Source organism: Streptomyces canus, assembly GCF_041435015.1.
Lineage (GTDB): Bacteria > Actinomycetota > Actinomycetes > Streptomycetales > Streptomycetaceae > Streptomyces > Streptomyces canus_G.
Map to the genome: position 1 here is coordinate 10,218,096 of NZ_CP107989.1, position 112,472 is coordinate 10,330,567.

Genomic DNA, 112,472 nt, shown 5'->3' on the forward strand with positions numbered 1-112,472 from the left:
ACGTCGACGAGATCTCGCCACGGATCTTCGGTGTGCGCCGCCGCCATCGGCTGGATCTCCGTGGTGAGAACGTGGTCCAGGACGGCTCGGACCAGCTCGTCGCGAGCGCGAAAACGCCGGTAGACCGTCATCACACTTACCTCCGCGCGCCGAGCGATCTCCTCGAGGGTCACCTCCGGCCCGATCTCCTCGAACGCCTGGACCGCGACACCGACGATCCGCTGGTAGTTACGAGCCGCATCAGCCCTCAAGGTCCGTCCCTGCGTCGCCATGACTGCACAGTAGTACGCGCTGCCGGGCCGTCGGCCGTCCACAAGCTGGCCGTCAGGCCACGTGCGGCGACGTCAAGCCGTACACCGCCAGTGCGACGGCACCTCCGGTGCTTCCGTTGTGACCCGTTCCCTGGGTTGTGACCATCATGAAAATAAGTGAAAGCCAACTAACACTTATCGCCAGAGCGGTGCTACGGTCCAGGTGTGATGAGCAATCTCTTCCAGATCACAGACAAGGTCGCTGTGGCAACCGGGTCCGGCCGGCCCTTGGCGCCGCGACGGTGGTGGCACTCGCCGAAGCGGGTGCCGACGGGGTCATCACTTCGCGCACCGAGGAGGATCTGACCAAGGTGGCCGCGCCCTTCATGCAGGAAACCGGGGGCGGAGCGATCGCCCACAGCGCGACGATCCTCTCCCTCGCCTCACCCGCGAATTCCCAGGTCACCGGCGAGATCATCGAAGTCGACGGGGGAGTCAACTTCCGCCCGTCGGCCTTTGGCCGTCGGACCTGTAGGACACCCCATGGGACGACGGGCCGGCCGAATGGGGGTGCGCGCTCGGCGTTCTCGCAGGACGTGCCGGGTCGCCTCCGCCGCATCAGTGGTGACATCACCGTGTTGCGTCCGGCCACGGAGAGCGCATGCTCACGGGCAGCCGGAGCGGCACACTCCGCGGCAGCCTTTTCGGGGGGCGTACGAAACAGCTCGATCTGCGACGGCGAGGCGCACCCGGGGCGCCGTACAGCCGTGCCTGCTCCGCCGGCGACGTGGCGGGAGGGGTGCGCCGGGAGACCGCGGTCTCGTCGGCGAAGGCCTCGACCGTCAGGGTCTCGCGGCCGCGCTCAACTCAAGGTGCCCGGCCGCTTGTGCAGCGCTTGACGGGCTGCCCGCTTTCTGACGAATGAACGATCGCACGACGTCCCCTCCATCCCTGTTACCGATCGCCCCTACGGAGGCTCGACCATGCCCCATTCCCGTCCCCGAACCGTCGATGACGGAAGGGCCACAGCACCGCGCCCCCAGGCCGTGGTGGCGGCCCTGGCCTTCGGCGGAATCGTGTTCTCGCTGATGCAGTCCCTGGTCATCCCCATCATCCCGGACCTTCCGAAGCAGCTGGGAACCTCGCCGTCGAACGCTTCCTGGGCCATCACCGCCACCCTGCTCGCGGGCGCCGTCGCCACCCCCGTGATGGGCCGGCTGGGAGACATGGTCGGCAAGCGCCGCATGCTTCTGGTCAGCCTGGTCATGCTGGTGACCGGCTCGGTCATCGCCGCACTCAGCGACTCACTGACACCAATGATCGTCGGACGGGTGCTGCAGGGAATGGCTGCCGGCGTCATCCCGCTCGGCATCAGCATCATGCGTGACGAGCTGCCCCCGGAGCGGCTCAGCTCCGCCACCGCACTGATGAGCGCATCCCTGGGCGTGGGCGGTGCCCTCGGCCTGCCCGCCGCCGCGGCCATCGCCGACAACTTCGACTGGCACACGCTGTTCTGGGCCTCCGCCGGCGCCGGCGCCCTCGCCACCGTCCTGGTACTGGCGCTCGTACCGGAGTCGCAGGTGCGCACTGGCGGACGCTTCGACGTCGTCGGCGCCATCGGCATGGCGGCCGGCCTGGTCTGCCTGCTCCTTGCCATCTCCAAGGGCGCCGACTGGGGCTGGACCAGCGGCACCACTCTCGGCCTGTTCGCCGCGGCCGTCGTGGTGCTGCTGTTGTGGGGCTTGTTCGAACTGCGCGTCAAGGAACCGCTGGTGGACCTGCGCACCGCCGCGCGCCGTCAGGTGCTGTTCACCAACGTCGCCTCGATCGCCGTTGGGTTCGGCATGTTCACGATAATGCTTGTCGTGCCGCAGCTCCTGCAGCTGCCCACTGCGACCGGCTACGGTCTGGGCAGGTCGCTGCTCACCGCCGGCCTGGTCCTGGCGCCGATGGGCCTGGTGATGATGGCCGCGGCTCCGGTGTCCGCCCTCCTCTCCAAGGCCCGGGGCCCGAAGACGACCCTGATGACCGGCGCTCTGATCGTGGCCGCCGGCTACGGCCTGAACATCGTGCTCATGGACGAGGTCTGGCAGTTCATGTTGGCGTCCTGCATCGTCGGCGCCGGCATCGGCTTCACCTTCGGCGCCATGCCTGCCCTCATCATGGGCGCGGTCCCCGCGTCCGAGACGGGTGCCGCGAACAGCCTCAACACCCTCATGCGGTCTATCGGCACGTCGTCCGCCAGCGCGGTCGCCGCCGTGATCCTCTCCCAGATGACGACGACGGTCGGCTCCGTCTCCCTGCCGTCGGAGAACGGCTTCAAGACGGTCATGGCCGTCGGCGCCGGCGCCGGCCTCCTCGCGTGCGTCCTCGCCTCCTTCCTCCCGCGCCACCGCCCCGCCACCGCCAGGGCGGTGGACACTGCAGCCGAGCCGGCCATACCGTCCGCGATCCCGGACAGCGCCGCCGTACCGGCCACCGGGGCCAACACCATGGAGAAGTAGTGGGTCACCGTTTCACCGGCCGCCGCCCAGCGGATGCCGGTGCCCTCCACCGCCGCGGCCGTTGCCGGAGGGCTACCGGACGGTGGACGCGCCCGAGGCGCGGGAAAGACGCCCCTGGCCGGAGCCTCGATGACGCTGATCCCGCTCGCAGGACGTCAGGTGGGCCGCTCCGTCACCCGCGCCGACGGCTCGTACGGCGTGGACGCGCCCGGCGCCGGATCCTACGTCCTCATCGCGTCCGCAGACGGCTACCAGCCGCAGGCCACGACAGTGGTCGTGGGCGACGAGCCGGTTGCGTTCGACATCCTGCTCAGCGGTACCAGCGGGCTGACCGGGGTGGTGCGCTCCGCCGACAGCGGGGCCCCGGTCGCCGACGCCGCAGTCATCGTGACCGACGTGCGCGGGGACGTCCTGGCCAACCGAACGCCGCCTGGCCGCACTGCCGCCCGACTCACGTCCGTTGCCGTCGGTGGCCGCCTACGACCAACTCCTGCGTCACATCCGGCCGTCAGCCGGGCGTCCCACCAGTTAAGGAGCCCCGCCATGAGCGTCACCCGTCACCGCGGCCTGACCGAACAGGCTGCTGATGCCGCCATCGATGCCGCCTGCCGCAACCTGCGGCTGCCCACGATGCGCGGCCAGTTCTCCGAGCTCGCCGACGCCGCGGTCCGCGATCAGATGACCTGCCGCGGGTTCCTGGCCGAGCTGCTGATGGCCGAGTGCGACGACCGCAACCGCCGCCGTTGCGAGCGCCGGATCAAAGCCGCGGGCTTCCCCCGCGAGAAGGCACTGCGCACCTTCGAGTTCGACGCGAACCACGCCATCGACCCGGCTGCATCCACACCCTGGCCTCGTGCGACTGGGTCCGCAAAGGGCTGCCCCTGTGTCTGATCGGCGACAGCGGCACCGGCAAGTCACACCTGCTGATCTCGCTGGGCACCGAGGCCGCGATGGCCGGCTTCCGGGTCAAGTACGTCCTGGCCACCAAGCTCGTCAACGAGCTCGTCGAGGCCGCCGACGAGAAAGCGCTGACCGAGACGATCGCCCGCTACGGACGAGTCGATCTTCTCTGTATTGACGAGCTGGGCCTATGGAGCTGGACCGGCGCGGCGCCGAGCTGCTGTTCCAGGTTCTGACCGAGCGCGAGGAAATAAACAGCGTGGCGATCGCCTCCAACGAGTCGTTCTCCTCCTGGACCAAGACGTTCACCGACCCGAGGCTCTGCGCGGCCATCGTGGACCGCCTCACCTTCGGCGGCAACATCATCGAGACCGGCAGCGACTCCTACCGACTCGCCCACACCAAAGCCCGCCAGCAGGCCGCTGCCGTCTCCTGACGGCACCGGGCCCTTCCTTCCCAGGCGCCGATCACACCGACCGGAGGACGGGTCAACGTGGAGAGCCCGCAGGTGTCGGCGTACACCTGCAGGAGAAGAACAACTCCCCTCGCCGGGCAGGCAGGCTCCAGGATGACGCGCGCAGAAGCGGAACGGTCACGCTGGCATGGTGGCCGGTTTGGTTGTCATCCCGTCGCCCGATCTGGTGGCTGTCACGCCGCCCTGGGACCGCAAGCTTGGCGAATTCGGCCGGCGGATCGGAAATGGGTTGCGGTCCCAGCACGGCGTGACCGAGGCGCCATCAGGCGACGGGATGACAGCCAAACCTCGACGGGCGCAAAGAAGGGCGGCGCGGCCCCTGGATCAGGACGATTGCGGGACCAGGGCGCTGTAGTCCTCGCCGGTGTTCATCTTGACGAGGAGCGCAGTGTCGAAGTAGTCGGTCCACCGGCTGATCTTGCCGCCAGTGATAACGAAGGTGCCCATCACCGGAACCCCGTGCTTGATACCGTCCGGTGTACGGATCATGTCGACCCGCTCGGTGAGCACGACATCACCGTCCCCAGCCAGGTTGACCATCCGGTACTCATAGCTGTCTGGGAACGCCGTCATCTGCTGAGCCAGGTTCTCTACGATGGCGTCGACGCCGACCGCCGGCGGCATACCGACGTTGTGGTACACGGCGTCGGCAGTGAAGAAACGGCGCAGGACCTCCGCGTCACGTTTGACCATCAGGTCACAGAACTCGCTCACCAGCGTTGTGTTGGTGCTCATCATGTCCTCCGAATCAGTCCACATACAACCTGTATGTGGACCATACTGAGGGCATGTCGAACGAGCAACCCCCCACCCGGGCCTCCGCGATCGCGCAGCGGTCAGAGGCCACCCGCGCGGCCCTACTCGAGGCGGCCAGGCGCCTGTTCGTGACCAAGGGCTACTTCAACACCGGGACCGAGGAGATCGTGGCCGAAGCGGGGGTCGGGACGAGGGGTGCGCTCTACCACCACTTCAACGGCAAGAAGGCGCTCTTCCACGCGGTATTCGAAGCCGTCGAGACCGAGCTCTTGACCGCCGCCTCAGGCGCAGACCAGATCGGCAGCGCCGCCGAACAGCTCAGATCCGGGCTGCTCGGATTCCTCGACGCTGCCGCCAGCCACCGTGACGTGCAGCAGATCCTCCTCATCGACGGACCCGCCGTCCTCGGCTGGCAACAATGGCGCACCCTGGAGGAAAAGTACGGACTCGGCGCCATCCGCACCCTCCTCGAACGCGCCGTCACCGAAGGCACCATCGCCCCACAACCCCTCGACGCGCTCGCCCACATCCTGCTCGCAGCACTCGACGAGGCGGCCCTCTACATCGCCAACGCCCCCGACCCCGACACAGCCAAAGAAGAATCCGCCACCGCCATGGAACGACTCCTCCGCGGCATCAGCGCATAACCCCAGACGCGATCTCATCACCCAGTCCAACCGGGGACGCTTCCAGCGATCGAGCGCACCCACTCCCTCTACCACATTCGTGCAACACGACACCGGCGAAGCACGACAGGCGACGATCATTGACGAACACGTCGACCGCAGCTCAGAAGCCATAGCCCTGCTGCGCCGCTGGTCACCCCAGACCCGAATAAGGTCAGGGGGGCGCGCTCAGCCGATGACCTCGACACGGTACGGGTCGGGATCTACGTCCGGCGGTTGACCGACGACGAACACCAGCCCTACTCCGTCGAAGCCCAAGACAACCGCCTAGAGTCCTATGTGGACTCACAACCGGACTGGCGGTCGGCTGGACCGGTACCGGCTTCGCCCACCGCTCGTTGAGCTGGCCGTGGGACATACCCACCGACACGCTGCTCGCGCCTGCGTGTCGCCTGGCACGGTCCCTGCCAGGTGCCCCACTCCCGCCCCTGCCGGCCGACACTGGGACGGCAGCGCCCGCGTCACCCACCGCCCCCGCCCCCTGCGGGTGACCGCCACCAGTCCCAGCCACCTGCTGCGCGCCGGCCAGCACGGCGGTTGCCGCCAGTGCGGCAACCGCATCGACCTCTACCCGCGCACCGACCAGCGGCCCATCGCCCTGCACCCTGCCGAACTGGCCGCCGCCCACGTCCCCGAATCGTGCCGCTGGCACCTGAGCGGCGGCATCGCCCACCCGCACGGCGACGGCAGCGCGTGGTGCCGCATCCCGCATGCCGTGCTCTGCCCGCGCCGCACCCCCACCTGCCGGATGAGCCCCTGCCTCAAGGCGCTGTGCCGCCAACTCGCCGTCCGTACCCGCCGTCTGACCGACACCGGCGCCTTCACCCCCGCCCTGCCCGCTGGCGGCGCACCGGCCGCCGACACCGACATCCCTGACCGACCCGTCGTGCAGATGCTGCTGTGCCGCTACCTTGCCGAGCGCCCCGTCGAGGGCCTGCGCTGCGTGGCCCAGACCCGCCACCGTCACCGCTGTATGAACCCGGTCCTTGCCTCCACCGGCCCGGCCGGGACCTGGAGACTGCTGCCCACCGGTCCCCAGCGAGGCCAACTCGCCCTGTCCGACACGCCGCAGCCGGGTCCGCCCACCGCGCTCAGTGCCGGCCTCTACCCGCGGCCGCCTGCGGCTTCGCCCTTGCGGTGGTCGGGCCGCCTGGCCGTAGCGGTCCGTGCCGGGTGGGTCGTCACCGCGCAGCGGGCGAAGTCGACGTCCAGGTGCGGGTCGTACGTCTCGGGCCAGGTTCGAGTTCATGGGCGGAGTACTCGCCGAAGCGCGGATGCGCTCGGTCAGGTACGGCGAGATGCGGGCCAGGTCCTCCGGGCCGATCTCCCAGCCCTCTTCCAGTGACTGCCGGACGATCTCCGCCGCCGCGCCGCGAGGTCCAGGGCGTTGTGGTCTCGGCGAATTGGCGGAAGGTGTACTGGCCGGACTCAACCGGCTGTCTGGGCGCCGGACTCGGCGAACGCCGACGGGGGAGCCGGACTGGTCCGCGACGTGTGCGAGACCTCGGCGGGCGCGTGGTTCGACCGGTGGACGGCGCCGGTGAACCGCGCAGCTGTTCAGGCGTCCTGTGCGGGCACGGTGTCATCGCCGGCTACGGGACGACCGCCGATCAGCACCAGCCGTACCAGCTCGGCGTCCAAGAGGGCCAGTGCCTGGGCCACGGGGGCGCGCAGCAGCACCAGATCGGCCGGCGTCCCGGGGCGGATCCGCTGTGGCGAGTCGCCCGGCCGACGGGCGGTGGAGAGGTAGCCCTTAAGTGCCTGGGCGGGAGTGAGCCGTTCGCCGGAGCCGAGGACCGTGCCCGAGCCTGTGCGCCGCTGCACGGCGGCGCGCATGACCGCCCAGGGGTCGATGGGCCCGTAGGGGGCGTCGCTGGACAGGCCCACCGGGATCCCGGCCGCCCGCAGCGACGCGCAGCGGTACAGGTCGCCGTGCTCGTCGGCGGGTGTGCCGCGCCGGTAGTCGTCGCCGCGGTCGGTGAGGAAGCCGGGCTGGGTCACCACCCGCAGGCCCAGGCGCCGTAGGGCGGGCAGGACTTCGCAAGGAGTCAGGGACGCGTGTTCGAGCCGGTCGCCGGGGAGCGTACCCACTTCCTCCAGTACCGCCAGGAGCAGCAGGATCGCTTCGCGGGTCACACAGTGCACGGCGACCGGCCTGCCGGTCCGGTGCGCCGCCTCGACGGCTTCGGCGAGTTCGTCGAAGCCGGGCAGCGCCGAGTCGGCGATGACGATCTTCCACGGGCCGGATCGCGGACCGGACCGTTCGGGCGGGCTGCCGGTGAGCGGTGCGCCGAGCAGATGCACCCGTTGCGGCAGTTCTTGGCGGGCCATCGCCTCGGACACGGCCGCGACCGTGGCGGCGTCCAGGCCGGGCGTAGCGTCGGTGACCGTGGTGATGCCGTATCCGGCCAGTCGTCGGCCCAGGTCGGCCAGCGAGGGCGGGGCACCGGGCGGCAGGCGACCGCGCAGCCAGGCGTCCGCCCGCCACAGCCGTCCGGTCGGGCGGCCGTCGGCGTCCCGTTCCACCCCGGCGTGATCGGCCGTGGCCAGGCCGACGGCCGCGACAGCACGGGAGTTGAGCATCCACAGCGCGCCGCTGCGGTGCTGCACCCTCACCGGCACGTCAGCGCGCAGCGCGTCCAGCCGGGCCGCGTCCAACTCGCCCGCCACGGATTCGTGGTAGCGCACCCCCCGGACCCAGCCGTGCCGGTCGGGGCCGGTGCGGTGCAGGGCCCGCGCCAGCCCCTGCGCGTCGTGGACCGTGGCCGGGTCGCACGCGGCGGAGGCGAGGTCCGCCGCGGTGGCGAACAGGTGCAGGTGATGGTCCGTCAACCCGGGCAGCAGCGCTCCACCGTGCGCCTGGAGCTCGTGCTCCGCACCGCCCGCGCGCGGCAGGGCGCGGCCCGTCTCCAGCACCCGGCCGCGTCCGATCCGCACATCCAGGAGCTCTCCGTCGATCTCCGCGCCGCGGATGAGCAGGCCGGTCATGGTACGGCGATCCCGAGCCGGCGCAGCACCGCACCAGTGTCCGCGCCCAGCATCGGCGCGGCACCGGCGGGCGTGCGGGCCACCGGCGCCGCCACCGGGACCAGGCCCGCGCCGGTGTCCACCTGCCAGCCGTCACCGCCGCCGGAGGGCAGCGCGCGCGCCGTGGGGGCCGTATGCGCGCGTACCGTCGCCGCCACCACATCGGCCATCGCCACCTCCCACAGCACTCCGCCACCGCCCTCGGGTTCGGACATCGCCAGCGCGGCGGCCGTCAGACCGGTCAGCGGGTCGGCGATCGCGTCCCCGCAGAAGACCGGCGTTCCCTGGTCGTCGGTGGCCAGCAGGCCGCCTGCCGCGGCCACGTCGTCGCCGAACCCCACCCGGTCCACGGACCGGCCGTAGGCGGTGATCGACACCCAGGTGCAGCCGCGCTCCACCTCGGCCGCCGCGTCCAGGCCGAACCGGGCCAGGGCCCGGGGGCGGGAGGCCTCGACGACCACGTCCGCGGCGCGCACCAGCGCGTGCAGCGCCGCTCGGCCGGCCCGGTCGGCCGGGTCCAGTGCCACCGCGCGGTGCCCGGCGTGCAGCAGGTCGTAGAAGGCCCGGTTGCCGAACCTCGCACCGTCCGGACGCGAGGGCACCTCGACCTTGACCACCTCCGCCCCGGCCAGCCCCAGCAGGTGCGCGCACAGCGGACCGGCCCACAGTGCGCTGAAGTCGACGACCAGCATGCCGCGCACCGAGCGGGGCCGGCCAGGGCGCGGCACGCGTACGGCATCCGCCTCCAGCCCCCCGCCCGGCCACCCGCGTACCGCCCCGGCCGCCAGTCCCAGCAGCGCCACCCGCTCCTCCAGCTCGGCCGTGCTGTGCGCGGCGAGCCAGGCGGCCAGTCGCCGCGGCAGCCACTCGTCCAGCTCATGCCCGATCAGCGCGCTCCACAGCAGCGGGTCGTCCGGGCGTATGCAGGAGACCGCCGCCCAGCCGTCCGCCGTGGGCAGCAACCGGCACCCGCCGCCCACCGAGACCCGCCCCCTGCGAGTGGCGCCGGTCAGCGCCGCCCGCTCGGCCAGCAGCCGCCCTCCGTCCACCCGTACCGGACGGCCCGCCTCCACCCCGGCCCGCCCGATGTGCGTAGCCAGGCGCGCGGCGAGAGCGGCCGCCTCGCCCATGGGTACCAGCGGAGTCCCGCCAGCGTGCCCGGTCAGCCACATCACTCCGCTGCGTGCCCAGGCGCCTGCCGCGGCAGTTGCTGACTGCGGTGACCAAGTGACCATGCCCGGATGGTAGAACGGGGAGGTGGCTGCCCCAACCATGATGCGTGTCGAGGACCTGGCCGCGGGCGCGGCACAGGCGGAGCTGCTCGGTGCGGACGGGACCGTGGAGGACCCGCTGGTCGTCGTCGACCTGGACCAGCCGGCCGCCGACAAGACAGTGCTGCGCCGGGCGGTGCGGCGGGCCGCGGAGTGCGACCGACTGCTGGTGGGCCTCACCCGCACGACCGACGGCACACGCCACCTCGTCTCACCGCTGCTGGACGCGCTGGACCTGACACTCGTGCCCGTCGACAGCGCCGATCGGCGTCTGGTGGCCGTCGACGACCCCGAGGCGACAGCCCGCACCCTGGTGCGCGCGGCCGCGGACAGCCCCCAGGCGGCCGTCATCCTGGGCCGTCTGCTGCGCACCGGCCCGCGGCTGACCGTAGGACAGGCCCTCGACGCCGAGTCACTCGCCTACTCCACACTGCTGGCGGGCCGTCGCTTCGCCCGCTGGCAGGCCGCCCGCGCCCCCCGCCGGCCGCCGCCGCCCGCCCCGGCCGATCCCGTGCTCGTGTGCCGGGACGGGGACGTCCTGCGGGTGACCCTCAACCGGCCGGAACGGCACAACGCCTATGGCCGGGAACTGCGCGACGCCCTAGTCGCCGCGCTCGACCTCGCACTGCTGGACGACACCCTCACCGAGGTCGTCCTGAGCGGCAACGGGCCCTCCTTCTGCTCCGGCGGCGACCTCGGCGAATTCGGAGTCGCCCGCGACCTGGACACCGCACATCTGATCCGCACCCGCGCCGGCGCCGCCCTTCCGCTGCACAAGCTGCGCGACCGCGTCACCGTCCGCCTCCACGGCAACTGCATCGGCGCCGGGATCGAGCTGCCCGCCTTCGCCTCCCGGGTCGTCGCCGACCCGGGAGCCGTCTTCCGCCTGCCCGAGCTGGGCATGGGCCTGATCCCCGGCGCCGGCGGAACGGTCAGCGTTCCGCGCCGCATCGGCCGCTGGCGCACCCTCCATCTCGTGCTGACCGGCTGCCCGCTCACCGCCGAACGCGCCCTGGACTGGGGTCTGGTCGACGAACTGAGCCCGTCCGGCCCGACCGGCGCCTGACCCGGCACACGGAACACACGCCGAGCTGAGGCGTGCACGGATCTCGACACCCCTGCCTGGAAGCCATACGATATGGCTTCCAGAAAGCCTTTCGTTAGCGTGGACGGAGGGGCTGACGCCCCTGTGACCTGCGGTGTCACCGCAGGAACCGGGCGTCGGCCGAGCCCTGCCAGGGACCGCCGCCGCGTCCCCACGGTCAAGCGCCGCCACCCGCCGTTGCCGGCCGTGACGTCACCCGCGATGTTCGCACCCACGGAGGGGTAGCGCAGATGATCGAGACCAGCGTCGGTCCGTTCACACCGGAACGCCGCATGCTCATCGACGGCAAGCTCGTCGAAGCGGCGTCCGGCAAGCTCTTCGACAACATCAACCCCGCGACCGAGGAAGTGCTCGGCAGCGTCGCCGACGCCGGGCACGAGGACATGGCGCAGGCCGTCACCGCGGCCCGGCGGGCGTTCGACGAGACCGACTGGTCGACCGACCACGCCTTCCGCCGGCGCTGCCTCGAACAGCTGCAGGAGGCCCTGGAGTCCGAACGCGAGCAGATGCGCGCCGAGCTCGTCGCCGAGGCAGGTACCCCGGTGGCGGTCACCCGGCTGCAGTTGGACTCCCCTCTGGAGGACGCCCTGCGCTGGCCGGCCAAGCACATCGAGCAGTTCCCATGGGAGCGGCAACTGCCCGACGGGAACGCCTTCGGGGTGGCCAGCAAGCGGAAGGTGGTCAAGGAGCCGCAGGGTGTCGTCGGCGCGATCATCCCGTGGAACTACCCGTTCGAGGTGACCGCCAACAAGCTCGGCCCGATCCTCGCCACAGGCAACACGGTCGTCGTGAAGCCCGCACCGGACACCCCCTGGAACGCCACCCGCCTGGGCCGGCTCATCGCCGAGCACACCGACATCCCCGCCGGTGTGGTGAACGTCGTGCCGTCCTCCGACCACCTGGTCGGCGAGGCCCTCACCCTCGACCCGCGGGTGGACCTGATCTCGTTCACCGGCTCGACGGTCACGGGCAAGCGGATCATGGAGAAGGGCGCCGCCACGCTCAAGCGCGTGTTCCTCGAACTCGGCGGCAAGTCCGCGATGATCGTCTGCGACGACGCCGACCTGGCTCAGGTGCTGCCGGCTGCCAGAGCCGTCTGCTCGCACGCCGGGCAGGGATGCGCGCTGCAGACCCGCGTCCTGCTGCCCCGGTCCCGGTATGCCGAGGGCGTGGCGATCCTGAAGGCGGTCATGGAGAACATCCCGTACGGCGATCCGACCGACCCGGGCAACATCCAGGGCCCGCAGGTGAGCGCGAAGCAGCGCGACCGCGTCCTGGCGTACATCCACAAGGGCGTCGAGGAGGGCGCCGAACTGGTCGTCGGGGGACGCCGGCCGCCTCACCTCGGCAAGGGCTACTTCATCGAGCCCACGCTGTTCGTCGATGTCGACAACTCCATGACGATCGCCCGGGAGGAGATCTTCGGCCCCGTCCTCACCGTGATCGCCTACGACGACGACGAGGACGCGATCCGCATCGCCAACGACAGCAGCTACGGGCTGTCCGGCGGAGTCTTCTCGGCCTCGCCCGAGCGGGCCATGGCCATCGCGCACCGCATCCGCACCGGGTCGATCTCGGTGAACGGCGGCATGTGGTACGGCGCCGACGGACCGTACGGGGGCTACAAGACCAGCGGTATCGGACGGCAGAACGGCGTCGAGGGGTTCGAGACCTACCTCGAGACCAAGCTCGTCGGGTACATCGGCTGAGCGGTCCTCGACCGCCGCGCCGCAGACACCCGCGTTCAGCACCGGACAAGGCACCGGGCAAGCAAGGCACCGGACAAGCAAGGAGTACCCGTGAAACGTCCCATGGAAGGCGTACGGATCGTCGAGGTCGCCCAGTACACGTTTGTGCCGGCGTCCGGCGGGGTCCTCGCCGAGTGGGGGGCCGAGGTCATCAAGATCGAGCACGCGGTCCGCGGCGACGCGCAGCGTGGCCTGGTGAAACTGCTCGGCCTCGACGTCGTGCCGACGACATCCTTTTTCCCGATCATGGAGGGCCCGAACCGGGGCAAGCGCAGTGTCGGCATCGCCCTGGAGGTGCCGGAAGGCCGCGCCCTACTGGACGAGCTGATCCGCTCGGCCGACGTGTTCGTCACGAACTTCCTGCCGAGCGCGCGGGAGAAGCTGCGCATCAACGTCGACGACATCCGCGCGGTCAATCCCGACATCATCTACGTCCGCGGCACCGGCTTCGGCGCCCGGGGCGAGGACGCGGGCAAGGGCGGATATGACAGCACGGCGTTCTGGGGCAGGGCCGGGAGCGCCGACGGCGTCACGCCGGGCGGCGCCGACCGGCTGGCCAGGATGCCGTCGGGCGCGTACGGCGACTCGATGGGCGGCCTGACCATCGCCGGCGGCATCGCGGCCGCGTTGTACGCCCGCAAGGTGACCGGCGAGCCGTCGGTCGTGGACGTGTCCCTGCTGGGCCTCGGCGCCTGGGCGACCCAGTACTCCGTCAACCAGGCCCTGCTCGTCGGCGGCCCGTTGCCCAAGGTGGAGGAGCCGCGGCACGGCTCGTCGTCGAACCCGCTGGCCGGGTCCTTCCGCACGGCCGACGGCCGCTGGCTGCTGCTGACCATGCTCCAGCCCACCAGGTACTGGCCCGAGTTCTGCGAGCGCATGGGACGGCCGGAACTGCTGACCGACCCGCGCTTCGCGGGCGACGCCGTCCTGGAGCACGGCGCCGAGGGCGGTGACATCGTCGCGGAGATCATCGGCGGTATCACCCTCGACGAGTGGTGCCGGCGGATGGAGGGCGCGCAGGGACAGTGGGCGCTCGTGCAGAACGCCTACGAGGTCGGCATGGACCCGGCGCTGCGCGAGAACGGCTTCATCACCAAGGTCGTCGACGCCGACGGGGTGGAGCGGGAACTCGTCGCCAACCCGGTCCAGTTCGACGAGACACCCGTGAAGAGCCGACGGGCTCCGCAGTTCGCCGAACACACCGACGACGTACTGCGCGACCTGGGCAAGTCCGAGGAGGAGATCATCGATCTGAAACTCCTCGGTGCGGTCACGTGAGCGCACCGGGCACCGGCCACAGCGGGGCGTGCAGCGGAGAGGAAAGCACGTGAGGGCCGACGTGCGGCAGGTGGTGGTCGTGGGCGCCGGCCTCGGTGGTCTGACCGTGGCCGAGGAACTGCGCAGGCACGGCTTCGGCGGGTCCGTCGTCGTGGTCGGCGCGGAGGCCGAGCCGCCCTACGACCGGCCGCCGCTGTCGAAGGAGGTGCTGAAGGGCACGCGCGCCAACCCACCACTGCTGCGGGAGCCGAAGGAACTGGACGCCCTCGGGCTGGATCTGCGGCTGGGCACCGTGGCGAGGGGCGTGGATACCACGGCTCGCCGAGTCCACCTGCAGGGCGGCGGAGAGCTGCCCTACGACGTGCTCGTCATCGCGACCGGCGCGCGGGCCCGCCGGTGGGAAGCCGCCGGTGGCGCGGCGAACGTCTGGCCCCTGCGCACCGCACAGGACGCCGCCCACATCGCTGCGGCCGTCGCGGGCCGGCGCCGCATCGGCGTGCTCGGTGCCGGCTTCATCGGGTGCGAGGTGGCGGCCAGTGCCCGGGAGACGGGCTGCGACGTGACCCTCGTAGAGGTGCGGTCGGCGCCACTGGCACACGCGCTCGGTCCGCAAGCGGGAGCCGAGATCGCCAGACGCCACCGGGCGGCCGGGGTCGACGTGCGGTGCGGGGTGACGATCGACGAGGTCGTCCTGGACGGTGAGAACCTTTCCGCGGTCCGGCTCTCCGACGGCAGGAGTGTCGCGCTCGACGCGTTGGTGGTCGGCCTCGGCGTCGTCCCGGACACCGAGTGGGTCGAGGGCTCGGGGATCGCGGTCGACAACGGCGTCGTGTGCGACGCGTCCGGGCGGACGTCCCACGAGGACGTCTACGCCGTCGGCGACGCCGCGCGCTGGTTCAATGCGCGCACCGGCCGGCACCGGCGGATCGAGCACTGGACCACCACGACCGAGCAGGCGGCGATCGTGGCGAGCGGCATCGCCGGGCACCAGAGCCGGGTGCTCGACGAGGTGCCGTACTTCTGGAGCGACCAGTACGGCACGAAGATCCAGTGCGTCGGCGAACCGGACGCGGGCGCCGACATCACCGTACGGATGACCGGTGCGGGCGGCGACCGGCCGCTGTACCTCTACAGCCGCCACGGCGAGCTGACCGGCGTCCTCGGATTCGGTCTCGCCCGCGTCGTGACGCGGCTGCGGGCGCTTGTCGCGGAGCGGGCGGCACTCGGGGACGCCCTGGACATGGTCGACGGACTGCACCCGCAGGCGCCGTCTCTGACGAATTCACCACCATGAGCAAGACGGCGCGTCACCGTCCAGGTGAGGCCCCGCCGGCGAGGAGAAACGACATGACAGGTCGGGTTACGGGCAAGGTCGCACTGATCACCGGTGCCGCACGCGGGCAGGGACGCAGTCACGCCGTCCAGCTCGCCCGCGAGGGCGCGGACATCATCGCGGTCGACTACCTCACCTCCTTCGACACCGTCAGCTACCCGATGGCGACGCAGGAGGATCAGCGACAGACGGTGAAGGAGGTCGAGGCGCTCGGCCGGCGGATCCTCACCATCCAGGCCGATGTCCGCGACGAGGCCGCCATGCGGCAGGCGGTGGCCGACGGCGTCGCGGAGTTCGGCAAGATCGACGTCGTAGTCGCCAACGCCGGTATCTGCGCGATGGCGAAGGACCAGCCCCTGCAGGCGTGGGTGGACGTCAGCGGCGTCGACTTCGGCGGCGTGCTCAACACCCTCAACGCGGCGATTCCGCACCTCGGTGCCGGTGCCTCGCTGGTGGTCACCGGTTCCCTCGCCGCCCTGGTCAAGGGCGGCCCGAGCCCGGAGCCGGGCGGCGTGGCCTACTCCTGGGCCAAACGCTCGCTCGTCTCGCTGGTCCACGACCTCGCGCTCGTGCTGGCGCCCCACTCCATTCGCCTCAACGGGGTGCACCCGACCAACTGCAACACCGACATGCTCCACCACGAGGCCATGTACCAGACGTTCCGGCCGGATCTGGAGCACCCCACGCGCGAGGATGCGACCGAGGCGTTCCCGGTGATGCAGGCCATACCGGTGCCGTGGGTGGAACCCTCGGACGTCAGCCAGGTGATCGTCTTCCTGGCCTCGGACGAGTCGCGCTACATCACCGGGCAGTTCATCAACTGCGACGCCGGAGGGCATCTCAAGGTCTGATCGAGCGGTATCCGGCTGCACAGCGCGGAGGAGGACTGATGCGCGTCGGTTTCGTCGGCCTGGGCGACCAGGGCGCGCCCATCGCCGCGCGCATCGCGGCGGCGGGGGTCGACTGCACGGTGTGGGCCCGCCGCCCCGAGACGCTCGACCCCTTCCGCGCCGGCCCGGCCCGGGTGGCCGACGCCCTCGCCGACCTCGGCGAGGGCGTCGACCTGCTCGGGACCTGCCTGTTCGACGCGGCCGGCACATGGGAGGTCCTCTTCGGGCCGGCCGGTGTCGCACGGGCGATGCCGGCCGGCGCGACGATCGCGGTGCACAGCACGATCTCGCCCGACGAGGTGCGGGCACTGGCCCGCGAGGCCGCGACGTACGGTCTGCACCTGCTGGACGCCCCGGTCAGCGGTGGCCGGATCCGCGCGGAGGCGGGCGAACTCATCACGATGGTCGGCGGCGAGCAGAGCACGTTCGCCCGCTTCGAGCCGCTGCTGCGGACGTTCTCCGCCGAGGTCGTGCACGTGGGACCCGTGGGTGCGGGCCAGCACGCCAAGTTGCTGAACAACGCCATGCTTGCCGCGCACCTCGCCCTCGCGGCGGACGCCTTCCGGATCGCCGAAGGCCACGGGCTCGATCCCGTGGCCTTCGGAAAGGTGCTCGCGGGCGGCTCGGGCCGGAGCTTCGGCGTCGAAATGTACGTTCGTGCCGGCGGACTGGCGGCCGTCGCCCGGTCCCAGGCCCGGCCGACGCTCGGCAAGGACGTCGCACTGCTGGCCGACTCGATGGTGTCCGCCCGCGAGGGCGGGCTTCTGCTCTCGGCAGCCCGAGCGGCGATCGCCGGGCTCGACGCGGCCGCCGACGACTGAAGGACGACGCCGGCGGCCGCATTCGCGTGTCAGGAGCTGAGCGTGATGGCGCGCTCCGGGCAGTTGGTGGCCCCGGCGCGCGCCGCAGCCTCCAGCTCCGGGGGCACCGCCTTGTCGGAGCCGATGTTGCTGTAGCCGTCGTCGTCCACGGTGAAGACCTGCGGGGCGACCGCGTTGCAGCGCGCGTGACCGCTGCACTTGGCCGAGTCGACGGATGCTTTCATGTGCTGTGTCCTTTCCTGGGGGCGGCGGGGCGTGTGTCGGCCCCGCGCCGGGTGAGGTCGAGTCGGTCAGGCCTCGGTGCCGACCTGCGGTGGCTGCGCCGCGACGAGGGGGGTGTCGGCGTCGACCGGACCGATGGATCGCGCTCCGCCGGGATTGCCGAGCGGCGCCCCGTCGACCAGCGGAAGGGAGAAGAAGGCGGCGTTGTCGGCGATCGACGCCTGAAGGGCCTCCGGCACTTCCTGATCGAAGTAGACGGCGTCGTTCGGGCACACCGGTGCGCAGGCGCCGCAGTCGATGCATTCCTCCGGATTGATGTACAGGGCTCGGGCACCCTCGTAGATGCAGTCGACCGGACACTCGCGCACACACGCGCTGTCCTTGAGGTCGACGCACCTGGTGGTGATGACATACGGCATGACGGACTGCCTCCTCACGTTCGTGGCGCGAGCCGCGCCGCATCCGAAACCGCGTCGGCGCGCGCCCGGTCGACGACGTCGTGCATCTGAGTGAGCGAGGTGAGCTTGACCCGAGGTCGCCCGAGCGGTTCGCCCCTCGCCCGCTCGTGACGGTCGATCGACAGCCACGCGTCCCAGTCGACGGAGGCCGGAACACCACGGCGGATCCATGCCCGCACCTCGTCCGGCGCGGCACTCGGACGCCCGTCCAGCCGTCCCCGGCGCAGGTCGTCGAGAAGGGCCGTGACGGTGTTCTCGGCGTCCGACTTGTTCGTGCCGATCACCCCCGAAGGCCCGCGCTTGGCCCAGCCGACGACGTACTCACCGGTCAGGGCCACGCTGTCGGGGCCCACCAGCCGGCCGGCGACGTTGCGCAGGACGCCGGTGCGCGGATCCAGCGGAAGGCCCTCGACCGGGCGCGCGCGATAACCGACCGCGCGTATGACGAGGTCGCACGGCAGCACTTCGTGCCGGTGGGTCGGCCGCGCGACGACGCGCCCGTCCGGATCGGCCTCCAGCACGTTGTGCGCGGTGCGGACCGCGCTCACGCGCTCGCCGGCGGGGTCACCCAGGAGTTCGACGGGCGAGCGCAGGAAGCGGAGTTCGATGCGCCGGCTGCCCGGCGAGGCCGGGCGCCGGGAGAACTCGGTGAGCAGCGCCAGCCGCCGTGCCGCCGGTGAGTCGGCCCCGTGAGCGGCCAGCTCCCGGGCACTGTGCGGGTCGAGCCGGAGCTCGGCCGGATCGACGACGACATCCACGCCGTCGAGTCGGCCCAGCTCCAGCAGCTCCGGTGTGCTGAAGGCGGACTGGACCGGGCCGCGCCGGCCGAGCACGCTCACCCGGCGCAGGGATGAGGCGGCGAGCGTGTCGATCGCCCTGTCAGAGGCGTCGGTTGTGCGAAGGGTCTCCTCGGGCAGTACGAGCATACGTGCCACGTCGAGCGCGACATTCCCGTTTCCCACGACCACGGCATGGGCGCCGCCCAGGTCGAACCTCCGGTGCGCGTGGGCCGGGTGGCCGTTGTACCAGCAGACGAAGTGCGTGGCCGGATGCGATCCGGACAGGTCCTCGCCGGGGATGCCCAGCCGTGCGTCGAGTTCGGTGCCCATCGCGTACACGACCGCCGTGAACCGTTCGAGCACCTCGGCGCGGGTGATCGCCTCGCCGAACTCGACGCCGCCGAAGAAGCGGACAGCGGGATGCGCGGCCGTGCGCTCGAAGACGCGGGCCACAGACTTGATCTTGGGATGGTCGGGTGCGACGCCGGCTCGCACCAGCCCGTAGGGGGTCGGCAGGCAGTCGAAGAGATCGACGGCCATGCCCGCGCGCACGAGGTGATCGGTCGCGTAGAACCCTGACGGGCCGGCGCCTATGACGGCGATTCGGGGCGGGGGAGTCTGGGCCACGGCTCGGACCTTTCCGGCGACGACGTCGAGCGGAACCTGAACCGTTCCGGGCTTCGAAGGGGCTGTGGTGCACCATACCGTATCAATTACGGGAAGCTCCCTCCAGTGGTGGTGCGCAGTGCTGTCGGCCGAAGTCCGGGCGTGTTGGCGCAGCGGGCTCCCACGTCCTTGCCCCGATGTGGCGAGGTAGTTACAGTAGGCCTATCGGTATCGTCGATGAGGACGGAGGGCCGCCATGCGGGCCCCTCTCGCGGTCGAACGTCTCGGGCAGGTGAACCTGTTCGCGCGGTCTTTGGACGCGGAGCTGAATCTGCAGCAGGACGTTTTCGGCGCACGGGTTCTCCGGCGGTGGGGGGACGGGCCGGCGGGCAGCAGGCATGCCCTGGTCCTGATCCATCGCACCGGTGTCGAGACGTTCGCCCCGAGCGCGCCGGGCGGGGCCGTCGCACTCCGGTCCGACGGCAACGGCTGGGATTCGCTGCAGTGGCAGGTGTCCTCCCTGGGCGACGCCGTCACCGCGCTTCGAGAGCACGGCGTCCGGGTCGGCGAAGACGCCGACGGCCGCGCCTTCGTGCGGCCAAAGGACATGCACGGCCTGGCGATCGGGCTCAGCGACCGCCGCACCGAGAGCCACGACCGCGACCTCGTGGACCGCGAACCCGACTTCCGGTCGGAGGAACATGCTCTCGGGCTCGTGGGCGGCGTGACCGTCAAGGTGGTCGCGGCACAGCCGGAGAAGGCCGCGGCCGATCTCGCCGCGCTGGTGGGCCGGGAGGCGTACGCCGTCGAGCGACGGCACCTGAACATGGCCGGGCACGGAGTGCGGTTCGACGACCATGCCGTCGAGTTCGTCGGCTCGGCGACCGGCTCGCGGGCGGATCTCGCCGGTGGCCATCTCGTCGAGGGCGGGGAGCGGATCTTCTGCCTGACCTTCACGGTGCGGGATCTGCTCGCGGCGCGGACGTTCCTGGTGGGAAGGGATGTGCGGTTCGAGCAGTTCGGCCGGCACAGTCTCCTCCTTGCCCCGGTCGACGCCGGGGGAGCGCGCATCGAGATCACCGACACCGACTGAGCCGCCTCCGCGTGCGATCGCGGAGTTCAGGCGAGGTGGGCGACACCTTGCTGACTGGAATGTGGAGGACCGCATGCTGCCACCTGATGCCCAGATCGTCTCCGTGGACGACCACGTCATCGAGCACCCGAACGTCTGGACCGACCGTCTGCCCAAGAAATACCGGGAGGCCGGCCCCCGGATCGAGCACCGGCCGGACGGCAGCGACGTATGGATCTACGAGGGCGAGCTCGCCGGCACCCTGGCCCTCAACGCGGTCGCCGGCAGGGATCCCAAGGACTTCGGGCTCGATCCGCGCAGCTTCGACGACATGCTTCCGGGCTGCCACGACATCCACGACCGTATCCGGGACATGGACGTTGAGGGCGTCTGGGCCCAGATGTGCTTCCCGAACATGGGCGGCTTCGCCGGCAGCGGATTTGCGAAGTCGAAGGATCTCGACCTTGCGGCCGCGTGCGTCCGGGCCTACAACGACTTCATCCTGGACGAGTGGTGTGCGGCCTATCCCGATCGTCAGATTCCGCTGGTGATGGTGCCGTACTGGAACGTCGAGCAGAGCGTGGCCGAGATCGAGCGGACCGCGGCCAAGGGTGCCAAGAGCGTGACCTTCCCGGAACTGCCCGACCGGCGGGATCTGCCGTCATGGCACAGCGACCACTGGGACCCGGTGCTCGCGGCCGCCGCCGCCCACGACCTGCCGCTCTCGCTGCACTTCGGGTCGGGCGGTAACCCGCAGGCCTCACCGGAGGCGATGACCACGAACTTCACCGTGGCCATCTCGCTGTTCGGCCTCAACTCGATGTCCGCGACCGCGGAACTGCTGCTCTCGCCCGTCTTCCACAAGCACCCGAACCTCAAGGTCGCGCTGTCCGAGGGCGGGATCGGCTGGATGCCGTACATGCTTGAGCGCATCGACGTGGTGTGGGAGCGGCACCGCTGGTACAACGACGTCAACAGGGACGTCCGTCCCTCGGAACTGTTCAAGGACCACGTCTACGGGTGCTTCATCTCCGACCGGGCCGGTGTGTTCACGCGCCATCTGATCGGCGTGGAGAACATCATGTTCGAGAGCGACTACCCGCACTCCGACAGCAACTGGCCCCAGACCCGCAAGTTGCTCGAGAACGTCATGCTCGACGTTCCGGACGACGAGGTCCGCCTGATGGTGGAACTCAACGCCCGCCGTCTGTACAACTTCCCGCGCTCCGACGCCTGAGGCACAGCACCGCCCCGCCCGGCCACCGACATGTGAGGGGACAGTGTCGGTGGCCGGGCGGGGCTGCGTCTGACGCCCGCGGCTGCGCCGTACTTGAAGAGCGGCGCGGGCCGACGGGTGCGCCGTGCACGCACCGGAAAGGCACGTCCGCGAGGAGTCACAGCGTGATGCCGACCAGCTTGGTGTCGAGGTACTCGTCGATGCCCTGCGGTCCGCCCTCGCGACCCAGCCCGCTGTGCTTCGTGCCGCCGAACGGCGCGGCGGCGCTCGTCGGGTTGATGTCGTTGATCCCCACGATGCCGAAGCGCAGCGCCTCGGTGACCCGCAAGGCGCGGGAGAGGTTCTCGGTGTAGACGTACGCCGCGAGACCGTAGGCCGTGTCATTGGCCATGGCGATGGCCTCGTCCTCGTCGTCGAAGGCGATGACCGGGGCGATCGGGCCGAAGGTCTCCTCGTGGTAGATGTCCATCCGCGGTGTCACGTCGGTCAGGATGGTGGGGGCGAAGAACCGGCCGCCCGGCAGGCGCGGGTCGGTGAGCCGTTCGCCGCCGGTCAGCACCTTCGCTCCGTGCCCGACGGCGTCTGCCACCTGCCGCCGCATCTTCGTCATGGCGGCCTCGTCGATCAGCGGGCCGATGCTGACGTCCTGGTCGAGGCCGTTGCCGGCCTTCATCGCGCTCACCCGCTGGACCAGGACGTCGAGGAAGTCGTCGACCAACTCCCGCTGGACGAACACCCGGTTGGGGCAGATGCACGCCTGACCGGTGTTGAGGAATTTCACCAGGCCGAGGCCCTTCGCGGCGCGCCGCGGGTCGGCGTCGCCGAAGACCAGGAACGGGGCGTGACCGCCGAGTTCGAGCGACACCCGCTTGACGGTCTGCGCGGCCTTGGCGCCCAGCATCATGCCGACCTCGGTCGACCCGGTGAACGTCAGCTTGCGGACGGCCGGGCTGTCCAGCAGGGCGTCGCCGACCGGCGCCGGGTCGCTCGTGGTGACCAGGTTGACGACACCCGCGGGCAGGCCTGCGTCGTGCAGCACCTGGAAGACCGCGACGGCGCACAGCGGGGTCTGCTCCGCCGGCTTGAGCACGATCGTGCACCCCGCGGCGATCGCCGGTGCCACCTTGCGTGTGATCATGGAGACCGGATAGTTCCACGGAGTGATCGCGACGACCACGCCGACCGGCTGACGCATCGTCATGAAGCGGTGGCCGGCCCGCGAACTCGGGATGGTCGCGCCATAGACCCGCTTGGCCTCCTCGGCGTACCAGCTCAGGAAGTCCGCGGCGTAGCGCACCTCGTTGCGGGCCGCCTTCAGCGGCTTGCCCTGCTCCTTGGTCATGAGGACGGCGAGGTCCTCCGCGCGCTCCAGCATCAACGCGTGCGCGCGCTCCAGGTACGCCGCCCGCTCGTAGGCGGTCGTGCGCGACCACGAGGCGAACGCCGCCGCGGCGGAGTCGACCGCGCTCCGCGCCTCGGACGCCGATCCGTCCGAGGCCGCGCCCAGCACGGACCCGTCGGCGGGGTTGAACACGTCGAACTCCCGGCCCAAGGCGGCTGCCCGCCACGTTCCGTCGATGTACAGCGTGGCCGCGGAGGTCGACCGGGCGGAGTTCTCGGCAGTCATGGAGCGGGCCTCCAGATGGAAGTCGGATGGGCTTTACGGTATACCTTTCGGGATGCCTTGTCAGTGCGTGTGACCAGCATTTTCCGATGTCGCGGGTGTGACGTTTGCCGCGTTGTCGGGCGGCTCGGGAATTGAGATGGTTGGTGGACCATCAATCTGTTCGCCCGAGCCTCACGCTCGATGGCACCCCTTCGATGGGAACTCCACCATGACCGTCGAGCGCAATCACGTGGGCCTGTCCATGCCTTCGCTGACGCACGAGTGGGATGCCGATCTCGCCTCGGCGAACCCGCTCCGTTTTCCCGGCTACGACGCTCCGGCCCCGCAGGACGAGTCCGTCCGTACGGGTGTCGCCGAGCATCCCCGTGGTCCCCTCGTGGTGATCGAGTGCCGGTTCGACCGGCACGGCGGCACGATGGGTGTGGCCGCCGGTGAACGCATCGTGCGCGCTTTCGACCGAGCCCGAGAGGAGCGGCTGCCGGTCGCCGCGTTCGTGGCCAGCGGCGGTGCGCGGCTGCAGGAGGGCCTGGTCTCGCTGACCCAGATGGCGCGCACGGCCGGCGCTGTCGGGCGCCTTCGCCGCGCCGGCCTGCCGTTCGCCGCGGTGCTGCGGCCGCACACGACCGGCGGCGTCTACGCGTCCTGGGCCTCCCTCGCCGACGTCCTCGCCGCCGAGCCCGGGGCCACGATCGGATTCGCCGGTCCCCGGGTGGTCGCGCAGGTGACCGGCTCCTTCCCGCCCGCCGACTCGCACACCGCGCAGGCCGCCCATACGCAGGGGCGGGTCGACGCACTCGTCGGACCCGAGGCCCACTGGGTGTGGCTGGGCGACGCGCTGTACGGTCCCGGGCCGGCGCTGCGACTCCCGCCCGGGCGTCCGCTGCCGGCTCCCCGCAAGCCGGTGCCCCGCGACCCCTGGGCCGCCGTCCTGCACGCGCGGGATCCCCGCCGCCCCTCGGGGCTGGAGTGGAGTGCCCTGCTGACCGAGGGCTGGGTGGAGCTGCGGGGAGGCGACCCGGCCGTCCGGGCCGGCCTGGCCGTCATGGCGGGCGAACGCCTCGTCGTCGTGGCGATGGACCGGCACAGCCGACCTGACGCGGCCGCGCGCGTACTCCCGGCCGGATTCCGCCTGGCCCAGCGCGCGTTCGACCTCGCTGAACGGTTGCGGCTGCCGGTGCTCACCTTGATCGACACTCCCGGCGCCGAGCCCGGACCGGCGGCCGAGGCCGACGGTGTGGCCGGTGAGATCGCCCGGACGCTGCTGGCGATGTCCGGCCTGACCGTGCCCACGGTGGCCGTGTGCGTCGGGGAGGGCGGCAGCGGAGGAGCCATGGCCTTCGCGTACACCGACCGCCTGTTCCTGCTGGAGGGATCGGTGTTCTCCGTCATCGGTCCGGAGCCGGGAGCCGCGGTCCTCTTTCGCGACGCGTCCCGGGCGGCGGAGCTGGCGCGGTCGTTCCGGCTGACCGCCGTGGAGCTCGCACGGCTCGGGGTGGTCGACGACGTGCTCCCGGACGGTGACGTGGGCGCGGTCCGGTCCGCGGTCCTCGTGGCCCTGCGCGAGGCGCACCCCGGCGAGCGGGACGCACGCATGGACAGGCTCGCCCGCAGCCACCTGCGAAGGCCCTCGATGATGTGCCGCCCGGAGTGAGTCCGGGCGGATGGCGCACGACCCGGCACACCGTGAAAGGAATGGTGGGATGAGCACTGCGATGTTCCTGGCCTGGAGCAGCCCGGCGGGCCCCGAGGCGGAGGACGAGTTCAACGACTGGTACGTCAACACGCATGTCCCGCAGGTGCGAGAGGCCGTCCCGGCCGTCACCGCAGTGCGCCGGTATGCCGTCCTGGGCACCGGTGAGGAGTCCGGACCCCGGCGGTACCTGTGCTGCTACGAGCTGAGTGACGCCGATGCGGCGAGCGCGGCGCAGGCGCTGGCCGCGGCCTTCGGCAACGGCCGGTTCGACATGTCACCGGCGATGGACACGACCACCGCGCCACCCGACCTGCAGTTCCTCGTCCCGGTCGACTGACCCCTCGGTCCGATGTGCCGCGCCGGCATGTCCGGGCGCTGCGCAAGACGAGACTGTAAGCCTTACGATAAGCAATACGGAAGGGTTACCCGTCGGAGGGACGGTCGTGCGGAAGCAGGCGAAGAAGACCGGTGACTTCGGCATCGGCATGATGATCCACGCGGTCCACATGACCGATGACGTCACGAAGCTCAACCAGTTCTACGAGGACGTGTTCGGCGGCCTGGTCTACATGGGCGTCGACGAGCCCAACTTCCTCCCGCCGGAGGACAGGTGGGCCGGACTGATCATGATCAGCGACCTGTGCATCGAGACGATGGCACCCAACACGCCGGTCGATGCGGCCAAGCCGGTCGGGAAGTTCTACACCAAGTTCGGTCAGCACCTGCACTCGGTCGGCTACCTGGTGGACGACCTGGTCGGGCTGGGCAACCGGATGATCGAGAAGGGCCTTTACGTCGGCAGGCCGGGCGGCGGCAAGATCGAGGAGATGGACCCCGACACGCAGTACTTCTACCCGAGCCCACGCGACACCGCGGGCCTCATGGTCGAGCTGTGCAAGGTCCACATGCCGGACGACCCGCGCGAGCTCGGAACCTGGTCCTCACAGCGCAAGTTCTGGGAGACCAGCCACCCGCTCGGCATCAAGCGCATGCTGTACGTGACCCTCGGGGTGAAGGACCTCGAATCGGCGGTGAAGACCTACGTCGACGTCATGCAGGCCGTGCCGATCGCCGAGGGCGTCGACGGCGGCGGGCAGTACAAGTTCGCGACCGTCCACCTCGGCGACTGCCTGCTCCAGCTCGCCGAACCGCTCGGGCCTCACTCGCCGCTGGGCAGGCACGTCGCGCAGTGGGGCAACATGATCTACTCGATCACCTTCCGGGTCAACGACCTGGACTCGGCTCAGAAGTGGCTGAACGGCAAGGGCATCAGGACCTCCCGCCCGCGCCCCGGCCTGCTCGCCGCCGACCCGCAGGACACCTTCAACGCGCCGTACTTGTTCACCACGGACGTACTGGAGGGCGATCCGTTCGAGGAGTGATCCCGCGTATGCGTCGGGCCCGTGCGGAGTCCCTCCGCACGGGCCCGACATCATCCGGGTACGCAAGGGCGCGTCACTCGGCGGTGATGAGGGCGCAGCCGGAGAACGGGCCGACGGCGTTGCTCACCACGCCGGCCGTCGGCCGGCCCGGCAGCGCGCGCTCACCCGCCGTACCGCGCAGTTGACGGGTGACCTCGATGAAGTAGTTCGCGCCGTGCCGGCGTCCGATGTTGCAGGCGCCGCCGTCGGTGTTGGTCGGGATGACCCCGTCGGCCCGGGTGTGCCCGGACGACACGAACGGACCGCTCTCGCCGATGCCGCAGAAGCCGAGCGCCTCCAGCCACTGCAGTGCGATGAAGGAGAAGCCGTCGTACAGCCCCGCCACGCCCACGTCCGACGGCTTCAGGTCCGTGCGCGACCACATGCGCCGGGCGGCCCGGAACGGGGACGACTGCGTCATGTCCTCGACCAGGCTGAAGTCGCTCTCCTGGGTGGTGCCCATCGCCCAGGACTCGAAGAACACCGGCTTCTGGCGCAGGTCGCGCGCCCGCTCCTCGGTGGTGAAAATGAGTGCCGAGCTTGAGTCGACCGGGTAGTCGCAGTCCAGCAACCGCAGGGGCGCGGCGATGTAGCGGGCGCTCAGGTAGTCGTCGATGGTGAGCGGTTCGGTGAAGAAGGACTCGGACGGGTTGGCGATCGCGTACTCGCGCTGGGCGACGGCGAAGGCGCCGAAGTCCTCTTCCTTGGTGCCGTACATCGCCATGTGCCGCTGCATGTACAGCCCGGCCCAGTGGGAGCCGGTGAAGGAGCCGTAGGGCATGGTGAACTGGAAAGGCCCGGGCGCGCCGCGTTCCATGCCCGGGACCAGCGAACTGCCACCCGCCGCGCCCGCGCGATGCACGGTGCGCAGGGTCAGGACCGTCTCGGCGCTGCCGGAGGCGATGGCGGCGATGGCGTGCTGCGCGGCCATCGAGTAGGCGGCGCCGTCGACCGACCCGGAGTAGAACGCCAGGTCGGGGATGCCCAGCATCGCCGCGGTGTGTGTCGCCGACACGTACTGGTGCGGAAAGCTGTGCACGACGACGCCGTCGATGTCGGCCGGCTTGACACCGGCATCCTCCATCGCGGCGATGGACGCCTGGGCGGTGAGGGTGTCCAGCGACAGGCCGGTGTCACGGCCCACCGTCGAGTAGCCGACGCCGACGATCGCGACGCGCTGTTTCTTGGGCACGGGAGTCCTTTGGGGGTGGTTGTCGGTCAGGCCCGTACCAGACGGAAGACGGGCAGGTCGATCTCGTCGCTGAGGGCGCGGAAGCACACCTCGACCGGATCACCCACGTTCACGCCGTCGGCCGGAAGATCGACGATGTTGGTCAGGAGCTTCAGCCCCGGTCGGTCGTCGAGTTCGACCACGGCGATGCAGAACGGGAGCTTGTCGGCGAAGGAGGGGTGGAACGCCTGCGTCGCCATCGTGTAGCTGTAGACGGTCCCGCGGCCGGACACCTCGGCTCCGCCGAGGTCGAAGGAAAGGCAGGAGTGGCACACCGGCTCGGGCGGATGCTGGTAGGTGCCGCAGGCCGAGCAGCGCTGGATCATCAGCTCATGGCGGCGGGCGGCTTCCCAGAAGAAGCTGGTCAGCTCGTCCGGAGCGGGCAGCAGGGGCGGTGACTCGGTCATGCCCGGTCTCCCTGTCAGTGGTGGGGAACGCATTGCTGGCGTGTCATACAGTAAGCCATGCCGTATCCTTGTCGAGGTCTCTGGTCGCCTTCTCGAGCGCCTCGCGCTCGGTCCCCCCCTGGTGAGGATCAGATGGTGCCGAACGAAAAGCGGCAGACGACCCGGCACCGTCGCAAGCGCGGGTCGATCAGTGCCGACGAAATAGTGGAGGGCGCCTTCGCGGTCGCTCGTCGGCGCTCCCTGGACCAACTGAGCATGCCGTCTCTCGCCGAGCATCTGGGCATCGGTGTGACCAGCCTCTACTGGTACTTCCGAAAGAAGTCCGACCTGCTCGGCGCGATGACGGACGTCGCGGTCGACCGGTTCCTCACCCGGATGCCCGCGGTACGTACCGAGGACAGCTGGCAGCGGGCCATGCTTGAGCATTTCACCGCGCAGCGCACCGTCCACCGGGAGGACGAGGTTCTCTCCGACCTGCTGCTGACCCGGACGTCCAGCTACGGCGCCGAGGCGACGCGGCGGACCATGGAGCTGATCGAGTCCATGGTCGGCAAGCTCGTCGACGCCGGTTTCGACCATGACAACGCCATGCTGGCGTACAACGCCTTCTCGGTGTACACGCGGGGCCACATCATCCACGACCGCATCCTGCGCCGGTCGAACACGCCCACCCTGGACCAGCGGCAACAGCGCATGACCGACTGGTCCTCCATGCCGGTCCTGGCGAGTCTGCTCGACCGGCATCCGCTCGCCGGCACCACGGACGAGGACTTCGCCTTCTCGGCCGCCCGGTTGCTGTGCGGCTTCGAGGTGCTGCTCGCCGAGCAGGGCGAGCCGGCCTGACTCGCCGGGCCGACCGGGCGTGCGTCAGAGGTTGAACCGCAGCGCGCCGTCGATGCGGATCACGGTGCCGTTGAGATAGTCGTTCTCGGCGATGTGCACGGCGAGCCGGGCGTATTCGTCGGCGTGTCCCATGCGCTTGGGGTTGGGCACCCCGGGCCCCCATTTGGCCTGTGCCTCCTCTTCGGTCATGCCGTAGGCGGGCGTGAAGAAGGTGCCGGGGGCGATGCACATGACGCGCACCCCCGCCGGGGCCAGGTCCCGTGCCGCGGTGAGGGTGAGCCCGATGACGCCGCCCTTGGCCGCGGAGTAGTCGCTCTGCCCCGCCAGGCCCTCGAAGCCGGCGATGCTCGCGGTCGAGACGACGACGCCGCGCTGGCCGGAGTCGAGCGGTTCGTTGTGGGTCATCGCCGCGGCGGCCTTGCTCATCACGCGGTAGGTGCCGGTGAGGAAGATGTCCATCGTCCGGGCGAAGACGTCGGCCGGGTACGGGGTGCCGTCCCGGCCGACCATCCGGCGCCCGGCCGCCGGACCGCCGTGGACGACGACGGCCGTGCGCAGCGGGCCCAGATCGGTCGCGGCGGTCACCGCCTGGTCCACCGACTCGTCCTTGGTGACGTCGGTGGGCATGAAGACCACGGCGTCGCCGAGTTCGGCGGCCAGGGCCTTGCCCTTGTCCTCGGCGAGGTCGGCCACCACCACCTTCGCGCCGGCCTCCACCAGGCGGCGGGTGGTCGCCTCGCCGAAGCCGCCGGCGCCGCCGGTCACGAGTGCGGACGATCCGGAAAGATCCACGATTCCTCCTGGGGAAGACGCGCTCCGGCGGCGTTCCGTCGGGCGGCGGCGGGTCGATGCCCCGACTGGAAACAGCAGGGTTCGATTCACCGGAAGTACTGTACTGTTGCGGCAACAGTATTGACTACTGTTTCGCGTCGGCCATCAGGGCGCCGCGGACCCGAGGCCATCACCCCAGAGAGGTGCACGTGTCCGCTCCAGTCATCGTCAGCGCAGTGCGCACGGCCATCGGCACCGCCCGCAAGGGCACCCTCGCCAACACCGACGGCGAGACCCTCGCCTCGGCGATCGTCGAGGAGGCGGTGCGCCGATCGAGGCTCGAACCCCACCGGTTCGACGACATCCTGCTCGCGGAGAGTCAGTACGGAGGCGGTGACCTGGCGCGCTACGCCGCCGTCGTGAACGGCATGCTGGACGTGCCCGGCGTCGCGCTCAACCGGCACTGCGCCGGCAGTCTCACCTCCATCGGCCTGGCGGCCGCGTCGGTGAAGTCCGGCATGGAGTCGGCGCTCGTGGCCGGTGGTGTGCAGGCGACCTCGATGGCGCCGCGGCTCAGGCAGCGGGTCGCCGGCACGGCCGACGAGTACGCCGACTGGTATCCCGCGACGCACCCGGACTCGCCCACGGCGCCCAACCAGGACATGTCGATCTCGGTCGGCTGGAACACCGTCAAGGCCGTCGGCATCACCCGCGAGGAACAGGACGCCTGGGCCTACCGGTCGCACCAGCGCGCGGTCGCGGCGATCGACGCCGGCAAGTTCGCCGACGAGATCGTGCCGCTCAAGTTGGACGGCCCGGGCGACGCCCCGGTCGAGTTCGCCGTGGACGAGCACCCGCGGCGCGACACCTCGCCGGCGAAGCTGGCCTCGCTGAAGGTGCTGCACCCCGAGATCCCGGGCTTCTCCATCACCGCGGGCAACTCCAGCGGCGTCAACGACGCCGCTGCTGCGGTGGCCGTGACCAGCGCGGAGCTGGCCCTGGCCGAGGGGCTCACGCCACTGGCGAGGATCCTCGCCTGGGGTGCGGCCGGGGTCGACCCGGCGCTGATGGGCTTCGGGGCGCTGCGTGCGGCCGACAAGGTGCTGCGGCGAGCCGGACTGACGTACGCCGATGTGACGCTGTGGGAGATCAACGAGGCGTTCGCCTCCGTCCCGATCGCCGCCTGCAAGGAGTTCGGGCTGGACGAGGAGCGGGTGAACTTCAGCGGCAGCGGGTGCAGCCTCGGCCACCCGGTGGCCGCGTCCGGTGCCCGCATGGTCGTCACGCTCGTGCACGAGCTGCGGCGGCGCGGCGGCGGTCTCGGGCTCGCGACCATGTGCGCCGGTGGCGGCCAGGGCGGCGCGGTCCTCATCGAGGTCTGAATCGGCTGAACGGTCACCTCGAAATTCCCTACTGTAAGTCATACGGTATAAGGAGTGGCCGACGGTGGGTCGGCCGGTCCCAGCATCGAGGAGTCGCCCGATGGGGCTTGCCATCACCGAGGAACACCAGGCGCTCGCGGCCGTCGTCCGCTCCTTCGCCGCCGATCAGCGGGTCAGGAGCGGCGCGCGCGCCGCGCTGGACGCGGACGCTCCCGCCGTACCCGAGACGTGGAAGCGGATCGGCGACCTGGGCTGGCTGAGCCTGCACCTGCCGGAGCAGGCGGGCGGCTCCGGCTTCGGCCTTCCCGAACTCGCCGTCGTCGTCGACGAACTGGGTCACGCGATCACGCCCGGCCCGCTGCTGGCCACCGCCACCGCCTCCGCAGTCCTGTCCGCGACCGGGGGCGACTCGCTGCACGAGTTCGTCACCCGGCTGGGCAACGGCTCGGCCGTCGCCGGACTCGGGCTCACAGCCGGACTGACCCGCGACGACGACGGCGCGTACAGCGGCGAGCTGACGGTGCTCGCCGGGCGATGGGCCGACGTGCTGCTCCTCGCGGCCGGCGACGACCTGCTGATGGCCCCCACCACCGACGCGGCGGTCGACGTGGTCCCGGTGAAGGGCCTGGATCCGTCGCTGGGGCTCGCCAAGGTCTCCGTCACCGGGCTGGTCCCGGCCGACGGCCATGTCCTCGCCGGCGCCCTCGGCCCGGCGGTCGCGGTGTTCCGGACGCTGGCCGCCGCCGAGGCCGCCGGCGGGGCGCGGGGCTGCCTGGACCTCGCGCTGGAATACGCCCGGGTACGAGAGCAGTTCGGCCGGACCATCGGCAGCTTCCAGGCCGTCAAACACCACCTGGCCGACATGCTGGTCGCCGTCGAGCTGGCCACCGCGCTCGCCTGGGACGCGGCCCGAGGAGCGGCCGCCCCGGCCGAAGCGGAGCTGGCGGCCGCGGCGGCGGCCGGCCTGGCCCTGCGCAGCTACCAGGAGTGCGCGCACAAGGCCGTCCAGATCTTCGGCGGCATCGGCTTCACCTGGGAGCACGACGCCCACCTCCACCTCAGGCGCGCGGCGGCGCTCCGGGCCGTGGTGGCCGCCCTGGGCTCGGCCGAGGACGACGTCTACGACGCCACCCACGCCGGCGTACGGCGGCAGTTCGCGGTCGAACTGCCCGAGGAGGCCGACGCCTATCGTGCCGAGGCCCGCGCCTTCCTCGACCGGTACCGCGCCGCTCCGGAGGAAGAACGCCGGGCGCTGCTCGTGTCCTCGGGATACCTGGTGCCGCACTGGGCCGAGCCGTTCGGACGCGGGGCGGGCGCGATCGAGCAGCTCGTCCTGGAGGAGGAGCTGGCCGGGATCGAGATGCCCTCGCTGGGCATCGGCGGATGGGTGCTGCTGACGCTCACCCAGACCGCGGACCAGGAACAGATCGAGCGGTGGATCACCCCGAGCCTGCTCGGCGAACTGCGGTGGTGCCAGCTGTTCAGCGAACCGGACGCCGGCTCCGACGCGGCCGCCGTGCGAACCCGCGCCGAACGCGTCGAGGGCGGCTGGCGGGTGACCGGCCAGAAGGTGTGGACCAGCGGCGCGCAGGACTGCAACCGGGGCCTCGCGACGGTACGGACCGACCCAAAGGCGCCCAAGCACCGGGGCATCACGGCGATGGTCGTCGACCTCACCGCGCCCGGCGTCGAGATCCGGCCGCTGCGCGAGATCACCGGGGACGCGCTGTTCAACGAGGTCTTCTTCGACGACGTGTTCGTCCCCGACGCCGACATCGTCGGTGAGCCCGGCGGCGGCTGGAAGGTCGCCCGGGCGACTCTCGGCAACGAGCGGGTGACGATCGGCGGCGGGTCGCCCGAGCGCCTGTCGGCCTTCGAACTGACCGACCTCGCGCTGCGGCACGGCGCGCTCGATGCCGAAAGCCGGCGGGCGATCGCCCGGCTCATCGTCGAGGAGCAGGCGATGCGGGTGATCAACCTGCGGCAGGCGACGCGTGCCGTCACCGGGGCGGGGCCGGGCGCGGAAGGCAACGTGACCAAGCTGCTGTCGGCCGAGCACGCCCAGCGCGTGAGCGAGCTGGCGCTGCGGCTGTGCGGCACGGCCGCCGTCACCGGGGACGAACCGGAGATCGCCGTGGAGTACCTGTTCGACCGGTGCCTGACGATCGCCGGCGGCACCTCGGAGATCACCCGCAACGTCATCGCCGAACGCATACTCGGCCTGCCCCGCGACCCACTGGTGCGCTGACCGGGCCGGGAGCGTCACATGGCGGGCCCGTCCCCGGTCACCGGGGACGGGCCCGCCATGTGACGACGTCACTCGAGCTCGACGACGGCCTTCCCGGGAGCGATCTGGTTGCCGTCCTGGTCCTCGGTCCACACGTCGAGGTCGACCAGGCGCACGCCGTCCTCGACGCGCACCGCGGTGACCCTGCCGCGTGCGCAGACGGTCATGCCGCGTGTGTTGACGGCCCGGAACCGGCAGCGCAGCGACACGATTCGGCCGGCGCCGCCGAGCCAGTCGCGCACCAGGTTGTGCAGGTAGGCCCACTGCAGATTGCCCATCCCGAAGGCCCCCGAGTAGCCGGCGGCCCGCCCGGCCTCCTCGTCCATGTGGATCGGGACGAACTCGTCGTTCACGGCCGCGTAACGGTTCCAGTGGGCGAAATCGGTCGTGCGGGTGAACTCCGGCAGACTGTCGCCGACGGCCGGACTGAGTATGGTGGTCATGATTCCTCGACGCGGTCAGTAGCGGATGAGAGTCGTACGGCTGCGCTTGACGAGCTTGCCGTCCTGGTTCGTCCAGGTGTCCTCGGTGACGGTGAACAGCATCAGACCGAGCCGGCCGGGGCGCTCGGCGTACGACATCAGCCGGTTCTCCGAGGTGATCACGTCACCCGGCCGCATCGGCACGCCGTAGTCGGCCTCCAGGCCCCCGTTCAGCTGGAACTCCAACGGCGGCGGAGTGATACCGAGCATGCGCTCGAGGGAGCCGGGATCGTTCTCCTTCCCGCCGGACGGAGCCGCGCTCTGCAGCGCCGCCAGCCAGGCGAAGGGGTTGAAGTCCTCCGGTGCGGTGATCCCGCCGTGGCGCGGCTTCGCGGCGGTCTCCGCCTCGATGAAGCGCTCGGGCGGGGCGTCGGGGTAGTAGACGGCCAGCGCCCAGCGGCGGATGTCCGACTCGGAGACGGGGAAGGAGACGCGGCGGGACAGGGTGCGGCCGACGGCCGCCAGCATCTCGCCGGAGATGTGACTCACCGCGGCCTGCGCTGGTTTCGTGGTGTCCGTCATGACTGCACTGCTCCTGTGGGGTTACGGTGCCCGTTCGGCAGGAAGGCCTTGCTGGCGGGGTACGCCGGCCGGAGCAGGCCCAGCACGTCATCTGCCATGCGGGTCACCTCTCTTCGGTCTGTGGTGTGGACGGCATGGGGTGGCTCAGGCGAGGCGCTCGACGAAGGCGCGCAGCTGCCGCAGGCTGCGGCACTCCACCACCTCGTCGCAGTACCCGGCGTACCGACCGATCACGGAGTCGCCGCTGTCCCAGGCGGCCCGTGGCTCGGGGTTGAGCCAGAACAGGTGCCCGCAGCGGCCGGCGATCCTGCCGAGCGCGTCGGCGCGCGGTGCGTGGTAGTTGGAGCGGGCGTCGCCCAGGACCAGGACCGTGGTGCGGGCGCGCAGCTCACCGGCGTGATCCCGGCTGAAGGTCTCGATGGCGTTGCCGTAGTCCGAGCGGCCGTCCAGCCAGACGCCGAGCCCGAGCCGGTTGATCTCGCTCGCCACCTCCAGCACGTTCGCGGACCGCTCGATCAGGTCGGTCACCTCGTCGAGGCCGTCGGCGTGCCGCGCCTGATCCGCCGTCTCGTCGACGTGGCGGGCAACGACCGGGCCTCGGTCGCCGCGTTCGCCCGGTCGAGTCAGCCACGCGCCGGAACGGCCGATCTCGCGGAGATCACCACTCGCTGCCTGGTCGTGGAGGGTGGCGCCGACCGCGGCGGCCCGGCCGAGCAGGTCGCCGCAGCGCTACCACGCTGCTCGCGGGTCGTCCTGAAGGGTCTCGACCACTTCGCGATTCCGCGTGACATCGGATGCGTCGACTCCGTACTCCGCTTCCTCGACGGGGACTGACCCCGTGGGGCGGGGTGTCACTCGCCGAACTCCTTCAGGGCGAGAGCGATGTCGCTCTCGTTCTGGAGAAGTACCGGAAGGGTGTCGGCGAGCAGTTCGGTCGTGACGTCGTCGGCGCCGAGCAGGACGAGGGTGCGCGCCCAGTCCAGGGTCTTCGCCACGGACGGCTTCTTCCGCAGTTCCAGCGAGCGCAGCGACCGCACCAGTTGGCCGACCCTGCCGGCGAGGACCGCCTCGATGCCGGGGACCTGCGCCAGCACGATGTCCCGCTCGTGCTCCGCGGTCGGATAGCCGATGTGCAGGTAGAGACAGCGGTGCTTGAGCGCCTCGGAGAGCTCACGGCTGTTGTTCGAGGTGAGGAAGACCAGGGGAGTGGTACGCGCCCGCAGTGTCCCCAGCTCGGGGGGACACCTGATACTCCGACAGCACCTCCAGCAGCAGTGCCTCGGTCTCGATGTCGAGCCGGTCGACCTCGTCGACGAGGTGCATGACCGGTTCCTCGGAGCGGATCGCCTCCAGCAGCGGACGGGTGAGCAGGAAGCGCTCGTGGAACAACTCGCTCTCCACGCGTCCCCGCCCGCGGTCCCGGCCCGCGCGATGTGCAGGAGCTGCTTGCGGTAGTCCCACTCGTGCAGCGCCTTCGCCTCGTCGAGGCCCTCGTAGCACTGCAGCGGTATCAGCCGCGGCCCGCAGGACTCGGCGACGCTCTTGGTCGGCTGCGTCGTGCCCGTGCCGGCCGGACCCTCGACGAGGACCGGCTTGCCGAGGCGTTCGGCCAGGTGCACGACACCCGCGATGCGCGGACTCGGGGCATGACCGGTGCCCCGCAGCCGGTCCGTGACCTGCTGGGAGGAGTCGAAATGCGGCGAGTCGGGCATCTGCGACGCTCCCGTGCTGGGTGACGTGCCGACCCGTCAGCCCTGCGCCCGGCCGCACATTGCTTTTACTGTATGCATTACCGTAATGGCGTGTAGACTGCCGGTCAAGGCAGCCCCGGCGCCATGGCCGTCGGCTTCGCAGTGCATCGTCGGGAGGGCAAGGTGCCGTCATGAGATTCGAACTGACCGCCGACCAGCGCTTGTTGCAGACGGCGACAGCGGACTACCTGGAGAAGTCCGCCCCGCTCGGTGTGATCCGCGCGTTGCACGACGAGGGCCGCACGTTCGACCGGGTCACCTGGCAGCGCGGGGCGGAACTGGGGTGGACGTCGCTCGTCGTGCCGGAGGAGACGGGCGGCGGCAGCGTATCCGGCGAGGGGGTCGTCGACGCGACGCTCATCGCCGAGCAGTTCGGACGCGGGTGCGCGCCCGGACCGCTCGCCGCGGTCAACGTCGTCGCCGCCGCCCTCGCCGAAGCGGCCGGAGCGGACCGGCACGCCGGACTCCTCGGCAGGCTGCTCGACGGCTCGACGGTCGCCGCCTGGGCCTGCTGTGCGCCGGGAGGGGGCTGGGACCCCGAAGCGGGCGCGATCGAGGCACGGCCCGACGGGGACGGGTACGTCCTCGACGGCACGCACGACGGCGTCGAGCACGGCGGCGACGCGGACGCGTTCCTCGTACTCGCCCGTACCCCCGAGGGCCTGAGCCAGTTCGTCGTCGAGCGCGACGCGGACGGCGTGTCCGTCCTCCCGCTGGAGAGCCTCGACATGGTGCGCGGCTTCGCACGCGTCGACTACACCGGCGTACGCGTCCCGGCCACCGCGCTCGTGGGAGCGGCCGGCGGTGCCGCGGCCGCCGTCGAGCGCCAGTTCCAGCTCGCCGTCGTGCTGCAGTGCGCCGAACTCGTCGGTGTCGTCGAGCGCGTGCTGGAGTTCACCCGGCAGTGGATGTTCGACCGCTACTCCTTCGGCCGGCCGCTCGCCTCCTATCAGGAGCTCAAGCACCGGATGGCGGACATGACGCTGTGGTCGGAGTCCGGCCAGGCGACGATGGCCGCCGCCGCCCGCGCGGTGCAGGAGCGCCGGGCCGACGCCGGTGAGCTGGTCAGCGTCGCGAAGTCCTACCTCGGCCAGCGGGCCACCGACATCATCCAGGACTGCGTCCAGTTGCACGGCGGCCTGGGAGTCACCTGGGAGCACGACATCCACATCTACCTGCGCCGGGCGACGGTGAACCGGCTCATGTGGGGCACGCCGTCCGCGCACCGCCGCCGTATCGCCGATCTGCTGAACGTCTGAGGAGATTCGAGATGACCGCGACGACGACGGCCGTGTCCGACGCTACCGGCATGGAGAGCGTCGACAGCTTCCGCCTGCGGGCCCGCGAGTGGATCCCGGCGAACCTGCGGCGCCTGGCCGACCTGCCCGCCGACGAACGTGCGCAAAGGAACGTGTCGAGCGACCAGAGCGCCTGGCAGCGGGCCCGTGTCCTGCAACGCACGCTGTACGAGGGTGGCTTCGCCGGAATCTGCTACCCCGAGGAGTACGGCGGTCTCGGCCTCACCCCCGCGCACCAGCGCGCCTTCAACGAGGAGGTCACCGACTACGAGATGCCGATGCTGCTGAATGTGCCGACGTTCACCATCTGCGGCCCGACCATCCTCGACATGGGCAGCGAGGAGCAGAGGCGTGAGCACCTGGCCGCCGCGATCCGCGGTGACGAGGTGCTCGTGCAGTTCCTGTCCGAACCGGGCGGCGGCTCCGACCTCGCCGGAGGGACGACCCGCGCCGAGCGCGACGGCGACGTGTTCGTCCTCAACGGCTCGAAGATCTGGAGCTCGGGCGCCTACGCCGCCGACTACGCGCTGTGCTTGGCCCGCACCGACTGGGACGCGCCCAAGCACCGGGGACTGACGATGTTCCTGATGAAGGTGCATCAGCCTGGTGTGCACATCGAACGCATCAAGCAGGTCAACGGCGGCGACGAGTTCTGCCAGGAGTTCTTCGACGACGTCGTCGTCCCGGCCTCCGCGGTGGTCGGCGAGGTGGGCGGCGGCTGGGCGGTCGCCTCGCGCCAGCTGTTCCACGAGCGCAACGCCGTCGGCGGCGGCTCACCGTACTTCAGCGGCGCGCGGGCCGAAGGGCGGCGCGGCACGGAGACCGATCCGCTCATCGACCTGGTCCGCCGCACCGGCCGGGCGGACGACCCCTACGCGCGGGAGCTGATCGCCGAGGCGCACGCCCTCGGCGTCATCCACGGGCACCTCGTCGACCGGGTCACCGCGGGCATGCGCACGCAGAAGATGCCTCCCGCCGCCGGCTCGCTCATCCGCCTCTTCCACGGCGAGAGCGCCACCCGCCAGGCAGAGATCGCACTCGAACTCGCCGGCCCGGCCGCCGCGATGTCCGCCCCCGACGGGCCCGACACCCGCGAGGTGGGCGTGTCCTTCCTGTTCCGCCAGGCCGAGCAGCTCGGCGGCGGCAGCACCGAGATGGCACGCAACATCATCAGCGAACGGATCCTCGGAATGCCCCGCGAGTACGCCGCCGACCGCGACGTCCCCTTCAACCAGGTCCGGCACGGGCGCTGAAGGCCGAACAACGCACCTGAGGTCCTCGGGAAGGACATAACGGAACATGACCACAGCAGAACCCTCCCTCGCCACCACCCCGCCGGCCGCGGACGTGGTCCGGCGCATCGTGCGGGCCCTGCCCTGCGAGGAGGAACGACATGGGTGAGGCGGGTGACGCCGCTCTGCTGCTGGTACGGCTCACTGTGGGCGCGGTGATGGCCGTACACGGCTGGAACCACTGGCGCGGCGGAGGCGGGATCGAGGGCACCGCGCGCTGGTTCGGCGGACTCGGGCTGCGCCGACCACGCCTGCAGGCGCACCTGAGCGTGCTCACCGAGATCGGCGCGGGCGTCCTGCTGGCCGCCGGGCTGTTCACCTCGCTCGCCGGCGCCGCCGTCATCTCGGTGATGCTGGTCGCGGGTCTGCTCGCGCACCGCCGCAACGGCTTCTTCGTCTTCAAGGACGGCTACGAGTACGTCCTGGTCCTCGCCGTGCTGTCGCTGGCACTCGCGGCCTGGGGGCCCGGCGAGTACGCGGTGGACACGGCCGCCGGCATCGAGCTGACCGGCTGGCCGGGCACCGGCGTCGCGCTCGGCGCCGCGGTCCTCGGGACGGGGACCCTGCTCGCGCTCTTCTATCGCCCGCACGAGCCGAGCGCGTCCTGACCCGCCATGTGAGGAGAAACACGAGTGCGTCTGAGGATCGTTGTCACGGTGAAGTACGTGCCCGACGCCACGGCGACCGGCCCTTCGCCGATGACCTGACCGTCGACCGGGACGACGTGGAGGGTCTGCTCTCCGAGCTGGACGAGTACGCGGTCGAGCAGGCGCTGCGGATCGCCGAAGGCCGGCGGCAGGAAGCAGCAGACGCCGAGGTCACCGTCCTGACCGTCGGCCCCGAGGACGCCAAGGACGCGTTGCGCAAGGCGCTGTCGATGGGCGCGGACAGGGCCGTCCACGTCGAGGACGACGGCCTGCACGGCACGGATGCGATCGGTACCTCGCTGGTGCTGGCGAAGGCGATCGAGAAGGCCGGCTTCGACCTGGTCGTCTCGGGCATGGCTTCCACCGACGGCACGATGGGTGTGGTGCCCGCGCTGCTGGCCGAGCGCCTGGGCGTCCCGCAGGTCACCCTGCTGTCCGAGGTCTTGGTCGCGGCCCAGGGCTGATGCGTTCTCAGCGGGCGAGATGAGCTGATCGCCTGCGTACGCGCCGCTGCGTGCGGTTCGCCCGGTTCGGCAACGAGAGACGCGACCCCTGATGATCAAGGGTGTCGAAGCCTTTGATCACGAACAGGGGTCGCGTTCGCGTGCCATCCTCCCTGATCGGTGTCCTGCAGCGCCACTGCGAGGACATCGACTCCGCCTGCCCGGGTCCGCAGCAGTTCACCTCTCTGGCCGAGGTTCTGGGGCGGATACCCGATCCCCGCCGGGTCCGGGGCCGCCGCCGGGTGCTCCTCGGACAAGGTGAACGATGTCAGTGAACTGTCCACGGCTCAGTCCGTCTCAACCGTGCTGAGGATCGCCGCACGCCACTCCTCTGGAGTCAGCGGCCCAATGGTGGGTTCGCGTCCCGCCGCGTCGGACTGTACGTCGCTCACATCGCAGGCGGTGTTCACACGCTTCATCGCGGACTCCCTTCGTAGCTGTAGAAGCCTCGTCCCGCCTTACGTCCGAGGAGGCCGGCGTCCACCATCCGCTGAAGCAGCGGCGGCGCCGCGTAAAGCGGCTCCTTGAACTCGTCGTAGAGCGAGTCGGCCACGGCCTTCGTCGTGTCCAACCCAATGAGGTCCGCGAGCGCCAGCGGGCCCTGTGGGTGCGGCGCCCCGAGGACGAGTCCTCGGTCGATGTCCTCGGGGCGGCGCGAAGCCCGACTCGCACATCCGGATGGCGGAGAGGATGAAGGGGGTCAACAGCGCGTTCACGATGAAGCCTGCGCGGTCCTGACAGTCGATCGCTTGCTTGCCGAGCTGGTCCTCGACGAAGGCTCGGGATCGCCGCACGGTGTCGGGCGCGGTGAGCAGTGAGGGGACGAGTTCGACGAGCGGCAGCACTGGGACCGGATTGAAGAAGTGGATGCCGACAACGTGCTCAGGCCGCTGAGTCGCGACGCCCAGTTTCATGATCGGTATCGACGATGTGTTCGACGCGAGGATTGCGTCAGGCGTCGAGACGATCCTGTCCAGCTTACCGAAAAGGACGGTCTCGGCCCGTTCGTCCTCTGTGATGGCCTCGACAACGAGATCACGATCCTCCAGGGCGCCGAGATCCGTGGCCACGGCAGATCCGATCCAGCACCTGGTGCGCCGTCTCGCCCTGGCCCAGCTTGCCCTTCGCCTCGGCACCTTGAAGCGAGGTATCGATGCGAGACCGCGCGGACGTCGCCGCTTGCGTGGTGGACTCGACGAGAATCACGTCGAGTCCGGCGCGAGCGCCCACCTCGGCGATGCCCGCGCCCATCAGGCCACCTCCGACGACGCCGATCCGGCGCATTAGACGGCGCTCCGGTGAGAGCGGGCAGCAGCGAGACGTCGCTCAACCCTGACCTCGGCGGCATGGAGCGTGGTGGACCCGGCTGCGCCGGCGTCCTCCAGGATGTCGAGCACCGTTGCTCGGACTCCGAGCACGCGCTCCCGCGCCGAAGCAGGAATCTCCCCACGCAGCTCAGCCACCGCCTGGATCAGTCCACCCACGTTCGCGACGAAGTCAGGGACCCAGGTCACTCCGGCCCGGAGAAGGACCTCCGCCACGTCAGACGAGGCCAACTGGCTGTTCGCGCCTCCGCAGACGATCTCGGCCTCGATTCGCCTGGCGAGGTCGTGGTCGAGGGCGCCGCCCAGCCGCAGGGCGCGTACACGTCCGTCCGCAGCTCACGGACGGACTCGACGATCCGCAGATCGGGAACAGCCGATGTCGCCTTGGCGCGGGCCAACTCGGACGGGTCCGCTGCCGTCACCTTGGCGCCCGCCTCGTGCAGCATCACGGCCAGCTGGAAGCCGACCTTTCCCAGCCCCTCGACGCCGACGTGTCGGCCACGGAGCTCGGGCGAACCCCACCGGTGCTCAGCCGCGGCGAGAATGCCCTGGAAGACCCCGAGCGCTGTGTTGCTGCCGCTGTCACCGGATCCACCGCGGCCGGTGTTGCGGAAGGCGACGTGGCGGGTGGCGCGGCCGATGATGTCCATGTCGTCGGAGTCGGTGCCGACGTCGCCCGCGGTGGAGTAGCTGCCTCCGAGGCGGTCGACGAACCTGCCGAACGCCTCGAGCAACTTCGGGGTCTTGTCGCGACTGGGGTCGCCGATTATGACGGCCTTGGCCCCGCCCGTGTCGAGCCCGGCAGCGGCCGCCTTGTAGGTCATCCCACGCGATAGCCGGAGGACGTCGGCCAGCGCACTCGCTTCGTCGTCGTACGGCAGGAAGCGACAGCCCCCGACCGCAGGCCCCAACGCGAGCGAGTGGATGGCGATGATCGCCCTCAGCCCCGACTCCGGGTCGTTGCAGTAGATGACCTGCTCGTGAGGGCTGTCGGCATCGCTCATGGCCTCGAGCACGGACGAGTTCGCATCGTGGCTGGTGAGATCTCGCGCGGTCACGAGGCCAGCCCCTGCCGCTCGGCTCGGAGTGCGCGGAGCTCGAACTCGTAGGCCTCGGCGTTCTTGACCTTGACGTCCTCATAACCCCGCACCGTGTCCGGCAGGGCCGCGATCCGGGTCGAGATCTCGTAGGTGGTCGGCGAGAGCGACGTGGTCAACTCCTGCACCACTGCCGCGTATTCGCTCACCAGCCTCCTCTCAAGTCGTCGTACAGCGGTGTGACCGAAAGGGTCGAACCAGTGGCCCCGGACGAACTTGAGTGTCGCGAGCAGCCGCATCACTGGGTGGAACCAGGGACCGAGCTGGATCTTCTTGCCCAAGCCGAGGGCGCGCAGGGTCGGAGGGTGCAGGTTGAACCGGAGTTTCCCAGGTCCAGCCTCGGCATGAACGGCGGCCAGCGCGTCCGGCGCCGTCAGGAGCCGCGCGACTTCGTACTCGTCCTTGTAGGCGGCGAGCTTGTAGAAGTTGCGCGCGACCTGCTCGCTGAAGGCCGTGGCGACTCCCACCGCCCGTTCGGCGCTCCATGCCCGCGCGACGACGCCGACGTACGAGCGGGCTAGGGCAGTGCCCTGGTAGGACTCGAGCCGGGCCGCCCGGTCCGTGGTGATCCGAAGGGTCTCGCCCCCGATCCCCGACGCCGCGAGAGCTTCCTGGGTCCGGGACGAGGGGTCTTTCTTCGCGGTCTCCGCACGAGTCGGCAGCGACCCAGGATCAGCGACGATCGCACGTCCCCACCGAAACGCGGCGATGTTGGTGTCCACAGCCACGCCATTGAGGGTGATGGCGGCCTCGATGGCCTGGGCCGGGATCGGCAGGCTGCCTGCCTGGTACGCGGCCCCGACCAGCAACAGGTTCGCTGTCTGGGTCGAACCGAAGAGCTCCTCGGCCAGGGCCAGCGCGTCGAAGTCGACGACCCGCTTCGAGCCGCCGCGGAGGCGCTCGAGCAGCAGATCGGTGTCTGGGTAGGTGATGGACGCGTCGGCGACCATGTCACCTGTAGGCGTCGCACTGGTGGAGGCGATCACCGTGGTCTTTTCGGTTCCGGTGCGCGCTGCGTTCTTCGCGTCGGCCGCCACGAGCAGGTCGAAGGCCAGATAGAGGTCGGCCGCCTGCTCGCTGACGCGGTTCGCGGGGGCGTCGGCGTCCACCACCAGACGGAGGTGCGACACGACCGGTCCGGCCTTCTGGCTCAAGCCAGTCTGGTCCAAGCCCCTGACCTCGTAGCCCGCGCTCATCGCCGCTGTGGCGATCACCTGGTTGACGGTAACGATCCCGGTCCCGCCGATCCCAGCCATGAAAACGTTCGAGTCAGTCAACTCGACGTCCAGGTCCGGCACCTTCGGCGCCGTAGGAACTGTCCGCTTCGATCGCCTCTTAGTGGGGGCCGGCGCGTCCGTCACGGTGACGAAGCTCGGACAGTCTCCGTGCAGGCAGCTGTAGTCGGAGTTGCAGCTGGTCTGTTCAATGTGGGTCTTGCGGCCGAGCTCGGTCTCGACGGGCTGCACGGAGAGACAGTTGCTCTTGACCCCGCAGTCCCCGCACCCCTCACAGACCTCAGGGTTGATCACGACGCGGGTCGGACGCGGCTCGAGTTTGCCTCGCTTTCGCATCCGGCGGGCGTTTGCGGCGCACTGCTGGTCGTAGACCAGGACCGTTACGCCCTCGACGTCCCGGAGGAGGCGCTGCGCCTCGTCGAGTCGCTCACGCGGCCACACGACCGAGCCGCGAGGCATGCGGATCCTCCGGTAGCGCTCCGGCTCGTCGGCACACACGATAATTCGGGTTACCCCTTCGGCGAGGAGTTTCCGGGCGAGCGCCGGCACTGGTAGTGCTGCCTGCGGGTCCTGGGCGCCGGTCATGGCGACGGCTGAGTTGTACAGAACCTTGTACGTGATGTTGACGCCTGCGGCGATGGCCGCCTGTACAGCGAGCTGGCCCGAGTGGAAGAAGGTACCGTCCCCGACATTCTGGAAGATGTGACGGTGCGAGCTCCATGCCGCTTGACCGATCCACTGGGCGCCCTCGCCACCCATCTGGGTCCATCCCGTGATTGCCGAGTCCTGCCGTGAGGACACCGACGCGAGGGTGTGGCAGCCGATTCCGCCTCCTGCCACGGAGCCGTCAGGGACCACGGTCGAGGTGTTGTGCGGACAGCCCGAGCAGAAATAGGGAGTGCGCTGCACGCTGAGAAGGTCGAGGGTGACACGACGCGCCGGCCTCGAGGTGAACTGGACCCTGTCGCCGACGAAGCGACGCACAGGTCCGTACAGCCGCTCGGCGACGAGCTCTCCGTCGGCAGGAACCAGCACAGCTCCCGACTCGTCCCGCTTCCCAACAATCGCCGGGCGGTCAGGGTGCGGGTACAGGAGATCCTTGACCTGCCGCTCGATCACCGGACCCTTTTCCTCGACCACCAGGATCTTCTCGAGGCCGTCGGCGAATGCCGCGACCCGTTCTCGGGTGAGTGGGTACGGTGCGGCAACGTCCATCAGGCGGATTCCCCCGCGGGACAGCGCCTCATGGTCGACACCAAGGTCACGGAAGGCCTGCACGGCAGCGTCGATTGCCGTCCCACTGCCCATGATGCCGAGGACTGCGGGGGTGGCTGCGGGCCGCACGGTGTCCAGGTCGTTGGCCGCCAGGAACGACTCGACCGCAGCCCAACGTGGCCCGACGAGGTCCGATTCAACCCGAAGACTCTCGGATGGGGTGCGCACCGGTCGTTGGGCGTAAGTCCAAGGACGTCCCTCCCATTCGACAAGCGGTCGCTCGAACTCCAGTGACTGGAAGTCCCGTGCAACCGTCCACATGCCATCTGCGACGTCGCTCAACACCTTGACTCCGACCCAGCATCCTGAGAACCGTGACAGCTCGACAGCCGCGAGCGTGTGCAGGATGACCTCCTCGGCGTTGCGCGGGGTGAAGAACGGCATGTTCAACGCCGCCAGGGTCGCGTCGCTGGCGTACGGGAGCGTGGAAGACTTCGACGACGGGTCGTCACCCACGAAGGCCACCACCCCGCCGCCGGGGTCAGTCCCGTACATGTTGGCGTGACGGATGGCGTCAGAGGCGCGGTCAAGGCCTGGCCCCTTCCCGTACCAGACACCCACGACCCCATCGACCGTCCTCTTGTCGTCGGGGAGCGGCAGCTGCGTACCCCAGACCGACGTCGCCGCCAGTTCCTCGTTGACCCCGGGGGTGAGGTGGATGCGGTGGTTCTCACGCAGGCGCGGGATGGACTCGAGCAGACTGTCGAGGCCGCCTAGCGGGGAGCCCTGGTACCCGGAGACGAAGACTGCGACATCTCGACCGCGAGCCGCTTCGCGCGCGCGGAGCTCGATCAGGGCTCGCGCGATCGCCTGCACGCCGGTCAGGAGTGAGCGTCCGCCCCCGACCTCGTAGCGGTCTTCGAGTCGGTACGCCGCCGGGTCCGGCGCGGCGCGATCGTGCATGGCGACCGTCATGTCAGTTCCTGACTGCTCAGGCTCCGGCGCTGCCCGACAAGCAGCGCGGGAGACAGCGGCAAACCTGCCGCACTTCGGGATCTCACCCATATTGTCGAGAACGCCACTCGGCGGAAGCTACGGCAGAACCGACGAAGCCCGTATTGTTTCGGCATGCAGGTTGGTGAGATTCCCCATTTTGGCTCCGGTTCCCGGGCGGAGGTGCAGGCGCTGTGCTCCCGAGTGCGGGACGACCTGGACGCGGTGGTCTCCAAGGCGGTTAGACGGATCCGACACGAGCTGCCCGAATACCTTGTTGTCGCGGAAAACGAGCACTGGGAGGCTGTTCACGAGCAGCTCCGCCGTCGCCTCGAGGCGGTGCGGTACGACCGACCACCTGAAAATGCGGACCTTGAGTCCGCCGCACGGCTAGCGAGGGCTCGCGCGCGGCAGCACGTACAGATCTCAAGCCTGATCGACGCCTATCACATCGGTGACAGCGAGGTCTGGAATGCTCTCGTGCGCGCTTCCGACGAAGCGAGCGCCCCCGAGCTGCCACGGCTCGCCAGCCGGATGATGGATTCGCTGCACGTGCTCTCGTCAGCACTCACAGCGGCCCACTCCGAGGTGACGCAGAGCCTCCAAGGGCACAGAATCACCCTGATCCACCGCCTCGTCGAGAGGCTCACCAATGGTGTGGTCGACGACGAAGTCCGCGCCATCGCGGAGACGCTGCGCATGCCGGCCACCGCGAGCTGGCAGGTGCTCGTGTGGGCGCCGCCACGATCCAACGCCGAGGTGTCCTTCGAGCTGCAACGCAGCATCACCGGACTCGGTGCCCAGATCATCTGTGCCGCGCGAGGAGCTCACCTCGTCGTACTCGCCGATGAATCATCGTCGACCGCTGTTCGCACCTACGCGGAAAGTCATCGGGAGGGCCGGTGGGGCATCGGGATGCTCCGCCAGGGACTGGAGGGCGCCGCCGCGAGTCTTGAAGATGCACGGCTGGCGTTGGACGCTGCCACCGCGCCGCGGCGGGTCAGTGACTTCTCGGACAACTGGGTTCTCGCGTGTGTCGCGGCGCACCGCGACCGCCTCGTGCCCCTCGTGGCCGACCTCGTCGCGGTCGCTCGCGAGCACCCCCACCTCGCCGATGCCGTCATCGCTCACTGGGAGAACTCGCTCTCGTTGGCGGCCACGGCGAAGGCGCTCAACATGCACGCGAACACGCTCACTTACCGCTTGGGCCGGTGGCGGGACCTGACGGGACTCGACCCCCGATCGGCACCGACACTTCTCCAGTCGTGGATCGCTGCTCAGGAGGCCCGCCGACCATAAGGTCAGCCACGGCTACGGCGCGAGTGCCGAACCAGTTCGTCGCGTCGGTATGCGGGCGCGCCCAATCCCGAAAAATCTCGTGGGTCGACTCTCCTGCGTTGAGCCCGCGAAGGACGCGCGCTCGGTGTATCGCCTGATGCGAGCAGCAGCGAGCGTGCGCTCAGCCGCGTCAGAGGCGCGGCGACGCCGTCGGCATCCGCAAGCACATGGTCCCCCGGCCGGACGGTTGCTCCACGCACTGTTGCCCGGCATCCCCGGCGGCCGCCCGGGCCGCGGGAACCACCCCGGACGAAGACACTGCCCAGGCCGACGACCGCGAGGACGCCGTCGAGGAACGCACCGTGCCGAAGGCGGATGCGCGCGAGGCTCACGACCTGCACCCGCCCGAGATCCGGGTCCTGGGCCCGGTCGAGGTGACGGGCGTGGACAGCACCGGCCACGGCCCGCGAATGGCACAGCTCGCCGCCCTGCTGTACTTCCGGCCCGGCCGAAGCGCGGGACGTCCTCTGCCGCGACATGGATCCCACAAGCCCCTGCAGAACCGCACCACCGGGGCCGGCCACGGCCGCCGCGAGGTCCGCCGTCTGAAGGTCTGCACCGTCCAGCCCGGCCTGCTCTTCCCGCACGCCGTCCAGGCCATGGAGATCAAGCGCCGCCGCACCAGCCGCAAGACCGGCAAGGTCGAGACGAAGACCGTCTACGCGGTCACCAGCCTCCCGCCCGAACAGGCCGGCCCGGCACAACTCGCCGAACTCGAACAGAATCACTGGTCAGTTGAGGCCCTGCACCACGTCAGAGACGTGACGTTCAGCGAGGACGCCTCGCGAGTACGCACCGACACCGCACCCCGCGCCATGGCCACCCTGCGCAACCTCGCCATCGGACTCATGCGCCAAGCAAGCTGGACCAACATCGCCGCCGCAGCCGATCACTACCGGTCACGCCCCCAACACGCGACAGCCATGTTCCGACGCACGGCCTGAGAACGCATCACCCCTGCCTGCTGACCCGGTCGGTGAGCCCGGTCCGGGCCAAGGAGATGGCCCTGTTCGGCGATCCTGCAGACGGCCGACGCGCCGCAGAGTGGGGGTCGGCGAACAAGTGCGTGCCGCACGGCGATCTGCTCGCTGTCGCCGGAGACTACGCGCGGCGGCTCGCCGCGTTGCCGACCATTGGGGTCGGTCACATCAAGAACCAGATCAACGACGCGGTAGACGCCACGTTCGACCAGGTCGCAAAACAGGAGGTGACCCTGCTGGGAATTGGCATCGGCGCGGACGCCGACGAGGCTATGGCGGCATTCATGGAGCGACGCGAACCCCGGTTCACGGGCCGCTGACCGGGTGAAGGAACTGACCGGGCGTTGCGTACGGCCCAGGGCTTCGGCAGACCACTTTGCCGAAGCCCTGGCCTACGTCCCGGTGAAATACGGGGGCCGGTGTTCCCGGATGGCCTGAATTCCCTCATGGACATCTGACGTGTCCAAGGTCAGGGGCTGCGCCAGTGCCTCCCAGTGCAGAGATGCCTCCACCCGTTCGCGGACTGCTCCAGTCCCGCCTTCGTGAGGCGGGTGGCGATCGGCGCGGCGTTCGCGATCTGCTGCGCGACTTCAGCGAGTGCTCCAGGACGTCGTCGGCGATTCCCGAGATCAGTCCCCACGCGACCGCCTCCTCGGGCAGCAGTTCCCGGCCGGTGTAGAGCAGCTCACGGGCGCGTGTGACACCGACGGCCTCCGGGAGCAGCCAGGTCGCCGCCATGCCGCCGTGCGTGCCGAGGTAGATGAACGGAGTGCTGAACCGGGCGTGGCGGCGGCATAGCGCAGGTCGCAGGCGAGCGCGGCGCACAGCCCGGCGCCGACGGCCGGCCCGTTGATCGCGGCCATCCCGCGTGATGCGGGCCAGCCGCGGGGAGCGGTTGCCGGGGGTGCCCGCTGTGCTTAGATCAGCCGAGGATTGACCGCGCGCAGGTCCGTCCGGCTGTCCTGAGCGCTCGGTCTATCGGTCGGCCTGGGCCGCGGATCGGCCCGCGCCCCGCCGGGCGTCCTTGTGCTCGGTGAGTCGGCCGCGGAGGCCGTCGATGATGATGGACAGGCCGGCTTCGAAGTCCGCGTCGGTGGCGAAGCTGTCGCTCAAGTACCTGGCCACCTCGGTCATGGCCGGGAGGTCCCCGCGGGCCGTGGAAATCTCGAAGGAGTTGGAGGTGTCCCGGTCCTGTGGCTTGCCCGCCATGGCATGCAGCCGCTCCTGCAGGACGCAGCCCCGGGTGTAGACGGACAGCGTCATGTACGCGCGCGCCGCCTGCTCGGCCGAGAAGCCGGCCTTCCGTAGCACGCCGATCTCACGGTCGAGGCGGGCGATGTATCTCACCATTGCCTGCTCGGACTGCATGGGCGAGCGCAGGATGATGAGGTCGCACAGGACCGGGTTCTCCAGGAAGATGCGGCGGAAGGTGCGGAAGTACTCGCGCAGGTGCTCGTCCCACGGGTACTCCTCGAACTCCGGGAGGAGCTCGTAGAGCCGCCGTGCCGCCTCCTCGGTGAGCGCCTCGAAGAGCTCCTCCTTGCTGCGGAAGTACCAGGAGATGCTGGTGACCCCCACGCCCAGGTGGCGCCCCAGCCCGGGCATGCTCATCTCGTCGACGCTCTCCAGTTCCGCGAGCTCGAAGGCGCCCTTGATGATCTCTTCGCTGCTCAGTGAGCCGTGCGGTCGACGGGTCAACTCACCACCCCGAGTCCTCTTTGCCCCCCGCCCTTGGTGGCATGTCGGCGAGCCCCTCTCGTGCGCGTTACTGTCGCCCCTACCGGAACCATCGTAACGATCAACTCGCGAGTGGTGGGCGGGGTGGGGCGTAGTGGCCGGGCAGAGGTCGCTGTCGGCCTCGCTGATGACGAAGGCCCGTTCGGTCAGGCCGGGAGAAAACTGTGCGTCCACGAGGGAGTTCTGGGGTGGCGACAGACCTTCCCGATAGTTGTACCGTAAGACTTACGGCATACTCATTGGGAGACTTGGAGGAGGAGCAGATGATTCCTGAGAGGACGCCAAACTGCGATGCGTCCGGCGCTCGTCGCAGCGCCGGCCAGGAACGATCGAGCTCGATCCTCCCCGTCCGCGCACGTGTGAAGTGCCTGAGACCCCAGTGGTGCAGGGCACCCGTACGAAGGAGCACAGGTAGTGGTGGATGACACCTCAACGTCGGACGTCGAGGTTTCGGAGTCCGAAGGAATCATTAATGTGACGTTCTGCCGTGACGCAAAGCTGAACGCCATCACGCCGGCGATGTTCGATGCGCTCGACGCTGCCGTCACCCAGCTCGAACAGCGCGCTGACCTCAGAGTCCTGGTCATCCGCGGCCGCGGCCGGTACTTCACCGCCGGTCTCGACATCTCGACGGTCCGCGCGACGGTGGATCCAGGCGGCGACGCCTCGCGGAGCGGAAACGACTTTCGGCGCAGGTACCGGGCAGACGCTCGGCACGACCTGTTCGACCGGCTGGAGATGGTCGAGAAGCCGGTGATCATGGCTGCCAACGGGCCCTGCATGGGCATCGGCGTCGAAATGTCGGCGTCGTGTGACTTCCGGCTGGCGTCGGAGGCAGCCAGTTTCCGCCTGCCGGAAGTAGCAAAGCTGGCGGTGATTCCAGGCTCCGGCGGGATAAGCCGGCTGACGCGGTTGCTCGGAGCCCACTGGGCCAAGTGGCTGGTCATGACGGGCGCCTTGGTGGATGCCTCCGCTGCGACGGACATCGGACTGGTGCATGCCGTGTACCCGTCCGAGACCTTCGACCGCGATGTTGACGAGTTCGCACGCAAGCTGGCTGCGTTGCCGGCCGAGGCGCTCGGTCTGGCCAAGCTCGCGATCGACGCGGCGTCCGAGGTGGATCGGCGAACGGCCCGGGACATCGATCGCCTCGCGCAGACGATGCTGATGCAGTCCGAGTCCTTGCGGGCCGGCATTGATCGCATCGCCTCTCGGTGACCAGAGCTGGCAGCGTTGACGTCTTCGCGCAGGATACGGCGCGCATGGTTGTCGTTATGAGCCGGACCAGCAAGGAAGATCGCCTTGGGACTGACCGCCGGCCCGGTCCCGCCGCGGGCGGACGGAGGCGTCAAGGCCGGGCTGCTCACGCTGGCAGCGCACGCCCGTGCCGCTGCACGTGTTGCTGGACTGGGAGCGCGCCGCGATCGTCAAGCTGGCCGAGAGCTGGGCCGAGGTCGACCGCAGCCACCGCACGCTGGCCCATCGCCGTTCGCGGCTCGATCTGGTCTACGTCAGCGAGTCCACGGTGCTGTGGGATGCTCGCCGAGGGCGTCGTCCTGCCCGAACGCCCCACGCGGGGGCGCCGCGAGAAGCGGCCGTTCCCGGAGTGGGCCAAGCTCGTTCCCGGCGTGATATGGATCTACGACTTCATGCACTTCGGGGCGAGCAAACGCTGCGCGGTCGCAGTTATCAACGTGGTGTCCAGCAAGTGGCTGGCGACCGTGGTCTCCGCGCAGGAGTCCTCCACACAGGCCGAGGTCGCCTTCACCCCGCGCCCTCGTCGCCGAGGGCAAGGAGCACCTGCTCGACGAGGCGCTGCTTGACGAACTCGCGCACGGCGTCGTGTCGGACAACGACGAACGGGTACCGGTGATACTCGCGGTCTCGGACAACGGCCCGCAGATCGCCTCCACAGCCACCGCCCTGTTCATGGCCGGCGCTCGCATCGCCCAGCACTTCGGACGCCCCGGCACCCCGAACGACCAGTTGGGTAGTGAGAACCCCAACTGGTGCTTTTTCTCAGACGCACCTTGGTCGCGTGATCCGGGTCGCCGTCGGGTGAGGCGTGGAGGGCGCGATGGTCCGCCGGACCTCGCTGTCCGGGTGTTCACTCGGGATTCCTTGGTTCTCGCCGCTTTCGTTGCTGGTGGTCAGGCCGCCCCAGACCGGCAGCTGGCTCACGACCTGCTGCAGGTGGCAGCCGGATCACTCAAGCCTCGGGCAAGTGACATCCTTGAGACACGTCCATGGTGTGAGTGTGGAGTCGCAAGGACGTTCTCCGGAGAAAGGGCCATGTGATGTCTAACACTAGCCTTCAGCACCCAGGCCAGCCCGACATGCTCAGCCACCAGGCGTACGTGACCCACGACGTCGAGGCGACGGTGGAGTTCTACGAGAAGATCATGGGAATGCCGTTGGTCGACAGCGTGATCGGCGACAAGGTGCCCAGCACCGGCGATGACTTCCCCTACTTCCACGTCTTCTTCCGCCAAGGCGACGGCTCGACGATCGCCTTCTTCGAGGCGCCGGGCTTGCCCAAGGCCAACCCCAAGGGCCACCCCGCGTACGACATCTTCGACCACCTGGCGCTGCAGGTCGACAGCAAGGAGCGCGTCGAAGCCTGGAAGGAGTGGCTGAACGCCAACGGCATCTCCACGGTCGGCCCGATCGACCACGAGATCGTCTACAGCATCTACTTCCGTGACCCGGTCAACGACCTGCGCCTGGAGATCACCACGCCCCTCGACCCCAAGTGGAACGATAACGCTGCCGTGGCCCAGCAGGAGCTGAAGGCCTGGATCGAGGTCAAGCACAAGGCGGCGGAGCGGAACGAGGACGTCGCCGAGGCGGTGATGAAGTTCATTCAGGTCTACCGGAACGAATCGCACGGCAACACCCCGGCCTGAGATCCGCCGAATGAAGAGGGGCCACCGCGGGCCCCTCTTCTGCTTGCCTCAGCCGTGCGGCCCGTCAGGCCGGCAGGCTCCCCTTCAGCCGGTGCTTCTGGATCTTGCCGACGGGCGTGCGCGGCAGTTCGCGGACCAGTTTGACGCTGTCGGGGACCTTGAACTTCGCGAGCCGCTCGCGGCAGAAGTCGAGGATCTCGTCCGGGGTCGCCTCTGCGCCCTGGCAGAGCACGACGAACGCGACCAGCGCCTCGTCGCGCATCTCGTCGGGAACGCCGACAGCGGCGGACTCGAAGACGGCGGGGTGCTGATCGATCACCGCCTCGACCTCGCTGCAGGCGACGTTCTCGCCGGCCCGCTTGATCATGTCCTTGGCCCGGTCCACGAAGATGACGAACCCGTCGGAGTCCGTGGCGGCCACGTCTCCGGTGTGCAGCCATCCGTCGACGAGCGTCGACGCGGTGGCCTCCGGGTTGGCGAGGTAGCCGGCCATCACGTCGAATCCGGGATTGGCGCCGACGAGCAACTGCCCGGGAGTGCCGAGCGGGACGTCGTTGCCCTGGTCGTCCACCAGACGAATGCGTGCGCCGGCGACCGGCCTGCCCATTGCCTGGGAGTTCCGCGTGCCGAGCAGCGGGTTCATCAAGGGCGGGAAGACCGTCTCGGTCATGCCGTAGAGCTGAAGCAGATCGACCCCGAACCGCTTCTGGAACTCCGTGACCTGGGCGGCGGAGACGTTCTGCGCGAAGATCACGACGCGCATCTGGTGCATGTGGTCGGCATCGGAGACCGACTGAGCGAGCAGCATCCGGATCGGAGCGGCGAAAAGGCTGGCGACCGTCGCTCCGGTGGCCAGCGCCTGCTCCGACCATCGGCTGGCACTGAACCGGGGGGTGAGCGCCACAGAGGCTCCGGAGACGAAGGCCGACATGGTCGAGTAGTACTGCGCGTTGCCGTGGAAGAGCGGCAGGACGATGAGGTTGCGGTCGTAACGACGCAGCCGCAAGTGACCGGCGACGACGTCTCCGGCGTTCAGGTACGCCGCGTGGGTCACCATGACACCCTTTGGGCGGCTGGTAGTGCCGGAGGTGTACATGATGGCCGCGAGCGTGCCGCCGTCGGTGCGACGGAGGTCGACTGAGTCCCAGTCGGCGAAGGTGTCGCTGACGTGCCACGCGTGCTCGACGTCGATGATCGTCCGGGCGCCGGCGGCGCGGGTCGTGTCGGCCAAGTCGGCCTGGGTCACGACGACTTCGCATCCCGCGTGGTCGACCACGTAGCGCAGTTCGTCGGCGGTGAGCAGTGGATTGGTGGGCACGATGGCTGCGCCAAGGAGCGCGGCGCCGAACCACACGTCGTAGAACTCGGGACAATTGGTCAGGTGGACGCCTACCTTGTCGCCGGCCCGCACGCCGTGCGAGGACAGCAGCTCGGCGGAGGAAAGCGCCCGCGCGGCCATCTGCCCCCACGTGGTGGTCTCGACCAGTCCGGGACCTCGCTCGTAAGCGAGGAAGGGCGCGTTGGGCTGCAGGTGGGCGAATTCCTTGAGCACCGAGCCGAGTGTCCGGTGACTGTGAGCCATTGTCATAAGGGGAACCGTAGGCCGATGTGCCTGTCGAATGGATGCCACTTCGGGACCGCTCTCTCGGACACCCAATCGACATCTATTCGCACCTACGCTGAGGACGTCCCGCCTGGGATCGGCATGAATTGGAGGAGCAGGTGGAGTCTGCGCTGGCAGGAATCCGCGTCGTCGACATGAGCGCCACGGTGATGGGGCCGATGGCGAGCCAGCTACTCGGCGACCACGGCGCTGACGTCATCAAGGTCGAGTCACCGGCTGGTGACACGACACGGAGTATTCCGCCGATGCAGCACCCCAAGATGGGCTGCACATTCCTGCAGCTCAACCGGAACAAGCGCAGTGTTGTGCTCGACCTCAAGATCGAGCGGCACATGGAGGCGATGCGCGACCTCCTCGCCAGCGCCGACGTGTTCATGTATTCGGTGCGCCCGCAGGCGATGGCCCGGCTCGGCCTGGGGCCCGAGGACCTCGCCGAGCTCAACCCCAAACTCATCTCGGTCAGTCTCGTCGGTTTCGGCGAGGGCGGCCCCTATGCCGGCCGACCAGCGTACGAGGACCTCATCCAGGGCCTCACCGCCGTGCCCTCCCTGCTGGCCCGCACGGGCTCGCCGGAGCCCGGCTATGTGCCCACTTCGTTCAACGACCGCGGCACGGGTCTGTACGCTGCGCACGCCATCATGACCGCCCTGTTCCACCGCGAGCGGAGCGGGGAGGCCCAGCACGTCGAAGTGCCGATGTTCGAGTCGATGGCCCAGTTCGTGCTCGGCGACCACATGGGCGGCATGGCCTTCGAGCCGCCCATGGGTCCGCCTGGATACCCGCGCACACTCACCGCCGAACGGCGCCCCTACCAGACGGCTGACGGCTACGTATGCGCGATCATCTACACCGACAACCACTGGCGGTCCTTCGGGGAGCTCGTCGGGCGGCCGGACCTTCTCGAGGACCCGCGCTTCGCCGACTTTGGCGCTCGCACCACACACGCCGATCACACGTACGCCTTCGTGCGCGAGCAGCTGGCCGCGAGGACCACCGCTGAGTGGCTAGGGGTGTTCGAGAAGGCCGATATCCCGGCCACGCCGCTGCACACCCTGGAATCGATTTTCGACGACCCGCACCTGAACGCGGTCGGCTTCTTCCAGGCGACGGAGCATCCCACGGAGGGCCCGCTGCGCACGGTGCGCGGTCCGGTCGGCTGGTCCAAGACGCCTCCGGGCCTCCGCCGGCACGCGCCGCAGCTGGGCGAGCACACCGTGGACGTCCTCGTCGAGTTGGGCTATGGCAAGGACGACGCTGCGAAGATCAAGAGGGAAGGCGGGCGGTGACTGCCCTGACCAGCTCTGAGAGCGACTCCGGCTACGCCCATGTCGCGTATCACGTCGAGGACGGGGTCGCCCACGTCCGCCTCAACCGGCCCGACAAGCTCAACGTCCTGGGCTTCGGCCCGGACGGCAGCCGGGCCGAGATCCTTGCCGCCCTGCAGCGTGCGGACGCCGACGCGTCCGTCGGGGCGATCCTCGTGAGCGCGGAGGGCCGGGAGTTCTGTGCCGGCGGTGACCTGACCGGGGCGCCGCCGACCGACAGACCGTACGACGTCACGGAGATGGTTGCAGAGGTCGACCGGTTCCACGCCGGCATCCGAGCCGTCCGCAAGCCGATCGTCGCGGCCGTGCACGGCCTGTGCCTGGGGGCGGGCCTGGGCTTGCTTGCCCAGTTCGACCTCGTCGTCGCGGCCGAGGACGCCCGCTTCGGTCTCGTGGAGGGCCGTATCGGCCACCCGGGCGCCACTGAGCTGGTGCCGCTGATCGGGCCGGCGTGGGCGAAGTTCCTGATCCTCACCGGAGAGCTGATCGGCGCCTCCGTGGCCGAACGGATCGGGCTCGTCCTAGCCGTGGTCGCACCCGACGCGCTGTCGGTCCGGGCGGGTGACCTCGCCGCACGGATCGCGGCGACGCCCCGGGAAGCGGCGATCCTCAACAAGGCCGCGGTCAACGCAACCGCGGATGCCATGGGGCGTGCCGACGGCCGCGCGGCCGGGCGTACCCGTGACGTGGTGACCGTCTCGAACGCCCGCTACGCCGAAGCTCCTGATGGCCGGCGCTTCGCCGACATTCTGGCCACGGAGGGCGTGACCGGACTCAAGGCGGCCCGCGACTCCCAGTTCACCGGGAGCTGGCTGCCGACTCCGACGAGTATGAAGGAAGACCAGTGATCCTCGACGTTCTCCAAGGGGACTTGCAGTACCAGTACATCGCTCTCGACTACCCCGAGCAACGCTCCTTCAACGAGGTGTACGGCTACGCCGGCAGCCAGGGCATGGTCCACGTCGAGGGCGTGTTGCTCAAGCCGCGCACCGGCACCTCGAAGACCGTCTTCTTCTTCATGCATCCGGTCACCCCGATGGACGTGCTGCCCGTGCCGCGGAGCCTGGCCGAGTCGGGTGTGCACGTGCTGTGCGGACGCACCCGATATTTCAAGAACGACGCGGCCCTGATCTTCGAGAAGACGCTGCTCGACTTCGGCGCCTGGATCCGCTACGCCAAGGAGCAGCTCGGCTACGAGAAGGTGGTGCTGGTCGGGTGGAGCGGTGGTGGCTCGTTGTCGATGTTCTACCAGTCGCAGGCCGAGAATCCCACGATCGTGGATACGCCGTACGGCGACCCGGTCGATGTCGTCGGTGCCGGGCTCATTCCCGCCGACGCTGTGGTCTTCCAGGCCGCGCACGCCTCCCGGGCGCGGGTGCTGCTGGAGTCCCTCGACGCCTCGGTGCGCGATGAGCTCAACCCCGAGGACCGCGACCCGCACCTGGACCTCTACCGGCCCGAGAACCTGGCCAGTCGGCCCTACAGCGCAGACTTCGTCGCGGAGTACCGTGCCGCCCAGCTGTCCCGGATGCGCCGTATCACGGCGACCGTGCGTGAGCGCCTCGAGATGCTCGAGAACCGCGGTGGCAAGGAGATCGAGGGTGCCTTCGTCGTCCACCGGACCGAGGCCGACCCGCGCTGGCTCGACCCGACCCTGGAGCCCAACGACCGTCGGCCGGAGTGGTGTTACTCCGGTGATCCCGAGACGGTTAACACCGGACCGGTCGGCGTCGCGCGGTTCTGCACGCTGCGCTCGTGGCTGTCGCAGTGGTCCATCGACGACACCCGCGCCAGGGCCGAGGTGTGTGCCGAGGACGTCACGGTGCCGTTCCTCACCATCGAGAACAGCGCCGACGACTGCGCCCCGGCGGCCCACGTCCATGAGGTCTTCGAGGCGGTCGCCAGCACCGACAAGGAGTACAAGGTCGTCCAGGGAGTCGACCACTACTACGCGGGCACCCCCGAACTGCTCAAGCAGGCAACCGAGCTGACCCTCGAGTTCGTCGCCAAGCGCGGCCTGCTCGACCTCTGTCCTCCGTCCCCCACCCGACTTCGCTGAAAGGCGCCGCAATGAACGAACCCTTCACCGCATTGGTCGTCGACGAGACCGACGGGAAGCGGGTATGCGACTTCCGCCAGCTCAGCCTCGCCGACCTGCCCGAATACGACACCCTGATCGAGGTCGAGTACTCCTCGCTCAACTTCAAGGACGGCCTCAACGTCTCCGGCGCCCAGAAGATTGCGCGGCGCACGCCCCTGATCGCCGGCGCCGACCTGGCCGGCACCATCGTGGAGACCACAGATGCCCAGTGGAGGGTCGGCGCCAAGGTCGTCGTCAACGGCTGGGGCATGTCGGAGACCGAGTCCGGTGGTTACACCCGCTATCAGCGGGTCAAGAGCGAGTGGCTCGTCGAGATCCCCGAGCCGTTCAGCACCCTTGATGCGATGGCGATCGGCACCGCCGGCTACACCTCAGCCCTGTGCGTCGACGCACTGGATGCCTGGGGCGCACTGGCCGGTGGCGATGTGCTCGTCACCGGCGCGGCCGGAGGCGTAGGGTCGGTCGCAGTCGCACTCCTTGCCGCGGTCGGAGTGCCCGTGGCGGCTTCGACCGGGCGCCCCTCCGCGCACGAGTTCCTCACGGGGCTGGGAGCCGGGACGATCGTGGACCGCAACAAGCTCCTCGAGCCCGGGCGCCCGCTGCAGAAGGAGTGCTGGTCCGGGGTAGTCGACACCGTCGGCGGTGTCACCCTCGTCAACGCGCTGTCGCAGACCGTTTACGGCGGCGCCGCTGCCGCCTGCGGGCTGGCCGGTGGCAGTGACCTAGTCGGCGCGACCGTGCTGCCCCACATCTTGCGCGGGGTTGCGCTGCTCGGCGTCGACTCCGTGATGGCCCCCCAGGCGAAGCGTAAGGCTGCTTGGAGCCGTTTGGCGCGCGACCTCAAGCCCGATGTGCTCGCATCGTTGTCCCGGGTTGAGCCGATGTCGGCGCTTCCGTCACTGGCGCCGCAGATCCTGCAGGGCCAGGTCCAGGGTCGCGTCGTCATCGACGTCACGGCTTGACGATGACAGGTTCGAGACATGGCCGCACGCGAACCGTCGGTGACACAGCGAGAGGGGCGGGGGATGCACGTTGAGATCGTCGAGGTCGGACCTCGCGATGGGCTCCAGAACGAGAAGGCGCTGCTGTCACCGGAGGACAAGGCCGAGTTGATTCGCCGCAGCGCCGCGGCGGGTCTTCGCCGGGTCGAGTCGGTGAGCTTCGTCAGCTCCAAGGCAGTTCCGCAGATGGCGGCCGCCGAGGAGGTCATGGCGCGAACTGAGCGGGTGCCCGGTGCTAGTTACAGCGGCCTGGTCCTCAACCCCCGTGGACTCACGCGCGCCATCGAGACCGGAATGGACGAGGTGAACGTCGTTCTTGTCGCGAGCGAGACCCTCAGCCAGCGCAACCAGGGCGCCACCATCGGGCAGATGGTCGGGCGCTGGCGCCAGATCGTCGCCGAGGCCAACGGCGCCGTTCCGCTTTCCGTCGCGATCGCAGCCGCGTTCGGCTGCCCTTTCGAGGGCGAGGTCGACCCCGAGCTGGTCGCCCGCCTCGCGGGAGAGGCGTACGACGGCGGCGCGGTGGAGATGAGATCTCCCTGGACGACTCGATCGGAGTCGGCGTACCGGCCCAGGTCCGCGACCTGGTGGAGCGGGTACGCAAGGCCGCCCCCGGCATCCCGCTGCGCGCGCACTTCCACAACACCCGGAACACCGGCTACGCCAACGCTTTCGCCGCGGCCGAGGCCGGGATCGAAGCGCTCGATGCCAGCACTGGTGGATACGGCGGCTGCCCGTTCGCCCCGAACGCCACCGGCAACATCGCCACCGAGGCCCTCGCCTACGGCTTCCATCGCTCCGGCATCGACACCGGTATCGACACGGCGACGGTCTGCGAAACGGCGACCTGGCTGAGCGGGCTCCTGGACAAGGCTCCCCCGGCCCTCCTCGGTCGTGCCGGATTCTTCCGGCCCGAAGACTCCCGGCAGACGCCGGTCATCTCCAGAGCAGGAGTCCCCGCGTGAGTTCCCTGAGTCAACCTCTATGCCGCACGAGGTGTGTCGGCGGCCGTGTTGATCTTGCTGTTGGCTTGGTGGATGGCGGGGTCGTAGCAGGTTCCGGTACGCCAGCAGGCCCACATCACCCGCAGCCAGGCGCGGGCCAGGATGTGGGTGGCGTGCGGGTGTCTCTTCTCGCGGGCTCGGGCGTCGTTGTAGATCTTGGCGGCCCAGTCGCTGCCGTGCTGGCTGCTGTCGGCGAAGGTCGTCAGGGCGACGCGGGCTCTGCGGTTGGTCGCGAAGCGGAAGGAGACCGTGCGGGCCTTGCCGGAGGCACGGGTGACCGGGACGACACCGGCCTCGGCGATGAGCTGTTCGCAGGACTGGGCCCGTTCCAGGATCGGACCGATCTCGCCGATGACCTGGCCGAGGCTGACCTTGCCGATGCGCGGCATGGTGGCGAACAGCGGTGCTTAGGGGTGGGTTTCCGCGGCTTCGGCGATGGACTTGTCCCGGCGACGCCACCGGCCCGAGTGAGCGTCTCGATCGGGGACGAACTCGCTGGCACCTTCGCGGCCCTTGGCACGCTCGTCGCGCTCCACCACCGGCAGAACACCGGCCGCGGGCAGGTCGTCGACGCATCCCTCTACGAGTCCGTGTTTGCGATGATGGAGGCGCTCGTTCCCGACTGGGAGGTCGGCGGCTACCAGCGCGAGCGGACTGGCTCGATCCTCCCGGGCGTCGCGCCGAGCAACGTCTACCCGGCGCTCGACGGGTCGGTGCTGATCGCCGGCAACCGCGACACGATCTTTCAGCGGCTTACCGAGGTGATGGGCCAGCCCGAGCTTGCCGCGGACCCGAGGTTCGCCACCCATGACGCGCGCGGTGCCAACTCCGAGGAGCTGGACCGGATCATCTCCGCTTGGAGCAGTCCGCAGGAATCCGGTCACCTCCTCGACGCGCTCCACGAGGCTGGTGTCCCCGCCGGACTCATCTACCGCGTCAAGGACATGCTGGAGGACCCGCACTTCAAAGCACGTGAGTCGATCGTCCGGCTCAAACACGACGTGCTCGGCGAATTCCCGATGCAGGGCGTCTTCCCGAAGCTCTCCGAGACGCCGGGGTCCGTCCGGGCCCTCGGTCCGGAGCTCGGCGAACACAACGCTGACGTCTACCGCGACCTGCTGGGCCTCAGCGACGACGAGGTCGAGGCGCTGCGGACCGACGCGATCATCTAGCGAGGAACCGTCATGAGCAAACGCATAGACACAGCCGTGATAATCGTCGGCGGGGGGCCCGTCGGCCTCACCCTCGCGTATGACCTCGGGCTCCGGGGCGTCCGGTGCGTCCTCGTCGAGGCCGACGCCGGGACCGGACTCGAGCTACTCGCCAAGGCAGGGACCTTCAACGAGCGGACCGTCGAGTACTTCCGGAAGATGGGCGTCGCCGACGACATCATCAACGCCGGGTTCCCGCTCGACTACCCCCGGGACACGCTCTACGTCACCTCGCTCAACGGCTTCGTGCTCGGCCGCGACCCGCTGCCCTCGGCGAAGGATCGCATACCGTTTCCCGAGACGAGGGAGATCCCCGCGCGCTGCCCGCAGTACGTTTTCGACCCGCTGATGGCCGGCAAGGTCCTCGAACTCGGCATGACGCAGGTCCTCTACGGCGCTGTCTGGCGCTCGATGTCCGAGGACGCCGAGGGCGTCACGTCGGTCGTCGAGGGCCCCGACGGCGAGCACCTAACGGTCCGCTCGAAGTACATCGTCGGATGCGACGGCGCCGGCAGCACCGTCCGCCGCGCAGCGGGCATCGCCTTCGAGGGCAACGATCTCGACTACTCGGTGAGCGCGATGATCGAGTTCGAGGCGCTCGAGGACCTGCACCCTCACGGCCGGGCCGAGCGCTTCATGTTTGTCGGCGAGGACGGGAAGACCTGGGCCAACATCACATCGGTCGACGGCCGGAAGCTATGGCGGATGACGCTCGTCGGCTTCACCGAGCGCCAGCAGCCCGACAGCAACGACTACGACGCAGCCATGCGCCGTGCCCTTGGCACCGACGAGGGCGACTGGACTCTGCACCGCGTGATGCCGTGGCGCCGCAGCCACTACACGGCCGAGCGCTTCGCGCAAGGACGGCTGTTCCTCGCCGGTGACGCCGCCCATACCACTTCGCCCACCGGCGGACACGGCCTCAATACCGGTCTCGGCGACGTCAGCGACCTGGCGTGGATGCTCCAGGCGCTCATCGAGGGCTGGGGTGGCAGATCGCTGATCGACGCCTACAACGCCGAGCGTCGGCCGGTGGCGATCCGCAACGGCAACTTCTCCAGTCGCAACTACGGCGCCTGGGTCGAGGAAGCCAAGTGGGACCGGCTCTTCGAGGACTCGCCCGAGGGGGAGAAGCAGCGCAGGGCGCTGGGGGACCAGATGAACGCCCGCCTGCAGCCCGAGTGGCACTCCTTCGGGGTGGCGATGGGCTATCGGTACGACGAGTCGCCGATCGTCGTCGGTGACGGGACGCCTCCGACTCCGGACGATGCCAGCGTCTATGTGCAGACCGCTCGCCCGGGGCACCGTGCCCCGTTCGTGCGGTTCGCCGATGGCACCGCCACCATCGACCTGCTCGACCGTGACGCCTTCACGTTGCTCGTTCTCGGCGACGAGCCCGCGTCGGCCGACATCGGTCGCGCGGAGGCAGCTGCGGCGGGTCTCGGCGTGCCGCTCACGGTCGTCCGAGTCAGCGAGCCGGCCGTCGCCGCGGCCTACGATCGACCGAGGGTGCTGGTGCGCCCCGACGGCATGGTGACCTGGCGCGGCGACGAGTTGCCCGCCCCCCGCGACCTGCTGCTGACGGTCACCGGCCGTGCCTGAGGTTCAGCACGCCCCAGTAGACGAAGGCGTCGATCATGTCCAAGGCATCGTCGCGCTGCTGTGGACGCCCTCGTCCGCTCAGGTCTGGATCTCGGCACCACGGTTGATGCCCACGAACATCAGCGCCGCGCCCACCGTCGGGCTGAACGGGTAGCCCGGTCCGTGGCGGTGAGGAGTGAGGCAAGGGCCGCCAGGATGCTGGAGAAGAGGTACCGAGCGAGGGCGGCGGCCGGCGTGGTCACTTGGCTCTTTGGGGTCGGCCCGACCCGCAGCGCACCGGCATAGCGGCGGTGCCAGGGAAAGCAGTGTCGGGGGAAAGCAGTTCGCGCATGACGCTGACGGTCGCGGACCGTGGGTCGGTGCCGTCGGCGAGGGCGTTCTCCGCGCGTTGGAGGATTGGGGCGAGGTCGTCACGGCGCGGTCCAGGATGACGAGGACAAGCGCATCCCCTGTGCGGGAAGTATTTGTAGAAGTTGGCCCGTGCATTGGCCCGCGCGCTCGGCGATGTCATCGACCGTCGCGGTGTTGTACCCCTTGCGTGACAGGACGTCGCGACCGGCCTCCACGAGCCGGTCGACCGCCGAGGTGGCCCCTTGAGGCCTCCGGGCCTCCACCTCGGGCAGGCTCGGCACGGTGTGGAGCGGCAGGAGTGACGCCCGCGATGGTGACGTCGACGAACGCTTCGGTGTGAGTGCGCGGGAAGACGAGCAGGTGCAGGCAGATCGTGAGGCCGTCGACCGCCTCCCTGCCTACTGGCCGGTCCGAGGAGGCCGCAGGACGAGTAGATCAGGATGCGGGCGGCGATGGGGGCGATCACGGTCGCGACGTTCCCAGTCTCCTCCGCGTTGACTCCGGCCTCGGTGAGCCGCACGGCGATGAGCCCGCGCACGCAGTCGAGGGAGGATCGGACTCGCGCGGTGTGCCCGCCCGGGCCCATGACCTCGGACCAACGTGTGATGATGCTCGAGTACCGCGCATGCATCCGCGCCCACTCGCCCGGCCACCAGCGTGGGGTCTCGAAACCGTCGGGCCTCGTCGAGCGGGCCGAGCCGCCGGGCGAGGGCGTCCAACTCGGCCAGGCACTCGTTTATGTGCTCGGAGAAGATCGCCATCGTGCCGTACTCGTACTGGTAGACCGTCGCCCGGGAGACGCCGATACGCGACGGGATCTCCTCGGGGAGACCGCCTCCACGCCGTGGCCGCGGAAGAGGGCCAGGGACTCCCGTCCGTACCCCTCGCGGCGTGGGTCCCTTCCTCGGTCGTCATCGGGTTCCTCACATGCGTGTCACGGGGTCGGGCGTCACGGGCTTGGCCGCGGAGGCCCGACGTACGCTCATCGGACGCGCCACCAGGATGGGGGAGCAGCAGCGACCACGATGGAGCTCGCCGCCAGGATCGAACTCGCGCGAGCGAGTTCGGACCTCTCGCCCTCACCGACTTCATGCGCTATGCCGACGCCTCGGGCGACTTCAACCCGATGCACCATGACAAGGACTTCGCCCGCAGCGCCGGGTATCCGACGGTGATCGCCCACGGGATGCTCCAGGCCGCCTTGCTGGCGACTTACGCAACCGGCCTACTCGGCGCCGCGACCGTGCACCGCTTCGGCGTTCGGTTCCGCTCTCAGGTCTTCTATGGCGACACCCTCAACTGCTCGGGAACCGTCGTTGCCGTCGAGGAGGGGCCGAGGGCGGCCTGGCCACCGTAGAACTGCAGCGAGGCAGCACACCGGCGAGTCGTGATCACCGGGACTGCCGACTTCTTCCTGGCGTGACCCGTGGATCACTGGGTCCAATGATCCCGGTGACAGCGTCAGATGGCGGCGAGCGTGCCGTCCGGCTCGCCCAGGTGGCGTGGAAACAGGCCGCTGAGAACGGCTCCGGCTGCCTCCAGCACTATGCACTGCAAAGGCGTGAAGGGGCTGTCGGAGCGTCTGACGAAGCCGACCTGGCCCCAGGTGCCATGGGCATCGGCCAGGGGAATCGAGAGGATCGAGGGTACTTCGGTTTCGGCCAAGCGCGTCAGCTTTACCGTCGCCGGATAACGGCGCTTGAACTTGGTGATGTCGACGACTCGCAGGATCGCCCGGGTGTTGAAGGTGTCGGCCGAGAGGTATCCGCCGTCTAGCGGCACGCCTGCCGCTACCGAGGTCTGCCACTCCTCCGGCATCCCGGCCTGCGCGACCAGATCCAGCAAGTTCGAGCCCGGGCGCCGGGCGAACACGGCCGCACCGTCACACAGGCTGTCGTCGGCCGCGAGGTCAACGAGGGCCCGGCATGCCTCAAGCCGGCTGTGGGTGGCGAAGAGCGACTGGATGAGCGTGCTCAGACGATCTTCCCAGGTCGCGACGTAGTTGCTGTCCTCCACGCCGGAGCCCTTCTTCTGATGGGCGGCCAGTTCCGTGACGGGCTGGTCGAAGCTGTACCCGATGCCGCGCGCCGCGCGGATGTAGCGACGCTCACCGGAGGCCTCCAGCTTCTTGCGCAGTCGGTTGATCTGCAGGCGCAGGGCGTTGCGGTCGTCTGTGTGCTTCCAGTCCCAGACCTCCTTGAGGATCTCGTGGTGCCGGATCGCGACGAAGGGCTGGCCCATCAGCACGCGAAGCAGGTCGAACTCGGTGGGGGTAAGGCTGACCTGCTGGCCGTCAACCGTGACTCTGCGAGCCAGCAGGTCGACCCGGAGGCCCGGGCTCTCCAGGAACCGCAACTCGGCCTGGTTCGGGATGGCTCGGCGCAGGAGCGCGTCGGTGCCGGCTCGCAACAGATCGCCGGAGTAGCCCTGCTCCAACACCAGGTCTGCTCCGGCGTTGAGCAAAGTGGGCTCGGACTGCGTGCCAGGCGACGACAGCGCGACCATGGGAGCCCGGGAGAGCGGCCTCAGAAGCGACACGGTGCCGATCGTCCACGGATCCGAGGTGCCGGCGACGAAGAGGAGTCCGAAGGTGCGCACCAAGACCAGCCACGATGCCCGCTCCAGGTCGGTGGTGCACACGCACTTCCAGCCGATGGCAGCCAAGGCGCTGGATGTGGCCGCGGCGCCGAGCTCTGTGTCCGCGACCACGAGGGCCGTTCCGCGGTGGCCGCCATTTGGCGCAGACGATCTAGTGGGCACGGTCGGGCCTAGCGGGGGCGCAGGGCGCGGATTGGTACGCCGGTCGTTGTGCACTGAAGCCTCCGCGAACTCGACGGTGAGTGGCGTGCGCCATAGCCAGTATGGCCATATCTGACAGCGTGTACAAGGATCTGCAGGTCGGAGACGACCGGCTGAGCCGGTGGTCTGAGCAACCGGGGTCTCGGTATGTGGGTTGAGCACCGACCGACATTCTTCGTACATGTAGGGGGGATGCCGAACTGCTGGCGAGGCTTCTCGCGCCCGGGCGCCCGTCCTACAGTGCCGAGGGGAGGAGCGCGGCTCGATAACTTCGTTCGGAGAGGAAGTTCATGCAGCATGAAACCCTCGTGGTGAGCGGCGAGTTCGACACCGTCGACCATCTGTTGGCGGCGGCGGCCGCCCAACAGGGGGAGCGCGACGCGTACGTCGGTCCCGACGATCGGATGAGCTTTGCAGAGTGGCATCTCCGCTCCGATCTGGTGGCGGAGGAGCTCCGCCGACGCGGTGTCGGCCGGGGCGACGTCGTGGCGCTCGTGATGCCCAACTCGTGTGACTTCGCCGTCGTGTTCGCGGCGATCGCGAAGCTCGGTGCTGTCACCACCGCACTCAACACTCGGCTCGGGCCCCAGGAGATGGAGGCGATCGCCCAGACATGCTTGCCACGGCTGGTGGTGCGTGATGGCACGCTGGCCAGCCCGCCGCTGCCCGGCGAGCCGCGGTCCCTCCTTCGCTCCGAGCTGGCGGGGATCTACGCTCGCGTGGCGGTCGACCCGCCGCGTGGCCAGTGCAACCCCGCCGAGCCGGTCGTGATCATGTGGACCAGTGGTACGACCGGGAACCCCAAGGGCCCCTACCTTGACCACCGCAACCTCAAGGCCGTCTCCGACGCTGCCGGACCGATGAGCACACCCGGTGACCGCAGACTGGTTCCCACACCATTCCCGCACGCCGGCTACATGGCGCGCCTGTGGGACCAGATCCACCACCTGACGACCGTGATCATTGGCGTGATGCCATGGTCGGTGGACTCCATGCTGCGGCAGATCGTCGAGGAGAGAGTCACGGTGATCGGCGCCGTACCGACCCAGTGGGAGAAGCTTGTTCAGTTTCCCGGCATCGACGAGCTCGACCTCGGCTCCGTCCGCGTGGGGCTCAGCGCGACCGCTCCCGCACGACCCGAGTTGGTGGAGCGGGTCAAGGAGGTCCTCGGCTGCCCGCTCGTGGTCCGCTATGCGATGACGGAGAGCCCGAGCATCGCCGGCACCCGACCTGAGGACCCGCCGGAGGTGCAATTCCGCACCGTGGGCCGCCCCCAAGTCGGCATGGAGGTTTCCGTGCTGGCCGACGAGGGGGAAGTCGGCATGGTCCGCATCCGTGGGGCCTGCGTGATGCGCGGCTACTGGAACGACCCGGCACGGACGGCGAAGGCATTCGACTCCGAGGGCTGGCTGCTGACGGGCGATCTCGGCTATCTCGATGCCGACGGCAACCTCGTGCTCACCGGCCGCTCCAGCGACATGTACATCCGCGGCGGCTACAACGTCTATCCCGCCGAGGTGGAGAGCCTGTTGGTCACCCACCCGAAAGTCGCCGATGTCAGCATCGTCGCTGCTCCGGCGCCGACTATCGGTGAGATCGGTGTTGCCTTCGTGGTGCCGGTACCCGGTGAGACGGTCACCTTGGATGAGTTGCGGGAGTTCGTACGACGAAACCTGGCCGACTACAAGGCGCCGGACGTTCTGCATGTTGTCCAGGAGCTGCCGGTGAACGCGATGCACAAGATCAATCGGAGCGCGCTGCGCGAGTTGGCGAAGGCCTCCGTGACCACCGAGACCGCCCCGGCATCTGCCGCCGGCGTGGGCCGCTGATCGACAGGAGGAGCAAGTAGTAAGAGTCGAACCACCCACAGCGGTCATCGTCGCGGATGCCCGCACGCGACGGGCCGGCTGCTCCGCGGTCTGTCCGGCTCGAGCCCGCCACCGATCTGGGTGGAATCGTGAACCGGCGGGAGAAGGCCAGGATAGGCGGGGACCAGGTCGACTACGTCGTCGTCGGCACGTCATCCAGGCCGGATGCGGGCAGAACACCGCTCGACGGTCGCCGTCAAGGGCGGTAACGCGATGATGATGCCGGCGGTGACACTCATCAAGGTTGCGTGGCCAGGGTGAAGGCGATCGCCACCGCCGACCAGATGATCCGTGTCCGGGAGCATGATGTCGTCGCTGTCGGCGGCATGCAGTCGATGAGCCAGGCCCCGCACCTGCTGTCGAAGTCCGGGACCGGCTTCAAGTACTGCTACACAATGGTGGTCGACACGATGGCCTACGACGCGCTCTTCGACCAATTCACCTACCAGGCGATGGATGAGGCAGGCGACGAGCCGACGCCACGTCTCGGGTGCGGCGTCGGTGGGCGCGCTCGGCGCGGAAGCCGTCGAGCATCAGGTACAGGTGGCGGCGCCATGCGTGCGGGGCGATCCCGTCGGGCGCCTCGATGATCCGGCTGTGGGACCAGATGACGAAGGGGAGGTCCTCGGGTACCAGGTCGGGTCGTAGGCGGCCCTGCTCTCGCGCCCGTTCGACGATGCGCACGCCGGGTCATGGATCCGGGTCTGCTGGCTGGCCAGGCAGACGTTCTCAGGCAGCCGGATCGAGGCGAATTCGTTGAAGCCCCGGTCGCGGGCCTGGAGTTCGCACATGGTTTCCAGGAACAGGGACAGCCCTTCCCACACGTCGTCCATGCTCAGGGCCTGTTCCGCGGCGGCGACCCAGATCGCGAGCTTGCGCCAGCGAAGACCTCCTGCACCAGGCACAGTTGGCGACCTGCTCCAGCGACGCCTGCATCATGCGGCCGGCGGCGACCACATCCGCTCCGGCGTGGCGTTCTCGCAGCTGAGTTACTGGGTCAGCGACCTGCCAGGCGCGGTGGTGGTGGCCTACGAGACCGGCCGACCGGCTTCGTACCTGTACCGGCACCTGACCGCAGCCGGGTTCGGGTGCGAGGTCGCAGCAAGCGGCCTTCCAATCGGTGAAGTTGATGCTGCGTAGGCAGTTTGTCCGCCCTGTTCCATGGAAGCCCACGGTTGAGCGAATTCGTCGACCGGACCTCCGTCGGGGGAGAACGAGCCGTGTCTTACCGACCGGTGGTCAGCAGGCTGCACCACCTCCGGTCACGGACCTTCTCCCACCGCGCGGTCAGCCGCTCAGCCGGAGTCCACGCGCTCGTGTCCCGAAGATCTCGGTGCCGAATACCTCACCGAGTCTGGTGGCATCCCAGCGCTGCTCGTTGCTGCAGGCGACCGCGTCCTCGGTCCATCCGCCCATGAGATAGATCTTGTCGCCGATTGCTCGGATGACCTGTCCGGAGATTTGGCTGGCCTGCTCGCTCGCGAGCCACGCGACGACAGGGGAGCAAAGGGAGGCGTCCAGGGGATCGAAGGAGTCCTCGGGACGTTCGTCCGGCTCGGGGACGACGTCATCCTTGCCGGACGCGGAGAGACGGGTAAGGCCACCGGGCCCGATCGCATTGACGGTCACTCCGATGCTTGCCAGTTCCAGACTGAGGGTGAGCGTCAGGCCTGCGATCGCCGACTTGGCGGTCGCGTAGTTCGACTGACCGAAGTGACCCAGGAGCCCGGCACCGGAGACCGTGTTGATGATGCGGCCGTACGTCGTACCCGTGGAGGCTTTGGCGTTCGTGCGCCATCGGCGGGCGACCGAACGGCACGCGAGCCACGTTCCGCGGACGTGCACGCGCATCACCAGGTCGAAATCGGTGACCGGCATGTTCCAGATGGCTCGATCCCGCACGATGCCGGCGTTGTTCACGAGGATGTCCACGCGCCCGTACTCCGTCCAAGCCCGTTCGACCAATGCCTCGACCTGGTCCTCGTCGCCGACATCGCCGTAGTCCGCGATGGCTCGTCCACCGCGTGACCGGATGATGTCGACGACAACGTCGGCGTCGCGGCCGGATCCGTCGCCGGAGATCGTCGTCCCGAGGTCGTTGACGACGACGGCCGCTCCTTGCTTGGCCAGTTCCAGGGCATGACCCCGGCCGATACCGTGCGCGGCTCCCGTGACGATGGCGACCTTGCCATCCAACAGTCCAGGCATGAGGTGGTGATTCTCCTTCTTGTCTTGTCACCTTGTGGTGACACGGCCGGTGTGGTCGCCAGCGTGCCGGTGATGCGGTGAGGACAGCGCGGACTCAGGCAGGTACGAAGACCGGAGCCGACAATGTCTCGTCGAGCGGCTCGGCCCGGACGGTCAGAGCCATCCCGATGTGGAGGTCCTCTGGAACGCAGTCCACGATGGTGGTCATCAACCGGGGCCCCTCCTCGAGCTCGACGAGGGCGGCTACGTACGGGACGCGATCGGCGAACGGCGGCAAGTCGTTGACATAGACCGTGGAGAACGTGTACAGCGAGGCGCGGCCACTGGCAGGACGGGGCTCGACGGCGCAGCTCCAGCAAAACGGGCAGAAGGGACGCGGGTAGTGGTGCACCCGGTCGCAGTCCGTGCAGTGGGCGATGAGTAGGACGCCACCATCGCGGATCGCGTCCCAGTATGGCTGTGTGTCCGGCTCTATGGTGGGCAGGTCCCGGCGGTCGGCACGAGTCACGAGAGATCCTTTCTCACACGCCACGGAAAACGGGCGCGCGATTCTCCAGAAATGCGGCCACGCCCTCCGTGGAGTCGATGGAGTGGCTCTGTGCCTCCTGCATCAGACCCTCGAAGGCGAAGGAGGACGCTCGATCCTGATCGAGGGCGACGTTGAAGAGGCGTTTGGTCAGCGCGAGTGCGGTGGTGGAGGCCGCGGCCAACCTGGTGGCCAGTGCGGAGACCGTGGATGCCAAATCGTCACCGGACACGACCCAATTGACTAGTCCGAGCCGCAACGCGTCCTCGGCCGGAAGACGGTCGCCGAGCAGGGCCAGTTCCTTGGCCTTGCGCATGCCGAGGTGACGAGTGAGCAGGTAGGCGCCGGCCGCGTCGACCGTGATGCCGCGCAGAACGAACGACTCGATGAAGACTGCTTCCTCCGTGGCGATCACGAAATCCGCCGCGAGGGCCAGGTGAGCTCCCATCCCCGCCGCCGCACCCTGGACGACAGCGATCACTGGCTTGTCGCAGTCCAAGACGGCAGCGATCAGCTGCTGGGCGCCGCCCATGATTCGCCTGCTGACCTCCCCGACAACCGTCTCGGCGTCTGTTCGGCGGAGGCCGGTGACGTCCGCACCGGTGCAGAAGTGCCGCCCCGCGGCACGCAGGACGACGCACCGCACGGCGGCGGTCTCGTGTGCGCTCTGGAGTAGCGCGATGACCTGCCGCCGGTCCGACGGTCGCAACGCGTTGCCCTTGGCGGCCCGGTCGAGGGTGATGGTCAGGATCCCATCCGACAGCTCCGAACGGATCGAAGCGTGCGCTGCCTCTTCGTCAACCACATCGGCCTGGGTGTCCACTGCCTGGTCGTCGTTCATGTCAGCTATTCTGGCATCATCGTCACTTACTAGGCAACCAATGAGGGAGAAACCGCGTGACTGAGGCCCCACATCTGACGCCACCGTCATTTGAGTTCCCTATAGAGCTCGGGGCGGTGCGAGCGTTCGTCCAGGCCATGGAGTCGGGAAACCCCGCTTTCGCGGGAGCTGCCCCGGTCGTTCCGCCGACCTTCCTGGTGACGTCGCACCGTTGGTCCACGAAGGAGAACCGGATCGACCATGGCATCCCGAGGGCCCGGCTCCTGCACGGCGGGCAGGAGTTCCGTTTCCACGGGGAACCTCCCCGGGTCGGCCACACCCTCACCGCCCGGGAGCAGCTCACCGAGCGTTACCAGAAGCAGGGCCGCCGCGGCGGCACGATGGAGTTCGTCACCGTGACGACCGAGTTCCACGACCAGTCGGGAAGGCTTGTCGCGGAGATGAGCGCGACCTACATCGGTACAGCGCCGAAGGGGGAGCACGCATGAACGTCGCCACACCGGAAGTCGGTCAGCGTGCCGAGCCACGTACCTACGGCCCCATCACGTCAGAGACGATCGTGCGCTACTCGGCAGCATCAGGAGACCTCAATCCGATGCACTACGACAAGGATTTCGCCCAGCAGGCCGGCTACCCGACCGTGTTCTCGCAGGGCATGAACTCCGCCGCGCTCCTGGGCTCCTTCCTCTCTGATTGGTTCGAGCCGGCCTGGATTCGGCGATTCGGGGTCCGGTTCCGAGAGTTGGTCTGGCCTGGTGATCTCCTGGAATGCTCGGGGGAGGTCGTCGCGGTCGCCGCGGTCGAGGGAGGTAGCGCCGTTACCGTTGAGCTTCGGCTTCGTCGTCAGTCGGGCGAGACAGCTCTCGAAGGCTCCGCGGACCTGTTCGTGCCGGAGTCCGCGGCGTCCACAAGCTGACCTACGGCGGACGCGGCGCCATCCGGACCGGGCGGCGCCGCGTCCCCCGCCTCGCTCGCCCAAGCGCAGTGTCTGTGACGGTGCCCGGCCTGCAGCCGTACCAGGCGGCTCGGTCCCATTGCCAAGCTGGACATACGTCATGCCGTGCTGCTTGGCCACGCCGGCAGGCACGTCGAGCGCTTCCCAGATCGCCTTGATGGTTCCCTGCACCGCGTCCGACCGGCGTGTGGCGATTGTCCCTGCCAGCGTCTCGGCATGGACCAGAGGTCCCTCACGGGCGGCCACCTCGCTGACCAGTCCCAGACCCATGGCCGTTCTGGCCCTGATCCGTTCGTCGTTGCCGACGGGGGCGCAGCGCAGCACGTCGCCCGGCGGGCGCGATGCAGCCTGCCGATCGGCTCCGGTGCCGAGACGATGCCGACGCCGGCATGCGGGTCGAAGAAGGTCGCCCCCTCCGAGGCGATGACGATGTCGGACTCATTGATGAAGTACATCCGGCCGCCTGCGGCCATGCCCTGAAAGGCGACAACAACACGCTTCCAGACGTTGGGCGCGTGGCCCGAGCCACTGACCCGGGTCCATCTGGTTGAAGATCGGCTCCTCCAACCACCTCGGTCCTTCATCGGGGTCGAGACCGGTGCAGAACGCTCGGCCGCCAGCCGCCCGGCACGACCGCGTGGATGTCTTTGTCTCCTCGGACCTCCGCCCAGGCAGCGGTCATGTCCAAGGTCATCTGCCGGTTAAGCCGTTCGAGCCGGTTGAGCGTGATCGCAGGGCTTGATCAAGCTCCGTAGCTGTCCGGATCGTTGGTGATGCCCAGGATGGGGAGTGCTCGGTGGGGCTCGTCGCGTATCGCCCGGGTGGTCTTGGCGATGTTGTCGGCGCCGAGGGTTTTCAGCACGCCGATGGCGAGGTTGCGGAGGGTCGCCAGGGCCCGTGGTGCGGTCCCGGCGTGGACGGTGGAGGCCTCCTCGGCGAAGGTGACGTCCCTGATGTGGTGCGAGGAGTTCGCTGGTGACGGCGTAGACACTCTCACGGGTCTCGCGCTTGCCGGTGGGCTTGCGGCGGCGGTGGACGCGGATGGCCAGGCGGGCGTGGGGAAAGGCGATTCCGCCGAGTTCGTCGGCGATACCGCAGGTCTTGACCGAGCGGGACTCGCGGCGTCCGTGTCCGGTCCCGGAGGCGGTGTGCTGGACTGCGATGGACTGCCAGGGCAGAGCGGCGAGTTGGGTGTAGGCGGTGGGCTGGTTGGTCTTGATCACGGCGATGTAGTGGGCCTTCTTGGTTTCCACCAGCCAGGAGATGTTCGCCTTGACCGAGTGCAGGGCGTCGAAGGTGACGACGGTGCCGGTCAGGTCCAGCGGTGCCAGCAGCGGCCGGAAGTGCGTGGTTTCGTTCGTCTTCGCGCCGACCTCCACCTGGGCGAGGGGCACGAGGGTGCCGTGGGTGACCGCGGAGAGCAGATGCCGGCGCGTCGCGGTGAGACGGGCTGATCCCTTGAGTGCTTTGCGTCGACGGCGATCGCGCGCGAGCGCCCGGACGCGGAGGGCGACGGCGCCTGGGCGGGTTGGGTGGCGGCCCGGTGCCGGTCGGCCAGGCAGGCGCCGACCGCCCGGTCCAGGGCGTCACCGTCAACAGCCCCCAGCACACGGCCGATCGTGGCCGACGCCGGAGCGCGCCGCCATCTGAGCAGGTGGCGGCGGATCCCGATCACTGTCAGGACTGCGTTCGAAGCACGCTGGCCCCACTCGGCGAGTTCATCGATGCTCCTCGCTCCCGAGACGGCCGCGCACGCACACACCAGCAGGATCGCTGTGAATGAGTACCACCGGCCCCGGCAGGCGCGCGGGTCGGGCACGGAATCGAAGTACGGGCGCAGGTCGGCAATCCGGCCGGTGTCCAGCGGCCCCAGTTTCACCAGCACGGCAGGGATGGGAGAGGATGCAGCAGCAGGCACGGGCCACCTCATGATCATCGGGCTTAGACGCCACAATGATCACGAAGCCCGTACCTGCTCTGCTATGCGCCCCAACCGGTCACAACCCGATCAGCCGCACGACCCCGGAACTTGCAACCGCCCTGGCGTGATCGTGGCGACGCTCGCGGCAACTTCGAACAGCATGGTCTCGTATCGCATCAGACAGTTCCTGCTTGCGGGATTGCCTCGGTGCGGTGGAGCACTGCGTCTTTGATCTCCTTCTTCATCAGCTTTCCAAGGGAGTTCACCGGTAGTTCGGCGGCCGTCTCGAGCTGGACCGGGAACTTCCGCCGGTTCACGCCGCGCCCGTCCAGGAAGTCGCACAGCGACTGGAGGGAGGGCGGCTCGCCGGTCGGTACGATGACCGCGCAGACGCGTTCGCCGGTCTTGTCGTCCGGGAGGCCGATGACGGCGACCTCCCGGACGGCAGGGTGCTCGGTGAGGGCCAGCTCGAGTTCGCGCGCCGAGATGTTCTCCATGTTCCTGATGATGATGTCCTTGAGACGTCCGGTGACGATGAGGAAGCCTTCGTCGTCGATGCGTGCCAGGTCGCCGGTGCGGAAGTAGCCATCCTCGTCGAAGGCCTCCGAATCGAGGTTCGCGTCGACGTAGCCAGCCATCAGCGAGTTTCCGCGAACGCGGACCTCGCCCGACTCTCCTGGTGGCACGGGGGCGCCGTCTGGCGTGGTGATCTTGAGACAGACGCCACTGGGTCGGCCGTCAGCGACCGCAAGGTGCGCGAGGCTGTCGTCGAGGGTTGCCATGCTGATCAAGGGCATCTCGGTCATGCCATAGCCAGAGACGATCTTGGCTCCGAACGTCTCCATCACCTGCTCGTGCAGGGCCTTGGCGCGGGGGGCGCCTCCGATCAGGAAAGCCCTCAGGTCGGGGAAGAAGCGGGTCTCTGAATTCTGCCGCTGGACCTCCAGGAAGCCCTGGACGAATGGAAGACCGGAACAGCACAGAGTGGTACCGGCGGCCGTAAGATGCCGAGCGGTCTCGAGGGGCGCGAAGCTCTCGGTGACCACCAGGTGAGCCCCCGACCGTACCGCGCCGAGGAAGAACACCAATCCCCCGATGTGGGCGACCGGTGCGATGGAGGAGATGACGTCGTTCGGACCAGGCGACACGGCTGCGCAGAACGTTCGCGCGGCGGCGACGAGGTCGCTGTCGCGGTGGCGGGCTCCCTTCGGGACCGCCGTGGTGCCTGACGTGTAGTAGAGCCAGCGCACGTCGTCAGGAGCCGCCCCGCGGGCGCGGGGAAGCGGGGCGGAGGAGCCATGGGGGAGCGCTGATTGGAGTACCAGCGCTTGGAGACCCGGCACCCTGCCCTCGAGCCGACGTGCCATCGACGCATGGTCGTACCGTGGCTGGCTCTCTGGCACCAGAAGGAGGGCAGAACCCGCCTGCCGAACCATGAACTCGACGTCCGGTTCGCGCAGCGTTGTGACCAGCGGGTTTTGGACGGCACCGAGGCGCGAGAGTGCTACCGAGACCAGGAGTGCGTTGATCGTGGTCGGTAGTTGCCACGAGACGACGCTGCCCTCGCGAACACCTCGTGCGTACAGCCAGGCTGCGACGCGTTCGGCCTCGTCGGCGAAAGCCCCGGCGCTGAGGGTCCTGCCGTGCTCATCCGACACGAGTGTTGAGCCTGGATCAAGATCCGCACGGTGGGCGAGTGACTCCCACAGCGTCGGCGACCATTGTCCGTCCGTCGCCGGCAGAGCTTCGGATGTTCCCTGCGTCTGAGTTCCTGCTGAACGCCCTGCCCTCATGTCTGCGTCGGCCTTTCGAATGTCATCCGGCAGTGTCGTGGGGAAGTAACTCCAGTGCAGTAGATAGGATGTCAGATCTTGGAACCGATGTGGTGGCCTCCCGGGACGTCCGGCTCCTTGGGAGGCGATGGTGGTCAGGTCACGTTCGAAGCCGGCGACCGAGCGGCTCACCGGCTCGATCAGCAACCACGTGTGAACCCTGCGCCGCCGTACTCGGCGAGTCGAGTCATCACCTCGGCCGGGCGCTAACCAGCGGCGGCACAGACCACGTTGATCTCTGCCACTTGCTCCGCGAGGACCGAGAGGGGGTCGAGAGTCGGCGAGCCGGTGACTGCGGCCGGTTCCGGGCTTTGCGGCAAGGGCATCCAGCCCTCGCCGAGTTCCGACGCACGTCTCCGCGCTGCGGCCGTTGCCGCCGAACCCGATAGGCGGTCCGCCCGGTGTGAACAGACGGGGCATCGCTCGCCCACTTGGAATATCGTAGACACTGTTGTCAGATTTGTCTTCTACTTGTGGCGTGCTACGAATGGGCGCCCAGGGCGGCGGCCGTGGGGGAGCTGGGCGTCCCGATGGCGAGATGAGTCGCCAGCCGTATGGTTGTGACGCAAACGCGAATCTGACAGTATGTATATCAAAGCGAAGGGAAGTGGCCGGGGAGTCAACCGTGCCTGGGCACCGTCGACCGGTCTTCACGCGGCGGGCAGCAGACCATGAGCGTGCCAACGAACCTGCTGCACACGACCTACGCCGTCGGCCAAGGCGTCAGGTCGTCGTCTGATGCTGAACCGTCCGGAACGGCGCAATGTGCTTCGTCTTGCCGACCGGTGCCTACCAGGCCGGAGCACGCGTGCGCCGATACGGCGATGCACGGCGAGGTGAGCAGGTCCCAGCTCCTGTATGCCGCCGCCGAGTTCCGAGCCGGACACGGGGGCGTCGCCTATCAGGCCTCCGTCGCCCGCGTGATAGCTGCACGGGCGGCGAGTGACAACGCGCGAATGGCGCTCCAGCTGCATGGAGGAAACGGCTACACCTGGGAGCACGACCTCCACCTTGCCGCGAAACGAGCAACTGTCCTGGCGCTCCAGCTGGGCAGCAGAGACCTGCACTTGTCCCGAGTGCTGGAAATGGAGGACGCGTGACTCGACGGGTAGCGATCGCGGGAGTAGGTCTTTCGGGCGTGGGAGACGACCAGCTGACCAACCCGTACGCGCTCATCAGCGAGGCCGCACGACGAGCTGTCGAGGAGGCCGGACTGGCTCCGAACGAGATCGACGGGTTCGCATCGACGGGTCTGGGCGCCCTTCCTCCGGTCGATGTTGCGGAGCATCTCGGTATCCGGCCGACGTGGATCGACTCGACCGCGGTGGGTGGTGCGGCCTGGGAGGTGATGGCCGCGCACGCTGCGGACGCGATTTCCCTGGGCAGGGCCGACGTGGTCCTGCTCGCCTACGGCTCCTCCTCCCGTTCGGACATCAAGAACGGTCTGCGCACGGCCACCTTGGACTGGGGGTCGCGAGGCCCGTTGCAGTGGGAAGCGCCGTATGGCCACACCGTCATCAGTAAGTACGCCATGGCCGCGCGACGACATATGTACGAGTACGGCACCACTGTGGAGCAGCTGGCCGAGATCGCGGTCTCGGCCCGTTACAACGCCTCGCTCAATCCGGACGCGACGTTCCGCGTTCCCTTGACGGTGGAGGAGGTGCTCGCCGGCAGAGTCATCGCGGACCCGTTCACAAAACTGCAGTGCTGCATCCGTTCCGACGGAGGCGCCGCGTTGGTCCTGGTGGCTGAGGACCGCATGCAGGATCTACCTGGTCTGCCGGTGTGGATACTCGGGACGGGGGAGGCCATCTCCCATATGTCGACGAGCCAATGGGAGGACGTGACGGTCGGACCCGCGAAGATCTCGGGCACTCTTGCATTCGAACGAGCCGGGGTCACGCCGCAGGAAATCGATGTGTGCGAGATCTACGACGCCTTCACCTCCATGCTCCTGGTGAATCTCGAAGACCTGGGCTTCTGCAAGAAGGGCGAGGGCGGGGACTTCGTCCAGGACGGCCGGCTGCGCGTCGGCGGGGCGCTGCCGACGAACACCGATGGAGGTGGCCTCTCCGCAATGCATCCGGGCCAGCGTGGGCTCTTCCTGATGGTTGAAGCGGTGCGCCAACTCAGGGGGCAAGCCGGTGCTCGCCAGGTAGCGGATGCCCGATTGGCCTGCGTGAGCGGTACAGGAGGATGGTTCTGCTCGAGCGGCACCATGATCCTGGGAGCCGACTGACGAGGACGCCATGACGGAACTGCCAGCCGGATGAAAGCGACACCTGTTTGTGTAGATGGACTCCGTTCCTGTTCGAGCATGAGTGGCGTCGAGTCTGTCCGGCCTAGAGGTTGTCCCGTATGGGGCGTGAGCTATCCGGTGAGGGCCAGGTTGTGGAGCCGGGCGATGCCGAGCATGGCCTGGTGAACGCCGTTGCCCTTGAGGCGGCAGTCCCGAAGGATCTTCCAGTTCTTCAGCCGGGATAGGGCGTGTTCGACTCGTGCCCGTGCCCGGCGGTGGACGGCGTTCTCTGCTTCCTGTTGCGGGCTGAGGTGTCTCTGGCCTCGTCGCCTGCGGTGCGGGATGAGAAGGCCAGTGCCCTGGTAGCCACCGTCGGCGATGGTCGGGGCACCGCGGCAGACCCGGTCCACACCGGATTCGGTGAACGCCCGGCAGTCGTTGCGACTGCCGGGCAGCGGCAAGCCGATCGCCACCACCAGGCGGCTGTTGGCGTCGATGACGACCTGCAGATTCGTCGAGTACCGATAGTTCTTGCTGGACGCGGCGACGCTGCGGTCCCGGGTAGGCACCAAGGTGCCGTCGACGATGTAGACAGTGTCCCTGCGCGGACGTCGGGCCGGCGCGATGGCCAACAGCGGTGCCAGGTGATCGAGGATACGGTCGGCCGCGGACTTCGAGACCCCGAACAACGGTGCCACCTGCCGCAACGTCAGGTTCGTGCGCCAGTACGTCGCCACCAGCAACACCCGGTCCTCCAGCGGCAACCGCCAGGGACGGCCCCGCTGAACGTCACCCCCGCGACGCCGCACCAACGCCACCAGCCTGGCGAACTGCACCTCGCTCAACCCGGAGAACGGCTCGATCCACTTCGGATCATCAGCTGAAATCACCCCACCCATGCCCAGCCAACGCACCAACCACCCCACCGGTTACGGGACAACCTCTAGCGGTGCCCTGGCTTGCCGCTTACCACTTCCACGGTCTGACACCCTATACACTTCAGGGCGAAGGCTCTCGGTCCGCTCGACAGTCGCTCAGCGGAAAGGAATCAGACAATGGAACGGCGTCCTAGTTACGGTCCGAACAGCATCACTATCGGGGACCGCGGTGCAACCACAGTCGGAAACGTCCTGCAGACCGCACTGGCGCTTTTTGGTGAAAAGGGATTCCACAATACGACGATCCAGGATATCGCCGACCAAGCCGAGATGTCTCGCGCTACGCTCTACCAATACTTCGAGAGCAAAGAAAGAATCTTCATCGAACTTCTGGAAGAATGCGGGGCGTCACTGCTGGACCTTGCTCGCCACCTAGAACCGCTCAGCGCCACGGAGCGAGGCTTCAGCAACCTTCGATGGTGGCTCGACCGATGGGCTGAGGTATACGAGCGGTACGAGATTTTGTTCCGCGAATGGTCGAATATCGACACTCCGGGAGCGCCGGTACGGCCCCTGGTAGCAAAATTCAATGAAACGTACAACACGCGGATAGCGGATTGGCTTTCGAGCAGCGGCGTCAACGGAGTCGATCCCCGTGATGCCGCCAACATGTTGACGAGTCTGATCATTTATCTCAACTATGCGGACCATGCGAGCAAGGAATCCGGCAGCGGTACCCGGCTGCCGAGTGAGGAGCTGCGTTACTACTTCTCCGTATCACTGCAGCTCATGCTTTTTCCGGAGACTCCAGTGGACGTGACACGCGGGGATCGTACCGTGCCACGGGCATGGAAGAACCACCGTATCACCGGCAAACTTGCCTCCCGTGATCTGGGGCCGATGCCCACCCCATACTCAGACCGGGTCGCCGGCCTGACCGCTCGAGCCGTCCAAACGGTGAACATCCTGATGCGCGCAGGTGGGGAATGCTTCGCCGAGTTTGGATACCAGAAGACCAACATCGACGACATCGTTCGTACGGCCGGGTTCGCGCGAGGGACCTTCTACAAGTACTTCGACACCAAGGTTGAGCTACTGGAAGCCTTGGCCGAGATGTGTGCCCGCGACCTGATCGCTGGTGCGCTTCGCCTCGAACGTGTCAACGAGAATGACTATACGAACGACTTCAAGGAGTGGGTGCGCACCACACTGAAGGCGAGCAGCGAATATCGTGGGGTGATTCGCGCCTGGCGGGAGCGGAGGCCGGCAACCACTGCCATGGAAGGCATGCGCGCGCATGTGGCCACGTCCATTCGGCGAGCGCTCTTTCTGGCACTCAGCCGATCACGGCGAGGCCATCCCATGCACCTGAGCGCCAGCCGAATCTTTGTCGGCGGTGTCTTCGATCAATTTCCCGACACATTGGTGCTCCATTACACCGACCCGTCGCCCGAATATCTGGAGACCCTTATCGCTGACCTGCTGGACCGGGCGATCCTCGGGTTCACCGATGAAGCCAGGCACTCGCCCGGGCCTCGCGAATGAGGGCTCGCGCCCGGGGACGGGCCACTCGTGCCCCGTTCCGAACGCAATCACGGCGAAGGTTAGCCAGGACTGGGCCGAGCGCGCTGTGACAACTGGGGCACCATGATGCCGCCGTATGTCTCGGCCGTGCTCAAACACCGGTCCCGCCGTTCACGACCGACCTGAGTCAGTCGCCCGCCGCGTACCAGGCTCCCGGCCATTGCCGGAACAGTCCCGCGGGCTGGGCTGCTGCGGTCAGGTGGCGAATCGAGGGAAGAGGAGTTCGGCGTTGCGGTGTTCGATCGCCTCGCGGTCGGGTTGGGTGAGTTCGGCGGTGTCCAGGAGATGATTGAAGTATTCGGTTCCTGCCGTGCCGGCGTAGGGCCAGTCGCTGCCGTAGAGTACGTGGCCGGGTTCAGCGAACGCGGCCAGCAATTTCAGGGCGTCGTGGCCGGTCGACAAGGCGGTGTCGAAGTAAAAGCGTTTGAGACCGGCCAGGATGGCGTCGGGGGTCGACGGAGTGGACTTCGGCGAGCTGAGAATCGGGATGATCCCGGCGAAGCGCTGCGCCGCGTAGGGCAGGAATCCGCCAGCATGGGACAGGATGACCTTGACGTGTCGATGGCGGTGCATCACTCCGGAAACCACGAGGTCGACGGCGGTACGAGTAGTGTCGAACGGGAAATCGACCACCGCTGGGCTAAGGCCGTGGAGGGGTCGGAGTTCGGTGGCCGTGGGGTGGATGAAGACCACGGCCTGGCGACGATCGAGTTCTTCCCAGACCGGTTCCCATCGCCGGTCGCCGAGGTATATGCCGCCGGCGTTGGACAGCAGCACCACCCCGTCTGCCTGCAGGGTGTCGAAGGCATAGCCGACCTCCTCGAGCACGCTGGCGGGATCGTGATCAGCCATGGGCAGGCTGGCGAAATGTCCGAACCGGTCCGGGTGGTTCTTGACCAGTTCTGCGGTGAACTCGTTGACTTCCCGGGCCAGGCGGGGACCACCTCCGTCGGCAGTGGACGGGAGACCTGGCGCCGACACTGACATCACCGCTGCGGTGACACGGTGATCGTCCATCCATGACAGCGTGGACGCGGCCGACCACGGCGTCGACGTGCCCGCGAAACGTTCGAAAACAGGGGGAATCACGTGATGATGAACATCGAGCCGCCCCGATGCAGGTGTGGCCATTAGTTCTTCCTCTCAGTAACACCGACTTGCGACGCGACGTGGGAGCCCCCGAGTGCTGGCGGGTACGACTGCCCACGGGATTCGCCCCGCGGAGGCGGGTAGCTCGGCAGTCCGCTCCACGACCAAGACCTTGTGTGGCTACCCGCCCCGAGCACTTGCGGTAAGTTGTTTAGTAAACATTACCGTAAGTATTACGGTGCTACTGTACCACTGTGAGTCAATCCCGCAAGCGGACAAGGCGCTCGCCTCCTGTGCTGGTGAGCCCCGTGCCGGCCGATGTCGAAGAGCTCGCCGTGGCCGCGGACGCCTGGTTCGCGCGGACGTGGCCGCGGGCCGGCTGGCCTGTGCGTGCGGATGACCGTACGCCCCGTGGGGCTTCGCCCGGCCCCGCACCATCCACCAGGCCGACGGTGCGGGGCTGGTGGTCCGGCCCACCCGCGTGCGCTGCCGCGGCTGCCAGGTCACGCACGTGCTGCTCCCAGCCGTCTGCGCGCCACGCAGCGGGTACGCCACCGACGTCATCGGCCCGGCACTGATCGCCGGCGCTCTGGGCGCCGGGCACCGCGTGATCACCGCCGAGCTGCAGCTGATCCGCTAACCCCATTCGTCGTCGGGTATGCCGAGGACGGCAGCGTCATGGACGTCCGGGTGACGCTGGAGCGCGGCTTCGATCTCGGCCGGGGCGATGTTCTCGCCACCCCGGATGATGGTGTCGTCGGCACGGCCCCGGGCGAACAGATAGCCGTCCGTGTCGAGATGCCCTCGTCGCGGGTGGCGAACCAGCCGTCGGCGTCGGTGACCGGGCCGCTCCCGCGGCACTCCCCCGCGACCGGGGACCCCTGACGTGAATCGTTCCGACGGTGCAGGGCGGGCAGGGCCAGCCGTCCGCGTCCCGGATCTCGACGCTGACCGACGGCAACGGGCGTCCGACTGATGTCAGCCGGGCCCGGACCTCGACGTCGGGGCTGCTGAGAGCCTCGCGATCTCGACCGCGCCGACCCAGCGGTGCAGATGCGTTCCCACTGCGAGTCCTGCCATCGCGACGCTTCCTCTGTTGCGTAGTCGCGGAGCGCGGCACCGGCCCTTTCTATACAGTACTAATTACCGTACTGTTTTCTGTATTTTCAGCGGCCCCGGAACACGGGTGCCCTGCGCTCCTCGAAGGCCCGCCCGGCCTCCTGGGCGTCCTCCCCGATGCCCAGGCCCAGGAGGGTTACCTCGTTCTTCCAGACCTGGTCGAACGACGAGTCATAGGCGTCGTTGATCTGGCCCTTGACGTGTCCCAGGCCGATCGTCGGTCCTGCGGCCAGTCGGTGGGCGAAGTCCGCCGCGGCGCTGAGCAGTTGGTCGTCCGGGACGCACCGGTTGGCGAGGCCCCACTGCTCCGCCTGCCGCCCGCTCACCGGCTCGCCGAGCAGGGCGATCTCCTTCGCGCGGACCGGGCTCAGTGAACGCGCGAGCAGATACGCGCCACCGGCCTCGACGGGCAGCCCGCGCGTCACGAACACCTCGCAGAAGCTCGCCGACTCGGCGGCTATGACCAGGTCGCAGGCGAGCGCGAAGTTGCAGCCGAAGCCGTAGGCCGCGCCGTTCACGGCGGCGACGAAGGGCTTCTCGTTCTCCCAGACGTCGCGGATCAGCCGCCACCAGCCGTACCGACGGCCGTCCTCGCGGGCGATGTTGGCCTGGGCGCCACGCCGCCTCTCGGGCCTGATCTCGATGTGGTCCGCCTCGCTGAGGTCGGCGCCCGAGCAGAAGGCCCGGCCCGTGCCGGTGACCACCGCCGCGCGGATGGAGGGGTCGTCGCGCACCTCCGCGATCGCGGCGATGAGCGCGTTACGCAGCGATTTGTGCACGGCATTGCGCAGGTGCGGGCGGTTCAGCGTGATCCAGGCGATGCCGTCCGCGACCTTGAACTCCAGTCCGGCCTCGGAGAATTCGTCGAGCATGGTGTACCGCCAATCCGGTAGTGGGTGCGATGGTTCAGAACTGGGACGGGGCGAGGGTGCCGGCGGCGCTGAACAGGCCCCGGATGCCCTGGACGAGACTGGTACGCACGCCCTCGACGGGTACGGCGGCATCCCCGCGCAACTGACGCACTGCCCTGGATGGCGAACATGGCGTACATGCCGGCGTGCGTGTACAGCAGTCCGCCGCCGTTGGTGTTCATCGGCAGGGAGCCGCCGGGGCGGGTGGCCCCGCTCTCGATGAAGACGACGGCCTCGCCCCGTCCGACGCATCCGAGGTCCTCCACCCCGTAGAGGGGGATGCGCGCGTAGGCGTCGTAGACCATGAGTGGTCGACGTCGTCGGTGGTCAGCTCCGCCTCGCTCAGGACCGTGGCCGAGGCCTCCCGGAAACCGGCGAACGTGGTCAGATGCTCCATGGACGACGGGCCGGGGCCCTCGCTCGACTCGCCCGAGCCCAGGACGGTCCCCGGCGGATGGCGCAGGTCCAGGTCGGCGGCGCGCTCCGCGGACATCAGCACGAGGGCGCCGCCGCCGTCGGTGACGGGGGCAGCACTCCAGGGCGAGTGCGCCGACCATCGACTCCACGGCAAGGCCGATCGCCGACTTGTCCGGTACGACGCCGATCCGTTCTGACTCGGCCGCAGCGGCAATGACCACGGTGGATGTCATGGGCGTGCCCCTTCCCGGACCGAGTCCCCCCGCGGCGGCCGGGCGTGCCCGTTCCTCGGGCACGGGCCGGAACTGCGGCAGAACGACCTCGCGCCGCTTTTCGAAGTGACCTCCACCGGGAGGCCTGTGCGGATGTGCTCGGGCGTCTGCGGGACGTCGAAGATGTTCGCCGTCAGTCGGGGGGCCTTCGTCGAGCTTGACGAAGGCGATGGCGTAGGGCGCGTCGCCCTCGTAGCCGGGCGACCGTATGTGGTTGATGACGAAGGATGCTCGCGATACCGCCCTTGGCCGCACCGCAGTTGGCCTGGCCGAAATTGCCGGAGAGGCCGCTGCCCGACGAGGTGTTGACCACGCGCGCGTCCACGAGCTCGTCCGTCTTGGCCCGGTTCCGCCATTGCGGCCCGCGGCCTGGGTCATGGCGAAGGTGCCATCATGAAGTCGCGGTCCGCGCGGGCGTTCTCGCGCCGCAGGCCGGAGACGACGAGACTGCGGCCGGGGTCGCCGCCTCGTACATCCTCGACCTTGATGACGTCCGTCCCCGGTCCGCGAACACGGCGCCCGCCGACGGGACGAATGTCCATGACGCCAGTTCGACGACGAGAACCCCCTGCAGGATGCCGGTCATACGGCACGTCGCCCCCAGTTCGGCGGTGCTTCCGCAACTCAAACCGCATGCCTTACGGTAGCCAATTCGACATAGCTGGACAAGGCTCTTGCGTCGCCGACCTGTGAAGTCAGCCGTCGAGCCGCTCCACGACCGTCGCGTTCGCCAGGCCCCCGGCCTCGCACATCGTCTGCAGCCCCAGCCGGCGGCCGCCTGTCTCCAGCACGTCGAGGAGTGTGCACAGCAGCCGGGCCCCGGACGCGCCCAGCGGATGGCCGAGTGCGATGGCGCCGCCGTGCGGGTTCAGGCGCCGCGGGTCCGCGCCCGTCTCGGCGAGCCAGGCAAGGCGGACGCTGGCGAAGGCTTCGTTCACCTCGAAGGCGTCGATGTCGTCCACCGTCAGGCCCGTGCGCCGCAGCGCCTTGAGAGTGGCGGGGCCGTCAGCATCAGGACCGGGTCGTCACCCACGACGACCGACGAGCGGATACGGGCCCGTGGCCGCAGCCGTCGCTGATCTGAGAGGAGTTGCCCGCCGCGACACGCCAGTCGATCTGGGGGAAGCGCCGGGTGTACGCCTCGTCCCGGAACGCGGGACGCAGCCCCGCGAGCTTGTGCACGTCGGTGTCGGTGCGGATCCCGTCGTCCCGGTGACCGCCGGCGCGCTCCGGTCGACGGTGACGGGCACGACGCTGAGGCCCAGGCGTCCGGCTCGGCGCGCCTCGGCCGCCAGTTCGTGGGAACGCACGGCGAACTCGTCGAGCGCGCTGCGGCCGATGTCCCACTTCGCCGCCACCAGCTCCGCCGCGATGCCCTGCGGTACCAGGCCGCCGCCGTACCGAGCGGCCACCGAGGCTCCGTACGGGTCGGCCCCGGCCTGGTTGGTGAACATCGGCACTCTGCTCATCGACTCGATGCCGCAGGGATGACCAGGTCGTACGCCCCGGAGACGATGCCCTGGGCGGCGAAGGCCACCGCCTGCTGGCTCGAACTGCACTGCCGGTCCACCGTGGTCGCCGGAACCGACTCTGGGAAACCCGCCGCGAGGACCGCGCCGCGGGTGACGTTCGCGCTCTGCTCCCCGACCTGGGTGACGCAGCCGCCGATCACGTCGTCGACCGCACCGGGATCGATCCCGGTGGCCTGGACCATCCCGCCGAGCACCTGGGCCAGCAGCTCGACGGGATGGAGCTGTGAAAAGGCGCCTCCTGCCCTGCCCGCACCAGGGGGCTGCGGACCGCCTCGATCACGACCGCCTCACGTGCGCTCATGCCGGCACCAGCTCCAGTGCGCGGGCGAGCCAGGCCCGGTGCTCGGTGGCGTTTCCGTACAGCACTTCGAGGGTCTTGGCCCGCCGCAGATACAGGTGGGCGGGGTGCTCCCAGGTGAAGCCGATGCCGCCGAGCACCTGGACCAGGGTCTCGGCCGTCCCGGGCGCTGCCTTGGAGCAGTGGGCCTTGACGACGGAGGCGACCTCCGCGAGGTCGGCACCGTCGCGGCCCCGGGCCGACACCACGCCCTCCGCGATCTCCGCGGCGCCGCCGACCGCCGCCCGCATCTGCTCCACCGCCACCAGAGAGTCCGCCAGGAGGTGTTTCACCGCCTGGAATCCGTCGATGGGCCTGCCGAACTGCTCACGGTCCAGGGCGTACTCCACGGCGGTCTCCAGGCATCTGCCGGCCACCCCGAGGAGTTCCGCACACGCCAGGACCGCGGCAACGTACAGCGTGAGCGAGAGCCCGGCTCCGAAGTCCTTGTCCAGCAACTGACCTTTCACATCGGTCAGTTCGACCCGGTACTGCTTGCGCGTACGGTCCAGCACGGTGAGCGGACGCAGCTCGACGCCCTCCGCGCGGGGGTCCACGGCGAACACCTGGACCCGCTCGCCCCGCACGGCCGTCACGAGCAGGACATCAGCGATGTGCGCGTCCAGCACATGCGTCTTCGCCCCGCTCAGCCGCCCTCCGGCGGCGTCGTCCGAGACGGTCGTCCGAGCGCCGTGCACGTCGTCCGACGCGAGCGTGGCGACGCAGGCGCCGCGGCCGCCGTGCTCCTCGCTCCACGCGGGGGCGGGCCACTTGCCGCCGGCCGTGGTGCGCTGCCAGGCGCAGCGTGCCTCCCAGGAGCCGGCATCGTCGCCCCACTTCTCGCGGAACCGCGGCACCTCCGCGTCCAGGAACGACCTGAGTTCTTGAAGCAGTTGCTCCATCAGTCTCCTCCTCCCGCGATACGGGCGCCGAGCGGTTCCACGAACCTGAGGAAGCGCAGGACGTCCGACAGGTGGGTGCAGCCGAGGGTGCCGGGCAGGCGTGCCTTGACCTCGCTGTCCGCGGCACGCAGGGACGTGCCCAGCAGGGCATGGACGTTGCCCGACGCGAGCGGGCACTCCGGGAACGGCAGGGCCCGCGGGGTCACGGTGATCGCCGAGAGCACGAGCGAGTCCCGGTCGGCCACGGCGTGCAGCTCGTACTCGTGCAGGGAGCCCTCGCGCCCGTCACGATCCACGTGGCTGTCCCTGAAGTACTCGTAGATGGCCAACTCCTGTCCTTGCGCGGTGACTTCGAGGATGCGGCGCCTGTGCATGGAGCTGGACCGTGAGGGGTGTTCGAGATGGAAGTCGGCGGGGTGGTCGAGCATCGCGGGGAAGTCGGGGGCCTCGGGCGTCCGGCTCAGGAGGTGGCCGCCGGTCTGTGACAGGCGGTGCGCGGTGCCGTCCGCGGCCCAGCCCGTGCAGACGCCGACCAGGGGCGTGGGCCGCGGACGGGGTGGTTCGCCCAGCTCCGCGATCCTGCCGTAGCCCGAGACCAGTCGCACCGTCGGCAGGTCGTCGAGGAGGGCGGCGTCGAGCGAGTCGGGCGGCAGCCCCGCGTCCGTGAGCGCCCGGAGCCTGGCGCGGAATCCGCTGACGGCGGGGTGGCCGGTCACGGCTTCGACGACGGATCGCGGAAGCGGCGCCGTCAGCCGGGAGAGCACGGACCCGTTGTCGAGTACGGCGCTCAGGCGCGCGGACGCCGTTTCCGTGAGGCGGCCGTGTCCATCCACGACGGCGTCGCGCGCGGCAGCCCGCACGAGGAGGTCGTGGTCCCAGGTCGGATGTGGGGTCACCTGGAGGTCGGACGTGCGCCGCGCCGACGACGGCCGACGTGCGGGCAGCCGCGCGGCGACCCCGAGCAGGGCGGGCGGCGTACTGCCCGCGGTCAGCTGCACCATGGATTCATCACCTTCTGTATGGAACTTCCAGTACGGCTGCGGCCGTTCACATCAGACGGCGCAGGATCTCGACCGTTTCGGCCGGTCCGGCGCCGCCGATCACCGTGATGTCGAGCGTGCTGACTCCCGACTCGGCGAAGGCCGCCAGCCGCTCGGCGATCCAGGACTCGGGGCCGACGAGGTTGCCGAGGGACAGCCACTCAGCGGGCACGGCGGCAGCGGCCTCGGCGCGTCGCCCGGCCAGGAAGTGGTCCTGGATCTCGGCGGCCTCGCGCTCCCAGCCCATGCGGCGGGCCAGTGCGTTGTAGTAGTTCGACTGCCGTGAGCCCATTCCGCCCACGTACAACGCGATCCGGGAGCGGGCGGGGGCCAGGAGCCGGTCGGCGTCGAGGCCCTCGCCGACGGCCACGTCGACGTGTGCCACCACGTCCAGTGCACCGAGTACGGGATCCCTGCGTTTGGTACCGTCCCTCAGCGCGTCGCCGAAGGCCCGGTCGGAGCGCTCGGGCACGAAGAAGAAGGGCAGCCAGCCGTCGGCCGTCTCGGCGGCCGCGGTGACCGACCGGTCGCCGCGCGCCGCCCAGTACACCGGGACCGCGGGACGGACCGGCTGGTTGACGAGCTTCAGCGGTCTGCCGCGCTCGGTCAGCGGGACGGTGACGGTGCGGCCCTCATAGCGCAGAGGCTCGCGCCGCCACACCATGCGGCAGACGTCGATGGTCTCGCGGATCCGGGTGAGCGGCCGGTCGTAGCCGACCCCGTGGAAGCCCTCGACGACCTGCGGTCCGGACGAGCCGAGGCCGAGCGAGAACCGGCCGCCGCTGAGGTGGTCGCAGCCCGCGGCCGTCATCGCGAGCAGGGCGGGGCTGCGGCTGAACACGTTGAGAATCGCCGTACCGAGCCGGATACCCCCAGTGTGCGCGGCGAGGAACCCGATCGCGGACACGGCGTCGAAACTGTAACCCTCCTGGATCCACAGGCCGTCGACGCCCGCTGACTCCAGCGCGCGGATCTCGGGCAGCAGGGCTACGACGTCCTGTGTGTAGTCCAGGGTCACCGACAGGTCCATGGTGCGGCTCATTTCTCCGACAACTCCTCTCTGAGGACGACGACCTCCGGGTCCGGCAGGGTCTCCTCCGCCGGACGGACGAGCACGAGGAACCGCAGGATCAGCAGGGTCACCAGAGAGCACATGGCAGCCGCCGCGAAAGCGGACCGGTAGCCGCCGACAGCGGCGGCGATGCCTCCGACGAACTGCCCGCCGGATCCGGTCGCGATGTCGAAGAACATCGTGAACGTGAAGGGGCGCGCGGACGTTCGTCGTCGGAGACAGGTTGAACGTCAGGGCCGGCAGCCCCGGGCGCTGGAACGCGATACCGGTGCCCAGCGGCACGAGGCTCACGTAGATGCCCCAGACCGCCGGAGTGACGGCGGAACCGGTCATGCCGAGGCAGATCAGCACGGTCGCCGTCCATCCGGTCCTGGCCGGTCCCATACGGTCCGGGACGTTGCCGCCGCCGATGCACACCAGGAGGACGACCACCGCGTAGTAACAGGAAGAGCCGCTGCGTGCCCGACGCGCGCAGGTCGTCGACGAACAGGGTGCGCCGGGGCACGAACGGGCGGATGGCGATTGATGCCATGGCCATGACGCCTCCGACAATCCCGACGGCGAGATCCGTGCCGTGCAGTCGGTCCATTCCGCGAGCGAAGAAGAAGCACAGCACCGCAAGAAAGCCCGATGAAGCTTCCCCAGAGCAGCCTGGGAGGCGTCGCCTCCATCGCTGTCCTGTCACCACGCTTCATGCGAGCTCGCGCTGACTGTCCGCATCCTTGCAGGAAATTATACCGTAAGCAATACGGTATGCTATTTGATTGATGATGGCAGCCACCGTGCGTCACATCAACGCCCCATGTCAGCAATCGATCCCAGCGCTTCAAGGAGAGGCCGATGAACGCTGCACCGATCGTGGGAACTCCGGTGGTACGACCCGGGCACTTCCATCGACTGGGCATTGCATGCGAGCCCCGCCAGCACATGGACGCGTGGCTGCGCCGCGTGCTCGGGGCCCGGCCGCTCCAGGCACGGACGCGTCAGGTGCACGGCCTCCCGATAGGCACCCCGGACGGCAACCACTGGCAGGAGTCGGGTGTCGACATTCAGCTCCTGTGGCTCGGCCAGGACCCCGTCGCGCTGTTCACGGCGACGGACGCCTCGGGGCCGCTGGGACGCTACGTAGCGCGCTACGGCCCCGGGCTGCACTCGGTCGCCTGGACGATCGACGACCTGTGGGCGGCGGAGACGCTGCTGCGGCGCAGGAACGTACGGATCACCGGGGCCGATGTGCCGGGGCGGCACTTCTTCATGCATCCGGCGGACACATCGGGGCTCTTGGTCGAGTGGACGGACAGCGAGTTCGTCGACGACCCACGCGACGGCGGGCCGACGGTCCCCGGCCGGCCGGGACTCGTCGACGTACAGGGTGTCGCATGGCTGACGGTGACCGTGCGCGACGCCCGAAAGAGCGCGGAGCTGCTCGCCTCGCTCATGGAGACGGCACCGGCTCCGGGACACCCGGTCGGACAACACGAGGACTCCGTCGATCTACGCATCGGCGACGTGAGGGTACGCCTCGTGTCACCCCTCAGCGGCCGCAGTCGGTACGCCGAGGCGCTGGAGCGGCATGGCGAGCGGCTGCACGGCGTGTGCCTCGTGGTGGACGAACTCGACACCGCACTGGGACAGTTGGAGGACGAGGGCGTGACGGTCGTCGAGCGTGCGGGGCCTCAGGCGTGGACGGATCCTGCGAGCACGCTCGGCCTGCCGCTGGAGTGGATCGACCGGCGGGCCCTGCCGGCCGGATGAGCGCGCTCACCCGGTGCGGAGCCTGATCTCGTCCACCAGGCCCCACTCCAGGGCGCGTCGGGCACGGGCCAGGAAGGCGGTGCGCCACCGCCCGGCCCGGCGATGATCCGGACCGTGCCGCCCGCGCCGGGGATCAGCCCCATCGCGATCTCGGGCAGCCGGACGCGGATGTCGGGATCGGCCGGCACCAGGGAGGCGAAGGACGGCACTTCGATCCCCGCGCCGATGCACGTCCGGACAACCGGGCCAGGAGTGCGGCGGTGCTCCCGGCGGTACCCATCGCATGCGTGCGGAACGGGTCGGGCCCGGTGTCGAACTCGGCCAGGTCGCCTCCGCTGCAGAAGTCCCCGCCCGCTGCCGCCCGGGCCCCAAACCACGAGAGGGTCTATTAGCGATGATGGACACCACAGCCGGCGATATCCCTGCTCCGGAACCGAGCGATGACACTGAAAAGCACTATGGGCACATCCCCGATCGGAAGGCCTGGGATATCGCTCTGGGTGGCGACGTCAGCACCGATCTCGACTTTCAGGTGTTCACAGGTGGGCGCGCACCCGAGGCTAAGAGGGTCGAGGCCCTTGTCCGAACGCCGGAAGTGGGTCTGTACCGGGCGCGCTACCGGGCGGGAGGCGGCGAGAACGGGTTGCACTCTCACCCCGGCGACTCAATCTGGATGGTACTGGCGGGCTCTGTGCGGTTCTACGCCGAAAAGTCCAGGCTAATCGCCGACCTCGGACCGGGCGGCGGCGTCATGATTCCTTCAGGCGCGACTTACCGATTCCAATGCACCCAGGATAGCGAAGTCGTCCGGTTCGCGGGCCCGCCACCGCCGCCAAGAGCACAAGCTTAGAGCGTTCTTCATCCGCGAAGCAGACTCGAAGGCCGAGGATCGGGGCGATCAGAGCTGACGAGCCTTCAACGCAACATCCGCTCACTCGCGAATTTCTTCTTGCTGATGAGTTGTTGTGGAACGGTGTTGGTGTCGGCGGCAGTGGGTTGTCGGTGCACCTTGGTTCCCGTCGGCTCATTGAACCCTTCTCGGTAACGTCTCGTGACGGTTCGTGATCTTCGTCAGGCGGTGCGGCCGTGTTCCAGCTGGAGCAGGACGAGGGCGGCTCGGGCGATCCGGGTGATGCCGCTGGGGTCGAGGCTGACCCGGCGCAGGGCCTTGAAGGTGACCTTGAGCAGGGCGTTGGCCCGCTCGGCGACCGCATGGACGCCTCGGATGACCGAGTTGAATGCCTGCTGCTCGTCGTCGAGTTCGCTGCCGTTGGGCCTCTTGACCGGGTGGCGGAAGCCGTCGCCGGCGTTCTCGTAGCCGAGGTCTGTCAGGGTGGGAATGTCCAGGGTGGAGGCGAGCCGGTTGAGGGCGTCGACCAGGCCGTGGGTGCGGGCGCAGGTGGTGTCATGCTCGCGGCCGGGGCGGACCGGGGAGACCCAGATCGGCCAGCCGTCGGGGGCGGAGACAACCTGGACGTCGCCGCCGTGGTGCTTGTGCTTCCCGGACCACCAGAGGTCGGCGCCTTTGGGGCCGGGGGCGGCGATGCGGTCAGTACGGATGACGCTGCCGTCCAGGTTGAGATGGGTGTAGCCGGCGGCCGCCGCCCGTTCCAGCGCGGTGGACAGATCCGGGGCGTGGTCGGCGAGCACGGTCAGCCCTTCGTGCACGTAGCGGTACGCGGTGGGCACCGAGACCCCGTTGTCCCGGGCGAGTTAGGCCAGCCGGGTCCCGTCGACGAACCACCGCAGCACCAGGACACCCTGCTTGAAGACGCCCAGAGCGCGGGTCCCCCTGCGGGTGCCGAGCCGTTCGCGGTGCTTGCGCAAGAGCTGGGCGAGAGTCTCGGCGGTCTCCCTGCCGACGTCGAGTGTTGCGGTGTAGGTGATACTGGTTAACGCGTGAAGCCTCTGGGTTCCGGAACGTGATCTTCGCAGACCTGTTCCTACCAGGGGCTTCTCGCGTATCTGATGCCGGGTCAGGCCCGTCTGATGGCCCTGGTCAGCCAGGAAGATCGCGGATCTGTCGGACGGGCGGCGTGGCCAATACTCTGAGCCCCATCCGCACTACCTGGGGAGAGTCATGACAAGTAGGTTCACCGAGTTGGCCGTTGACTGCCACGATCCGGAGAGGCTGGAGCGAGGGCAAGGTCGAGATCGGCTCCTGGATGCCGACCATCGAGGATGTTCGGGCCCGCCAGATGCCGCCCACCCTGCTGTTCATCCAGGTACCTGAGGGCAAGACCGTGAAGAACCGGCTTCACCTCGACGTCAGCCCGATCGACGGCAGCACCGAGGATGAGGTGACCAGATTGCTCGGCCTCGGCGCCACCAAGACGGATGTGGGCCAGGGGTCAGACCGAAACTGGGTGGTCATGGCCGATCCCGAGGGCAACGAGTTCGACGTCGCACGCACCCTGGCACCGCAGAACTAGGCCGCGAGCGGGCACCCGCACCCCGTCACACACCGCAACCGTCACGTTGCCGAGAAGACCTCATTGAGCCTTTCCCAGTAACAGATCATGACGTTGTGTGATCAGGTGGTGAGGTTGTGCTCGAGTTGGAGCAGGACGAGAGCTGCGGCGGCGATCTGTGTGATGCGGCTGGGGTCGAGGCTGACCATGCGCAGGGCCTTGAAGGTCGTCTTGAGCAGGGAGTTGGCACGCTCACAGACGCCGTGGATGCCGCAGATGACCGTGTTGTACGCCTGTTGCTCCGCGGTCAGCGCGCTCTGGCGGGTTTCTTGACGGGGTGAGGGAAACTGCCGCCGGTGTTTTCGTAGCCGAGGTCGACCAGGGTCGGCATGTCCAGCTCGGCCAGCCGTCCGGGGTGGAGATGACCTGTGCGTTTCCACCATGGTGCTGCGTTTTCCGGACCCCCAGAGGTCTGCGCCGTTGGGGCCCGGAGCGGCGGCGTGGTCGGTGCGGATGACAGTTCCGTCGAGGTTCACATGCGTCAGCCCGGCCGCCTTCGCCAACGCCGCAACACCCACCACGCCCCCGAACATGGGAACGGGTCACGGACGGTCCGCAGCCGTCACGTTGAGTCGAACACGGGCGTGTCGGGCGATGGTGTACTCGTCGAATCCCGCACACCGCCACAGCAGGCGCAGCAGGCGCGGGCGGTCTTCGACATCGAGGTCGGGATGGTCGACGGCATGCCGGACGGCTGCATAGAGGAGCCGATGCCGTGTGCCGAGAATCCGGCCCCAGTCGGCACTTGTGTAGTTCAGCTCCCAAGCGACGCTGGGTCTGAAGTCGGCGTGGTAGAGCTCGCGGCCCCAGCGCAGAACGAACTCCGCGCGCGGTTCCCGGTTCACCGGTGCGGGCGTGCTTCGCACGAACAGCCAGAATTCGTCAGCCGGCCGTCCGCGAGCAGAATACGTTGCGGCCCGGCTGCGCGGCGGCTCCCGCCGGACTGCTGCGGGCGATGGTTCGCGGAAGACCCAGGGTCTTCATGGGGCGCCTGTAGGCGCAGGCCGCGCTGCACCTGGTGCACCGCCACGGGGTGACGTCGGCGGAGGCGGCCTTCCACCTTGCCGGGCTGCTCAACGGGGCCGAACGCACCGGCTTGGGCACAGGCCCTCTCACCGACTACCTCGTGCGTGACGAGACCCCACCGTCCGCGCTCGTCGAGTGGGCCGCCCGTGCGGGGGTGGCCGTGCTGCCGGCACCGACCCGTGCCTGACCAGGCCGGCCGGGCAGGAACCCGTGCTCACCGAGCCACCCCGCGGGCCGGGGAAGACCGACCGGCCGGCCCTCGTCCGCCGTCAGTCGTACGTGTAGAAACCGCGCTTGGTCTTCCGGCCCAGCCAGCCCATCCGTACGTACTGCTTGAGCAGGGGCGGGGGCCAGTATTTGGGATCGCGGTACTCCTCGTACATGCGCGCGGCCATGTCGTGGACGATGTCCAGGCCGATCAGGTCGCTGAGCCTGAAGGGTCCCATCGGGTGGTTGAAGCCGAGCCTGAGGACCGAGTCGATGTCCTCCATCGAGGCCACGCCGCGCTCGAAGGCGCGGATGGCGTCCAGGAGGAACGGCACGACGAGCAGGTTGCCGATGAAGCCGGGCCCGTCCTTGATGATCACCGGGGACTTGCCGAGGGCCTTCGACAGATCGACGGCGGCCCGGATGGTCTCCTCGCTCGTCGCCGGGGTGCGGATGACCTCCACCAGGTCCATGAGGGGGACCGGGTTGAAGAAGTGCAGGCCGACGACCCGCTCGGGGGCGGACGTCTCGGCCGCCATGATCACGAGCGGGATCGTCGAAGTGTTCGAGGCGAGGACCGCGGTGGCAGAGGCGTGGCGCTCGAAGTCGCGGAAGAGCTCACGCTTGAGGTCGACGTCCTCGAACGCCGCGTCGATCACGATGTCGGCTCCGGCGATGGCCGCCCGGTCCGTGGAGGTGCGCAGGCGGGCCAGTGCCTGGGCTGCCTGTTCCCCGGTGAACTTCCCCTTCTCGACGAACTTCGCCAGCCCGGCGGCGACCCGTGCCCGACCTGCCCCTACGGCCTGCTCGTCCCGCTCGATGCCGACCACGTCGAAGCCGAGGGGAACGGCCGTCTGCGCGATACCGGCCCCCATGGTGCCGAGGCCGACTATCGCGAGTGTCTTGAACTCCACGCGCACTCCTTGTCTTCGGGTGCTGCTAGAGCACGGGTGTCCTGGTGGCCTCGGGAGCCCCGGCGTCCTTGTCGATGTCCGCGACCAGCTTGCGGCGCAGTACCTTGCCCGTCGGCGTGGTCGGGAGTTCCGGCAGGAAGACGATGTCGTCGGGGGTCTTCGAACTGCGCAGCCGGCCGCGGACGAACTCGCGCAGGACGTCGGCGTCCGGCCGCACGCCGGGCTTGACGACAACGAACGCGCCGATGCGCTGCCCCCATTCGTCGTCCGGGATGCCGGCCACGGCCACGTCCGCCACCCATGCGTGCTCGGTGAGCACGCTCTCGATCTCCGAGGGGGCGATGTTCTCGCCGCCGCGGATGATGGTGTCGTCGGACCGGCCCTCGACGAAGATGAAGCCGTCCTCGTCGATATGGCCGCGGTCACGGGTGGGGAACCAGCCGGCGCTGTCCAGCCGGCTGCCGGCCTCCAGATACTCACCGGCGACCTGCGGCCCGCGTACGACGATGTCTCCCACTACGCCGGGAGGGCACGGCAGCCCGTCCGGGTCATGGACCTCGATCTCCACGCTGGGCAGCGCACGGCCCACCGACCCCAGTCTCGCGCGCACGGTGGGATCGTCGCTCGCGGCGGCCGTACGGTGGTCGTCCGGTCCCAGCACCGCGATGGAGGAGGCGGTCTCGGTGAGGCCGTAGGCGTTGACGAATCCGGTGCCGGGAAAGAGCCGCAGCGCCTCCACGAGCACGGGTACGGCGATCTTCGCGCCGCCGTACGACATCGACCGCAGCGTCGAAGGGCCCCGCACGCCGGAGTGGACGAGTTCGCTGACGATGCGCACGAGCATCGTCGGCACCACCATCGCGTGCGTGACGGCCTGGGTCCGGACGCGATGCAGCCAGTCGGCGGCGCTGAAGTGGTCGAGATACACGATCCGGCGACCGGCGTACAGGTTGGAGAGCAGGTTCGCGACGGCGGCGATGTGGTAGGGCGGCACGCTGACGATGGTCGCGTCGCTCTGCTCGGCCGACGCGAACTCGACGGAGCCGAAGATGTAGGACGTCAGGTGCCGGTGCCGCAGTACCGCGCTCTTCGGGGCGGCGGTCGTCCCGCTCGTCATCAGCAGCACGGCGATCGAGTCGGGGTCCGGGTCGGCGGGCTCGGTTTCGTGATCGGCGGCAACGGCCGTCGGTCCGGTGAACTCCTCCAGCGTCACGGCCGCCATGCCCCGGACCCGCTCGGGTGAGTCGGTTATCACGAGCGGCCTGGCCTGGCGGCCGAGGATGTCGTCCAGCTGCTCGTCGCTCAGTCGGTAGTTGACCGGCAGGAACGGCACGCCGGCGGAGGCCGCGGCGAACAGGGCGACCGGAAACGCGGGACCGTTGCCGCCGAGGTAGACGACGGTGCCGGCATCGGCGGCCCGGACGAGATCCGCGCCCGAGCGCGCCCGTCGGGCGAGTTCGCGGGCGGTGAGGCCGTCCGTGCGGTCACCGATGAGGATCCGGTCGGGCATCCCCTCGACCACCATGTCGAGGAGCATCGTGAGGTTCATCGCGGGTGCGGTCCGTTCAGTCGGACGCCGGCAGCGCCTTGGCTGCCTTCTGCGTGAGTTGGCTGTCGCCGAAGGTCAAAGGGCCGATTCCGGCCTTGGTGCACAGCACCTCGATGCCGCTGGCGTCGTCCGTGTACCGCTTGCCGAGCTGGATCGGTGGGCCGTCGCTCACCTGTGGGGCGGGGGGATCGGGGGCCGTCGTGCGCATCTCCGCGCCGGCGCACATCAATACCGCGGGGCTGGCGGAACCCTTGACGACGATGACTTCGCACGTCGAGTTCTGTCCGCGCAGCCGGTTGCCGACCTGCAAACTCACATCGTCCTCCTCGGCGACGGGCATTGCTTGGGCACTGCTGATGCCGTCCGTCCCGCAGAGCGGCCGGGGCCGTCTGGAAGGGACGCCGCATCACCCATACCGTAAGGTATATAGTACAGGGGTCAATAGGTGCGAGGGGTGCGACGGTCGGATCGCGCGCCGGGCCGACTACTGGGACACGAGTCTGCCAGGGAGATGATCCAGGGCGAGGACGTCTCGCCCCTGGTTCCCGCCGCGTACTGAAGTCGCACACGTACGGCAGGTGCCGGCGGAGCCTCCGCGGGAGGCGGGACCGGTGCCGGCGTCAGGAAGATCCCCGTGCAAGCAGGCTTGTCGGCTGCGCGACCGCGCAACTCCTCACTGCACGCTGCGCCGAGAGGTGCCGCGTGCGCTGACCGGCGACGTGCGGGCGGAGGAAGTGACCCGAGAGATGGGAGGGTGCAACCGCATGACCTGGACCGAGCCACTCATCAGGCGGATCCCCGCCGCCGGCGTGGAACTGGCCGCCGAGGAATATCCGGTGGACGCGCCGAAGGGCACCGCGCTGTTCCTGCACGGCGGGGGCCAGACCCGCCATTCGTGGAAGGGCGCGGCCCTGACGCTTGCCAGGAGCGGCTGGCGCACCTTCTCGCTCGACACCCGCGGTCACGGCGACAGCGGGTGGGCGCCGGACGGGGACTACTCGATGGACGTCCTCGTGGCCGATCTCGTCGCCGTGGCAGCCCGGGTCGGTGAGGGCGATCCGCGTCCTCCCGCGCTGATCGGCGCGTCGATGGGCGGCCTGACCTCGCTGCTGGCCGTCGGGGAAGGGCTGGTGGACGCTCGCGCGCTCGTGCTCGTTGATGTCGCCCCTCGCATGGAACGGGACGGCGCCGAACGGGTCTCCGGGTTCATGCGCCGCCACGTCGACGGCTTCGCCACCCTGGAGGACGTCGCCGCCGCGGTGTCCGAGTACAACCCGCAGCGTCGGCGTCCGAGAAGTCCGGACGGGTTGCGCAAGAACGTGCGCCTGGCCGAAGACGGCCGCTGGTACTGGCACTGGGACCCGGCGCTGGTGCGGCGGGACGCCGACGGGCCCAGGCGGCAGCCCGACCCGGAGCGGCTGCGCGAGGCGGCCCGCGCCATCGGGGTTCCCACCCTCCTGGTCCGCGGTGCCCAGTCGGACGTGCTCAGTGAGGAGGGGGTGCGCGAGCTCCTGTCGCTCGTGCCCGGCTCGCGCGCGGTCGACGTCGCCGGCACCGGCCATATGGTGGCCGGCGACGACAACGACGCGTTCATCGACCAGGTAGGGCGATTCCTTGGCACCGTGTGACCGCGCAGACCCAACGGGTCCTGGGCCTCCGTGACCCGTCCGGTCCTGCGGTGGGTCACCCCCGCCGGGGGTGACTCACCGGCCCTTCCACTGCGGTGCGCGCTTCTCCGCGAAGGCGCGAGCCCCTTCGAGCGCGTCCTCGCTCTTGAACACCTTGGAGTTTTCGGCTTCCTGCGCCGCGCGCGCCGCGGCGACGCCTTCGGTGAGCGTCACGCGCATGAGCTTCTTCGTCGCGAGGACGCCGAGCGGGCCGTTCTCGCCGATACGGCGGGCGAACTCCAACGCGGCGCCGACCACGTCTCCGGCTGGAACGACACAGTTGACCAGCCCCAGCGCACACGCGCGCTCGGCGTCGATCAGATCTCCGGTCAGCCCGAGTTCGAGAGCGATCGCGAGGGGGATGCGGCCGGGCAGCGTGGTTCCGCCGCCGGCGGCGAACAGGCCGCGCTTGACCTCCGGGATGCCGAACCTGGCCTTGTCGGAGGCGACGACGATGTCGCAGTTGAGCAGGAGCTCGAACCCTCCGGCGACGGCGGTGGCGTTGGCGGCACCGATGACGGGCTTGGGGTACTCGCCTCGGCTGAACATCGTGAAATGCGTGTTGTCGGACTCCGGCCCGGAGGAATCGGAACCGGAGGCGAACGCTTTGAGGTCCATGCCGGCGCAGAACGCCCGGTCGCCGGCACCGGTCAGCACCACCGCGCGTACCGCGTCGTCGTCCAGGCAGTCACGCAGCGCCCGCGAGAGTTCGGCGATCAGGCCGGGGCTGAGGGCGTTGCGCTGGTCGGGGCGGTTGAGTGTGATGACCTCGGCAGAGCCTTCACGACGTCGGAGCAGATCCATCTCGACCGCCTTTTGGTGGGTGTTTCGCTGAAGGGTGTCCGGCCCGGCGGCCCGACCGTCTTCCGCCGGTGGTGTGGCGCCGGCATACAGTCGGTTGCGGGACTGCGGCGGCCAGGCGCGTGCTCTACCGGTATTCTATCCGGTAAAGGTTCCGGGAATGATTTCGGTAAGCTACCACCGGCTGATCGGAGGGACAACGGCGCGGTGCAGCTGTCGGAGGGGCCGTGACGCGGGGCCGACACCATCGTGGTGCTGCTCGAGATCGTCGGTCGGACGCGGGTCAGGCTGATGCTGTTCGTTCCCCGGGCGGAAGGCCGGTGCCGAGGCGGTGCGGTGACGGCTGCTCACAGGAATCGCCGACGACTCGTCGAGCGTCCGCCGCGTGGCGGAACGGATCGCGGGTGAGGTGCCCGTTTCCGACCCGGTTCACCAGAACCGCGCTGAGAACCAGCAGGCGGCGACGTGGTCCGGGGCGGTCGACCAGCCGTCGCGGCAGCGTTACGGTAATCCCTTACCGTATGCCATGCCGGGAGGCATTGGCTGGTACCGTGTCAGTCAGTTCGGAGCGCGGGCTCGGCCTACGCTCGGGCCGGGCCGGTGGGGTGGTGACAAGGAGGAGAAGCAGCGTGACCAAGGCCGATTCCGCCGGGACGCGTAAGCGTCGTCAGCGTAACTCGATCAACGCCGAGGAGATCCTCGGGGGTGCCTTCGAGGTCGCGCGGGGCACCTCGCTCGACCAGCTGAGCATGCCGATCCTCGCCGAGCATCTGGGTGTCGGCGTCACCAGCATCTACTGGTACTTCCGGAAGAAGGAAGAGCTGCTCAATGCGATGACGGACATCGCCGTCGACAAGTACCTGCGGCTGATGCCGGAGGTCCGGGCGGATGACACCTGGCAGAACATGCTGTCCTCGCACTTCCGCGTGCAGCGCGAGATCCACCGCGAGGATGCGGTCCTCTCCGATCTGCTGTTGATCCGCACCTCCACATACAGTCGTGAGGCGACCCGCCGCATCATGGAACTGCTCGAGTCCGTGGTGGCGAAACTGGTCGCGGACGGTTTCACGCCCGACAACGCGATGATGGTGTGCAACGCCATCGGTGTGTACACCCGCGGTTCGATCATCCACGAGCGCATCCTTCGGCTGGCCAACGCGCCGATGACCGACCCCGCCCGCCAGCGTCGCATCACGGACTGGTTCCACTTTCCCGTCCTGGACGGCTTGATCGACCGCCATCCGATCTCCGGGACGAGTGACGAGGACTTCGAGTTCAGCGTTGCGCGCCTGATGTGCGGGTTCGAGGTCCTCCTTAGCGAGCAGAGCCAGCGGCCTCGCAAGACGGCGCGCGGATCGACGGCCGCGCGGGGCACGACGACCGCTCGTAAGGCCCCTGCTCGCAAAAAAGCCGGATCCTGACGGCTTCCGGGGAGCGCTGCGACACCGGGCCGGTTCGGTCGTGTCGAGGCCGGTTCCCGCAGGGCTCGGCCGAAAGTCTCCCAGGCGCATCAGGCCGTTCGCGTCCTCGTGGGATGCATGTCGCCAAGGGCTGGGCCGGGGCCTTGGCGACATGCCGGCCGGGCAGGTTCAGAGCCGCTCGCCGGGCGCGGTCACCAGCGTGGTGCGGCGCCCGGCGGCGACGAGCCTGCCGCCGGGCCCCAGTGTGCTCGTGACGCAACCGGGCCCTGCCTGGACGGGAACCGGGACCCTCGCGGTTCGGCTCGCCGGCCGCTACCTGCGGACGGCGGCAGGGTCCCACCGCAGGGGGAGGCTGTGCAGCCCCAGCAGCATGCTGCGCGATTCGTCGAACGGGATGTCCGGATCGATCTCGTACACCGGAATGCGCTTGTGCCACTCCTCGTAGGCGATCACCAGCTCCTGTCGCGCGAGGTGAGACCCGAGGCACCGGTGCGGCCCCGCACCGAACGCCAGATGCGAGATGTCGGTGCGGTCGAAGTCGACCGTCGCGGCGTCCGGGAAGTGCTGCTCGTCGCGGTTCCCGGACGGCAGGCTGAGGATGAACCGCTGGCCCTTCTTCACCGGGCAGCCGTCCACTTCGGTGTCGGTCATCGCCGTCCGCACGATGTTCACGACCGAGTAGACGCGGAGGAACTCCTCGATCGCGTTGGGAATCACCGACGGGTCGGCCGCGATCCGCTCCCGGTCGGCCGGATGGCTCGCCAGATGGTGGAAGCCGTAGCCGAGCGAGGCGGTGACGGTGTCCAGACCGGCCTGGAACAGCAGGAGATAGAAGGAGAGCAGGTCCTGGTGCGGGATCGGCTCACCGTCGATCTGCCAGTCCATGGCGCGCGAGATGAGGTCGGAGCCGCGCTCCTCGGCCGGCGTCTTCCTGCGCTCCTCCAGGATCTGCGACAGGTATGCGGTGACCTCGGTCTGGGCCCGGACCGAGGCCCGGTACGCTTCGGCCCGATCCGTCGACTCCGGGTGCAGGATGTCGGTCTCCCACGCGATGAACTTGTCCAGTTCTTCGACCGGCAGGCCGATGATGTGCTTGAGGAAGATGCTGGTCGGGAACCTGAGCGCGAATTCCTTGGCGAAATCGCAGTGACCGCGGTCGATGAACCCGTCGATGATTTCGTTGACGCGCGCGCGGAGGGAGCCTTCCAGGCGGGCGACGGTGCCGGGTGAGAAGGACGAGGCGAGCAGCCTGCGCCACTTCACGTGGATCGGGCCGTCGATCTGATGCGGCACGAGGGTGAATGCCGCCTCCTCGCCGGTCACCGGATCGTAGAACTTGCTGTGGAACACGTCGGCGCGCTGGGCGACCTCCTGCACCAGGTCGTAGGTGGTGTAGATGATCTGGCCGGTGCCGAGCGTGTGTGCCGGTCCGGCGTCCCGCAGGGAGTCCAGTTCCGCGTAACCGGCGAGCGGTTCGCGGCTGCCGCCCTGCATCACCAGGTCACTGTAGGGGCATCGCTGTGCGATCAGCGCATCCCGCTCATCCGCATCGCTCGTGGTCTGCTCCGTCTGCGCCATGTCGCTCCTTCGCGCTCCCGCATCCGTGCAACGCTTTTACTGTTGCAAGTCCCGTGATGCTTACGGTAACGACTCCAGTCGTCGGTCACAATGGACGGGACGACTGTTTTCGCCGGGCGGGAACGGTGACGGTCACCGCGGCTGCCGCAGCCGAGGCCGCAGAGCCGCAGTGGAGCGTCCCTTGATGGCGGACCACCACACACCGGCGCCGTAGGCGAGGTCGTCGAGGCGGCGTGCGACGCCGTACCTCAGGGGATCCAGAGCGGCGCCCTGGTGCAGGTATTCCAGAGCGACGTCGGCGACCGCGGCCAGCGCGGTGGCCCGGCGTGCCCGGCGGGAGATCGTGCAGCCGGCCACCGTGAGGGGCCACCAGTGCCGGGTCAGCAGCGCGGACGTCTGGGCGAGCGCGCCGAGCGCGCCCATGGCCGTCAGTGAGGAGGCCAGCCGTACCGGGTGCTCCGTGCCGTCCAGTTTCCGGCAGACGCGCAGGACGGTCGTCGCGCCGACGGCGCCTGCCACCGGGAGCGACCAACGGCGCTGGGCGACAAGGGCGAGGACGAAGGCGCCGCTCCAGGGGGCGAGGACAGCGGGCGCGATGAACTCGGGGTGTCGTTCGGCGAGCGGGTGCGCTCCCGTCCCGTAGGCGGCCTTGCGTCGAAACCAGTCCCCGAGGCGGCCGCGGTGCTCGTGGGCGGCATGGACCGAGGGCTCGTAGCGCACCCGCCACCCGCTCTTGATGGCGCGCCAGCCGATGTCGACGTCCTCGCCGATTCTCAGCCGCTCGTCGAAGCCCTCGCCCAGGGCGTCGACGCGTGCGACGGCGCAGGCCGTGGAGGCCCAGGAGACGGGTGTCCCGGGGCGTACCAGGGCGGGACGGCTGCCCAGGTCGAGTGAGGAGCGTGTGCGCTCGTACCGTCCGATCCAGGTCTCGGAGCCGGGTGTTTCGAGAGCGGTCACGCGGGGGACGGCCAGGGCGACCCGCGGGTCGCAGAAGTGCCGCAGCAGTGTCGGGACCGTGTCCTTGGGCAGGACGACGTCGGAGTCGACGAAGACCACATACGGCGTGCCGACCAGGCGAAGGCCCGCGTTACGGGCTCCGGCGGGACCGACGTTGACCCTCAGGGGGACGAAGCGCGCGCCATGCCGTGCGGCGGCCGCCTCGACCGGAGCGCGGTGAGTCGACGCGTCGTCGACCACGATCACCGGGGTGTCCGGCCCGATGCTCGCCAGCAGGCGGTCGAGCTCGCGCGGGCGGTCGCGGACGGGGACGACGACCGTGTACCGGGGGTCGTCGGGCAGGGGCAGGGCGCGGACGACCGGGTGCGCCAGCCCTGCCTCCAGGAGCCGGTCCGCCAGGAGGGCGCCCGCCCGGTCCCGTACGTGGACCGTACGACCGGTCAGCAGTGGACGTGCCCGCCGGGTCAGGCGCAGCAGCCGCAGGGGGGAACCACCGAGGAGGGTGCGGCCGCCGTCCAGGACGCGGGTGTCACGATCGAGCGCCACGACGAATCCGAGGGGCAGCGTCATCTCCCTGCCGCCTTCGTGCCGGGTCGGTCGCCGGCCGCGGGGTCCAGGAGGCGGCCGCGCTCGTCCGTCGTTGCGGCGGTGATCTGGCCGACGAGCCGGGACACCATGGTCCGCACATGCCGGCGGCCCTCCTCGGCCGAGGCGCCGGCCGGGTTACCGAGCACGCCCGACGGCGAGACGGCTTTGACGCCGTGGGCCGTCAGCAGAGGCATCAGGACATCCAGCGGGCGGGTGTCGCCGGCGACGGCCTCGAGGATCCGTACCTCCTCAGGGGCGAGATACAGCATGAGCGAGGTCTCGGTCCGGCCGGCGTGCGCGTCGCCTCCCGTGATGCCGCACCCGGCCCAGGCGACGGCGTGCCCCTCGGCGCGCAGGGCGCCGAGGGCCGCGTCCAGGGTGGCGGTGTTGCCGCCGTGGCCGTTGACGAAGACGACGCGCCCGGCCCACAGCGACAGGGAGCGCACGGTTTCGACGATCACGGCGTGCAGGGCCTCGTGTCCGAGGGAGACGGTGCCGGGGAAGCCGGCGTGCTCGCCGCTGGCGCCGTAGGCGAGCGTGGGCGCCACCAGGGGCGGCGGGGTGAGACGGGCGGAGAGTTCCTCGGCGGCACGGCCGGCTACCGACTCGGCGATGACGCTGTCGGTGTTCAGCGGCAGATGCGGCCCGTGCTGCTCGGTCGAGCCGATCGGCACCAGGACCAGGCTCTTGGCGGAAACGGTGGGCCAGGCCCGGTGCGCGAGCCGGTTGTGCCGTGCCGTCGTCATCCGGCGACCGGGGCGGGGGCACTCGTGCCGCCGAGGGTCAGGGTGAACCCGGGAGGAATCACCAGGTCGTCGGGGGACAGCTCGTGGACGGACGAGCGGCCCAGACCCAGCACCGCGGAGTCGAGGCCGCCGCGCAGGATGTCCAGCACGTTCTCGACGCCGGCCTGGCCGTTCGCCGCCAGGCCCCACAGGTACGCTCGCCCGATCAGGACGGCCCGGGCGCCGAGCGCCAGTGCCTTGGCCACGTCGCTGCCGCGCCGGACGCCGCCGTCGAGCAGGACTTCGATGTCATCGCCGACGGCGTCCACGACGGAGGGGAGCACCCGGACGGTGGCGGGGGTGGTGTCGAGGTTGTTGCCGCCGTGGTTGGACACCGAGATCGCCGTCACCCCGGCGTCGACGGCCCGTCTGGCGTCGTCCACCCGGGTCACGCCCTTGAGCAGGAAGGGCCCGCCCCACTCCTTGCGGAGCCAGGCGACGTCCTCCCAGGTGGGCGGGGTGGTCTGCATCCACTCGCCGTAGGCGCCGAAGAAGGTGGGTGCTTCGCCGCGCGGGGGGCGGAGGTTGGGGACCGTGAGGTCGGGAAGCCGGCCGGAGCGCAGATACGTCCACAGCCACCGGGGGCGGGGCAGCACGTCGGGAGCGAACTTCGCCATGGTCCTCACGTCGAGCTTGTCGGGGATCTGCGGGCTTCCCCAGTCGCGGCCGTGGGAGAAGGACCAGTCGAGGGTGGCGATGAGCGCTTTGGCGCCCGCGGACCTGGCCCTGTCCATACGCTGCACCATGCTGTCCCGGGTGCCGCTCCAGTACAGCTGGAAGAAGGTGTCGGGGTTGGCCTGGACGACCTCCTCCACCGGTTTGCTCGCGAAGGAGCTCAGCCCCATGATGACGCCCCGGTTCGCCGCGGCCCGCGCCACGGCGACCTCTCCTTCCGGGTGCACGGCCTGCACACCGGTGGGAGAGATCAGCACGGGGAACGCCGTCTCGACGCCGAGGACGGTCGTGGTCAGGTCGCGTTCGGCATGATGGCCCACGACGTGCGGGGCGAAGCCGAGATCGACGAAGGCCGCGGCGTTGTCGTCGATCGTACGGCCGCGCTCGGAGCCGGCGACGAGTGCTCCGTAGACGCTGCTGGGCAGGCGTTTTTTCGCCCGGCGCTGGGCCTCGGCGACCGTCTCGAACCAGGGGTTGTGGGCCATGCGTCAACTCTTCTCGTGCTGGGGTGACGGAGTCCGGGCGAGCCGCAGCCCGGCCAAGGGGTCCTGGGCGCAGTCGCTGACGGGAGGGCGTTCCAGGTCCGCGCGGCGGGCCGGCAGCGGCAGGTCGACCGGCCGTCGCCGGGAGTGGTCCTGGGAGGGGCGCGGCAGGAGGGCCCGGTCCGCCGGGCGTTCGGCCAGCAGATCCTCGCCGTAGCCCTGGACGCATTCGGGGTCGGGGCCGTCCAGCGGCAGCCCGGTGAAGAACTTGGCGGCCATGCAGCCGCCCTTGCACGTGTCGTAGAACCCGCAGGAGGCGCAGGCTCCGCCGGTCTGAGGCGAACGCAGGTCGCGGAAGAGCGCGGACTCCCGCCACACACCGGTGAAGCCGCCGGGATCGCGCACGTTCCCGGCGAGGAACTCGTCGTGGATCGCGAAGGGGCACGCGTACACGTCCCCGACCGGGTCGACCAGGCACACCACCCGGCCGGCGCCGCACAGGTTGAGGCCGGGCAGTGCCTGACCGTAGGCGGACAGGTGGAAGAACGAGTCACCGGTCAGCACCGACTCGCCGTGTGCCAGCAGCCAGTCGTACAGCAGGCGCTGCTGCTCCCGGGCCGGGCGCAGGTCGTCCCAGACATCGGCGCCGCGGCCGGACGGGCGCAGCCGGGTGAGCCGCAGCTGGGCGCCGTAGCGGTCGGCGAGTGCCTTGAAGGCGTCCATCTGGGGGATGTTGTGCCGGGTGCACACGACGGAGAGCTTGAAGTTCTTCATCCCGGCCGCGGCGAGGTTCTCCATGGCCCGAAGCGCGGTGGCGTACGAACCGGCCCCGCGCACCGCGTCGTTGACCTCCGGAGTCGCCCCGTCGAGGGAGATCTGCACGTCGACGTAGTCGTTGCGGGCCAGCCGGCGGGCCGCCTCGGGGGTGATGCGGACGCCGTTGGTGGAGAACTTCACGCCGACGTGGTGGCTGGTGGCGTAGTCCAGGAGGTCCCAGAAGTCGGGGCGGACGGTGGGTTCTCCGCCGCCGATGTTGACGTAGAAGACCTGCATGGCCTCCAGCTCGTCGATGACGGCCTTCGCCTCGCTCGTGCTCAGCTCGCGCGGGTCGCGCCGTCCGGAGCTGGACAGGCAGTGCGCGCAGGACAGGTTGCAGGCGTAGGTGAGTTCCCAGGTCAGGCAGATCGGCGCGGCGAGGCCGTACTCGAACAGGTCGACCAGCCGGGTGCCGTGGGCGGATAGTGCCGGTGAGGTCATGGGGCGGTCCTTTCGACGACCATGGACGACCGGGCCAGGGCGGTCAGGGCCGCGGTGAAGCGGGGGAGTTCGGCGGCGCCGACACCGGCTTGCGCGCAGGCGGCCCGGGCGGTGGGCACGTGCGGCAGGGCCCGCAGGACGGCGAGCAGGCGGAGGTCCTTGACGAACGACAGCCGGCGGGTGCCGAAGTGGTACAGCAGCGCGCCGAAGGGTTCCGGCCGCACCGAGACCTGCGGATGCAGGTCCCAGGCGCGGTCGATGTCCATGTCGGCGTTCACGGTGGGCACGCTGGTCCCCGTTCGCCTAGTAGACGCCGCACATGCCGTCGATCGAGACCTCCTCGATGAGGTCGTCCTCCTCGATCAGCGACTCGGGGGCCAAAACGTCCCCGGCGCCGGACTCGGCGTCGGCAACAGGGGCGGCCTGCGGGGGCAGGGAGTGGAGCGGGCTCATGCGAACCTCCTCGACGGCCGCGGCGATCCGGTCGACCGGACGGTCCCGGTGCCGCGGGTTCCTGTACCGTGAGGCTAATGGCACCCGGTGTCAAAACGGAAGGGTCGTGCGCCATGCCGAGGAACGGCCCTGGTCGGCGCCCCGATGTCGTCGTGGTGGGGGCCGGCGCCAGCGGTGCCGCGCTGGCGGCGCGGCTGAGCGAGGACCCCGGCCGCTTGGTACTGCTGCTGGAGGCCGGACCGGTGCCGCGTCAACTGTCGGACTTCCCACCGCAGTTGCTGGACGCCCGGCTCGTCCCCGGTGCGCAGGCGCAGTGCGCCGCGGTCTCGCACCACCCGGTCCGCCTCACCCCGGACCGGCCCTACTCGGTACCGCGGGGGCGCGTACTCGGCGGTTCCACCACCGTGAACGGAGGCTACTTCGTACGGGCCCGGCGCGAGGACTTCGCCCGCTGGTCGGCCGCGGGCGGGGCGGACTGGTCGTACGACCGCATGCTGCCGTTGCTTCGCGGCCTGGAGACCGACCTGGACCACGGCGCCGACGCCGTGCACGGAGACCGGGGACCGGTACGGATCCGGCGCACGGACCTGAGGCATCCGGCCGCCGCGGCGTTCGGTGACGCCGCCCGCGAACTGGGCCTGCCGCACGAGCCCGACAAGAACGCGCAGGACGTTCCGGGCTTCGGCCCGGTTCCGACGAACACGGTGGACGGTCTGCGGGTCAACACCGGCATCAGCCATCTCCTGGGCGCCCTCGGCCGGCCCAACCTCACGGTGACGGGCGACTGTCCGGTTCACCGGGTCGTCGTCCGCGATGGCCGGGCGAGCGGAGTCGTCGTCGAACACGACGGTGGGTTCGAGGTACTGGAGGCCGGCGAGGTCGTGCTCTGTGCGGGAGCCTTCGCCTCCGCGCACCTGCTGCACCGGTCGGGAATCGGCCCGGGTGCGGCGCTGACGCGGGCGGGCATCCCCGTCGTGCTGGACGCCCCCGCGGTCGGAGCGCGGTTCAGCGATCACCCCCAGGTGGTGCTGGAGTGGGCGCCCCGCGGTGACGTGGCCGACCCCGTGGGATCCTGGCTCGGAGGCGCCCTGCACGTGTCCTCGTCCGACGGCGCGCACCCGGGCGACCTGGAGATCCTGCAGTCACTCGTCCCGATGGCCGGCCTGACCACCGGACGCACGAGCGTGGCAGGTGCCCCGCTGGCGTTCCTGGTCTCCGTACAGACGCCCCGCACGAGCGGCCGCCTGCGAACGAGGTCGGCGGACGCGGCGGACCCACTGGACATCGACTACGGCTATCTGCGCACGGCCGGCGACCGGCGCCGTATGCGTGAAGCCGTCCGCGTCACCGCGGCCCTGCTCGGCACCGCGGCCTTCGGCGAGGTGGCGTCGGGCCTGGTGGACCCGGACGCCACGACCCTCGACGACGACCGTCGGCTCGACCGCTGGATCCGGGCCGGGCTCGGCACGGCTCAGCACACGTGCGGAACGGTCCCCATGGGCCCGGCGGACGATGCCCGAGCGGCCGTCGACGGCTACGGCAGGCTGTACGGGCTGAGCGGGCTCCGGGTGGCGGACACCTCGATCCTGCCCACGGCTCCGCTGCGTGGCCCGGCGGCCACCGCGGTCCTCATCGGGGAGTTCGTGGCCCGTGCGATGCGGCACGGCCCGGACTGACGGGGGCGAGATCAGCAGGCGGCGTCGCGGGGCGGGGGAGGGGCCGTCCGCACCGTGCCGAGCCCCGCGCCCACCTGCTCGATGGTCCGGCCGAGCAGACGCGACAGCTCGGTTCCGGGCTCGCTCAGCCAGTGCTCGTACGCCGCCATGGCCGCCGCGAGGAGGGAGTAGCCGGCCAGCCGGGGCACCATGTCCGTCGGGGGCAGGCCCGTGCGTGCCGCGACGAACTCCGTGACGACGGCCCGCCACGAGGCATAGCGGAGGGTCGAATCCGCCTGCAGCGTCGGCACCCGCAGGATGAGCTCCATGCGCTGCCGGTGCCAGGGCACCTCCACGGGATCGAAGCTGTTGAACTCGACGACCGCCTCGCGGAGCGCGTCGACCAGCGGCGCGTCCGTGGAAGTCGCCGCCAGCAGCTCGCGCAGCCTGAGCAGGTGTTCCTCGAAGTCGCCCCAGACCAGGTCGTTCTTGGAGGAGAAGTAGCGGAAGAAGGTACGGCGGCCGATGCCCGCGGCCGCGGCGATGTCGTCCACCGTGGTGTCGTCGAAGCCCTGACGGGCGAACAGCTCGAACCCGATCCGCTCCAGCTCGGCCCTCGAGGTCACGCGCGGCCTTCCGGTCCTGGCCGGCTCGACCGTGACCGTCGCGTCGCCGGGCGGTGACTTCACGGGGACTCCTTCCGGGGAACGGGGCGGTACGGCCGACCCGGAGCGTCGACCACTCCGCCTTCGAACCTACCGGCCTTGGACCGGAGCCGCAGAGCCCTTCCTCCTCTGCGGGTGTCCGCTGCGCACTACACATCATCCCAGGCGCCGAAGCGCGCGCCGGACGCCCCGCCGCCGGGCCGACCGGGACCGCTGGGCCGGCTCGGTGCCTGGACCGCCGGGCACTTCGGGCACGTACTGATCGGCTGGCTGCTCGTGGTGGGTGTGCTCGGTGCCTTCGCTCCGCAGGTCACCTCAGTGCTGTCGGGGGCGGGCCGGCAGAGCAACGGCTCGGAGTCGGTGCTGGTGCGCGAGCTGGCGCAGGAGCACTTCGGCCAGAAAGCCTCGTCGGCGATCCAGGTGGTCGTCAGCTCGAAGGGGCACAAGGTCACCGACGCGTCCGTGCGGAAGGTGATCGCCGAAGTCACCCGGGAACTGAGCGCCGACTGCCGGATCGGCGAGGTCGTGCCGCCGCAGCCGGGCGCCGGCGTCAGCCGGGACGGACGGACCGCCGTCGTCCTCGGCGGAGCCGACGCCAACACCGACGACATGAGGACCTCGAGGAATCCCTGCCGTGAACTGTCCTCCTTCGGTACGACCTTGATGGACGGCATCGCGGTCTGCAGGCCGAGCACAGGCACGGCCGGCGCGACGAGGGCGTCAGATCGTCGTGGCGTCCGCCGCGGTCAAGGGACACCTCGCCAATCTCGTCGCGGAACCGGGACGTTGCGATGAGCTCATCGCCGCCCTGCAGCCCATTTTCGGGCAGGTGGAGAAGGAGCCGGGCACCGCTTTGCCTGATGCATGTCAGCAGCGAGGACCCGGACGTGGTCTGGATGTGCGAACGCTTCGCCGAGGAGGTGGCCTTCGAGACGCACGCCGTGTCGCCGGTGCACGCGGAGGTGACCAAATGCCTCCACGAGCTCGGTGTCGCGGGGACGGAACGCGTACCGGCTCGGCCTGGTCGCCGGGAAGGGGCTCCCCGCGGCGCCTTGAGGCAATGACGCGTCCCGACGGTCAGGCGCCGCAGGCCCCGTTTCCGCCGAGGCTGATCATGGCGCGGTACAGCTGCTCCCCGGTGAGCGGCGGCGCCGGCAGCGGGTGGGCGCGGTCGGTTCGGAAGCCGTCGAGCAGAAGGTAAAGGTGACGGCGCCAGGCGTTTGGGGCGATGGCGTGGGTGGCCTCGGTGACGCGGCTGTGCGACCAGATGACGAAGGCAAGGTCCTCGGGGGTGAGGTCGGGGCGCAGGCTGCCCTGCTCCTGCGCACGCTCGACGATGTGTACACCGAGTTCGCGGATGCGGGTCTGGGCGCCCGCCAGGCAGGCGCTCTCCGGCAACCGCATGGAGGCCAGGTCGTTGAACCCCCGGTCCTGTGACTGGAGTTCGCACATGGTCTCCAGGAAGTGGCACAGCCCCGCCCAGGCGTCGTCCATGGTGACGGCCTTCTCGGCGGCCTCCCGCCAGGCGGCCAGCTTCTCGGCGAAGGTTGCCTGCACCAGGTCCAGCCGGGTGGGGAAGTGCCGGTACAGCGTGCCGATGGCCAGCCCGGCCCGCTTGGCCACCTGCTCCAGGGGTGCCTCCAGGCCCTGCTCGGCGAAGCAGGAGCGGGCCGCGGTGAGCAGGGCCTCGCGATTGCGCTGCGCGTCGCGCCGCAGGGGGCGGGCAGGGGCCGGGTTTTCGGCGGAGGCGGACGGAGGGTCGATGGCCATGTCTCTCAGCCTACCAACCGGAGGGGTGCCTCATCTTCTCTGCTACGCTCCAGAACGTGAGGCTGCCCTCGACTTTCAGTCCTGGCCGCTGTCGTGGCGGGAGGTGCCCCTCATCCGTCCAGCCCGTCCGAACCGGAGGAGCACCACCCATGCCCATCATCGCCGTCATCGGGGCAGGCCCCGGCCTGGGCCTGTCCATCGCCCGCCGCTTCGGAAGGGAGGGTTTCCAGGTCGCCCTGGTCTCCCGGACCCAGGACAAGCTCGACGCGCTCGCCGCGCGGCTCGCCGAGGAGGGCATCGAGGCCGCGGGCTTCGCCGCGGACGTGACGCGTCCCGACTCGCTGCAGTCGGCGCTCGCCGCGGTCGCCGACCGGTTCGGGGCCGTCGACGTACTGGAGTACTCACCCGCCGACCCCACGTTCGCCGGCGCCGCCGCCGTCGACGCCACGGCGCAGGACCTCCACAAGCAGCTCGACTACTACCTGTACGGAGCGGTCGCCGCGGTCCGTCAGGTGCTGCCCGCCATGCTCGAACGCCGCAGCGGCACCCTGCTGTTCTCCACGGGCGCCTCCTCCATCCGGCCGACCGGCGGCGCGTTCGGCAGCATCGGCGTCGCGGCGGCGGCCCTGCGCAACTACGCCATGGCCCTGGGCATCGACCTCGCCGAGCACGGGGTGCACGCCGCACACGTGGCCATCGGGGTGTACATCGGCAGCGGTCCCGGCACCGAGCCCGAGACCATCGCCGAGCACTACTGGGACGCCTACACCAAACGCGACCAGGCCGAGATCGTCCACACCGCCCCCGGCGGCATCCGGTGAGCACCTCCG

107 protein-coding genes and 11 pseudogenes (2 of these 118 cut by a window edge) are annotated in these 112,472 nt (G+C 69.4%); 59 read left to right on the forward strand and 59 right to left on the reverse strand.

The window, feature by feature from the left end:
- On the reverse strand, window positions 1-272 hold the 5' end (the start) of the coding sequence (locus tag OG841_RS46565; RefSeq protein WP_328635790.1) for a TetR/AcrR family transcriptional regulator. 355 nt of this gene lie to the left of the window's left edge; only the first 272 of its 627 coding nucleotides appear in the window; it begins with the start codon at window positions 270-272; its stop codon lies beyond the left edge, outside the window.
- Between the two features lie 962 nt (window positions 273-1,234).
- On the opposite strand from OG841_RS46565, the gene OG841_RS46570 reads away from it, so the two are divergent.
- The 3 genes and pseudogenes from OG841_RS46570 to istB all read left to right on the forward strand — a co-directional run bounded on the left by OG841_RS46570 (window position 1,235) and on the right by istB (window position 4,091).
- Window positions 1,235-2,755, forward strand: coding sequence for an MFS transporter (locus OG841_RS46570; RefSeq protein WP_328635789.1), 1,521 nt, complete (start codon window positions 1,235-1,237; stop codon window positions 2,753-2,755).
- A gap of 33 nt (window positions 2,756-2,788) precedes the next feature.
- Window positions 2,789-3,046 (forward strand): annotated as a pseudogene (locus OG841_RS48695) (carboxypeptidase-like regulatory domain-containing protein); the annotation flags it as partial.
- A 252-nt stretch (window positions 3,047-3,298) separates the two neighbouring features.
- Window positions 3,299-4,091: pseudogene (istB, locus tag OG841_RS46580) on the forward strand (IS21-like element helper ATPase IstB).
- A gap of 363 nt (window positions 4,092-4,454) precedes the next feature.
- On the opposite strand, the gene OG841_RS46585 reads toward istB, so the two are convergent.
- Window positions 4,455-4,865 (reverse strand): limonene-1,2-epoxide hydrolase family protein, encoded by a 411-nt coding sequence (locus OG841_RS46585; RefSeq protein WP_365121528.1) that lies wholly within the window; start codon window positions 4,863-4,865, stop codon window positions 4,455-4,457.
- Window positions 4,866-4,918: 53 nt separating this feature from the next.
- Between OG841_RS46585 and OG841_RS46590 the strand changes: the two genes are divergently transcribed.
- Both OG841_RS46590 and OG841_RS46595 read left to right on the forward strand, forming a co-directional pair.
- On the forward strand, window positions 4,919-5,533 hold the full coding sequence (locus tag OG841_RS46590) for a TetR/AcrR family transcriptional regulator (RefSeq protein WP_266531530.1): 615 nt from the start codon (window positions 4,919-4,921) through the stop codon (window positions 5,531-5,533).
- 526 nt (window positions 5,534-6,059) lie between these two features.
- Window positions 6,060-6,917, forward strand: coding sequence for a DUF6083 domain-containing protein (locus OG841_RS46595; protein ID WP_365121525.1), 858 nt, complete (start codon window positions 6,060-6,062; stop codon window positions 6,915-6,917).
- 212 nt (window positions 6,918-7,129) lie between these two features.
- Here the strand turns inward: OG841_RS46595 and OG841_RS46600 are convergent, their stop codons facing one another.
- A complete protein-coding gene (locus OG841_RS46600) occupies window positions 7,130-8,560 on the reverse strand; it encodes an amidohydrolase family protein (RefSeq protein ID WP_328635786.1) in 1,431 nt (476 codons plus the stop codon).
- A complete protein-coding gene (locus tag OG841_RS46605; RefSeq protein ID WP_371570371.1) occupies window positions 8,557-9,834 on the reverse strand; it encodes a CoA transferase in 1,278 nt (425 codons plus the stop codon). Before OG841_RS46605 ends, OG841_RS46600 begins: the two co-directional genes overlap by 4 nt.
- Window positions 9,835-9,871: 37 nt before the next feature.
- On the opposite strand from OG841_RS46605, the gene OG841_RS46610 reads away from it, so the two are divergent.
- The 6 genes from OG841_RS46610 (at window position 9,872) to OG841_RS46635 (ending at window position 17,045) form a co-directional block, all read left to right on the forward strand.
- Window positions 9,872-10,936, forward strand: coding sequence for an enoyl-CoA hydratase/isomerase family protein (locus OG841_RS46610; RefSeq protein WP_371570373.1), 1,065 nt, complete (start codon window positions 9,872-9,874; stop codon window positions 10,934-10,936).
- Between the two features lie 269 nt (window positions 10,937-11,205).
- Entirely contained in the window at window positions 11,206-12,684 is a 1,479-nt protein-coding gene (locus tag OG841_RS46615; protein ID WP_371570376.1) for an aldehyde dehydrogenase family protein, read from the forward strand.
- A 90-nt stretch (window positions 12,685-12,774) separates the two neighbouring features.
- Window positions 12,775-14,001: a CaiB/BaiF CoA transferase family protein gene (locus OG841_RS46620; protein ID WP_266531545.1), complete on the forward strand. Its 1,227-nt coding sequence runs from the start codon at window positions 12,775-12,777 to the stop codon at window positions 13,999-14,001.
- A 49-nt stretch (window positions 14,002-14,050) separates the two neighbouring features.
- Entirely contained in the window at window positions 14,051-15,295 is a 1,245-nt protein-coding gene (locus OG841_RS46625) for an NAD(P)/FAD-dependent oxidoreductase (protein WP_328635783.1), read from the forward strand.
- Window positions 15,296-15,348: 53 nt separating this feature from the next.
- Window positions 15,349-16,185: a mycofactocin-coupled SDR family oxidoreductase gene (locus tag OG841_RS46630; RefSeq protein ID WP_266531547.1), complete on the forward strand. Its 837-nt coding sequence runs from the start codon at window positions 15,349-15,351 to the stop codon at window positions 16,183-16,185.
- Between the two features lie 38 nt (window positions 16,186-16,223).
- Window positions 16,224-17,045: an NAD(P)-dependent oxidoreductase gene (locus OG841_RS46635; protein WP_266531549.1), complete on the forward strand. Its 822-nt coding sequence runs from the start codon at window positions 16,224-16,226 to the stop codon at window positions 17,043-17,045.
- A 29-nt stretch (window positions 17,046-17,074) separates the two neighbouring features.
- Here OG841_RS46635 and OG841_RS46640 read toward each other — a convergent pair whose 3' ends face one another.
- The 3 genes from OG841_RS46640 to OG841_RS46650 form a co-directional block, all read right to left on the reverse strand.
- Complete coding sequence (locus OG841_RS46640; protein WP_266531550.1) at window positions 17,075-17,269, reverse strand: ferredoxin; 195 nt, start codon at window positions 17,267-17,269, stop codon at window positions 17,075-17,077.
- A 66-nt stretch (window positions 17,270-17,335) separates the two neighbouring features.
- Complete coding sequence (fdxA, locus tag OG841_RS46645) at window positions 17,336-17,686, reverse strand: ferredoxin (protein WP_328635782.1); 351 nt, start codon at window positions 17,684-17,686, stop codon at window positions 17,336-17,338.
- A gap of 14 nt (window positions 17,687-17,700) precedes the next feature.
- Window positions 17,701-19,131: an FAD-dependent oxidoreductase gene (locus OG841_RS46650; RefSeq protein ID WP_328635781.1), complete on the reverse strand. Its 1,431-nt coding sequence runs from the start codon at window positions 19,129-19,131 to the stop codon at window positions 17,701-17,703.
- 235 nt (window positions 19,132-19,366) lie between these two features.
- On the opposite strand from OG841_RS46650, the gene OG841_RS46655 reads away from it, so the two are divergent.
- A complete protein-coding gene (locus tag OG841_RS46655; protein WP_328635780.1) occupies window positions 19,367-20,203 on the forward strand; it encodes a hypothetical protein in 837 nt (278 codons plus the stop codon).
- Window positions 20,204-20,276: 73 nt separating this feature from the next.
- On the forward strand, window positions 20,277-21,419 hold the full coding sequence (locus tag OG841_RS46660) for an amidohydrolase family protein (RefSeq protein ID WP_328635779.1): 1,143 nt from the start codon (window positions 20,277-20,279) through the stop codon (window positions 21,417-21,419).
- Between the two features lie 157 nt (window positions 21,420-21,576).
- Here OG841_RS46660 and OG841_RS46665 read toward each other — a convergent pair whose 3' ends face one another.
- Window positions 21,577-23,046 (reverse strand): NAD-dependent succinate-semialdehyde dehydrogenase, encoded by a 1,470-nt coding sequence (locus tag OG841_RS46665; RefSeq protein WP_365121513.1) that lies wholly within the window; start codon window positions 23,044-23,046, stop codon window positions 21,577-21,579.
- Between the two features lie 208 nt (window positions 23,047-23,254).
- Between OG841_RS46665 and OG841_RS46670 the strand changes: the two genes are divergently transcribed.
- From OG841_RS46670 to OG841_RS46680, 3 genes are all read left to right on the forward strand, one after another.
- Window positions 23,255-24,697, forward strand: a complete 1,443-nt coding sequence (locus OG841_RS46670) for a carboxyl transferase domain-containing protein (protein ID WP_371570383.1) — start codon at window positions 23,255-23,257, stop codon at window positions 24,695-24,697.
- Between the two features lie 49 nt (window positions 24,698-24,746).
- Window positions 24,747-25,076 (forward strand): hypothetical protein, encoded by a 330-nt coding sequence (locus OG841_RS46675; protein ID WP_365121510.1) that lies wholly within the window; start codon window positions 24,747-24,749, stop codon window positions 25,074-25,076.
- Window positions 25,077-25,182: 106 nt separating this feature from the next.
- A complete protein-coding gene (locus OG841_RS46680) occupies window positions 25,183-26,121 on the forward strand; it encodes a VOC family protein (RefSeq protein WP_365121508.1) in 939 nt (312 codons plus the stop codon).
- A gap of 73 nt (window positions 26,122-26,194) precedes the next feature.
- Here OG841_RS46680 and OG841_RS46685 read toward each other — a convergent pair whose 3' ends face one another.
- Window positions 26,195-27,352 carry a thiolase family protein gene (locus OG841_RS46685; protein ID WP_266531566.1) on the reverse strand — a complete coding sequence of 386 codons (1,158 nt, stop codon included), beginning with the start codon at window positions 27,350-27,352 and terminating at the stop codon, window positions 26,195-26,197.
- Window positions 27,353-27,378: 26 nt separating this feature from the next.
- The gene (locus OG841_RS46690; RefSeq protein ID WP_328635775.1) at window positions 27,379-27,798 is read right to left on the reverse strand and encodes a Zn-ribbon domain-containing OB-fold protein; all 420 of its coding nucleotides are present in this window, start codon (window positions 27,796-27,798) and stop codon (window positions 27,379-27,381) included.
- A 132-nt stretch (window positions 27,799-27,930) separates the two neighbouring features.
- Here OG841_RS46690 and OG841_RS46695 point away from each other — a divergent pair, with 132 nt between their 5' ends.
- Window positions 27,931-28,641 (forward strand): TetR/AcrR family transcriptional regulator, encoded by a 711-nt coding sequence (locus OG841_RS46695; RefSeq protein WP_328635774.1) that lies wholly within the window; start codon window positions 27,931-27,933, stop codon window positions 28,639-28,641.
- A gap of 24 nt (window positions 28,642-28,665) precedes the next feature.
- Here the strand turns inward: OG841_RS46695 and OG841_RS46700 are convergent, their stop codons facing one another.
- Window positions 28,666-29,433, reverse strand: coding sequence for an SDR family NAD(P)-dependent oxidoreductase (locus tag OG841_RS46700; RefSeq protein ID WP_328635773.1), 768 nt, complete (start codon window positions 29,431-29,433; stop codon window positions 28,666-28,668).
- A gap of 188 nt (window positions 29,434-29,621) precedes the next feature.
- Here OG841_RS46700 and OG841_RS46705 point away from each other — a divergent pair, with 188 nt between their 5' ends.
- Window positions 29,622-30,794: a thiolase family protein gene (locus OG841_RS46705; protein WP_328635772.1), complete on the forward strand. Its 1,173-nt coding sequence runs from the start codon at window positions 29,622-29,624 to the stop codon at window positions 30,792-30,794.
- Between the two features lie 100 nt (window positions 30,795-30,894).
- On the forward strand, window positions 30,895-33,042 hold the full coding sequence (locus tag OG841_RS46710; RefSeq protein ID WP_328635771.1) for an acyl-CoA dehydrogenase: 2,148 nt from the start codon (window positions 30,895-30,897) through the stop codon (window positions 33,040-33,042).
- A 68-nt stretch (window positions 33,043-33,110) separates the two neighbouring features.
- On the opposite strand, the gene OG841_RS46715 is transcribed toward OG841_RS46710, so the two are convergent.
- The 3 genes from OG841_RS46715 to OG841_RS46725 form a co-directional block, all read right to left on the reverse strand.
- Complete coding sequence (locus OG841_RS46715; RefSeq protein ID WP_327690679.1) at window positions 33,111-33,524, reverse strand: MaoC/PaaZ C-terminal domain-containing protein; 414 nt, start codon at window positions 33,522-33,524, stop codon at window positions 33,111-33,113.
- A 15-nt stretch (window positions 33,525-33,539) separates the two neighbouring features.
- Window positions 33,540-34,085, reverse strand: a complete 546-nt coding sequence (locus OG841_RS46720; RefSeq protein ID WP_327690678.1) for an FAS1-like dehydratase domain-containing protein — start codon at window positions 34,083-34,085, stop codon at window positions 33,540-33,542.
- 144 nt (window positions 34,086-34,229) lie between these two features.
- A complete protein-coding gene (locus OG841_RS46725) occupies window positions 34,230-34,613 on the reverse strand; it encodes a VWA domain-containing protein (RefSeq protein ID WP_327690677.1) in 384 nt (127 codons plus the stop codon).
- An 18-nt stretch (window positions 34,614-34,631) separates the two neighbouring features.
- Between OG841_RS46725 and OG841_RS46730 the strand changes: the two genes are divergently transcribed.
- A complete protein-coding gene (locus tag OG841_RS46730; RefSeq protein WP_328635770.1) occupies window positions 34,632-34,919 on the forward strand; it encodes an alpha/beta fold hydrolase in 288 nt (95 codons plus the stop codon).
- Between the two features lie 17 nt (window positions 34,920-34,936).
- Here the strand turns inward: OG841_RS46730 and OG841_RS46735 are convergent, their stop codons facing one another.
- Complete coding sequence (locus tag OG841_RS46735) at window positions 34,937-35,797, reverse strand: AAA family ATPase (RefSeq protein WP_437114304.1); 861 nt, start codon at window positions 35,795-35,797, stop codon at window positions 34,937-34,939.
- Window positions 35,798-35,967: 170 nt separating this feature from the next.
- On the opposite strand from OG841_RS46735, the gene OG841_RS46740 reads away from it, so the two are divergent.
- The 4 genes and pseudogenes from OG841_RS46740 to OG841_RS46755 all read left to right on the forward strand — a co-directional run.
- Window positions 35,968-37,095, forward strand: a complete 1,128-nt coding sequence (locus OG841_RS46740) for an acyl-CoA dehydrogenase family protein (protein WP_266586758.1) — start codon at window positions 35,968-35,970, stop codon at window positions 37,093-37,095.
- An 11-nt stretch (window positions 37,096-37,106) separates the two neighbouring features.
- Complete coding sequence (locus OG841_RS46745; protein WP_266586760.1) at window positions 37,107-38,387, forward strand: acyl-CoA dehydrogenase family protein; 1,281 nt, start codon at window positions 37,107-37,109, stop codon at window positions 38,385-38,387.
- Between the two features lie 140 nt (window positions 38,388-38,527).
- Window positions 38,528-39,034 carry a DoxX family protein gene (locus tag OG841_RS46750; protein ID WP_328635769.1) on the forward strand — a complete coding sequence of 169 codons (507 nt, stop codon included), beginning with the start codon at window positions 38,528-38,530 and terminating at the stop codon, window positions 39,032-39,034.
- A gap of 24 nt (window positions 39,035-39,058) precedes the next feature.
- A pseudogene (locus OG841_RS46755) lies at window positions 39,059-39,522 on the forward strand (electron transfer flavoprotein subunit beta/FixA family protein); the annotation flags it as partial.
- A gap of 469 nt (window positions 39,523-39,991) precedes the next feature.
- Here the strand turns inward: OG841_RS46755 and OG841_RS46760 are convergent.
- From OG841_RS46760 to OG841_RS46775, 4 genes and pseudogenes are all read right to left on the reverse strand, one after another.
- A pseudogene (locus tag OG841_RS46760) lies at window positions 39,992-40,860 on the reverse strand (3-hydroxybutyryl-CoA dehydrogenase).
- A complete protein-coding gene (locus OG841_RS46765; RefSeq protein ID WP_371571027.1) occupies window positions 40,860-41,171 on the reverse strand; it encodes a hypothetical protein in 312 nt (103 codons plus the stop codon). Before OG841_RS46765 ends, OG841_RS46760 begins: the two are co-directional and overlap by 1 nt.
- Window positions 41,087-41,959 (reverse strand): Glu/Leu/Phe/Val dehydrogenase dimerization domain-containing protein, encoded by an 873-nt coding sequence (locus OG841_RS46770; protein ID WP_371570396.1) that lies wholly within the window; start codon window positions 41,957-41,959, stop codon window positions 41,087-41,089. The genes OG841_RS46765 and OG841_RS46770 overlap by 85 nt, the downstream gene beginning before the upstream one ends.
- Window positions 41,956-45,423 (reverse strand): indolepyruvate ferredoxin oxidoreductase family protein, encoded by a 3,468-nt coding sequence (locus OG841_RS46775; protein ID WP_371570399.1) that lies wholly within the window; start codon window positions 45,421-45,423, stop codon window positions 41,956-41,958. The genes OG841_RS46770 and OG841_RS46775 overlap by 4 nt, the downstream gene beginning before the upstream one ends.
- A 153-nt stretch (window positions 45,424-45,576) precedes the next feature.
- Between OG841_RS46775 and OG841_RS46780 the strand changes: the two genes are divergently transcribed.
- The 3 genes from OG841_RS46780 to OG841_RS46790 all read left to right on the forward strand — a co-directional run bounded on the left by OG841_RS46780 (window position 45,577) and on the right by OG841_RS46790 (window position 48,079).
- Entirely contained in the window at window positions 45,577-46,740 is a 1,164-nt protein-coding gene (locus OG841_RS46780; protein WP_328635766.1) for a PucR family transcriptional regulator, read from the forward strand.
- A 206-nt stretch (window positions 46,741-46,946) separates the two neighbouring features.
- Window positions 46,947-47,723 (forward strand): hypothetical protein, encoded by a 777-nt coding sequence (locus OG841_RS46785; protein ID WP_328643772.1) that lies wholly within the window; start codon window positions 46,947-46,949, stop codon window positions 47,721-47,723.
- Window positions 47,724-47,743: 20 nt separating this feature from the next.
- Window positions 47,744-48,079, forward strand: a complete 336-nt coding sequence (locus tag OG841_RS46790) for an enoyl-CoA hydratase/isomerase family protein (RefSeq protein ID WP_371571030.1) — start codon at window positions 47,744-47,746, stop codon at window positions 48,077-48,079.
- 124 nt (window positions 48,080-48,203) lie between these two features.
- Here OG841_RS46790 and OG841_RS46795 read toward each other — a convergent pair whose 3' ends face one another.
- Together OG841_RS46795 and OG841_RS46800 are read right to left on the reverse strand one after the other, a co-directional pair.
- Window positions 48,204-48,497: a hypothetical protein gene (locus tag OG841_RS46795; RefSeq protein WP_365121488.1), complete on the reverse strand. Its 294-nt coding sequence runs from the start codon at window positions 48,495-48,497 to the stop codon at window positions 48,204-48,206.
- Between the two features lie 237 nt (window positions 48,498-48,734).
- A complete protein-coding gene (locus OG841_RS46800) occupies window positions 48,735-49,457 on the reverse strand; it encodes a TetR/AcrR family transcriptional regulator C-terminal domain-containing protein (RefSeq protein ID WP_328635765.1) in 723 nt (240 codons plus the stop codon).
- 453 nt (window positions 49,458-49,910) lie between these two features.
- Between OG841_RS46800 and OG841_RS46805 the strand changes: the two genes are divergently transcribed.
- The 3 genes from OG841_RS46805 (at window position 49,911) to OG841_RS46815 (ending at window position 52,402) form a co-directional block, all read left to right on the forward strand.
- Window positions 49,911-50,714 (forward strand): enoyl-CoA hydratase/isomerase family protein, encoded by an 804-nt coding sequence (locus OG841_RS46805; protein ID WP_328635764.1) that lies wholly within the window; start codon window positions 49,911-49,913, stop codon window positions 50,712-50,714.
- A gap of 317 nt (window positions 50,715-51,031) precedes the next feature.
- Window positions 51,032-51,319 carry a hypothetical protein gene (locus tag OG841_RS46810; protein WP_328635763.1) on the forward strand — a complete coding sequence of 96 codons (288 nt, stop codon included), beginning with the start codon at window positions 51,032-51,034 and terminating at the stop codon, window positions 51,317-51,319.
- Between the two features lie 474 nt (window positions 51,320-51,793).
- Window positions 51,794-52,402 carry a VOC family protein gene (locus OG841_RS46815; protein WP_329225549.1) on the forward strand — a complete coding sequence of 203 codons (609 nt, stop codon included), beginning with the start codon at window positions 51,794-51,796 and terminating at the stop codon, window positions 52,400-52,402.
- Window positions 52,403-52,466: 64 nt separating this feature from the next.
- On the opposite strand, the gene OG841_RS46820 is transcribed toward OG841_RS46815, so the two are convergent.
- The gene (locus OG841_RS46820) at window positions 52,467-53,990 is read right to left on the reverse strand and encodes an AMP-binding protein (RefSeq protein ID WP_365121483.1); all 1,524 of its coding nucleotides are present in this window, start codon (window positions 53,988-53,990) and stop codon (window positions 52,467-52,469) included.
- 122 nt (window positions 53,991-54,112) lie between these two features.
- On the opposite strand from OG841_RS46820, the gene OG841_RS46825 reads away from it, so the two are divergent.
- The 6 genes and pseudogenes from OG841_RS46825 (at window position 54,113) to OG841_RS46850 (ending at window position 59,418) form a co-directional block, all read left to right on the forward strand.
- Window positions 54,113-55,312, forward strand: a complete 1,200-nt coding sequence (locus OG841_RS46825) for a CaiB/BaiF CoA transferase family protein (RefSeq protein WP_365121481.1) — start codon at window positions 54,113-54,115, stop codon at window positions 55,310-55,312.
- On the forward strand, window positions 55,309-56,199 hold the full coding sequence (locus tag OG841_RS46830) for an enoyl-CoA hydratase/isomerase family protein (protein WP_371570407.1): 891 nt from the start codon (window positions 55,309-55,311) through the stop codon (window positions 56,197-56,199). Before OG841_RS46825 ends, OG841_RS46830 begins: the two co-directional genes overlap by 4 nt.
- Complete coding sequence (locus OG841_RS46835) at window positions 56,196-57,410, forward strand: hypothetical protein (RefSeq protein ID WP_328635758.1); 1,215 nt, start codon at window positions 56,196-56,198, stop codon at window positions 57,408-57,410. The genes OG841_RS46830 and OG841_RS46835 overlap by 4 nt, the downstream gene beginning before the upstream one ends.
- A gap of 11 nt (window positions 57,411-57,421) precedes the next feature.
- Complete coding sequence (locus OG841_RS46840; RefSeq protein WP_328974861.1) at window positions 57,422-58,414, forward strand: MDR family oxidoreductase; 993 nt, start codon at window positions 57,422-57,424, stop codon at window positions 58,412-58,414.
- Between the two features lie 63 nt (window positions 58,415-58,477).
- Window positions 58,478-58,957, forward strand: a pseudogene (locus OG841_RS46845) (hydroxymethylglutaryl-CoA lyase); the annotation flags it as partial.
- A 29-nt stretch (window positions 58,958-58,986) separates the two neighbouring features.
- Window positions 58,987-59,418: a hypothetical protein gene (locus OG841_RS46850; protein ID WP_371571033.1), complete on the forward strand. Its 432-nt coding sequence runs from the start codon at window positions 58,987-58,989 to the stop codon at window positions 59,416-59,418.
- Between the two features lie 17 nt (window positions 59,419-59,435).
- On the opposite strand, the gene OG841_RS46855 is transcribed toward OG841_RS46850, so the two are convergent.
- On the reverse strand, window positions 59,436-59,846 hold the full coding sequence (locus tag OG841_RS46855) for a transposase (protein ID WP_371570410.1): 411 nt from the start codon (window positions 59,844-59,846) through the stop codon (window positions 59,436-59,438).
- Between the two features lie 24 nt (window positions 59,847-59,870).
- Between OG841_RS46855 and OG841_RS46860 the strand changes: the two genes are divergently transcribed.
- Together OG841_RS46860 and OG841_RS46865 are read left to right on the forward strand one after the other, a co-directional pair.
- Entirely contained in the window at window positions 59,871-60,629 is a 759-nt protein-coding gene (locus OG841_RS46860; protein ID WP_365121477.1) for a CaiB/BaiF CoA transferase family protein, read from the forward strand.
- Window positions 60,630-60,641: 12 nt separating this feature from the next.
- Window positions 60,642-62,270, forward strand: a complete 1,629-nt coding sequence (locus OG841_RS46865; protein ID WP_328635753.1) for an FAD-dependent monooxygenase — start codon at window positions 60,642-60,644, stop codon at window positions 62,268-62,270.
- A 410-nt stretch (window positions 62,271-62,680) separates the two neighbouring features.
- Here OG841_RS46865 and OG841_RS46870 read toward each other — a convergent pair whose 3' ends face one another.
- Window positions 62,681-62,902: a TetR/AcrR family transcriptional regulator gene (locus tag OG841_RS46870; RefSeq protein WP_371570417.1), complete on the reverse strand. Its 222-nt coding sequence runs from the start codon at window positions 62,900-62,902 to the stop codon at window positions 62,681-62,683.
- A 344-nt stretch (window positions 62,903-63,246) separates the two neighbouring features.
- Here OG841_RS46870 and OG841_RS46875 point away from each other — a divergent pair, with 344 nt between their 5' ends.
- Window positions 63,247-63,978, forward strand: coding sequence for a MaoC/PaaZ C-terminal domain-containing protein (locus tag OG841_RS46875; protein WP_328635752.1), 732 nt, complete (start codon window positions 63,247-63,249; stop codon window positions 63,976-63,978).
- A gap of 104 nt (window positions 63,979-64,082) precedes the next feature.
- On the opposite strand, the gene OG841_RS46880 is transcribed toward OG841_RS46875, so the two are convergent.
- Complete coding sequence (locus OG841_RS46880) at window positions 64,083-65,330, reverse strand: winged helix-turn-helix domain-containing protein (RefSeq protein ID WP_371570420.1); 1,248 nt, start codon at window positions 65,328-65,330, stop codon at window positions 64,083-64,085.
- A gap of 434 nt (window positions 65,331-65,764) precedes the next feature.
- Here OG841_RS46880 and OG841_RS46885 point away from each other — a divergent pair, with 434 nt between their 5' ends.
- Together OG841_RS46885 and OG841_RS46890 are read left to right on the forward strand one after the other, a co-directional pair.
- Window positions 65,765-67,249 carry a class I adenylate-forming enzyme family protein gene (locus OG841_RS46885; RefSeq protein ID WP_371570423.1) on the forward strand — a complete coding sequence of 495 codons (1,485 nt, stop codon included), beginning with the start codon at window positions 65,765-65,767 and terminating at the stop codon, window positions 67,247-67,249.
- Window positions 67,250-67,536: 287 nt separating this feature from the next.
- The gene (locus OG841_RS46890) at window positions 67,537-67,878 is read left to right on the forward strand and encodes a hypothetical protein (protein WP_329225526.1); all 342 of its coding nucleotides are present in this window, start codon (window positions 67,537-67,539) and stop codon (window positions 67,876-67,878) included.
- A 697-nt stretch (window positions 67,879-68,575) separates the two neighbouring features.
- Here the strand turns inward: OG841_RS46890 and OG841_RS46895 are convergent.
- From OG841_RS46895 to OG841_RS46905, 3 genes are all read right to left on the reverse strand, one after another.
- Window positions 68,576-69,496: an SDR family NAD(P)-dependent oxidoreductase gene (locus OG841_RS46895; RefSeq protein WP_365121469.1), complete on the reverse strand. Its 921-nt coding sequence runs from the start codon at window positions 69,494-69,496 to the stop codon at window positions 68,576-68,578.
- 94 nt (window positions 69,497-69,590) lie between these two features.
- Complete coding sequence (locus OG841_RS46900; protein WP_365121466.1) at window positions 69,591-70,004, reverse strand: Zn-ribbon domain-containing OB-fold protein; 414 nt, start codon at window positions 70,002-70,004, stop codon at window positions 69,591-69,593.
- A gap of 13 nt (window positions 70,005-70,017) precedes the next feature.
- Window positions 70,018-70,863 (reverse strand): enoyl-CoA hydratase/isomerase family protein, encoded by an 846-nt coding sequence (locus OG841_RS46905; RefSeq protein ID WP_329225520.1) that lies wholly within the window; start codon window positions 70,861-70,863, stop codon window positions 70,018-70,020.
- Window positions 70,864-70,919: 56 nt separating this feature from the next.
- On the opposite strand from OG841_RS46905, the gene OG841_RS46910 reads away from it, so the two are divergent.
- The 3 genes from OG841_RS46910 (at window position 70,920) to OG841_RS46920 (ending at window position 72,298) form a co-directional block, all read left to right on the forward strand.
- On the forward strand, window positions 70,920-71,351 hold the full coding sequence (locus OG841_RS46910; protein WP_266531833.1) for an FAS1-like dehydratase domain-containing protein: 432 nt from the start codon (window positions 70,920-70,922) through the stop codon (window positions 71,349-71,351).
- Entirely contained in the window at window positions 71,348-71,779 is a 432-nt protein-coding gene (locus OG841_RS46915) for a MaoC/PaaZ C-terminal domain-containing protein (protein ID WP_266531832.1), read from the forward strand. The genes OG841_RS46910 and OG841_RS46915 overlap by 4 nt, the downstream gene beginning before the upstream one ends.
- Before the next feature lie 255 nt (window positions 71,780-72,034).
- Window positions 72,035-72,298 carry a hypothetical protein gene (locus tag OG841_RS46920; RefSeq protein ID WP_328635745.1) on the forward strand — a complete coding sequence of 88 codons (264 nt, stop codon included), beginning with the start codon at window positions 72,035-72,037 and terminating at the stop codon, window positions 72,296-72,298.
- A gap of 262 nt (window positions 72,299-72,560) precedes the next feature.
- On the opposite strand, the gene OG841_RS46925 is transcribed toward OG841_RS46920, so the two are convergent.
- The 4 genes and pseudogenes from OG841_RS46925 to OG841_RS46940 all read right to left on the reverse strand — a co-directional run bounded on the left by OG841_RS46925 (window position 72,561) and on the right by OG841_RS46940 (window position 75,991).
- Window positions 72,561-72,809, reverse strand: coding sequence for a hypothetical protein (locus OG841_RS46925; protein ID WP_266531831.1), 249 nt, complete (start codon window positions 72,807-72,809; stop codon window positions 72,561-72,563).
- Window positions 72,810-72,825: 16 nt separating this feature from the next.
- Window positions 72,826-73,242, reverse strand: a pseudogene (locus tag OG841_RS46930) (transposase); the annotation flags it as partial.
- Complete coding sequence (locus OG841_RS46935) at window positions 73,131-73,754, reverse strand: transposase family protein (RefSeq protein ID WP_371570428.1); 624 nt, start codon at window positions 73,752-73,754, stop codon at window positions 73,131-73,133. The pseudogene OG841_RS46930 and the gene OG841_RS46935, both read right to left, overlap by 112 nt.
- 161 nt (window positions 73,755-73,915) lie before the next feature.
- Entirely contained in the window at window positions 73,916-75,991 is a 2,076-nt protein-coding gene (locus OG841_RS46940; protein ID WP_371570430.1) for a class I adenylate-forming enzyme family protein, read from the reverse strand.
- Between the two features lie 416 nt (window positions 75,992-76,407).
- On the opposite strand from OG841_RS46940, the gene OG841_RS46945 reads away from it, so the two are divergent.
- Together OG841_RS46945 and OG841_RS46950 are read left to right on the forward strand one after the other, a co-directional pair.
- On the forward strand, window positions 76,408-76,671 hold the full coding sequence (locus OG841_RS46945; protein WP_371570432.1) for an acyl-CoA dehydrogenase family protein: 264 nt from the start codon (window positions 76,408-76,410) through the stop codon (window positions 76,669-76,671).
- Entirely contained in the window at window positions 76,668-77,813 is a 1,146-nt protein-coding gene (locus tag OG841_RS46950) for a thiolase C-terminal domain-containing protein (protein ID WP_328635742.1), read from the forward strand. The genes OG841_RS46945 and OG841_RS46950 overlap by 4 nt, the downstream gene beginning before the upstream one ends.
- A gap of 131 nt (window positions 77,814-77,944) precedes the next feature.
- On the opposite strand, the gene OG841_RS46955 is transcribed toward OG841_RS46950, so the two are convergent.
- Window positions 77,945-78,712, reverse strand: coding sequence for a transposase (locus OG841_RS46955; protein WP_328638698.1), 768 nt, complete (start codon window positions 78,710-78,712; stop codon window positions 77,945-77,947).
- A gap of 156 nt (window positions 78,713-78,868) precedes the next feature.
- Between OG841_RS46955 and OG841_RS46960 the strand changes: the two genes are divergently transcribed.
- Window positions 78,869-80,236 carry a TetR/AcrR family transcriptional regulator gene (locus OG841_RS46960; protein ID WP_328635741.1) on the forward strand — a complete coding sequence of 456 codons (1,368 nt, stop codon included), beginning with the start codon at window positions 78,869-78,871 and terminating at the stop codon, window positions 80,234-80,236.
- Window positions 80,237-80,470: 234 nt separating this feature from the next.
- Here the strand turns inward: OG841_RS46960 and OG841_RS46965 are convergent, their stop codons facing one another.
- The gene (locus OG841_RS46965) at window positions 80,471-81,406 is read right to left on the reverse strand and encodes an amidohydrolase family protein (RefSeq protein ID WP_266531826.1); all 936 of its coding nucleotides are present in this window, start codon (window positions 81,404-81,406) and stop codon (window positions 80,471-80,473) included.
- Between the two features lie 394 nt (window positions 81,407-81,800).
- Here OG841_RS46965 and OG841_RS46970 point away from each other — a divergent pair, with 394 nt between their 5' ends.
- Window positions 81,801-82,004, forward strand: coding sequence for a hypothetical protein (locus OG841_RS46970; RefSeq protein WP_266588554.1), 204 nt, complete (start codon window positions 81,801-81,803; stop codon window positions 82,002-82,004).
- On the opposite strand, the gene OG841_RS46975 is transcribed toward OG841_RS46970, so the two are convergent.
- On the reverse strand, window positions 82,001-82,078 hold the full coding sequence (locus OG841_RS46975; RefSeq protein ID WP_266531854.1) for an AMP-binding enzyme: 78 nt from the start codon (window positions 82,076-82,078) through the stop codon (window positions 82,001-82,003). The genes OG841_RS46970 and OG841_RS46975 overlap by 4 nt on opposite strands.
- Here OG841_RS46975 and OG841_RS46980 point away from each other — a divergent pair.
- Window positions 82,043-82,249, forward strand: coding sequence for a hypothetical protein (locus tag OG841_RS46980; protein WP_328643771.1), 207 nt, complete (start codon window positions 82,043-82,045; stop codon window positions 82,247-82,249). The two genes, OG841_RS46975 and OG841_RS46980, sit on opposite strands and share 36 nt — an antisense overlap.
- A 281-nt stretch (window positions 82,250-82,530) precedes the next feature.
- Here OG841_RS46980 and OG841_RS46985 read toward each other — a convergent pair whose 3' ends face one another.
- From OG841_RS46985 to OG841_RS47020, 8 genes and pseudogenes are all read right to left on the reverse strand, one after another.
- Window positions 82,531-83,355: an enoyl-CoA hydratase/isomerase family protein gene (locus OG841_RS46985; protein ID WP_266531824.1), complete on the reverse strand. Its 825-nt coding sequence runs from the start codon at window positions 83,353-83,355 to the stop codon at window positions 82,531-82,533.
- Window positions 83,356-83,549: 194 nt separating this feature from the next.
- Window positions 83,550-84,461 (reverse strand): annotated as a pseudogene (locus OG841_RS46990) (thiolase C-terminal domain-containing protein); the annotation flags it as partial.
- Window positions 84,458-84,625, reverse strand: coding sequence for a hypothetical protein (locus tag OG841_RS46995; RefSeq protein ID WP_328635739.1), 168 nt, complete (start codon window positions 84,623-84,625; stop codon window positions 84,458-84,460). The gene OG841_RS46995 and the pseudogene OG841_RS46990, both read right to left, overlap by 4 nt.
- Before the next feature lie 153 nt (window positions 84,626-84,778).
- A pseudogene (locus OG841_RS47000) lies at window positions 84,779-85,916 on the reverse strand (thiolase family protein).
- Window positions 85,913-86,854: an acyl-CoA dehydrogenase family protein gene (locus OG841_RS47005; protein ID WP_371570438.1), complete on the reverse strand. Its 942-nt coding sequence runs from the start codon at window positions 86,852-86,854 to the stop codon at window positions 85,913-85,915. The pseudogene OG841_RS47000 and the gene OG841_RS47005 overlap by 4 nt, the downstream one beginning before the upstream one ends.
- The gene (locus tag OG841_RS47010; protein ID WP_371570441.1) at window positions 86,854-87,855 is read right to left on the reverse strand and encodes a DUF2889 domain-containing protein; all 1,002 of its coding nucleotides are present in this window, start codon (window positions 87,853-87,855) and stop codon (window positions 86,854-86,856) included. The genes OG841_RS47005 and OG841_RS47010 overlap by 1 nt, the downstream gene beginning before the upstream one ends.
- A gap of 46 nt (window positions 87,856-87,901) precedes the next feature.
- Window positions 87,902-88,936, reverse strand: a complete 1,035-nt coding sequence (locus OG841_RS47015) for an LLM class F420-dependent oxidoreductase (RefSeq protein WP_371570444.1) — start codon at window positions 88,934-88,936, stop codon at window positions 87,902-87,904.
- Entirely contained in the window at window positions 88,933-89,145 is a 213-nt protein-coding gene (locus tag OG841_RS47020; RefSeq protein ID WP_266531820.1) for a hypothetical protein, read from the reverse strand. The genes OG841_RS47015 and OG841_RS47020 overlap by 4 nt, the downstream gene beginning before the upstream one ends.
- 116 nt (window positions 89,146-89,261) lie before the next feature.
- Between OG841_RS47020 and OG841_RS47025 the strand changes: the two genes are divergently transcribed.
- Both OG841_RS47025 and OG841_RS47030 read left to right on the forward strand, forming a co-directional pair.
- Entirely contained in the window at window positions 89,262-89,405 is a 144-nt protein-coding gene (locus OG841_RS47025; RefSeq protein ID WP_328635735.1) for a hypothetical protein, read from the forward strand.
- Between the two features lie 401 nt (window positions 89,406-89,806).
- Window positions 89,807-90,721, forward strand: coding sequence for a VOC family protein (locus OG841_RS47030; protein WP_327666515.1), 915 nt, complete (start codon window positions 89,807-89,809; stop codon window positions 90,719-90,721).
- Between the two features lie 1,071 nt (window positions 90,722-91,792).
- On the opposite strand, the pseudogene OG841_RS47035 reads toward OG841_RS47030, so the two are convergent.
- Window positions 91,793-92,608: pseudogene (locus OG841_RS47035) on the reverse strand (HARBI1 family protein).
- Between the two features lie 193 nt (window positions 92,609-92,801).
- Between OG841_RS47035 and OG841_RS47040 the strand changes: the two are divergent.
- A pseudogene (locus OG841_RS47040) lies at window positions 92,802-93,153 on the forward strand (VOC family protein).
- 101 nt (window positions 93,154-93,254) lie between these two features.
- Here the strand turns inward: OG841_RS47040 and OG841_RS47045 are convergent.
- Window positions 93,255-93,692, reverse strand: a pseudogene (locus OG841_RS47045) (transposase family protein); the annotation flags it as partial.
- Window positions 93,693-93,734: 42 nt separating this feature from the next.
- On the reverse strand, window positions 93,735-94,058 hold the full coding sequence (locus OG841_RS47050) for a hypothetical protein (RefSeq protein WP_328635733.1): 324 nt from the start codon (window positions 94,056-94,058) through the stop codon (window positions 93,735-93,737).
- Window positions 94,059-94,225: 167 nt separating this feature from the next.
- Here OG841_RS47050 and OG841_RS47055 point away from each other — a divergent pair, with 167 nt between their 5' ends.
- A complete protein-coding gene (locus OG841_RS47055; protein ID WP_328635732.1) occupies window positions 94,226-94,405 on the forward strand; it encodes a hypothetical protein in 180 nt (59 codons plus the stop codon).
- Window positions 94,406-94,487: 82 nt separating this feature from the next.
- On the opposite strand, the gene OG841_RS47060 is transcribed toward OG841_RS47055, so the two are convergent.
- From OG841_RS47060 to OG841_RS47070, 3 genes are read right to left on the reverse strand one after another with little or no spacing between them, the layout of a single operon-like run.
- Window positions 94,488-95,339: a 3-hydroxyacyl-CoA dehydrogenase family protein gene (locus OG841_RS47060; protein WP_371570449.1), complete on the reverse strand. Its 852-nt coding sequence runs from the start codon at window positions 95,337-95,339 to the stop codon at window positions 94,488-94,490.
- A 25-nt stretch (window positions 95,340-95,364) separates the two neighbouring features.
- Window positions 95,365-96,888 (reverse strand): class I adenylate-forming enzyme family protein, encoded by a 1,524-nt coding sequence (locus OG841_RS47065; RefSeq protein ID WP_371570452.1) that lies wholly within the window; start codon window positions 96,886-96,888, stop codon window positions 95,365-95,367.
- A gap of 16 nt (window positions 96,889-96,904) precedes the next feature.
- Entirely contained in the window at window positions 96,905-97,228 is a 324-nt protein-coding gene (locus tag OG841_RS47070; RefSeq protein WP_266531812.1) for a hypothetical protein, read from the reverse strand.
- Window positions 97,229-97,652: 424 nt separating this feature from the next.
- Between OG841_RS47070 and OG841_RS47075 the strand changes: the two genes are divergently transcribed.
- On the forward strand, window positions 97,653-98,516 hold the full coding sequence (locus OG841_RS47075; RefSeq protein WP_328635729.1) for an alpha/beta fold hydrolase: 864 nt from the start codon (window positions 97,653-97,655) through the stop codon (window positions 98,514-98,516).
- A gap of 75 nt (window positions 98,517-98,591) precedes the next feature.
- On the opposite strand, the gene OG841_RS47080 is transcribed toward OG841_RS47075, so the two are convergent.
- Window positions 98,592-99,359 carry an enoyl-CoA hydratase-related protein gene (locus OG841_RS47080; protein ID WP_266586850.1) on the reverse strand — a complete coding sequence of 256 codons (768 nt, stop codon included), beginning with the start codon at window positions 99,357-99,359 and terminating at the stop codon, window positions 98,592-98,594.
- A 626-nt stretch (window positions 99,360-99,985) separates the two neighbouring features.
- On the opposite strand from OG841_RS47080, the gene OG841_RS47085 reads away from it, so the two are divergent.
- Window positions 99,986-100,777 carry a TetR/AcrR family transcriptional regulator gene (locus tag OG841_RS47085; RefSeq protein WP_328635728.1) on the forward strand — a complete coding sequence of 264 codons (792 nt, stop codon included), beginning with the start codon at window positions 99,986-99,988 and terminating at the stop codon, window positions 100,775-100,777.
- 312 nt (window positions 100,778-101,089) lie between these two features.
- Here the strand turns inward: OG841_RS47085 and OG841_RS47090 are convergent, their stop codons facing one another.
- From OG841_RS47090 to mftA, 7 genes are all read right to left on the reverse strand, one after another.
- Window positions 101,090-102,355 carry a cytochrome P450 gene (locus OG841_RS47090; RefSeq protein ID WP_328635727.1) on the reverse strand — a complete coding sequence of 422 codons (1,266 nt, stop codon included), beginning with the start codon at window positions 102,353-102,355 and terminating at the stop codon, window positions 101,090-101,092.
- 132 nt (window positions 102,356-102,487) lie between these two features.
- Window positions 102,488-103,882, reverse strand: coding sequence for a mycofactocin biosynthesis glycosyltransferase MftF (mftF, locus tag OG841_RS47095; RefSeq protein ID WP_328635726.1), 1,395 nt, complete (start codon window positions 103,880-103,882; stop codon window positions 102,488-102,490).
- A complete protein-coding gene (gene mftE, locus OG841_RS47100; RefSeq protein WP_328635725.1) occupies window positions 103,879-104,646 on the reverse strand; it encodes a mycofactocin biosynthesis peptidyl-dipeptidase MftE in 768 nt (255 codons plus the stop codon). The genes mftF and mftE overlap by 4 nt, the downstream gene beginning before the upstream one ends.
- Window positions 104,643-105,845, reverse strand: a complete 1,203-nt coding sequence (gene mftD, locus OG841_RS47105; protein WP_371570458.1) for a pre-mycofactocin synthase MftD — start codon at window positions 105,843-105,845, stop codon at window positions 104,643-104,645. Before mftD ends, mftE begins: the two co-directional genes overlap by 4 nt.
- A gap of 3 nt (window positions 105,846-105,848) precedes the next feature.
- Window positions 105,849-107,099, reverse strand: a complete 1,251-nt coding sequence (mftC, locus tag OG841_RS47110; protein ID WP_328635723.1) for a mycofactocin radical SAM maturase — start codon at window positions 107,097-107,099, stop codon at window positions 105,849-105,851.
- The gene (mftB, locus tag OG841_RS47115) at window positions 107,096-107,386 is read right to left on the reverse strand and encodes a mycofactocin biosynthesis chaperone MftB (RefSeq protein ID WP_266531794.1); all 291 of its coding nucleotides are present in this window, start codon (window positions 107,384-107,386) and stop codon (window positions 107,096-107,098) included. Before mftB ends, mftC begins: the two co-directional genes overlap by 4 nt.
- A gap of 16 nt (window positions 107,387-107,402) precedes the next feature.
- Window positions 107,403-107,552 (reverse strand): mycofactocin precursor MftA, encoded by a 150-nt coding sequence (mftA, locus tag OG841_RS47120; protein ID WP_266586864.1) that lies wholly within the window; start codon window positions 107,550-107,552, stop codon window positions 107,403-107,405.
- 113 nt (window positions 107,553-107,665) lie between these two features.
- On the opposite strand from mftA, the gene mftG reads away from it, so the two are divergent.
- Window positions 107,666-109,228, forward strand: a complete 1,563-nt coding sequence (gene mftG / locus OG841_RS47125; protein ID WP_328635722.1) for a mycofactocin dehydrogenase MftG — start codon at window positions 107,666-107,668, stop codon at window positions 109,226-109,228.
- 11 nt (window positions 109,229-109,239) lie between these two features.
- Here mftG and mftR read toward each other — a convergent pair whose 3' ends face one another.
- The gene (gene mftR, locus OG841_RS47130) at window positions 109,240-109,896 is read right to left on the reverse strand and encodes a mycofactocin system transcriptional regulator (protein ID WP_328635721.1); all 657 of its coding nucleotides are present in this window, start codon (window positions 109,894-109,896) and stop codon (window positions 109,240-109,242) included.
- 111 nt (window positions 109,897-110,007) lie between these two features.
- Here mftR and OG841_RS47135 point away from each other — a divergent pair, with 111 nt between their 5' ends.
- Window positions 110,008-110,667: a hypothetical protein gene (locus OG841_RS47135; RefSeq protein WP_328635720.1), complete on the forward strand. Its 660-nt coding sequence runs from the start codon at window positions 110,008-110,010 to the stop codon at window positions 110,665-110,667.
- 282 nt (window positions 110,668-110,949) lie between these two features.
- Here the strand turns inward: OG841_RS47135 and OG841_RS47140 are convergent, their stop codons facing one another.
- Window positions 110,950-111,642: a TetR/AcrR family transcriptional regulator gene (locus tag OG841_RS47140; RefSeq protein WP_328635719.1), complete on the reverse strand. Its 693-nt coding sequence runs from the start codon at window positions 111,640-111,642 to the stop codon at window positions 110,950-110,952.
- Between the two features lie 149 nt (window positions 111,643-111,791).
- Between OG841_RS47140 and OG841_RS47145 the strand changes: the two genes are divergently transcribed.
- Complete coding sequence (locus OG841_RS47145) at window positions 111,792-112,463, forward strand: SDR family NAD(P)-dependent oxidoreductase (protein WP_365121433.1); 672 nt, start codon at window positions 111,792-111,794, stop codon at window positions 112,461-112,463.
- Window positions 112,460-112,472: the beginning of a hypothetical protein gene (locus OG841_RS47150; protein WP_365121431.1), read on the forward strand. It continues 491 nt past the right edge of the window; 13 of the gene's 504 nt are visible here — the first part of the coding sequence; its start codon is at window positions 112,460-112,462; its stop codon lies beyond the right edge, outside the window. Before OG841_RS47145 ends, OG841_RS47150 begins: the two co-directional genes overlap by 4 nt.

Bases quoted from the DNA above. Each gene is read 5' to 3' on its own strand.
- OG841_RS47075 (WP_328635729.1), top strand. From the start codon at position 97,653: ATGACCTGGACCGAGCCACTCATCAGGCGGATCCCCGCCGCCGGCGTG.
- OG841_RS46915 (WP_266531832.1), top strand. From the start codon at position 71,348: ATGAACGTCGCCACACCGGAAGTCGGTCAGCGTGCCGAGCCACGTACC.
- OG841_RS46710 (WP_328635771.1), top strand. From the start codon at position 30,895: ATGGGGCTTGCCATCACCGAGGAACACCAGGCGCTCGCGGCCGTCGTC.
- OG841_RS46690 (WP_328635775.1), bottom strand. From the start codon at position 27,798: ATGACCGAGTCACCGCCCCTGCTGCCCGCTCCGGACGAGCTGACCAGC.
- OG841_RS46735 (WP_437114304.1), bottom strand. From the start codon at position 35,797: ATGCCCGACTCGCCGCATTTCGACTCCTCCCAGCAGGTCACGGACCGG.
- OG841_RS46630 (WP_266531547.1), top strand. From the start codon at position 15,349: ATGACAGGTCGGGTTACGGGCAAGGTCGCACTGATCACCGGTGCCGCA.
- OG841_RS46865 (WP_328635753.1), top strand. From the start codon at position 60,642: ATGAGCAAACGCATAGACACAGCCGTGATAATCGTCGGCGGGGGGCCC.
- OG841_RS47080 (WP_266586850.1), bottom strand. From the start codon at position 99,359: ATGGATCTGCTCCGACGTCGTGAAGGCTCTGCCGAGGTCATCACACTC.
- OG841_RS47005 (WP_371570438.1), bottom strand. From the start codon at position 86,854: ATGGAGCAACTGCTTCAAGAACTCAGGTCGTTCCTGGACGCGGAGGTG.
- OG841_RS46940 (WP_371570430.1), bottom strand. From the start codon at position 75,991: ATGCCCCGTCTGTTCACACCGGGCGGACCGCCTATCGGGTTCGGCGGC.
- OG841_RS46920 (WP_328635745.1), top strand. From the start codon at position 72,035: ATGGACCAGAGGTCCCTCACGGGCGGCCACCTCGCTGACCAGTCCCAG.
- OG841_RS46660 (WP_328635779.1), top strand. From the start codon at position 20,277: ATGCTGCCACCTGATGCCCAGATCGTCTCCGTGGACGACCACGTCATC.
- OG841_RS46655 (WP_328635780.1), top strand. From the start codon at position 19,367: ATGCGGGCCCCTCTCGCGGTCGAACGTCTCGGGCAGGTGAACCTGTTC.
- OG841_RS47065 (WP_371570452.1), bottom strand. From the start codon at position 96,888: ATGAACCTCACGATGCTCCTCGACATGGTGGTCGAGGGGATGCCCGAC.
- OG841_RS46810 (WP_328635763.1), top strand. From the start codon at position 51,032: ATGCTCGCCGAGGGCGTCGTCCTGCCCGAACGCCCCACGCGGGGGCGC.
- OG841_RS46750 (WP_328635769.1), top strand. From the start codon at position 38,528: ATGGGTGAGGCGGGTGACGCCGCTCTGCTGCTGGTACGGCTCACTGTG.
- OG841_RS47070 (WP_266531812.1), bottom strand. From the start codon at position 97,228: ATGCCCGTCGCCGAGGAGGACGATGTGAGTTTGCAGGTCGGCAACCGG.
- OG841_RS47025 (WP_328635735.1), top strand. From the start codon at position 89,262: ATGCCCCAGACCGCCGGAGTGACGGCGGAACCGGTCATGCCGAGGCAG.
- OG841_RS46955 (WP_328638698.1), bottom strand. From the start codon at position 78,712: ATGGGTGGGGTGATTTCAGCTGATGATCCGAAGTGGATCGAGCCGTTC.
- OG841_RS46635 (WP_266531549.1), top strand. From the start codon at position 16,224: ATGCGCGTCGGTTTCGTCGGCCTGGGCGACCAGGGCGCGCCCATCGCC.
- fdxA (WP_328635782.1), bottom strand. From the start codon at position 17,686: ATGCCGTATGTCATCACCACCAGGTGCGTCGACCTCAAGGACAGCGCG.
- OG841_RS46965 (WP_266531826.1), bottom strand. From the start codon at position 81,406: ATGGCCACACCTGCATCGGGGCGGCTCGATGTTCATCATCACGTGATT.
- OG841_RS46875 (WP_328635752.1), top strand. From the start codon at position 63,247: ATGCATCCGCGCCCACTCGCCCGGCCACCAGCGTGGGGTCTCGAAACC.
- OG841_RS46740 (WP_266586758.1), top strand. From the start codon at position 35,968: ATGAGATTCGAACTGACCGCCGACCAGCGCTTGTTGCAGACGGCGACA.
- OG841_RS47145 (WP_365121433.1), top strand. From the start codon at position 111,792: ATGCCCATCATCGCCGTCATCGGGGCAGGCCCCGGCCTGGGCCTGTCC.
- mftF (WP_328635726.1), bottom strand. From the start codon at position 103,882: ATGACGCTGCCCCTCGGATTCGTCGTGGCGCTCGATCGTGACACCCGC.
- mftD (WP_371570458.1), bottom strand. From the start codon at position 105,845: ATGGCCCACAACCCCTGGTTCGAGACGGTCGCCGAGGCCCAGCGCCGG.
- OG841_RS46960 (WP_328635741.1), top strand. From the start codon at position 78,869: ATGGAACGGCGTCCTAGTTACGGTCCGAACAGCATCACTATCGGGGAC.
- OG841_RS46745 (WP_266586760.1), top strand. From the start codon at position 37,107: ATGACCGCGACGACGACGGCCGTGTCCGACGCTACCGGCATGGAGAGC.
- mftE (WP_328635725.1), bottom strand. From the start codon at position 104,646: ATGACGACGGCACGGCACAACCGGCTCGCGCACCGGGCCTGGCCCACC.
- OG841_RS46715 (WP_327690679.1), bottom strand. From the start codon at position 33,524: ATGACCACCATACTCAGTCCGGCCGTCGGCGACAGTCTGCCGGAGTTC.
- OG841_RS46855 (WP_371570410.1), bottom strand. From the start codon at position 59,846: ATGCCGCGCATCGGCAAGGTCAGCCTCGGCCAGGTCATCGGCGAGATC.
- OG841_RS46815 (WP_329225549.1), top strand. From the start codon at position 51,794: ATGTCTAACACTAGCCTTCAGCACCCAGGCCAGCCCGACATGCTCAGC.
- OG841_RS46985 (WP_266531824.1), bottom strand. From the start codon at position 83,355: ATGCTCGACGAATTCTCCGAGGCCGGACTGGAGTTCAAGGTCGCGGAC.
- OG841_RS46610 (WP_371570373.1), top strand. From the start codon at position 9,872: ATGATGCGTGTCGAGGACCTGGCCGCGGGCGCGGCACAGGCGGAGCTG.
- OG841_RS46840 (WP_328974861.1), top strand. From the start codon at position 57,422: ATGAACGAACCCTTCACCGCATTGGTCGTCGACGAGACCGACGGGAAG.
- mftC (WP_328635723.1), bottom strand. From the start codon at position 107,099: ATGACCTCACCGGCACTATCCGCCCACGGCACCCGGCTGGTCGACCTG.
- OG841_RS46895 (WP_365121469.1), bottom strand. From the start codon at position 69,496: ATGCCTGGACTGTTGGATGGCAAGGTCGCCATCGTCACGGGAGCCGCG.
- OG841_RS46980 (WP_328643771.1), top strand. From the start codon at position 82,043: ATGGACGTCCGGGTGACGCTGGAGCGCGGCTTCGATCTCGGCCGGGGC.
- OG841_RS46820 (WP_365121483.1), bottom strand. From the start codon at position 53,990: ATGACAATGGCTCACAGTCACCGGACACTCGGCTCGGTGCTCAAGGAA.
- OG841_RS47020 (WP_266531820.1), bottom strand. From the start codon at position 89,145: ATGTTCTTCGACATCGCGACCGGATCCGGCGGGCAGTTCGTCGGAGGC.
- OG841_RS46905 (WP_329225520.1), bottom strand. From the start codon at position 70,863: ATGAACGACGACCAGGCAGTGGACACCCAGGCCGATGTGGTTGACGAA.
- OG841_RS46640 (WP_266531550.1), bottom strand. From the start codon at position 17,269: ATGAAAGCATCCGTCGACTCGGCCAAGTGCAGCGGTCACGCGCGCTGC.
- OG841_RS47030 (WP_327666515.1), top strand. From the start codon at position 89,807: ATGAACGCTGCACCGATCGTGGGAACTCCGGTGGTACGACCCGGGCAC.
- OG841_RS46780 (WP_328635766.1), top strand. From the start codon at position 45,577: ATGCAGGTTGGTGAGATTCCCCATTTTGGCTCCGGTTCCCGGGCGGAG.
- mftA (WP_266586864.1), bottom strand. From the start codon at position 107,552: ATGAGCCCGCTCCACTCCCTGCCCCCGCAGGCCGCCCCTGTTGCCGAC.
- OG841_RS46785 (WP_328643772.1), top strand. From the start codon at position 46,947: ATGGTCCCCCGGCCGGACGGTTGCTCCACGCACTGTTGCCCGGCATCC.
- OG841_RS47140 (WP_328635719.1), bottom strand. From the start codon at position 111,642: ATGGCCATCGACCCTCCGTCCGCCTCCGCCGAAAACCCGGCCCCTGCC.
- OG841_RS46795 (WP_365121488.1), bottom strand. From the start codon at position 48,497: ATGGCGGCGACCTGGCTGCTCCCGGAGGCCGTCGGTGTCACACGCGCC.
- OG841_RS46570 (WP_328635789.1), top strand. From the start codon at position 1,235: ATGCCCCATTCCCGTCCCCGAACCGTCGATGACGGAAGGGCCACAGCA.
- OG841_RS46590 (WP_266531530.1), top strand. From the start codon at position 4,919: ATGTCGAACGAGCAACCCCCCACCCGGGCCTCCGCGATCGCGCAGCGG.
- OG841_RS46995 (WP_328635739.1), bottom strand. From the start codon at position 84,625: ATGGACATTCGTCCCGTCGGCGGGCGCCGTGTTCGCGGACCGGGGACG.
- OG841_RS46585 (WP_365121528.1), bottom strand. From the start codon at position 4,865: ATGAGCACCAACACAACGCTGGTGAGCGAGTTCTGTGACCTGATGGTC.
- OG841_RS47015 (WP_371570444.1), bottom strand. From the start codon at position 88,936: ATGAGCCGCACCATGGACCTGTCGGTGACCCTGGACTACACACAGGAC.
- OG841_RS46615 (WP_371570376.1), top strand. From the start codon at position 11,206: ATGATCGAGACCAGCGTCGGTCCGTTCACACCGGAACGCCGCATGCTC.
- OG841_RS46670 (WP_371570383.1), top strand. From the start codon at position 23,255: ATGACCGTCGAGCGCAATCACGTGGGCCTGTCCATGCCTTCGCTGACG.
- OG841_RS46605 (WP_371570371.1), bottom strand. From the start codon at position 9,834: ATGGTCACTTGGTCACCGCAGTCAGCAACTGCCGCGGCAGGCGCCTGG.
- OG841_RS46720 (WP_327690678.1), bottom strand. From the start codon at position 34,085: ATGACGGACACCACGAAACCAGCGCAGGCCGCGGTGAGTCACATCTCC.
- OG841_RS46600 (WP_328635786.1), bottom strand. From the start codon at position 8,560: ATGACCGGCCTGCTCATCCGCGGCGCGGAGATCGACGGAGAGCTCCTG.
- OG841_RS46775 (WP_371570399.1), bottom strand. From the start codon at position 45,423: ATGACGGTCGCCATGCACGATCGCGCCGCGCCGGACCCGGCGGCGTAC.
- OG841_RS46665 (WP_365121513.1), bottom strand. From the start codon at position 23,046: ATGACTGCCGAGAACTCCGCCCGGTCGACCTCCGCGGCCACGCTGTAC.
- OG841_RS47010 (WP_371570441.1), bottom strand. From the start codon at position 87,855: ATGGTGCAGCTGACCGCGGGCAGTACGCCGCCCGCCCTGCTCGGGGTC.
- OG841_RS46675 (WP_365121510.1), top strand. From the start codon at position 24,747: ATGAGCACTGCGATGTTCCTGGCCTGGAGCAGCCCGGCGGGCCCCGAG.
- OG841_RS47090 (WP_328635727.1), bottom strand. From the start codon at position 102,355: ATGGCGCAGACGGAGCAGACCACGAGCGATGCGGATGAGCGGGATGCG.
- OG841_RS46935 (WP_371570428.1), bottom strand. From the start codon at position 73,754: ATGATCATGAGGTGGCCCGTGCCTGCTGCTGCATCCTCTCCCATCCCT.
- OG841_RS46695 (WP_328635774.1), top strand. From the start codon at position 27,931: ATGGTGCCGAACGAAAAGCGGCAGACGACCCGGCACCGTCGCAAGCGC.
- mftG (WP_328635722.1), top strand. From the start codon at position 107,666: ATGCCGAGGAACGGCCCTGGTCGGCGCCCCGATGTCGTCGTGGTGGGG.